The sequence below is a fragment of the Enterococcus sp. DIV0187 genome (assembly GCF_051713785.1).
Taxonomy (GTDB): Bacteria; Bacillota; Bacilli; order Lactobacillales; family Enterococcaceae; genus Enterococcus_A; species Enterococcus_A avium.
On sequence record NZ_JBIOQO010000001.1, the window covers coordinates 1012501 to 1127843 of the forward strand.

Here is a 115343-nt window from a genome sequence, read left to right on the forward strand (position 1 = left end):
TCTCTGCGTCTACCTCTAATCAGCTATGTATTCACTGAAAAGTAACATCCTATAAAAGATGTTGGGTTTCCCCATTCGGAAATCTCCGGATCAAAGCTTACTTACAGCTCCCCGAAGCATATCGGTGTTAGTCCCGTCCTTCATCGGCTCCTAGTGCCAAGGCATCCACCGTGCGCCCTTATTCACTTAACCTTATCTTGACTTTCGTCAAGGGTCTTACTAATTCCCATGAGCGATCATGTTCCTTAGTAATAAATAAGCAATTGAACTTATTAAAAAACTCATTCAACGCGGTGTTCTCGGTTTGTTTAAAATTGTTTCTGTATCCAGTTTTCAATGAACGAATGATGACTAACGTCATCAATGGAGCCTAGCGGGATCGAACCGCTGACCTCCTGCGTGCAAAGCAGGCGCTCTCCCAGCTGAGCTAAGGCCCCGATATTGCTTGTTTAATTGAGAGTAAACCTCTCAAAACTGAACGAATAAAAGCAATCCTGTGTAGTTTCCGTAACGTTCATCTTCGATGAACTATTTCCTTAGAAAGGAGGTGATCCAGCCGCACCTTCCGATACGGCTACCTTGTTACGACTTCACCCCAATCATCTATCCCACCTTAGGCGGCTGGCTCCAAAAGGTTACCTCACCGACTTCGGGTGTTACAAACTCTCGTGGTGTGACGGGCGGTGTGTACAAGGCCCGGGAACGTATTCACCGCGGCGTGCTGATCCGCGATTACTAGCGATTCCGGCTTCATGTAGGCGAGTTGCAGCCTACAATCCGAACTGAGAGAAGCTTTAAGAGATTAGCTTAGCCTCGCGACTTCGCGACTCGTTGTACTTCCCATTGTAGCACGTGTGTAGCCCAGGTCATAAGGGGCATGATGATTTGACGTCATCCCCACCTTCCTCCGGTTTGTCACCGGCAGTCTCGCTAGAGTGCCCAACTAAATGATGGCAACTAACAATAAGGGTTGCGCTCGTTGCGGGACTTAACCCAACATCTCACGACACGAGCTGACGACAACCATGCACCACCTGTCACTTTGCCCCCGAAGGGGAAGCTCTATCTCTAGAGTGGTCAAAGGATGTCAAGACCTGGTAAGGTTCTTCGCGTTGCTTCGAATTAAACCACATGCTCCACCGCTTGTGCGGGCCCCCGTCAATTCCTTTGAGTTTCAACCTTGCGGTCGTACTCCCCAGGCGGAGTGCTTAATGCGTTAGCTGCAGCACTGAAGGGCGGAAACCCTCCAACACTTAGCACTCATCGTTTACGGCGTGGACTACCAGGGTATCTAATCCTGTTTGCTCCCCACGCTTTCGAGCCTCAGCGTCAGTTACAGACCAGAGAGCCGCCTTCGCCACTGGTGTTCCTCCATATATCTACGCATTTCACCGCTACACATGGAATTCCACTCTCCTCTTCTGCACTCAAGTTTCCCAGTTTCCAATGACCCTCCCCGGTTGAGCCGGGGGCTTTCACATCAGACTTAAGAAACCGCCTGCGCTCGCTTTACGCCCAATAAATCCGGACAACGCTTGCCACCTACGTATTACCGCGGCTGCTGGCACGTAGTTAGCCGTGGCTTTCTGGTTAGATACCGTCAAGGGATGAACATTCTACTCTCATCCTTGTTCTTCTCTAACAACAGAGTTTTACGATCCGAAAACCTTCTTCACTCACGCGGCGTTGCTCGGTCAGACTTTCGTCCATTGCCGAAGATTCCCTACTGCTGCCTCCCGTAGGAGTTTGGGCCGTGTCTCAGTCCCAATGTGGCCGATCACCCTCTCAGGTCGGCTATGCATCGTTGCCTTGGTGAGCCGTTACCTCACCAACTAGCTAATGCACCGCGGGTCCATCCATCAGTGACGCAAAAGCGCCTTTCAAACCGAAACCATGCGGTTTCGATTGTTATACGGTATTAGCACCTGTTTCCAAGTGTTATCCCCTTCTGATGGGCAGGTTACCCACGTGTTACTCACCCGTTCGCCACTCCTTTTCTTTCGGTGGAGCAAGCTCCGGTGAAAGAAAAAGCGTTCGACTTGCATGTATTAGGCACGCCGCCAGCGTTCGTCCTGAGCCAGGATCAAACTCTCATAAAAAGTGTTTGAAACAGTCTTGCGACTGTTAAGCTCAATTGTAATAATTGACTTGCTAGCATATTGCTTGCTATGTTGTTTGCTTCTATAATAGAAGCGCCCTACACATTTGGTTTGTTTTATTCGTTCAGTTTTCAAAGGTCTACATTATTCGTCGCTTTGTTTCAGCAACTTTTATATCATATCAGGTTTCCATTCAAAAGTCAACAACTTTTATTTAAAAACTTTTTGATAAAAAAACAAGTTTGCTTCGCGTTTCGTTCAAGCGACTTTATAAAAATACCACAAGATTATTCATCCGTCAACAATTATTTTTAATTTTTTTCAAGATGTTTTGTTCTCGTGGGAACATTTAATAATATAGCAATCTTCAAGCAGTAATGCAACTATTTTTTGTAGTTTTTTTCAATCTTTTTAATTTTTCGAACGTTCATTTAAAACTCTAAAATAACGTTCGATTTTAAAACAAAAATAACGCTATCTTAATCTAAAACTTTTTTGAACTTTCGCATAAAAAAACAGCTAAGTTCTACTCAGCTGTTTTCTCTTCTACCATTGGGATAAAAATTCTAAAGATGGTACCTTTGCCGACAGAGCTTTCGACACTAATACTCCCTTTATAACTTTCTAAAAGTTTGTGAGCGATTGATAGACCCAGTCCATTTCCGCCTTTTGTTCGAGCACGAGCCTTGTCGACGCGATAAAAACGATTAAACACTTTATCAATGTCTTCGTCTGGTATCCCCTCACCAAAGTCCTGAATCGCAATCTCAAACTTATTTAAGGTTGATGAAACTGATATATGCACTTCTTTACGATCAGTTGAATACTTCACAGCGTTATCTAAAACAATGATTAGAATCTGCTCCAAATGATTACGATAAATCTTCAAAATTCTTTCACTATCTAAATCATCATCAAGGGTGAAGGTAAACTCAGGGTAAAGCAGTTTAAAGTTGTTAAATACTTGATTTGTAACTTCTTTGGCTTTAGAAGTCTCATTCCCGTAATACACATCTACTTGTTCGGCCCTAGACAAATCGAGCATTTCTTGTACCAGACTCTTCATCCGAACAAGTTCCTGTAGACTAGCCTGAATCGACTCGTCCAAAATCTCTGGATCGTCTTTCCCCCAACGATTCAACATATTCAGATGTCCCTCAATCACGGCAACTGGTGTCCTTAACTCATGAGAAACATCTTCCACAAATTGCTCCTGCTGCTCAATATACATCCGAATACGATCAATCACATCGTTAAAGATGACGGCTAAATCAGATAGCTCGTCATTTGTAGTAATCTCAGGTACGTGAACTTCTGCCTGTGGGTCTTGTCTGATGATTTCCATCGTATCTCGCAGAATCTTCACAGGTTTCAGGAAGTACGAAGACAATAAGAAACCTAAGAAGCTGCTCAGAAGCAGCGAAACAATTTCTAGTACAATCAATGTCAACAATAACTTACTGCGCATCTCGTAAAAATCGGATAACTCATAAAAGACTTGTGCATACCCGATTTTCTCACGTGTTTTTTTTGAATAGATTGGTTCTACTGATAAGAACCCGTTCTTTTCATCTACAGTCACGATTGTCGGTTCTTTGCGTTTTGTCTGAACTAAGGGTTGATAGTTTTTTTGTGTTTTAAAAATTAGCTTTTTGTCTAAATTATAGATATCTAACGATAATTGACGTTGGCCTAATTCTGAGATAAATTCGTCAATCCGCATCATATTGCCCTCTAAGGTCATGTTTTGATCATACATGGCATTATCCCGTGCACCCGATTCGGTTAGCGTTCGATAGGTATTTACCAACGTTAACTCCTCATCCGCATTCGCTAAACGGGAAGTGACTTCAGAGATTGTGCGTTCAACGTTGTTTCTTTCTTTCGTTACGATCAGATTGACCGAAGACTTATAGGTGATCACAGCGAAGATCGTAAATACTACGAATATAAAGAAAGAACTTGTAAAGGCCCACTTGATGGTGAGTGAGGGCCCTTTCAGTTCTCGTTGTTTCTTGATAAATTTTCTCATGAGCGCATAACGTAACCAGTACCGCGGACAGTTTGAATATAGCTGTCTTCTCCTGGTACATCAATCTTATTACGCAGATAACGAATATACACATCCACCACGTTTGTTTCTACTTCTGTTTCGTAGCCCCAAACCTTATTAAGTAAAACATCACGGGCAAGTACAACGTTGACATTTTCCATAAGCGTCAATAGTAATTCGTATTCACGTTTAGTTAATTCAATGATTTCATTTCCGCGACGCACGACACGGTTTTCTTTTTCGATCGTTAGGTCACGATAAGTAATCGTCGTTTGTTTAGCAACATTCTTATCGCCTTCAATATCGATTCGACGAAGCAAAGCACGTAAACGTGCTAGCAATTCTTCAATCGCAAATGGTTTGACGATATAGTCATCGGCACCATGATCTAAACCCGAAACACGGTCGATCACAGAGTCACGGGCTGTCATCATGATGATTGGTGTATTTTTTACTTGTCGAACACGGCGGCAAACTTCTAAGCCGTTCAATTCAGGCAGCATCAAGTCAAGTAAAATAGCGTCCCAGTCACTTTCCAATGCGGCTTCAAGTCCTGTTCTACCATTATAATGAACTTCTGTATCATAGCCTTCGTGCTTCAATTCTAGTTCGACAAAACGAGCTAGATTTTTCTCATCTTCAATGATCAGAATATTACTCATTTTTTTAGTTCCTTTCCAAGTTGAATTTCATTAAACCTTTATCATTATAGGGCTAAAACTGTCAAAAAGCTATAGTTAGTTCGCGTAAAAGTTATAAATAACTTCTGCTATTCTTCGTGGTACCAGCTATAGTGATAAATCCCTTCTTTATCAAGGCGTTCATAGGTATGTGCGCCAAAATAATCGCGTTGAGCTTGGATCAAGTTCGCCGGTAAACGTTCAGCACGGTAAGAATCATAGTAAGTGATAGCAGATGAGAAGGTTGGTACAGGAACCCCCGCTTGAACAGCAATCGCAACAACTTCGCGAACCGCTTGTTGGTACTTGTCAGTAATTTCCTTGAAGTAATCATCTAACATCAAGTTTGCCAAATCGGCATCCTTCTCATAGGCATCCGTGATCTTTTGTAAGAAGCGTGCACGGATGATACAGCCAGCGCGCCAAATTTTCGCGATGTCGCCAAATGGTAAATCCCAACCAAATTCTTTGGAAGCGGCACGTAACTCAGAGAACCCTTGTGCATAGCTCATGATTTTGCTGAAGTACAATGCTTCACGGATTTTTTCAATCAATTCTTGTTTGTCGCCGTCATATTTATAAGGTGCTGGTCCCGATAAAACTTTGCTGGCAGCCACACGTTCTTCTTTATACGCAGAAATGAAACGTGCGAAGACGGATTCAGTAATTAATGGAAGCGGCACACCTAAGTCCAATGCGCTTTGAGAAGTCCATTTTCCTGTTCCTTTATTACCAGCTGCATCTTTGATTACATCAACGATCGCCTTATCCGTACCTTCGTCATCTTTACGGGTCAAAATGTCCGCAGTGATTTCGATTAAATAGCTGTCTAATTCCCCTTTATTCCATTCTGAGAAAACATCAGCCATTTCTTCTACAGACAAACCAAGTAGGTTTTGCATCAAATCATATGATTCAGCGATTAACTGCATGTCCCCATATTCGATACCGTTGTGTACCATTTTTACGTAGTGACCAGCGCCATTTGCGCCAATATAAGTGACACAGGGTTCGCCGTCTTCTGCTTTTGCAGCGATTTGTTCAAAGATTGGAGCGACTAAGTCATAGGCTTCTTTTTGTCCGCCTGGCATCATTGAAGGGCCTTCTAATGCGCCTTTTTCACCACCAGAAACACCAGTACCAATGAAGTTGATACCTGAGTTCGCTAATTCTTCGTTACGACGAATCGTGTCTTTGAAGAAGGTATTTCCTCCATCGATCAGAATATCGCCTTTATCTAAATGCGGTAATAGTGATTGAATTGTTGCGTCAGTCGCTGGACCTGCTTGAACCATTAGTAAGATACGACGCGGAGTTTCGATTGAAGCAACAAATTCCTCGATTGAAAATGTCGCTTTTAAGTTGCGATCAGGATGTTCTTCTACTACCGCTTCGGTTTTTGATCCAGTACGATTATACAAAGCCACTGAGTACCCGCGACTTTCAATATTCAATGCTAGATTTTTCCCCATTACGGCCATACCTACGACGCCGAATTGTTGTTTTGACATAATTATCCTCCTAGTTCGAATTGATGTGCAGATTTTTCTATAGGAAAAATAAGGTGGCTTCTCACCACATGCAATCTTCTACTGATTATGTATTTACACCAAGTAGAGTTAGCATCCTATAATACTCAATACGATTCTCATTATATCCTAAGAAAGTGAGAATGGAAAATGAATAGTGTTTTTAATCTAAAAAGCCTTGATAAAACCTGCCAATCCTTATAAAAACGATAGATTTTTCGCAAATATGACAAATTGTTATCTCGCCTAATTCCAAGAAAAAAACCTCAAGACTCCATGGTTAGTCTTGAGGTTTTGACTTTCTCTATTAAAAAGTGCTTATGCTTCTTTAGACATAACATCTTTTCCATCATAGTAGCCACAGTTGGCACATACGTGATGGCTCTTCTTCATTTCGCCACAGTTAGGACATTCGTTTAATCCTTTAATGGTCAATTTGTAGTGAGTACGACGTTTGTTCTTTTTAGCTTTTGATGTTTTTCTAGCTGGTACTGCCATTGGGTGTTACACCTCCTTATAAAATGAAGTATCATTTACTGATACATTTTATTCCAATCTTACTTGTCATCTTCTGATTCATTGAATAACTCAGATAATTTCGCAAGACGAGGATCAATTGTTTCAGCCGATTCCTCTTTCTTCTGCAAGTACGCTTCTTCACTGATAACTTCCCAATCATTGCCTTTTGGCATGTCAGAAGATTTCAGCTCTTCTTCAGTAAACACCTGCAGCGGAATCGCTAATAAAATGTTATCTTCGATAGAATCGGTCAAGTCGATCGTATCATTGTCTAGGACAAGGATTTCTTCGTCTCGTTCTTCTTCCATAGAAGACCATTGCTCCCGTGTCATGAATACTTCGTCCACTGACAGATCAAGTGGCAGATCAACTGGTTCCAAGGAGCGGGCTGAAGGAACAGTTACAATAGTTTTCAACCGATAATGTAAAATATATTCATTTTTTCCGACAGATAAGATTCCTTCCACAGTAACCGGAGTCACTGCTAAGACTTCATTATCACGGGCTGTCAATGCGTCATTCACATCGATCGTTTCTGAAAAATTTAGTGCTTCTTCTTTATAGCGGCGCAATTCGCCAATCGACCATTTCATTATTCATCACCTCTAAGCAACAATCGATATTATACAGGTGGAAAAAACCTTTGTCAATGAAATTTTCTTGACACCCCGAAAGGCTGTACGAACTCGGTCAGATTTTGAGCAATAAGACTAAAATCATTCTAAATCGGTTCTCAGATTTCGAATGATTTTCGCTTATTGTTGAAAAATCTAGTTCGGGAAGCCAGACACCCTTAAAAGCTTTGTGAGCTCGTACAGCTTTTGAGCATTAAGACTAAAATTTATAAAAATCATTTCTCAGATTTATATAAATTTTCGCTTAATGTCGAAAAAGCTAGCTCAGAAAGCTGGATATCAAGGAAAGGCTGTACGAACTCGGTCAGCTTTGCCAGTTATTCTTCACACTTTAGCGTGGTTAGAAAAATTCTATCTACTTTACTGAGCTAGATAACATACGTCCATCACAAAAAAATAATCAAGTCTGATCCCCTGTATCTTTCATAGAAAAGGACTGTGGCATGAATGCCGCAGTCCCGATATTTCTTGTTGGAACAACTATCTAGTGTTTAGATCGCTGTTGTTTGTCCACGGTACACGATTCCACGACGAGGATCAACAGTGACTAATTCACCATCAACAACTGTGGAAGTCGCGCTATCTGCACCAACTACTACTGGGATATCTTGAGCGATACCGACAACTGCAGCGTGTGAAGTCAATCCACCATCTTCAACGATCAAAGCAGAAGCTTTTTCAATTGCAGGCATGTAATCTTTGTCAGTTGTTGGAACAACTAAAACCATACCGTCTTTAGCTTTTTTGATTGCTTCTTCAGCGTTTTTAGCAACAACTGCATGAGCAACAACTGTTGATTCACCGATACCTTGAGCTTGTAATAATTTAGAACCGATCATTTGAACTTTCATTACGTTTGTTGTTCCACGTTCACCAACTGGAACACCAGCAGTAATCAAGATCAAGTCGCCTTCTTTAGCAAAACCTAAGTCAACAGCTTTTTGAGCAGCTAAATCGAACATATCGTCTGTTGTTGTTGGTTTTTCAGCAACTGTTGGGTATACGCCCCAGTTAACCATCAAGCTGCGTTTTGTATGTTCGTCAAAAGTTACTGCCAAGATGTCAGCGTCTGGACGGTATTTAGAGATCATACGTGCAGTGTGACCTGATTCAGTCGCAGCAACGATTGTTTTAACACCTAAGTTTTTCGCAGCGCGAGCTACTGAAAGACCGATTGTTTCTGTTACGTTTGATTTGTCGAATTCGTTGATTTGGAATGATCCTAGTTCTGACAATGCAGATTCAGCTTCCATATCGATACGAGCCATTGTGCCAACAGCTTCAACTGGGTATTTACCATTTGCAGATTCACCAGAAAGCATTGTAGCATCAGTTCCGTCAAATACAGCGTTGGCAACGTCAGATGCTTCTGCACGTGTTGGACGTGGGTTTTCTTGCATTGATTCTAACATTTGAGTCGCTGTGATAACTGGTTTACCAGCGTAGTTACATTTTTTGATGATACGTTTTTGAACCATAGGTACTAATTCAGGAGCGATTTCAACACCCATGTCTCCACGAGCGATCATGATACCATCAGAAACTTTGATGATTTCGTCGATGTTATCGATCCCTTCTTGTGATTCAATTTTAGGGAAGATATGCACGTGTGTCATATTTTTTTCTTCAAGGATTTCACGAATATCAAGAACATCTTGTGCTTTACGTACAAAACTTGCAGCGATGAAGTTAATGTCGTTATCTAGACCAAAACGAATATCGTCTGCATCTTTTTCAGTGATACCAGGTAAGTTGATTGAAATACCAGGCGCATTTACACCTTTACGAGAACCTAGCATACCAGCGTTTTTAACTAACATGATCAATTCGCGGTTTGCTTCGTCTTTGTCAATGATTTCCATGTCGATCAAGCCATCATCGAATAAGATGTGTCCGCCGATATGTGCATCGTCGAATAAGCCTGGGTAAGTAACAGCGATTTTTTCTTTCGTCCCTTTATGTTCTGGGTCCATTGAGATACGTGTTTTGTCGCCTACGTTAAATTCAATATAGCCAGCGCGACCGTAGTCTGCATCAGTTGTATCTTGAACAGTTGTACGGATTTCAGCACCTTTTGTATCTAAAAGAATACCAACATCTTTGCCAGTCTTTTTCACTGCTTCACGAACCATGTTCATACGTGTAAGTTGTTCTTCGTGATCTCCGTGTGAGAAGTTGAAACGGAACACGTTAGCACCAGCTTCAATTAATTCTGAGATTGTTTCAACTGAGTTACTTGCTGGTCCTAATGTACTAACGATCTTCGTTTTTTTCATTACGTAATACGCTCCATTCTTGTTTCTTGATTGTTTATAATATATAGCTCTACACTATTATTAACGAGTTTAAAATGAGATTTGATGATTTAATTCGTACAATGACAAATCTGGTTTGTGCTTGTTGTTTTCCAACGTTTCTACAATATCAGAAGCAATCACTTCATTTTCTTCGATACCGATACATAATCCGCCTTTACCTTCTAACAATAAATCAACGGCATATGAACCAAATTTGCTGGCTAATACACGGTCGCGGGCACTTGGTGAGCCACCACGAACCACGTGACCCAAGACACTGACACGTGTATGGAAGTCGCCGTATTCGGCTAATTTTTCAGCAAACTCATTTCCGCCCATGACACCTTCAGCCAAAATGATCAAGCAATGTTTCTTCCCACGGTCACGGCCTGCTTGGATTTTCTTAGCGATACGTTCCATATCAAAGTCATGTTCGGGAATAACGATTTCGTCCGCACCACCGGCAACACCAGACCATAAAGCGATATCGCCTGCGTTACGTCCCATTACTTCAATGACGAAAGTACGTACGTGTGATGTCGCTGTATCGCGAATGCGGTCAACAGATTCCAAGACAGTGTTGATGGCTGTATCAAAACCAACAGTAAAGTCTGTTCCTGGGATATCATTGTCGATTGTTCCAGGGATACCAACGGCAGGGTAACCATGTTTCGTCAAAGCTAGCGCACCATGATAAGAACCGTCACCACCGATGACAACTAAACCTTCAATACCGAATTTTTTCAATTGTTCGATCCCTTTTAATTGCCCTTCTTCAGTAGCAAATTCTGGGTAACGAGCTGAATATAAGAAAGTTCCGCCTCGTTGAATCTTGTCGCCGACGTCAGCAACATCCAAACGACGAATATCACCAGCAACTAGACCAGCAAAACCATAATTGATGCCATAAACTTCCATGCCTTCAAAAATCGCTTTACGAACGACCGCGCGAACGGCAGCGTTCATTCCGGGAGCGTCTCCTCCACTTGTTAAAATTCCAATGCGTTTCATTTTCTCACCTCATAAGTATTCTCAAAAAAACATACATCGTTTAATTCATGGTACATTCTACCAAAAAACATCCCAAAAGTCTTGGGATGTCCACGGGAAAAAGCGGTATTTTGCAAAAAGTTTTTGAAAGTTACAAGAAATCATCTTATTACGACGTTTTGTTCCCCTAATATGTCACGTAAAGCATTTATGAGAGTGTCATTAACCCCCACCCAAAACTTTTTATCCAGCACAATCTTCCGTCGATTTTTTTCATAGAAGATCACAACTGGAACTTTTCCAGGTGACAGTTGAAGTCTTTCGGCAATTCCCTGCTGAATTTCAGGAGAATCCTGTTCTGCCTGCACACGCAAATACAAAGTTTTATCACTGATGTCCTCTTCTGCTACTTGCGCAAGAGTCATTTCTTCCACTAATAATTGGATCGCCTGATCATACTTACTGCGCTCCACTTTACCTTGGACGAGATAGACTTTTTCTAACTCAAGCTCTTTGCGTAAACGTCGATAGGTTTGCGGAAAAACCGTTAAGGAAATTTCGCCGCTTTGATCATTGCCTGTTAAGAAGGCCATCTGTTCACCCTTCTTCGTTCGAATCTCACGAATATCTTTTAAATAGAAGAGAATTTTCCCGTGAATGCCGACAGTTAGTTCAGAAATCGGTTGTAAATCCTTTTGCTTCAGCAGTTTAGGAAAGTTTTCAGTTGGATGACCTGAAACATAAAGACCTAGATACTGTTCTTCATAATTCAAACGCTCTGCCAACGTATAATCCTCAGATGGTCGTTCCTTCAAACTCATCACATCTAGTAAGGAGATGCTGCCGCCGCTATATTGTACATTTTGAATTTTCCCCTCCAATCCATCGGCCAATTCACGACGGTTGGGATGCAACTCATCAAAAGCACCAATGAAAATCAACGGTGCGATATACTCATTTTTCAGCCAACGTGTTTCGATTCGTAATAAGAATTGATCCAAGGACTTGAACGGTCCTTCCTCTTTGCGGGTGGTCAAAATATCACTGACAAAATCACGACGCATACCCTTAATGGCGTCTAATCCAAAACGGATCAGGTCTTTTTCTACCAAAGTAAAACTGTAGCTGCTACGATTAATATCCGGAGCTAATAATTTCACACCTGCTCGATTAGCTTCGGCAATATATTCCCGCAATTTCTTTGGATCATTCCGGACTGATTGCATCAATGCAGTGTAAAATGCTCCGGGATAATGAACCTTCATATAGGCCATTTGATAACCAACAAAGCTGTAAGCTACCGAGTGGGATCGGTTAAACCCATAATTGGCAAAGCGCTCGATGTAGTCATACACCTCTTCGGCACTCTTCTGACTGTGTCCGCGACCGATCGCACCACCAACAAAATGACGCCTTTCTTCATCTAATAAGTCTTTTTTCTTTTTACTGACAGCGCGGCGTAGGATATCGGCTTCGCCTAAGCTAAAGCCAGCCATTTGAGCGGCCACCTGCATAATTTGTTCCTGATAAACAATAAAGCCGTAAGTCGGTGCCAAGATATCCTGCACCGAGACATCAGGAAAAGTCACTTGCTCCTTGCCATTTTTTCGAGCAATAAACTGATCAATAATTTGCATCGGACCTGGGCGATACAAGGCATTCACCGCTACGATATCTTCAAAGGATGTTGGATGCAGATTTCTTAGAACTTTACGAATACCCGCCGATTCAAATTGGAACACACCACTTGTCTCGCCTCGCTGGAACAAGGCAAGCGTTTCTGGATCATCTAAAGGTACATTTTTCAAATCCAGCTCTTCATGATACACGCGGCGAATATTTTGCTGAGCATTATCAATAATGGAAAGATTCCGCAGTCCTAGGAAATCCATCTTCAATAGTCCGATAGCTTCCACATCAGACATCGTAAACTGGGTTAACAAAATATCCTCCGAGCCATTTTGCAGAGGCACGACACTGATTAAGTTCACATCACTGATCACTACTCCGCCAGCATGAGTGGAGACATGCCGTGGCAAGCCCTCTAAAGTCAATGCTGTTTGGAACAGTAATTTACTTCGCTCATCATGAGCGACTAATCGCTTTAGTGGTTCAGATTTGTTATAAGCCTCGCGTAAAGTAATTTTCAACTGATTTGGTATAGCTTTTGACCAGCGATTCGCTTCACTTTGAGATAACCCGAATACTCGACCGACATCCCGCAATACCATTTTTGCTGCCATCGTTCCAAAGGTTGCGATCTGAGAAACATGGAAGTGTCCATATTTTTCGTGAACATAATGAAGAACTTGGTTACGACGATTGTCAGGAATATCCAGATCGATATCGGGCATGCTGTTTCGTTCAGGATTTAAGAAACGCTCAAACAAAAGATTGTATTTGATCGGATCAACATCGGTAATACTTAGCACATAGGCCACTAGCGAGCCTGCCGCTGAGCCACGTCCAGCGCCAGAGACGATCTTGCTGCGATGCACATAATCCATCACATCCCAGACGATCAGGAAGTAATCATCAAAGCCCATGTTATGGATGATCCCTAATTCACGAGTCAGCCGTTGGCGGTATTCCTCTGTCACCTCACCGATTCGTTCAGGTAATTTCTGCCAGCAAAGCTCCTGCAAATAAGCATCCGCTGTCTGCTGATTCGGTACTGGATAATGTGGCAGCAATTTCTGATGCAAAGGCAAGTCAAATTGACAAGCCTCTGCTAAATGCTGTGCATTGGCCAAAGCTTGTTTATCTTCAAAACCAGCGATTAGTTTCCCCATCTCCATCAGATAATTATCGCCTAATTGATTCGTTAATTCCTCCCGAGGAAGCTGAGTACCGTTTTGAATGTGTCCCATAATTTTTATCGCGAAGGCTTGTTCCGTTTCCAAACATGCCACCTCGTGAAGTGCTATTTTCGGCCAGCTTTCTGACAATTCGGAGGTCTTTGTTTTTGATGAAATCCCTAGATAAAATTCCCCGTTAATAAGGTCAGCGATCTGTGAGAAGACTGCTTCACTTGGATCATACAAGTTATCTACTGGTAAAACGCTGATTAGATTTTTCGCATCAATTTTATAATCTGCTAAGCTCAGCGGTTTTTCAGCCATCATCCGTGTGCTGGATAGACGTATTAACTCCTGATATCCAGCAACATTTTTCCCATAGAACACGATTTTTTCAATTGACTCTTCAAATGTGAAATCCAATTCCAAGCCAATGATTCCAGTCATTTGATACTTTTTGCAAGCATTAAAAAACTCGACCGCGCCGTATAAAACATTCTCATCCGTAATCGCAATCGCAGAGTACCCGCGTTTCTTGGCTGCTAAGACATATTCTTCTATCGTTAACGTACTTTTCAATAATGAATAGGAAGTTTTCGTATAAAGTTGTGGTATTTGCATGATTTCCTCCTATTTAACGTAATTATTTTTGTCGATGAATCAACTAATAAGTATAGCACGAAATTTTTGGCGCTAAAACTCAACAAAAATTACCTGTTTTCTATTTAGATTTTCCGCTTATTTTCATAGGCCTTTTCTTTACATTTTCAAAAAAAATGCTAAACTGAACCTAGATATATTTGCGAAAAGAGGTGCTCTTGATGAAATATCTAGTTACATTATTTTGGGCTTTCGCAATTGGACAAGCCGTTTGTTATCTAGGCGGTGCCTTGCAAAGCGCTTCTTATAACTTTGAATTATCTACGATTATTTCTCTAATTGTTGGAGTTATCGCACTTGTTGCGGCGCGTTTTGTTTCACCAAAAAAAGCCAAAGCATAGACAAAACCAGTTACTATATTGTAACTGGTTTTTTGTTTATTTCATAGCTAGAAACGTTGATTTGGCGCACTCTTCATTGTTGACTTTAGACCAAAATCATGTTAATAACAAACTAAGCGTAACTTTTTTGGAGCTGACACATTGGATAAACAGCTTTATATCAAGGATAAACAATGTTTTTGGGTGAAAAAAACTTACCAACTTTTATACAATTTGTCAACCATACCAAAAACAAAAATAACAGACAATCATTAATTAAAATGATTATCTGCTAAAGCTTGAATATCCAAGGTGGAAACTTGGATATAATATTTTAATGTAATTCTTGTGCTGGAATGACCTGCCAATTCTTTAACAGTTGAAACAGGTATTCTTTCATTATTTAAACAACGGCTTATATAAGTACCTCTTAAATTGTGAAAACTTGTTGGTTTAGTAAGCTTTTCTTCCCCAATCAAAACATCTCTAAAAATTTGCCAAATTCTAGAAAATCTCCTTAATCCATAGGATGTTCCATCATTTTTGCAAAATATGAAATCATGTTTTAAATCTTTTCTCCTTATTCCTCTTTTTAAATACTCCTTATTTTGCCAACTTTTATATTCTATCAATAACTCCTTCAGGTTACTATAAAGTGGTAAAATTCGTGGATTATCCTCATCTTCTTTACTCTTAGTATAGGTCTTAACTACGATTCCTTTACTGTAACCTGCCATTTCTGTCATTGTTTGATGAACATATAATAATCCATTCTCCCAATCAATATCTTTCCATTCTATTGCATTAACCTCTCCGCTTCTTAGCCCTGTCATTAACACAAAACGTATAACACATTGATAAATGTAGTCTAGTCTATGCAATTCATCTAATACTATTTTTTCTTCTGCTGTATCAAGAATATTGATTTTTCCACGCTTAGATTTACTGCCATTACTTTTTTTAGATGGAATTTTAAAACTCCTTGCTACATTTTTTTGTTCTTCGCTGATATAACCTAACCTTTTCGCTACATCAAAAACTTTTACAAAAGCATATTTATAAATCTTAATACTTCCTGATGATACTTCATTTTTTAACTCTGCATTCAACATTTCTGCAATATCTGTTTCTGTAATAGCATCTACAGATTTACTAAATATAGAAAGATTTTTCTTGTACAACCTATCAAAAATCAACATGTTCGAATTGTAAGTGATATTCTCCCAATCTTTCTGTAATTCCTGTTGAAAAATTGGTTCTTTTAGTAGAAGAAATAATTTTTCTCTATTCTTACTTCTAGTAGCTTTTCTTTTTTTAGTAATAGTCTTTCTTCGCTCATTCTTATTGAAATCTCTCTCTACTATCTTCAACCATTTTTTATATTGTCTCTTTACTCTTAATGCTCCGCTACTATCATTAAACTTTCCGCTTGTATACTCTACTTTTTGTTCTTCATCATTTAAAAAGTAGTAATTGAACGCATAACAACCTTTGGTTAATTTGACTATTCCTTTACTGACACTACCTTCAATTATCTGCTTCTTTGTTGCTCTTGTTTTCCCTAACTCAAAATTTTCCAATAATTTCTGCTCCTTTCCCTGAAAAATTATTATCAGCATGATACCTTCAATATCTTTTTTTATCAATCATTTCCTTTGAAACTATGTATATTTCATTTTTGTCAACAATTGTTCTTTTATACTTAATATCTCCTTCCTTCTTATATTACTGTTGACAAATAAAAACATTGATATAACAACATCATTCAGTTGTTAAATGCAGTTTATACCATTTCTTTTTTAATGTAAATATCGTTATTTTAACTTATAACAGCCTAATTTTACTTTTAGTAAAAAGGTTGACAAAAAATACAAATATTGGTCAGATTAACAACTGATTAGATTAGTGTTTATTTCTTTTTTTGTTGACAAATAAGGACAAATAGGGATTTTTTCGAGTGTTTGGATGATTTTAAAATAACTAAAAAGAAATTTTTGACAAAAGAAAAAAGCAGGTGTATTGTGCCTGCTTCTTGGGTAAATTATTGGTGGATAGTATTTTCAATAATTATTGAGTATTGGATATATATACTGTCAGAATCTTTTTAAAGCTTTTCTCTTGTTTTTATTGATTTAACAGTGTTGCGAGATATAGCTAATTCTTCTGCTATTTTTAAAATTGCTTGCTTATTATTTAACCTTTTTACTACCTCATTAAAAATTAGAAGGTCTTTTTTGTTCTTAGTATTTGCCCGGTATCGAGGCTTAGAGCCTAAATACTTTCCCTCATTCTTTGCTCTTTTTATACCTTCAGCCTGCCGTCTCAGCATGTCTTTTCTCTCCTGCTCTGCCTTAAATGCTGTCACTACTTCAATAATGTTCCATACCATTTTCAATATCCCATCCGCTGGTACCTCACTAAATCCCAAATTTTCCATAATATCTACTGGGACTATAGTTGCTCCACATGATTTAATCCGTGCTGAAATAATTTCTTGGTCTTTTTGACTTCTAGCAAGCCTATCTAAGCTCACAACATAAATAAAATCATCCTCCCTAACATAACCCAATAGTTCCTTTAATCCATCTCTTCCCTCCATACTTTTTCCTGATACAGCATCGTCCTCAAACCATTTATCAATTTTGTATTTTTCTAATACCTGTTTTTGATTTTGTAAATTTAACTTCTTATCTGATACCCTGACATAGGCTAACCTACTCATTTTCATCCTCTCCTATTTTTTAATTTCTAATTGACCACCCTAATTGAACATTTTCGACTATCTAATAAATCTACTTGCAATAATACATTTTCTATCCCACCTATTGCTCTACTACGTCCCCCTCTGATTGACCATCCAACATCTTGAAAAAGAGTGACAACCGCCACTCTAATCCAATACATGTCACTCCTCCAGATTTCTATTATATGAACTACTTTAAGCTAAGCTCTAGAACGTTCGTTTGCTTCAATTTTTCTAACAGTTTCTCTAAAAATCTTTTTTCATAAAAATTGTATGTATTGAAATCACTGATAGAAAAGCTATACAAGGTGTCAAAACTAAAATTTTCTTTTTTCGAATTGTGGTGCACATCCAAATAAATATCTATTTTTTGTTCCTTTATATGCAACTTCATTGAAAAATCTATTAAGTTTAATTTCCAATCTGCTTTATTTTCTATTCCTGCAAGATACCCTCTTAAAATCCACTCCACTTTCATTCTTGATTTTTCTAGCATCAAATCTATATCTCTTCTGTCATTTTTTACCTTCATTTCCTTCAACTCTGCAAGTATAATATCCATCTTTTCTTCTAATCTCATTTTTTTAATCCTCTCCTCTCAATTCATCTTCTAACAATTCATTTATTACATAACAAATTTCCTCTTCATACCAGTTTAAAAAATCTTCTTTCCCTTGAAAAAACTCTTCTAAACATAACGGAAAATCATATGTATAATTCTTCTCTATTTTCTCTTGTTTTACATAAATATTTAAGTGATGAAAATATTCACCAACATTTTTATTCGAATAACTTAATTTAAATCCTTTTAATTCTGAATTTTTCAAGTGTTCTACAAAATATTCTACTGCTTCGGCAATATCACTGTCCTTTTGATTCAAACTCTCTATAATTTCTTTTACTTCCTCTTTGGTTAATTTATTTTCTATGTATACTATTATCTTCACTCTCCAATTTCTTAAAATTTCTATTTATTGTTCTTATTGAAACACCTAATTCTCTGGCTACTTCTTTTTGTGTTAGTTTTCCCTTTTCCCACAAACCGTATGCTTTCAATAATTGTTGCTTTGTTATCTTTCTTGGTCTACCAATAACTTTTACTGTATGTTCCATCCCCTTGATAATTTCTTGATTTTTAGATACCCTCTTAAATTCCGCCATTACTTGCATACCTACATCAAATTCATCAAATCCAATTTTTTTTAAACTATCTTCATTCATTGCCTCAGCCTCCTAACCTTTTGTCCATAAATTTTTTTATCATTAATTGGACAAAAGGTTCATTTTATCTATGGACAAAAAGTTGCTTCTAAAAATTCAAGTGATGAGATTGCTGATGAAATTTTACAATCTAAGATAAAAATTTTTGCTTTTCATCATCATTTTTCTTTGTATTTCTATCTCCATCCATATGTATTCTTGTCCATATAGAATTGTATCCATAGGACATAAAGTTCTCTCATTTCATCAATCCCACTCACAACTTTTTGTCCTAAATTTTATCCCTCATCCAATAATTTTTTGAAAATTTCTGTTGTAAATTTATTCACTTTCACTTCCATCAATTTTGGTACTAAGTAGTCACTTTTTTCTAAGCTTTCTACCAATTTTTTTATAGTCTTCTTTTCTTTTTCTGTTATCTTCATCATTACTACCTCCTAATTTAATGCATCTTACTTTTATAATAAATTACTTTCAATCTAAAATTTTTTTCAACAATTTTGTCTACCGTATATTTTTTTTGACCCATTACATACTTTTCAAATTCGTTCCTTTTATTAAATCTAAACAGTCAACTATTTCATGCAAAAAAAAATCACTTAATCCGCTGGCTAAAAAGCTGATTAAGTGATTCACATGATGCTTATTAAACTTAATTTATATAAAAGCCTATGATTGCTAGTACTGCAATATGAATTGGATAAAAGAAATAGAAGAAATTTCGCATTCCTTTTCCTTTTTCCCCATTATATAAAATTATTGGAATTGAAGCAAAAATCATCATCCATTGATAATTAGTAGTAAATGCTGCATCTAATCCATTGGCAAACAAACTAATTCCTCCAATAACAATAAGTGAAATAATTTGCCCAACCTTGTGTCCATGAAAAAGATAAAACAGAACTGCTAACACTACAAAGAGGAAACCACCTTCCACTATTGCTAGATTAGGAATAAGCAATACATATAACTTAAAAAATGTTAAATGAGATTGGATATTTCCTGACATTAAAATAATTATTCCGATAGTCGTAAGTATAGGGGTTAAAAAGAATAGCAGTCCTTTACCAATTACCTTAATCTGTTTATTTTTAAATCCTATTTTAAAATACTCACAAGCTTGCATGTATACTGTTCCTAGAAAAAGTGTAGAAAAAATATTATTCACAATAGCTTGATTTTCCGCTGCAAAATATTTATTAAGTATAGTAGTTAATATGCCCATACCCCAAAATCCTATCAGCAATCTCATCATATATTTTTTTCTATTACTTGTATGAACAAATCCTTCTGAACTCTCAAAAAGAAATATTGGTGCTGTAACCCGCCCTATCCAATGAAATCAGGTTGGAGCAACCATAATAAACTCTCCCACATGGTCAAATACCATTGTTATTACTCCAATAATTTTTATTTGAAAACCTGTCAATCCTTTTTTCATAATACGTCTCCATTCAGTTCACATTTTGTCAAAATAATTAATGCTATAAAGCAAAGACTCCATCCCAGTTACATGTTAACTTTATCGTTATACAAAACAATGGTCAATTTTTATGCTTGATTATCCTTTAATCATGTGAAAAATTTATATTTCACAAAAGACAAGTTTACATACTGCCAGTCAGATTTATTTACTATAACTCACATTGTATTATGACATCTTAGATATTGTTTCCATTATTAGCAGCATAAATCATTTCCTAAAACTCATATATTTGAGAAAAGATAACATAACATTCAATCCAAACGAACACAATATTAAAATATACCATACTGAATTTGGATATTTCTCAGTGAATCCCATTCCAATCAAAATGCCTATTATTAATATAAAATGTGCCCACTTATATAATCCACTTTCAAAAAAATTTCAATACAATATCTTCATCTCCAATTTGTGCTGTTTCAATTTATAACACCCTATTCCTTAAAAAGATACTACAAATTGCATAAAAAAATATTCCTTTTCTTTTTAATATTTTAGAAACAACGTGCCGTCATAAAACAGCATCCCCCTTTACAGTAGTAAATGTTCTTGAGCGTTCTTTTCCCAAAATATTTAAGGTTTTTCTCACTACCGGAATTTTCCGACATTTTTCCGGTAAATTACCGGAACTTTATTTTGAAGCCTCAACAAAGCCCTATTTTGATCCAAGCAACTTCTATTTTTAGTAACAAAGAAAAAGCATATTATTTCAATGCTTCTAACTCTGCTATAAATTTATTTGTCTCTTCTTCAGTAAACTTGACTCGCTTGGCTGGTTCTCCCGTTTTCTTTTTATCTTCTATTTCTTTTCTGTCAATTTTGGCAAGTTGTATTTTTAAAATCTCCTCGATATCTTCACTGTAGTCAATTAATGCTGAGTCAAAATCTCTTTGTGATTTTTTTAGAGAATAAAACTTTTTATTTATTGCATTGATTCCTGAGACTTCATAACAACTTTTTCTGAAAAAGTAACCAGGAATGGCGTCAACATCTGTATAAATTTTAATTTTTTTGGTCCATCCTTTTCCTTTTAACCACCAAAACGCGTAATTTATTGCTTCAAACGCTGCTAGTATTTCAGTTGTTTCTTTGTTTCTTAAATATGTAAATTCTCTATTCTTAGATACTGAATAGCCCCTCACTCTGTTATCTTCTACTGCTTTCACTATGTATTGAATCCTATCCTCTGTGTTTAAAACTGCTTTAACGTATACTTTCATTGACTATCCCCTTTTTTTGGCTTTAAATTTTTCCTATTAATCGTGTTCCATATGTATTAATCGTCATTGCAAATAATTTTCTGTAAAACTGAGACTATGTATTTGTTGTAATCTCTTTGACTTGTTGCATTTAGTTCATAATTGTTTTCTTTCATTAATTCTATTACTGATTTTATAATCTTCATATCTTTCTTATTCATGTATTCCTCCTCACTTATTTTTTAGTTGTTTTTGTTACTAAGTTAACTATAACATCTGATTCTTTTTAAATCTTGAAATTATTATCAGCTTTTCAACATTTTTGTACTTCATATTAATTCCGCCTGTTTTATAGCATTTATTGTGCATTTTTAGCTAAATAAAAATTTTCATCTGGATCAATTTTACTTAAATACTCCTCTAAAAATTTATGTACTTATTCTAAAGCATGAAATATTTGAAATGGAATATAGCTTGTTTTTTGTTTTCATAAAAATAGACACTCCTTTTATTGGAGTGTCTACATTATTTAATTAAGCTTGTCTTTTAGATAGTTTTCATAGTATTCGCCAATTTCTTTATTGATTGGATGAGTAATAGAATAATTATTTTGCTCAACTTTATCTAAAATGTTTCCTATAAGCACTTGGTTCTCTTTGGATAGCTCTATTTCATTCAGCTCTGTATCATACTCATTGTACTTGAAATTATGCGCATCAACTTTTGATTTAGCAAAATAAAATAATTCTACAACCAATGTTTCCTCTTTTGCATCATCAAAATCAATGTGGATTCCCATTCCACCAAAGCTTTCATCTATACAAAATAAATCTTTGATAGAAGTTTCTTCATAGCCTTTTATTGATTGCTCAATAAAGTTGAATAATTCAGTATCATTAAATTCATTGATGGTTGAATCAAATGAATCTAAGCTGGTAGAAGAACTATTGTTTCCAACACTTACATAAATTGCCAACTCATTTTCTGTAATGGAAACACTGAAGTTCAAGTCACACTTAGTCAGTAAAACTTTAGAAATGTTCTTATTTGGTAGCTGTTTCTCTAATTCATCAATCTTATCTTTATACAATAAGATTTGTTCACTATCTGGTGCATTTTTATTTTTTGATAAAATTTTTAATACGTCAAATAATCCCATATTCTCCTGCCTTCTTTTATTTATACTGGTTTGTTGGTATTCCATTTGCTGACTTGATAACTGAAATATTCTTACTTACTTCTTTACCATTTTCTGTCCAGATGATTCTATCACTATAAAATCCTACTGTCCCTTTGCCAACAATCTCACTTTCTGAAGTGTATTCTTCTCTAATCCCTCGATTATTGATAATAACAAGCTTTCCTTTTTCTAAAAGTAAGTTTGATTGATTAATTGCAGCTGCAAATTCTTCTACTCTAAATGCCATAATACTCTTCCCTTCTATTGTACTACTTTATCCTTCTATAAATTAGTGTCATACCCTAACAGCAAGACATAATACACATTGTATGTTCCATTTCCATTATCTTCTATAAATGTACCTATTGAACCTTGGTTGTATTTACGTGTACTTCCATCTGTTAGCATAATATTATTGTGTGCAGATGAATTTTTCCAACTTTGAATTGCGTATGTTGCTCCTGTTGATTTAATCCAAGCAATATCTACATCATAAACTTTTGCAATATTTTCTCCTACTATATCCCTACTTACTAACATAGCATTTGGAATACTTGGGTGTGGTCGTTGTACTATATATCCAATTTCTTCTGATAATGTATTCCCATAATTACCATTTTTATCTTCTCCATCAATAGAATCATAGCCTGAAGGGCGGTAATGGTCATATACTTGTGCTATTTCTCTTGCACGAAGATTTGCTCCTGCTTGAAGTGTTGCTTGATTACTTACCTGAGTTTTTCCATAACTTGCTCTATGTTGGTTCCATTGTGTTAGTGCAGATTGGTTTACTTGGTTTTGAAGTGTAGTTAAATCCTCAGTAGGTTTTACCTGCAAATTATTGATAGCTTGATTTAACACTGTTGTGGCTTGGTCTACCTGCGCTTGAGTCACATTAGCATTATTATAAGTGTTCTTTGAATTTGTTAGAACAGTCTGCAAGTTATTCCAACTTGCATCTGTATAATTTCCTTTACTGATTGCAGATGCTTTAGAAATAGCCTGCTGTAATGCTGTTTTGTTAACCTCTGGTGCTGGATTATCTTTCAGATTGGAAATTGCGTTTGTTAAATTAATCAATGCTGTATCAACTTCTTTTTGGGTAGCACTTGCTTTATTTAAAATAGTTTTTGCATTGGTTAAATTCGTTTGGAATGCTGACCAAGAAGCATCTGTTTTATTCCCCTTAATGATTTTATTTGCTTCATCAATTTTTAGCTTCAATGTTTTGATATATACAAGTTTGGATTTTAATGTCTTTAAATTGGCTAATGCAGCATCCACATCTTTTTGAGTCACATCTGCTTTATCGATGTAATAAACCTTGATTGAACTAGTTGATTGGTTAAAATTGACCTGAGAATCTTTAGTATAATCAGTTAAAACAGTATTTTTGACTAAGTCATTGTAATAGGCAATTAAAGCTGTTTTATCAACCTTAACAGCATCTTTTAGATAATTAAAGGTGATAGTTGTATCTCTATTTACTGTTATTGTTTGTGTTTTGCTTCCCTCTACTTTATAACCTGAAAACGTTCTTGCTGTTGCTGTATATTGCTTCCCTTTTTCTACTGTTGCTGTATCAATAGTAGCTGTTAATAACTTTCCGCCTTTTTCCTTATATTGTATAGATACTTTAAATTTTTGTACTGGTACTGCATTCTTCGTATAATTAAAGGTAATTGTTTTGTTTCCATTGACTGTTACAGTTTGTTGGTTATTGCCTTTCAATGTATATCCATTGAAATTTTCTGCTCTTGCTGTAAATGACTTGCCTTTTTCGATATTTGCATTAGAAGTTTTTAGAACTTTACTATCCGAACCAACATGCTTCACTACTACAGTATATTTTTGCACTGCTGGTTTTGGTGTAGATGCAGTTTTACTCACACCATACCAAGCAATTCCTTCATTACGCCAGCCAACTTTTAAAAGATTCTTTTGTTCCGCATAATTGGTGGTATAATTGTGACTGCCTGCTTTAGCATTTGGATTATAAGCTCTATAAAGCGGTATTGCTTTTTTTGTATCTGAATACCACCCAATTCCTTCATATTTCCATCCAACCTTCACCAAATGATTTTTTTCCGCAAGGTTTAAAGTATAATGATGGTCTCCCGCATTTTTATTGTATAAACGATATACTGCTGTACCACTATTTGGTGCAGTCCAGCCAATTCCTTCATAACGCCACCCAACTTTTGTTAGATTGTTTTTTTCTCCACTATTCGCAGTATAAAAATGTTCCCCACTATTTGGATTATACAAACGATGCATATCCGCAGCACTTACTTCTTCTGTAAATGCAAATGTAGTAGCACATAACATTCCTAAACCTAATCCAATTAAAGTATTCTTTTTCAAACTTTTTCCCTCTTTCTTTTGAGTAAAATAAATCAAATAATGCTTGATAAATCAACTGTTATGGTATGCATCAAACGAACGACCCATTTATGTACAAAAAAAGACCCATTATAAAAGAGAAGTTCCTTTTATAACAAGCTTTCACTATGTATATTTTTTTATTTCCTACTATATGCACATCGTTCGTTCTGTGTGCTAACAACAGTTATTTTAATAAATAAATTTTACCACATTTAGTTGCGATTTGAACAATTATCTTCAAAAATCTTATCTTTGTTGCGCTTTTTCACATTTTGTACAGTTCTAATGCTCACATTGCATTGCAAAGCAATTTGCTTTTGGGTCAAATTATCTTGCCTTAATTTCTCAATGATTTTATCTTCGACTTTCTGAGATAAAGGTTTATTACCTAGCCTTTTACCTTTACTCTTGACTATACTTAATCCTTCTTTAGTTCTTTCAGAAATAAAAGAGGCTTCCAGTTCTGCAATTGCAGAAAGAATGGTAAATACTAATTGTCCATAAGCTGTAGCGGTATCAATATTTTCCTTAATAAAAATCACATTGACACCTTTTTCTTTTAGGTCTGACATAATATTGATTAGTTGTTTTGTACTCCTGCCTAAACGGTCAATTTTATAACAAATTAATGTATCTCCTTTTTCCAAAATATCTAATGCCTTTGCTAACTCCTTCCTGTCTTCTTTTCTTCCACTTACTTGCTCGATGAACATAAAATCTACATTATACTTTTCTAAAGCTTCTTTTTGTACCTCTATTCCATTATTTTGAGAACCTTTACTAGTTCTGCAATACCCAACCATTTTTGACATGATTATCTTCACTCTCCTTCAAAATTCTTTACTACTTTTAAAAAGTATCACTCTTGGATTCATTTCAGAATTTTGAAGTTGATAAATAATTCAATAACATAAAAAATAGACCTTTCCTCGTATATTTGAGAAAATGCCTAAGTTCTTCTACCATTTATTTTCAAATTAGCCTTGTAAATCCATAAGATAAAATTTATAGAAAAAACGAAACTTGCAAATCGGATTATAGAACTTTGCTTACTACTGAATATTAAGATTAGAGCTGCTATAAAATTTAATGCTGCCATCAAAAATTCACTTGTTTTAAATAAACTTATCTTCATAAACTTGACCTCGCAATACTTACTTTTCATCTTCAACCCCTTGCACTATAACCATCCTTTATTTCTCAAATCTGGTGTTGTGGTATGGATTAATATTCTTTATGTACATCACTGAAACTGCTTTATGTTAAGGCTGGATACTGGTTCGGATATCCTAAACCTTTCTTCCTCCTGTCTTCCTTTGTTATTGCTTCTCGCTAGCGCTCTGTTTTCTCTTATATGCTTTTTATCTTCACTATTCATTAATCTACTATGCTTGTATATTACCTTCACCTAATATTATATACCTCTTTCCACATACTAGATTTTTGGCTTAGTGTTTTTTTGTTTTTTGGTTTAGAATACGTTTTACTTTAGTCTTAAGTATATTATAGACTAAAATTTGTTTCATTTCTGGAGATTTTTATCAGCTTTTCATTTTAGGTACTGTTATCTTAAATAGCCTAGAATTTTACTAAATGAAACCTCTTTATAAATTCTTAATAATTAGTTTTGTCAACAGCTTGCTCGGCTTTAAATCAACCTTTTATTTCGTGATTTAAAAATTGTTGTTTTAAGAAAAATATTTTTCTGTATAAAGCTGAGGATTTAGCGTTATTTTAAAAACGAATTTGTTATATTAGTTTTAAGGGGAATAAAAAGTTCAAAATAGTATTTTTGGATGAAATATCTTATTGGGATAAAAATTGATTGAATTAGTTATAGGAAGCTCTGAGAGCCGTTTTAAGATGTTTAGAATTAGTTTAGGGTAAATATGAATTTAATTTTGGAAATTGAATGGTGGGCTTCTACGAGCATTTTAGACAATATACTATAACATGATTAAATGGTACAAATACTTAAGCTTCAGCGTTCGTGTAGATTGCAGATAACAAAATGAATAGTTTGGCATTAAGTGCTCGTAGGAAGCTCGCTAGGGTGATTTAAGATTGGTTTGGAATAAATGTGTGTCACTTTCTTAAAACAGCTTAAAACGACTACTATGAGCTTGTAGATAGTACATAAGAAAAAGATAGAGATAGCATAGGAAAATGCTACCTCATTTTGTTAGATTCAATTTTTCACTTTATATACATTAGGCGTCATCATGGTACTTTTACCTATAACTGTCCCATCTTCTGTCTTAAACGTGATGTAGATATGATTACCTTGCGCCAAAAAGGACTCTCGAATATTATCAAAGTATTTGCCTATTTTATCCATAAGCATCTGTTTTTGATTATCATCCAGGTATTTTACATCTTGAATAAAAGTTAGCGTCATAATTTGGTAATCGGAGCCTGTGCTTTCCCATCTTGTCAAAAGCCCTTCACAATCATTGTTCATAGTTTCTGTAAAAGTTTCCTTCATTGCTTGTACATCAATTTCAGCAAATGTTTGTTCTACTGTAGTCGATGTGCTTGTATTGCTTGAAGAAGGAGTAGCTTTCTCTACATTCTCTTTTTCATCTGGAATAAAAAGTCCACCTATAAATAAAATTAGAAATGTTATACCTATTCCCTTCAACAAACAACCCAATTTTCTTTTCATAATAACACTCCAATACTTTAATAAGTATTATTGTATATTAATTAGGAACAAAATGAAACAGTACTCAAACAAGTCTGAAACAGCTTCTATAAAAGTACTATAAAAGAATAAATATAGTATTAACTAACATCACACAACACTACATTAATTTTGATTTAGTTATTTATAAAATATGCTCTTCTGAAAGAACAAATACTTTTATTTCCGCATTTCTCTTTTATTTATCAAATTGAACCAATAGAAATATTTTGTTTAGTTTCTTCACTTTCTTTTAGCATAAGTGGATGCAACTGTCTTAATTCATAAATCAATTCTTGATAATTACATAATAGTTCTTTTTGTTTCTTCGAATAGTTTTCGTTTGATTTAATATCCTCAACTTGCTCTATAAAATTAGATGTTACTTGGTGGAGAAACTCAAAATCGTTGGAATGGGAAATATACAGGACTCTGTTGTCCTTTTTAATTATCTTGATTCCATCAATCTTGTTTTCTTTAATTCGAGTAGTGAGACCCACTACTATTCCCTCTCGCCTTTTTCCATCAATGTATAATTCTTTTTTTAATGCAGGAATACTCTCCAATCTTGTCCAAACCTCTTTATAACTCAGTCCAGCCCTGTTCTTTTCTTCTGCTAACATAATCCTCATTGCTTTTAAGACCTTCTGTGTTGTACTAACCATATTCACCATTCCTCACTGAAAAATTGTTATCAGAAGGATACCTTCAACTTCCATTTTTATCAACCTTTTATTTGCTTCATTTCATTTAAAAAACACTATAGAATTAGGCTTTGTAAAAATTCTGAAAAAAATCTGGAGGAAAAATGGTAGATTTTGAGGTAAGTTTTTTATGTTGGAACAGCGTTATTTATCTTTATTGACGTTACATTTTTTAATTGGACAAGAGAAATTTTAATGGAAATTTATTTGTAAAAATCCTGGAGCTTTTCCTGGAAATTTTGGGTATTTTATAAATTCGAATAAAAAGAAAAAGCCTTGTAAATCAAAGCTAAAATGATATTTTGTTGAATTTAAATAACGTCATTTTATTACTATATTGTAACTGGTTTTTTGTTTTTTTCCTAGTTGGAAACTATTGAGCTGCTTGGAAGCCGTAGAATACAGGGTAATCCTTTAACTATTTAATTTCTTACGTTATATTTTTTATTGGCCTTATGCATCCATAAAATAAAATTTACAAAAAATAGTAAGCTGAAAAACCACGTCCACATGTCACGATTCGCTCGAAATACGAAAAGAAATGTTATTCCTAAATTGAAGCATGCTATCCAGAATTCCGACATTTTAAAAATACTTCTTTTCAACAAGACCACCCTAACTTTACCTTTAGTTTTTTTAAAACTGATGATAACCCTTATAGAATATTCCTCTTTAAACCCGCCACTTTAAATTACCCGATCAAAATGCCTCAACGCGACATATTCTACAGCATATCTAAATAGCACAAAATAGAAACCGCACTCTAAAAATTGTTCTAATGTTATCAAATTGATTTTTTCAGGTGTAAGCATTGCTACGATATAAAAAATTATAAATATTGTTGAGACAGCACCATAATACTTTAAGATAGTCTGATTTGACTTAGCCTTAATTAACTGCCATCTCTCATCATTCTTATATTTTTTTGATTTTAACTTACTGAATCTATCACCTAGGATAATGAACCCTATCATGAACAAAACAAATAGTAACGGTATTATTTTTTTCATTAATTCTATTATCATCAATTCATCCTACTCCTTTCTTAGCCGCATTTATAGCTACTTGGACATCTGAAACAATGCCAAATACTATAAATAGTGAGAAAATACATTTGAGATTTTCCACAAAAATTTCCTATTTACATTCTTTTATCATAGTATTTCAAAGCAAACATCTCAGCTAGTTGTCCAGAAATGATTAACAGGTAGGCGGCATATAAAACTCTTTGTAAAGAAATTTTGATGTTTAAATCTGGTTTGAATTCCAAGACACCCATCGCTATTGCTACTATTACAACCAAATTTTTAAAATAATTATAAGCAACTTTACTTGCATTCCGCTCAATTTCTTTCCAGCGTTCATCATTTCTGTAATGTATCTGCTTTTTCTGTCTGTAATACAAGCTGTATAAAAAAGCGATCAGAAAAAGAATGGTAATGCTTAGAATAATTGTTTGACTCATTTGCAGCTCCCCTCTTCCTTTTTAAAAACCTCATTAATATCTACTTCAAATGCTTGGGCGATATCAAATGCTAATTCCAATGACGGCGTATACTTGTACTTCTCAATCGAAATGACCGCTTGCCTTGAGATCCCAGCCTTTTCTGCTAAATCTGCCTGCGTCCAATCTCGTTCTGCTCTTAAAACCTTGATTCGATTCTTTATCAAAGTATCTACCTCGATTCTTTATGTAACTACCTCGTTACACATATAGTAACGAGGTGGTTACATTTTGTCAATAAGCTAAAACAAAAAATCCTTTTTACTTCTTTTAGATAGTGTATCCAAAAGAAGTAAAAAGGATTCATCTGTAAATAAAACGAATTTTCAGATCTAAGTATCTCTCATACGATCATAAAAACTATTCGTTTTCGCGATTATGTTTTTCTGAAGAATCAAACTGCATTTTCTCGCCGAATTTTTCTAATCGTCGATCTCGAATTTTATCAACAAGCGCTACTATTTCAGTGTCTCCGGAATGATAGGCTCGATGCACCTCGGCAGAAACAGTCAATAGATTCTGTTCATGATCGGTTCCGTTTTGTGAAACGTAAATTAAATGATGGATGGCCATTTCACCGTTACTCACGGGAAGGCGTATGCCATGACGATTGTATCGGGCCAGATCTGCTCCGCTGATTTGACAAAAGAACTGGTCACGGCACGCAATTCGATAAGGCAGACTTGCCATATGGCGTTTCGTGAAAGTGGCTTTTGAATAATTGCGAGAGCAGCTATCCTTGCAAAATGAACGCCGTCCCTTCGGCAAACTTTGACCACACCATTTACAACTTGCAGCACTTTCTCGTAAGTCGCATTGATTGAAGCCCAGAGCCTCGCCGAATTGCCGTTCATACTCGGCTAGGCTCAACCAGCTTCGTTGATAGCTAAAGTCCTTTTGACGTAACTGACTTCCTTTTCCTATATAGAGATGCTTTTCCGGCAAGGCCTGAACAAGTCTAGCCAAAGCTGTTTTTTCCTGATTTGTTGCCTGTTTTCCATTAGAAAGCTTATGCAGCTCTTGACCATCGAAGGCATAAATTTCGCGGCAGCGAAAGCAAATACATAATGCTTCCTGTGAATCATCCTTCAGCAAAATTTCTAGCTTTCGTTGACAAGTTGGACAATTAGCGCCCACCATTTTAACACGTTTGTAAGACATAAAAACTCCCTTTATAATTCGTTTTTTTCGCCGCCTCGCCATCAAAGAAAGCTATCATATTTACCGGCAAACAACGCTTGGCGCTCTAAAAAAACTAAGTTCTTTACAATACTTGAAGAAACCTGCCCCACCCAAACACTCATTAACGGTAAAAGTCGATTGGCTTTTAAATAAATCTTGACTTTCTGCCTAAGCCTAACACCTTTGGCAGTGCTGTGACAAGCTTTTATCCATCTTTAACCAACTAAAAAGACTGTCTCAAACGAACAGCCTTTTATACAAAATAAATTTGATTCCCCTCAGTTTGACTACTTTTTCTACGAATCGAGGCGGCATGGTATTTTTTGATACTGTCTGTATCTTCCAAAATAATTACCTTTTCTTTAATCGGACTCATAGAGCCACTGTTGATTTTATCCACAAGCTCATTATAACTAGTATTTGAAATAGTTACTGAAGGATGAAACTCACTATGCTCCTCTGTTACAATTCGAACAGCTCTGCGGTTAACTTCATCTTCTTTCTTCGTCCAATAATATCCACATAAAATCGAATGAATCTCCTTGACCTCATAGCAGAGCCGATTTTCTTCCTCCAAAAGACGTACCACATTGATATAAACGGCCTTTTCAGCTGTCAAAAAAATAAACTTCGCATCACTAGGACCAAACAGTTCCCATAATCTTGAAGTAGTCGGACTTTTGACAGGCGTTGCTGCCCAGATATTGATGCTCTTTTCATGACCAGCCCAAAAAATCGGATCCTTTTCATCAAATAAACCAGCAATCCTCGCGACAAGCATTTCCATTAGAAACTTATCCTTTTTATACGTTAGCTCTTCGCCTTCAGAGTAATAGCACTGCTTCAGTTCTCGCAAAATAGTTTCTTCATTCGACATGGGTACCCCTCCCTGTTTTTCTAACACCTTCATCCCTCCATACATTTTTCATTAGCTTTGCTTTCTTCAATTAAATGATGTCGCAATCTTACTAGCCATACAGTCCAAAATATATATAATTTTTAACTTAAATAAAGTATAAAAGTAATAGATAGCGTCTTATCAGTAAACAATTCTTCTTAATCAAACAAAATAGTCATTTTTCATTTTTAAGATTTTCTTAGTAATTAATCGCTAGTTCCCTAAGAAAAGCGGGATTATCTAAACTGATAGCCCCGCTCACTATCCTATTCTTTCAACTACCCTAAATCTTTGTCTTGGTCACTAACAGTTTACGGAAATTAAAAAGACTTAAAATAATATTCCCAAAAACACATGCGCTGGTGACTAGGAATACTGCTGGATAGCCCATCGCATGGGCTACAGTCGAGCCTAGCATTGGCCCGATGACCTGACCAAAATTGTTAAACATTTGATTGTAGCTGAAAATACGACTGACTCCTTCTGGTGGGCTGATTTTGCTGATAAGGGTATTGATTGAAGGCATCAACGCGCCGGTTGAAAATCCCAAGAAGAAACGTAAAACACCAAGTTGGAAAGGTGTTTTGACAAAAGCCATTGGAATAAAGCAAAGTAAAGATAAGACTAGACCTGCCAACAAAACTTTGTGATTCCCGATTTTATCTCCGACTTTACCCAACGTTGGTGAAGAAGCAATCGCCGAAACCCCAGCAATTGAAACAATAAACCCACTGATAACTAAAGCGTTGCTGCTGGAGCCGCTCAGATCCCGAATATACAGCGTCAAGATCGGGCTAATGCTAGTGGCTCCGACCTGCAAAATCAGGGAACTGATAAATAGGCCAATCAGAATCGGCATATAATTAATTCGTTTGCGCAATTCCGCCATGCTGATGACATCTTCCTTTTCGATAGGTTGGAAATTTTCTTTCACCATAAAAACCGTCAAGAAGGTACAAATCAGCAAAATAACTCCGGTAATAATGAAGACATTCCGTAATCCGAACCATTGCGCCAACATTCCGCCAATCAAAGGACCAATTAAATTTCCAGCAACTCCGCCTGTCGCAAGTGTTCCCAATGCCCAGCCGCTTCTTTGACGCGGGACCTGAGAAGCGATCATCGCTGTCGCGTTAGGGGCATAACCAGATAAGACACCGGTCATAAAACGCATAATCAGTAACCAATAAACATTCGGCACAAAAGCCAGCGAGCCCATTGTGAGAGTCATTCCAGCTGCCGCACGAATCATCATTAAGCGCCGCCCTTTCCGATCCGCCAGATTTCCCCAAATCGGAGAAACAATTGCCGCCGCAAAGGCTGTTACCGAGATCGCCAATCCAGAAAACAACTCGACTTGACTTTTCGGTGTTCCCAGTTGTTCAATGTAGACTGGTAAAAAGGGCATAACCAAACTGAAACTGGCACCAGTAAAAAAACAACCGATCCATGAAATCAAAAGATTTCGCCGCCAATTGATTGCCATCTTTTTGAATCCCCTTTCTCTACATTTTCTATGCCTATACTATAGCAGAATCACCGGAAAAAGACTTTTTTCTGCCCTCAGGGACTTTGATAATTTTCTAATATTTTCTGATTATTTAAGCGCTACGGTTGCGTTTTCTAATGGATGTGCTAGACTAAAGCAAAATCGGAATGCTGCTTTTTTCTTGCTTAAGCAAGATTGCCAGATGGGTATTATGTACTGAGAATTCGCTCTGCCTTTCTCAGAAAAATAAATAATAAATACAAAGTAGGAGTTTTTTTATGAAAAAATTGATAGCGATTGATTTAGATGGTACAACCCTAAATCAAGATTCTATAATTACTGATAAGACAGCAAAAACTCTGCGCCGAGCGATTGAAGATGGTCACTCAGTTGTGATCGCTACCGGACGTCCTTATCGCATGAGTAAAAACTTTTATCAGCAATTACAATTAACTACGCCGATGATTAATTTTAACGGCGCCCTTGTTCATCTTCCTGGGAAGAAATGGGCAGATGAACAGGAAACTTCTGTTAATCGGAAGATTGTTTTCGATGTAATGTCGGAAAAGAAAAACTTGAAGCTAGATTTCATCGCCGCTGAAAACCGCGAGACCTTCTTTATCGATGATTTAAATTTCTTCGATCAGCATTTCTTCGCCAGTGATTTTGCAACAAATGATAATTTGTTAACGATTAATACTTTACGAACAAACCCAACGTCTGTTCTATTACGCAGCCAACCTGAAAATGTCGGCAGTGTTTCCGAGGAATTAAAACAGCAATTTGGACATGAAGTTGAAGTCAATACTTGGGGCGGTCCAAATCCGATGTTGGAAGTCGTAGCTAAAGGGATTCAAAAAGCTCATGGACTTAAACGGGTGATTAATAGTCTTAACGTGCAGCAAGAAGATATCTTAGCATTTGGCGATGAACACAACGATGTGGACATGTTAAAATTTGCCGGCTGGGGTGTTTCCATGGTAAACGGGACAGATCAATTAAAATCTGTCGCGGATGATATCACGGAAAAGCCAAATAGTGAAGACGGTATGGCCGATTACTTAACAAAATATCTAGACCTATAAAAAAGCATTTTCGTGAAATCGGGCATGAATATACCCGCTGTAAAGCGATTCATTCATGTGAAAATTTTATACTTTCTTTATAAAAATTGAGGGGAAAATCAGATGATTTTCCGCCTCAATTTTTTTGTATGGTTTGAAAACATAAAAAAGAAATTGACCTTTAATAAGCCAATTTCATTTCAGACTGAATTTCTATTTATTTTACCACGGTATATTCATCAATTGTTTTGCCATCCTTGTCCTTGAAGACGAGCCAGCCATTCGTTCCGGCATAATAAAGAAAGATACCGACTTCATTCACACTCTTAAAGATTATATCCTCTGTTGTTGTATAGTTAGAGATTTTATCGACATAATCCGCTCTCAATTTTTCAGTTAAGCGTGCACTAAATCCCACCGAACCATCTTTGTTCAAAGGCATTTCCTGTGTTAATTTCGCACCAGCCAACAGCCGCATTTCATTGCGCTTTTGCCAAATAACTTCCCCTTTTGCATTATTATAATCAATATAAAATGGAATTTCGCTGACTTGCTTATTCCAGCGATGCTGAGCCTTTGCTGGTTTAGCCTTGACTTTTTTATTCTCAAAGCCAAAGGTAGTTAATAGCTCGAAAAGTCGTTCCTGATGTCTTGCTACAATAGGATAGCGGTTCACGGCAATTTTTTGCTCCTCAAATAGCCCCGTCGTTTTCAGCGCGTTTTTTTGCCAAACCTCCAGCATTTGTTGAGCTAATTCACGGCCTTCAATATCCCACGGAACACTGATCGTTACCAGACTGTCCGCTTCCTTCAGGATTTTTTTGTCAATCGTCTGACCATAATCCACCGACTGCGCTTCACGGCCTTTGAAATACAGTACAAGCTGATCCTTAGTCAAGGCAGGCACCTTTTTCAAGTTGCGATAAATCATCATCGTACCCTCTTCATCAAACTGGATGCTGGTTGTATCATGATCAATCTCCACTATTAATTTCATCATGGGATTTCCCTCAAATCTTTTTTCTTTAGCATAGTAAAAAAGTTTGATCGAGTCGAGTGATAGGCCTCAGCGAGTCAAAGAAAATCCCTGTCTAAATTTTGATAAAAATGGTACAGAACATTTTACTCAATGATCCACCTCATACCAACGTTGGTTTTTTTGATGAGCTGGACACAATGATTACTCTCGTTTACGAATTCGCTCGAGTAACCGCTTTCGTTTTTTCTTAGGTTTTGCAGGTGGAGATTTCTTGTTCACCGCAGCGACGATCGCTTCCTGTGGTGCCTCTTCCGTGCGTTTTCCGGTGACAATCAACTTCGCTGGGACGGATTGATCGTCTGCCTCGATAGTCAATGGTTCGATTCCCGCGGGAAAACACGCATTGATCAGCATGAATGCTTGACTCTCATTCAAATCCCACGAATGGTAGCCGCTTGGCAGCTCAATTGTTTGGACGAAGCGATTCGGCTGCGGCCATTCTTCTGTAATGATTAAATCCTCCGGAATCCGAATCGTTTCCGGAATTTCTCGATTATTATCAGGTGTCTTCGCCTGTTTTATTGGTTCTTCCATTGTTTGGACAGCTGCTGTTTGATCCGTTTGAGACTGAGGCTGTGCTGATTTTTTGGCAGCTTTTCCATCATTAAAAATGGTTCTTTCTGTTTTTTTGATGATTTTGGCATGGCGGACTTCTTGAAATAATTCAACGCCATTTTTTTCAAATAGTTTTAGTTTTGTCAATTTTGTTAGTGAAGCTTTGATCTCTTCTGCTGATTTGGATAAATCAATATCCTTTATGCGCAGTCGATGGGATTTGCCATCGCTTTTGCCGAATTCTGCTGCTAATGTATAGGTTGTTTGCATGTTTTTAGTCCTTTCTAGTTTCTTTCATCTCGCTATTTTCTCCATTTTCTCCGCAAGTTCTCGTCATGAGCCGACCAATCCTGCCAAAGGTTCTTTAATAAATTGTGTAAATAAGGTCTTCAGCTTTTCCACAACATAGGTCTTTGCTGGAAACAATTTGATTTCTAATAAGCGCCATTCCTTCTTCTCGAAGTATTCTGTAAAAAACAGATAGTAGCGGCGCAGTGAACGATTCGAACGCGTCCGCATAAAAATGTGACGCACAAGATCGGCTAGTACAAAAGCGAAATCCGCCTTTATTAATTCTTCTCGTACTTGAAGCGCTATCAAACATTCGAGCGCGCCATCGCCATCATTTGTGTCACGATAATACTGACTAATACGTTTTTCTAAATTCTTACGTGTTAAAGTGAATAGCTGAGACTCATTTAAGCCATAATTTTTCATTGATTTATCTCCTTTTTCAAAATGATACTTGTAACTCCTTTTTTAACCCACTGGTGACACCCACTCACCAACCAGAAACATTACTTGTCCACCCTTGAGGAAACCATAAGCCTTTTTCTGAGTTACTTCAACATCAATTTTTTTATATTTTTTAAAAAATAATTAGGGTTTAAGTGAAAAAACTGAATTTTCCGTCATAAATTACAATTATTTCAGCATTCCAAAAAACCTCTTGACCATTTTTAGTAGACGTAAATAACGAAAAAAATATATTTTCTTGATTAGAGGAAAGTATAAATCCCTCACATGAAGGAATAATAGGTATCTTCATGACCGACTGCACGAATGAACTTTTCTACACAAGCTATGCATTGAGTTACTGCTAAACACCGTTAAGCAGAACTAGCATGTCGACAATAAGCAAAAATACTTCAAGATTTTAAAAGCTGTTCTTAATAAAAGTCCCAAAACAAAGAGCTGATCCAAAAATCTCTTAGACTTTTGGATCAGCATTTTCTATTTACTCAATAATCTTTTTTACTTTAAAGGGTTCGGTCCGTTCTGAAGGTTCTTCTTGATCCGCTAAATCAAACAAGATCAGCGCTTCCTTTCCCTCACCTTCCACAATCACTAATTTGCCTAATGGGTCACGGTTATCCTTGACGATCTGAGCTTCTTTCATCAATTCTTTTGGGTCACGTTTTGAAGCGATCGCGTTGCCCAAATTAAAGAATACAGTCTCTTCCATCTTTATTCACCTCTAGTCGTAGCTTTTATAATGTTAAGCGATCAATTCTCTTCACTTTTAAAAAATAAAATTTGCTTATCCTTAGTATAACAGAACCAGCAGTGAACATTGAATAATTGAAAACTTTAGTCCTCTTACATCGATTTCTTAAGGTAAAAAAACATGACACTTAATATCTGTGTTTTAAGCTGAATAATTCTTTTAAAAGATCCTGCTTCATTCTTAATAAATAGAAAATCTACCTGACTTTTCTCGATCTATTGTTGCTATTGCTTAGTCTATTAAGTGATAATCTCTTGTCTGTCTCGTCGAAAAATATTTTTTTCGTTTCAAAATTTTAAAATTATTGATAACAATTCTTCATTTAATTTATGGTATCGTTTTCTTAGTCATCGAATGATGTAAAGGAGGATATTGGCCGTGGCAGTAAGAATTACTGAAGAATATTTGATTAAAAAGCTGACCAAATTTGTCGAACAGCATCACCGAACACCAACCGTTAAGGAATTTGGCTATCAAACCCCGATAAGAACAATGTTTAAAAATTATACAACTTTCCTAGAAAGTCAGGGACTCGGCAAAAAACAAGTAATCGAGTATTATACGAAAATCGAAATAGCAGAAAAGCTCCATACTTTTGTGAGATCGCATCAGCGGGCTCCCAAAGCAAGTGAGTTCGGCTATCGCTATGCCATTAAAAATTATTTTGATTCCTATTTTGATTTTATTAAAGCCCATGGATATGAGTCGTTGTATGACAAATCCCTAGAACTGAAACCCCGAGCTAAACCAAAAAGTAAGCCAAAAAAATCGAGGAAAACAAAACCTAGACAGCCTATGACAATAGAAATGGTGATCAACGAATTGCATTTATTTGCAAAGGAGCATGGGCGAACACCGATATCAACAGAATTGGGGCATATGCATATTATCAACAAATACTTTGGAACCTATAATAACTTTCTTCGCAGCCAAGGCTACCCGCTGAATACTCCTGGCAAAAACAAGCCGCTCACAAAAGATGGATTGATAAAAAAGCTGAATGACTTTATTTCAATAAATGATCGTGTCCCAACACGCAAGGAATTCGGTCAAATCAATCAAATTAAAAAAATCTATGGCTCATTTGACGCCTTTATTAGAGCGAACGGGTATGAACCACTTCCTTCTCGCAGAGCTAAAAAAAGTTAGTATGACCAAGTTTTTCTTGGTATTTACCTAACAACTGTTACTTTAAAAAGGAAAAGTAGCGAAAGCAAGCAAAATTGACTTTTTATCAAATGCGAAAACTCATTTTGGATAGTTTAAGCCCCATTTAAGCTTTATTCCTTATAGTCTACTCAACCCTAATAAACTTTTCATTTTGCTAGCTGCTTTAGTTACCGAAGCAGCTAGCCTCTTTTTGTTTTAACAGCAAAAAAGAGTTGCTCAGCCTAAGCTAAACAACTCCATACCAGTAAGATAAAAGGAAGGTACGGGACTTGAACCCGTGCACCACATTACTGCGGCTCGCCGGATTTCGAGTCCGGTGCATTACCACTCTGCCAACCTTCCGCAACATTTATCTTACCTTTTTTTGCTTAAATGTCAAGATATTATAAACTATCCAATACTGAAGTATCTTCATCTTCCAAGATGTTATTAAGGGTACGATTAATCAAATGAACGATCTCATCTTGTGTCGGTGAGATAATACCCGATGACATCAATGTCGCGATACCTGTAACGCAAATCCAAATTCCTACATGTAACGCGTTGATACGTTTTTCAGATAATTGGCTGTACTTCGGATGCTCTAAAATTAATTGGTGGAAGTAATTATAAGAGAAGTCGTGCATTTTCTTTCCGCCACCATACTCTTGTACATATAACGCATTGTATAGATTACTTTGTTCTTTTGCAAAATAAACATAGCTCAATCCTAGGTCAATGATCGTATCACCTGTGCGAACTTCTGGGAAAATATCGTAATATAGGTGATTGCAAATTTCATCTAACAAAGTGTTCTTAAGATCACTCATGTTTTTAAATTCTAAATAGATTGGTTGCGTACTGATTCCCATCTTCTTGGCAATGTTTCGTGCGGTAAATCCAGAAAAACCTTCATTTTCGACAACTTCATAGGCAGCCTTTAGAATCTGGTCCTTGGTGTAAACTTTTCTTCTCATTGTAATTCCTCCCAGAATGTTATTATTTTTCCCGTCATTTTATTTTAATCAAAAACTGATTAGTTTTGCAACCCCTATGTAGGATGTTATCTAAATTTACAGAAACTTTTTTCTAAAATGTGGTGAACTTATGCGGATTTTTTCTTACAAAGGCAGTGTAAACGTTTCATTATTTATGCAATATTTAACTTATTTCATTAAAAAACAAAAGTGTCGTTATACATTAGAATACATTTTTGTTTCTTTAAAGTAAAAATCGTAGCTCAAAAAAAAAGTTTGCTGTTACTTTATTATACTTTCTCTAAGGTTTTCTGACAATCCTTATTCTTTTTCTTGTCTAATTTATTCTTATTCTCTACTATAGTATAGAATAGTAAAGGTGGTTAGCTTGATGGAACAGCAAAATTATGCGCAACTTGTTTTAAATACCTGCTTAAAGGCCGGGAAAATTATGATGGAATCTGGGTCAGAGGTCTATCGGGTGGAAGATACAATGAAACGAATCGCCCTGAACGCGGGGCTTGATGACATACAAACCTATGTAACAGCAACAGGGCTGATCGTTGGCTTCCCATCAGAACAGAATAGCCAGGTGATTCAAATCACACCTCAGTCGATCAATTTGGAAAAAGTGACCGCAGTTAATCAAGGCTCCCGCCAATTCGCTGATGGCGAGCTTTCTCTACCAGAATTTTATCATTATCTAGAAGAAGTCGATCAGGACACACCCGACTTTCCTTATATTTGGAAAATTATTTCGGCTGGTATCGTCAGCAGTACCTTGATGATCATCTTAAATGGTACCTGGTTTGATTTTATTCCGACTTTCATTATCGGAATGATTGGTTTTGGTGTTCACACGTTTTTTGGGAATAAATTGCAGATGAAATTTCTGAATGATTTTGCGGCGGCGCTAATCATTGGCTGTTTGGCTTTATTGACAGTCTCAACCTCGTTTGCTCGTGACGTAAATAGTTTAATTATCGGCTCCATTATGCCTCTTGTTCCAGGTTTAGCTATCACGAATGCTTTTCGTGACATTATGGCGGGCCACTTAATCAGTGGTGTCGCTCGTGGAACAGAAGCTTTATTTATCGCTGGTGCGATCGGCGGCGGGATTATTGTCGCATTTAACTTCTTTTAACGAATAAATTTAGTTGGAGGTCACTCATGAATTTTATTGTCAATTTTCTATTTAGTATGTTTAGCACAATCGCCTTTAGCGTCATAACCAATATTCCTCGGCGAGCTTTTTTAGCGTGCGGTGTCACGGGAGCTGCGGGCTGGATGACTTTTTGGATCTTACAAACGTATTTTCATCAAAATATCGGCATCTCCAATTTTTTAGGTGCCTTAATGATCGGTTTGATTAGCATTCTCTTCTCTAAGATCATGCATATGCCTGTGATTGTATTCAACGTCCCCAGCTTGGTTCCATTAGTTCCTGGAGGCCCAGCTTACATGGCTGTCCGCCATATGATGAATCAGGAATTTACCGAATCAATGGAAAAAGTGGTTACTGTACTCGTCACAGCTGGCGCTATTGCGATCGGCTTTATGTTTACGAATGTAATCGAACGAGCCCTAAAAAGGACCCATTCTAATTTACGAATGAGATAAACATGTATAAAACAGAAATTTCTTTTTCTGTTTTATTTGTTTAACCGCTAATGTTGTAAGCGCAACCAATAAATATCTAAAAATATTTTAAGTTTCGCACGAAATTTACAAATTACTACCTCAGACCTATGTATTTTGTGAATTTATCCTTTATACTTCATTTTAGAAAGACAAAGGAGTTGAGTCAGATGAGTGTTGTTCAATCTAGGAAGCTATTAAATATTATTTCGTTGATGGGAATTGCCGTAACCATTAGTTTATCAATCTACTTCTATCGCTTAGGAGTATTTGACGATATGAATTCATTGCAGCAGCTCGTTGGACAATCCCCGATCGCTGGCCCGCTCATTTTTGTTTTGATTCAAATTATTCAAGTAGTCATCCCGATCATCCCAGGTGGAATCAGCCTTGCAGCAGGAGTGTTGATTTTTGGACCGTATTGGGGATTCGTTTATAATTATGTCGGTATCGTAATTGGCTCATTGATTCTTTTCCTAATGGGACGTCAGTATGGCAAGCCATTTATTATGCATCTCGTCAGTGATAAGGTTTATCAGAAATACAACCATTGGCTTGATGATCCGCGTTTTGATAAATTGTTCACCTTAGCGATTCTCTTCCCTGTCGCACCAGATGATGCCTTATGTTTAATGGCCAGTCTAACCAATATGTCCTTCAAGAAATACAGCGCGATTATCTTTTTAGCTAAACCGGCTTCAATCTTCTTATACAGCTTGGCCTTATTACAAGGTGGCGCCTTATTAGAAAAATTACTCCTCCACTAATTCGCGTTAGTGGTTTTTTTTTGCAGACTTGTAGGTATCCTTTGTGTAATGCTCTTCAGACACTTAAATACACATTTAATTGACAAAAAGCCAGCTGCGAGTTACGTTTTTCGCAGCTTATTTGTCATTCGATATAAGACATTTACAAAATGATCTGTATTAGAGACGAAGCTTCCTTATTTTCGAATGAAGGACCATTCCATTTTCGCGAATTTCATGAAATAATCAAACTTTGAATCGCAGACTTGTGATACCCTAAATAAAAAGCACGATTTATTTTAGATAAATCATTCACTGTTAGAATTGTAGGAGGAATAATGAATTACTTTCGACAACAAATAACGCATTTTTTTAATACGTTTTCCATATATAACTTTATCATGCTTGTCTTTGGTCTTCCTTTTTTATCAGAGGGACTCTTTTTGTTTTTTCGACAAAGCTTTCTAAATAATCTGTATCATCCTTTGTATTTGTTACTATTTGCGGCTCTGATCTTTCTATACGGAAACTTTTTCAGCCAGGTACAGTCAAATGAAAAAGGGTTTCAGAACTTTTCTTTAAAGGCAGCATTTGTTAGCTTTGCATACTGGCTACTTTTATCTCCAATTTTTTTCTTTCGCTTTTACCAACTATTGTTAGCTTGGCAGCCGCTTCCAGCTAGAATGCTTTCTTTTATTTTTCTTTATCGTTGGAAAATACTGCCGGTAATTATTTTCCTGTACTTGATTGTTCTTTATTTTTTATATCGGATGATCTTAGTGCCAAAATATCTAAAGCAAGGAAAAAGTATAAAGGAAAGTCGGAAGCTTAGCTGGCAAAAAACGGAAAATAAATTGGGAAAACAGCTGCTGCTCTTCTTCCTAATTCCATTCGCCTTTTTAACTGTCAGTCTTTTGATGAAAATCGGCGTTATTTGGCTCTCGCAATTTTTGATCAGACAAACTAGCGCAATGATCTTTTTGGTCATCTATCGTGTATTACAAAACGTATGGTGGGGCCTTTTCTTCCTCTACTTGACTGCATCGGATAAAAAGCCGGTCATTGATGACTCTACAACAAAGGGAACAATCGTCTGGCTGGGCTTGACAATTCTTGTTTGTCTTGGCTTATACTCGCTGCATTATGCTCATGCCTTTCAAATAGAAGATGCAAATGAACCCTTCACAATCTCACATCGAGGGGTTACTAACCGCAATGGTGTCCAAAATTCAATCGCAGCTCTGAAAAGAACCAGCCTAAGAGATCGACCAGATTATATAGAGATGGACGTTCAAGAAACTGCAGATCACCAATTAGTCGTGATGCACGATGAAAATTTGAAGGATTTGGCTGATAAAAATTTACGCATTGATGAAACAAGTTGGGATGAATTAAAAAAAGTCACACTGGAGGATAACGGCTACACTAGTAAAATCCCATTATTTGCGGATTATCTCGCAGAAGCAAACCGTTTGAACCAAAAATTACTGATTGAACTTAAGGTCACTAACAAGACTAAAAGTACAATCGTTCAACAATTATTACCTTTAAAAGAGCAGCTAGCCAATCATCAACTACAAAGTATGGACCTAGACAGCGCCAATAAAATGAAACAACTTTTTCCAACAATGAAGGTTGGTTATATCTTGCCTTTAGATCTGATCGGGGCTCCAAAAACCTCACTGGATTTCATGAATATCGAAGCACGAACTGCCAACAATGATTTGATTCAAGTTTTGCAAAAACGCAATCAAGCTGTTTATGTTTGGCCGGTCAATTCAAATCAGCAAATGGCCGTCTATCGTTGTCAGAACGTGACAGGTATCTTGACAGATGATCTAAGTGTCTTTTCGGTTGACTCAAACCGTATCAGTATAAAGACAGCAAGTATTCTACAATTTGACTAAAATAAAAATCGTAAACAGTCCTCTATTGAAGGTTGTTTACGATTTTTATTATCGCTCTAATAGACGTTCGTAGGTGAAGCCAGTCATGGAAAATCTGAGTAGCAGCAGGGCGATCAACAGTAAAATAAGACCAATTGAAATCACTACCCATCCGCCAAAAACGAGAATACCAGTAAATTGGCCAATAAGAAGCAAAGCTATCGGCATGATCAAAAAGGCCGCTTTCTGTTGTGATTCTTCGATTGTCGTAGATTTTGCTGAACCTTTGACAATCAAGACAATCGAGATAATGGTGATTGCCGGTACAATGAGAAGCATCACCCACAGCCAATTAATACTTAAAGGAAGCATCCTCCCTGTAATAAAATACAGCTCTGCCTCGATCACGATAACAGTTAAAATAAACGAAACATAGGTCACAAAGACTGCTACAAAAAACGAGGCATAGACTTTCGCCTGAAAAATTTCACGAATCGATAAGGGAGAATAAAGCAATGTCTCCAGCGTTCGTTTCTCCTTCTCGCCTACAAAAGAACTTGCCGCCATGACACTCGCTGTCATAATCGGGATGATTAAAAAGAAAATCGGAATGACATTATTGATCATTAAAGACAACAAGTCGCGAATCAACTGTTCTTGATCCAGTTTTTGAAAATCTGGTAAAATACGAGCCATTTCAGTAAATGAAGAAGAATCCGTTGGACTTAGTAAAACCGTTAGCAGCATAATCGTTGGAAAGACTACTGAAAAGATCAACGGAAGAATTGTCAGCACAGAAAAGTAGCGTTTATTTTCAGTAATTCCTCTTACATCCTTGACCATAATCGCTTTTTGCCGATTATTAAACATGCGTCTCTCCCCCTTCCAATAAAGCAAAATAGATTTCCTCTAACGAAAAATCCTTTGGCGTTACTTGCGCGATATTGCCGCCCTGTTTGACAATTTCTCTCACCAGTTGAGGGATCTCCGCCTTTTCCTGGATCACTAATTCATAAATGTTATCTTTGATCCGTTCACTTTTGAGCGAAGGCGGCATGAAGTCTGTCTCGATCGTTACTTTATAGCTGTTGAAGGTACGCTTTCGTAATTCTGGTAGACTGCCTAATGCTAGAAGCTGGCCTTTGTCCATCAGACCATATTCATGACAAATTTCTTGGGCGTATCTTAATTGATGTGTACAAAGGAAAATCGTCGTCCCCTCTTCTCTTGAAAGCTCTAGCAGCAATTCATTAACCTTCTTTGTACTTTCAGGATCAAGTCCGCTGGTGGGCTCATCCAAAAAAAGCACACTTGGGCGATGAATCAAGGTACGTGCTAAGGAGAGTCTTTGACGCATCCCGGTAGAGTAGCTCTTTAATGTTACTTGAGCCGCATCTGAAAGCTCTAGCTTTTCTAGCAATTGTATTCCTCTTGCTTGACTCTCCGATTTTGTCAGACCGAAAAGCTGCCCAAAGAAAATCAGATTATCAATACCAGTCAAATGATCATACATGCCTGCATGTTCCGTTAAGATGCCTGTGAATTGATGAAGTTTTTCCGCTTCGTTAACTGGATTAAGCCCTAAAACGCGAATCTCTCCACCAGTCGGATCTAAGATGCCATTTAATAATTTAACTGTCGTTGTCTTTCCAGCACCATTCGGGCCTAAGAATCCAAAAATCGTCCCTTGAGGAACCGCTAGACTAATGTTGTCTAAGGCCTTCTTCCCATCTGAATAGACTTTTTCTAATTGTTTAATTTCGATTGCCTGCATTTGTGATCCCTCCCGCTATATCTTTTCTTCAACTTCTATTGTATTTCTTCTAACTTAAAGGTTCAATGGACTGTTTGTTAACTTTAAATCGGTAAAATCAACTAATACGATACCTAACATTTTAAACGTGAAATTTTAAACAATGCTTATGTCTCACCGACAGTTTGATAGAGCTCCTCGATTATTCTTAATAGCTAAAAGTAGCAAGGAGTAACTCATCCACCCGTGAAAACGGGTGGCTTTTTAACACCTCTAGAAGAGGTCACTGCTCGCGTACTCCATAAATGGAGCTTTTTAAAAGACCGCCAACCGCTCATCGCTCGCTACTTTATTTCTTTTTCTTCATTTTAAATGGATCGACGTATTCTCTTTTACTTATGCTATCTCGATTTCGATCCTCTGCTTCTTGTTCTCTTTTATATTTTGCAATTGTTTTCTGATTTAACCCTACTGTACTTACATAATAGCCTTTCGACCAAAAACTCTTATTCCCATATTTATACACTAAGTTTCCATGCTGCTCATGGATAAGCGTGGCGCTTCTTCCTTTTAAGAATCCCATGAAACTTGAAATGCTTATTTTCGGTGGCACTCTAACTAACATATGAATATGATCTGGCATGGCATGTGCTTCTATGATTTCTACCGACTGTGTGATAAACTTTTGTCGTCATTTGATGACATAGAAAAACTCCTTTCGATAGTATGAGCGGTTGGTAGCCACTTATTAGTATATCGAAAGGAGTTTTTATCGCTAAAGCTATCTCGTCCACGCGTAGAAACGCGCGGTTTTCTTGTTTCACTCGCTAACGCGAGCGAAACTGACTAAAGTCATTAACAAAAAAGATTCGAACCTCTTTTTTGAAGGGTCCGAATCTAATTCCTGTCAAAATAAACATTTCACATGCATAACTATAAAGTTACGCAGTACACTCAACTTCGATACATGCGTGTACATCTTCGTATTTTACTAATAAACGATTCTGCAATTCGATAACTGTCGCGCGATCAGAAGGTGCGCAACGTACAACATTGATCAACACTGTATTATTGTAAAGTTGCTCGACAACACCAACAACTTCATTTTTGATTCCAATTGCTTTACACTCGTAAGCAAGTCCAATTTCAATAGTTTCTGTAATTTCCATAATAAATCCCCCTTTAATACTACGTTTTTATAATAACATAATTATTGAAAATTGAAAACGTTTTTTATAAGTTTTTTTGCTTTTATATCAAGGGTAATTCAACAATTTTTAGAAAATTCGTAAAACATCAACATAAACAACCTTGGTTATTTTTAATCTCCTATTCATTTTTTATTTATCTTTAATTGTTTAAAACCGGTTTCTTTATTCTTTCATTATGCTTTTTATCATTAATTTTGATTAGCTATGTATTACTTTTATTCAACCGGAAAAAAAGAGCCCTCGTCAAACGAGCGCTCTTTTCTTGATTTTATAAACGATTATTCAATTCTTTTGCTAAATCTTCAAATCCTGGTTTTCCAAGTAGGGCAAACATATTTTTCTTATAAGCTTCCACACCTGGTTGATTAAATGGGTTAACCCCTAATAAATAGCCAGAGATACCAACAGCGATTTCGAAGAAGTACATAGCGTAACCTAAAGTATAAGCATCCATTGTTGGGATGTTTAATACAAAGTTAGGAACACCGCCGTCTGTGTGGGCTAATAATGTGCCTTGATAAGCTTTAGAGTTAACAAAGTCAACATCTTTACCTTCTAAGTAGCCTAAGCCATCTAAATCAGATTCTTGTGAAGGAATCGCCACAGATTTACGAGGTTTTTCCACTTTCACGATCGTTTCGAAGATGTTACGACGACCTTCTTGGATGTATTGTCCAAATGAATGCAAGTCAGTTGAGAAGTTCGCACTTGATGGGTAAATACCTTTCAAGTCTTTTCCTTCTGATTCGCCGTATAGTTGTTTCCACCATTCGTTGAAATATTGCATACCTGGTTCATAGTTGACCAAGATTTCAGTCACTTTGCCTTTACGGTATAAAATATTACGAAGAGCGGCATATTGATATGCTTCATTTTCGTCTAGGTTTTCGCTTGAATAAGCTTCGCGAGCATCTGCTGCACCTTGCATCAATGCATCAATATCTGCTCCGCTGGCTGCGATTGGTAGTAGACCAACTGCTGTAAGCACTGAGAAACGTCCACCAACATCATCAGGAATAACAAAAGTTTCCCAACCAGCTGCATCAGCTTCTACTTTTACTGCTCCGCGAGCTTTATCAGTTGTAGCATAGATACGTTTGTTCGCTTCTTCTTCACCATATTTTTTGATCAATAATTCTTTGAAGACACGGAATGCGATTGCTGGCTCTGTTGTTGTTCCTGATTTAGAAATTACGTTAACAGAAAAATCACGATCACCGATCACTTCGATCAAGTCAGCGATGTACGTTGAGCTGATTGAATTTCCCGCAAAAAATACTTGCGGCGCTTTACGATCTTCCTTATCCAATACATTGAAAAAGCTTTGGTGCAAGAATTCAATTGCTGCACGTGCTCCAAGGTATGAACCGCCGATTCCGATAACTACTAATACATCAGAATCAGATTTGATTTTTTCAGCTGCTTTTTTGATGCGCGCAAATTCATCTTTGTCATAGTTTACTGGAAGATCTATCCAGCCTAGGAAGTCATTTCCTGCGCCAGTACCTTCGCGTAATTCTTTGTGAGCTAGAGCTACTTCAGATTTGATGTACTCCATTTCATGTTCGCTCACGAATGGTGCTACTTTCGAATAATCGAAATGAATGTGTGCCATTGTTTTTCCTCCTTGAAAATCACTTCATAACAATCTATACTTTACGTTTCTTTTACCGATTTTTCAAGCGTAAACCATTAAAATTTAAACAGTTCCTTGTGCCATCATCGCAGCAGCAACTTTCTCAAACCCAGCAATGTTCGCACCTGCCGCGAAATTATCTTTATCCGCATACTTCGCAGCCGTATCACGACAAGTTTCATAGATATTTTTCATGATGTCATCGAGTTTGCTATCGACTTCCTCTTTGGTCCAAGCCAAACGTTGAGAGTTTTGACTCATTTCTAATGCAGATACAGCTACACCGCCAGCATTTGCTGCTTTTCCTGATCCATAAAGTACGCCATTTTCATGATACAGTTTAACCGCGCCATTTGTGCTCGGCATATTTGCACCTTCTGCTACCACTTTTACTCCGTTTTTAACTAAGAGCTCCGCTTTTTTATCGTCAATCTCATTTTGTGTTGCACAAGGCAAAGCAATGTCTGCTTCTGTCTCAAGCTCCCAAACAGAACCTTCGAAATACTCAGCGGTTGAAGATTCTTTGGCATATTCTGTTAAGCGGGCGCGACGAACCTCTTTAATTTCCTTCAATAGTGCAACATCAATTCCGTTTTTATCATAAATATAGCCATTTGAATCCGAACAAGTAAGTGCTGTTGCCCCTAATTCTTGCGCCTTTTCAATCGCATAGATAGCCACATTTCCGCTACCTGAGACAATCACTTTTTTTCCATCGAAGGAATCCTTGCGATCTTCTAATAAATGTTTCACGAAGTAAACTGCACCATAGCCAGTCGCTTCCGTTCGACCAAGACTACCGTTAAAGCCTAAAGGTTTACCCGTCAGTACACCCATATCATATTCACGCAGACGTTTATATTGTCCGAATAGGTATCCGATCTCGCGACCGCCGACACCGATATCGCCTGCTGGCACGTCTAAGTTTGGACCAATATGTTTTGATAATTCTGTCATGAAGCTTTGGCAATAACGCATTACTTCAGAATCAGATTTTCCCTTCGGATCAAAATCTGATCCACCTTTGCCGCCGCCAATTGGAAGACCGGTCAAGCTATTTTTAAAGATTTGCTCGAATCCTAAAAACTTCAAGATACTTAAGTTCACACTTGGATGGAAACGCAGACCACCTTTATATGGGCCAATCGCCGAGTTGAACTGAACACGGTAACCGCGATTCACTTGCCAATTGCCCTTATCATCTTGCCAAGGCACTCGGAATTGAACCATTCGCTCTGGTTCAATGATCATGCCTAAAATGTTTTTTTCAACATACTCTGGATGCTCTTCTAGAAAAGGAATCACAGTAGGTAAAAATTCTTCCACCGCTTGTAAAAATTCTTCTTGATTCGGATCTTTTGCCTCTAAGTTCTTTTGAATCTGTTCAACATATTCTCTTACTTCCATCAAATTCCTCCTCACATTTAATACTCATAGTTTACATCATTTTCTAATGGAAGTGAAAAAAAATTCATGATACGCGGCAAATTGACTGAAAATTGTTCGTATTTAAAGTATGATTATACAAACAAAAACAACAAATCAATTAAAGATAGGAATTAATTAAAATGAGTGAAAAATTTGATGTAATCGTAATTGGTGGCGGTCCCGCTGGGATGATGGCAGCAATTACAGCTGCGATGAATGGCGCTAAAGCCGCCCTATTTGAGAAAAATAAACGACTTGGCAAGAAATTGCTTATGACTGGCGGCGGTCGCTGCAACGTGACGAATAATCGTCCAGTAGAGGATTTGATCACTCATATTCCCGGAAACGGCCGCTTTTTATATAGTACATTTTCGCAATTTGATAATCAGGACGTCATGACCTTCTTTAACGAACGCGGAGTTGCGTTAAAAGAAGAGGATCACGGAAGAATTTTTCCAGTCTCAGATAAATCGGCTACGATCGTCAATACTTTAAAGGAGGAGCTAGAAAATTTAAACGTTGAGCTGCATTTTAAAGAATCGGTTGAAAAAATTATTACTAACGGCTCAACCATTCAAGGCGTGCGCACCTCGGAGGGGGATTATTCTGCAAAAAGTATCATCGTTACGACTGGCGGAATCACCTATCCCTCCACTGGATCGCAGGGCGATGGCTACCGTTTTGCCAAAAGTGTTGGTCATCATGTGACACCCCTCTATCCAACAGAATCACCGATTTTTTTAACTGATGATTTTGTTTCAGCTAAAACATTGCAGGGCTTGTCTCTGCAGGACGTAAAATTATCTGTTGTTGACGAGAAAAGTAAATCAATTGCGAGCCATGAGATGGACTTGCTCTTTACCCATTTTGGGATTTCAGGACCTGCCGCATTGCGTTGCTCAAGCTTTGTTAATCAATTATTGCGAACCCAAGAAACAGTGACTTTGACACTCGATTGTTTTCCTGGAAAATCAACCAATGAACTACTTGAAGAAATCAGCGAGCGTTCGGCAGCTTCCACCAAACAATTGAAAAACGCCTTAGCCGGTTTCTTACCTGAGCGTCTGTTGCTCTTTCTTTTAGAAAAAATCGGTATTAGCGAATTGTCTTACAACCAAACATCAAAAGAACAATTGAACCGCTTTGTTTCCTATTGTAAAGACTGGTCAATGACTGCAAACAAAACATTTGGTTTAGAAAAATCCTTCGTCACTGGTGGTGGCGTTGAGCTTAAGGAAATCAACCCCAAGGAATTAGCCAGCAAAAAAATTCCCGGCTTGTATTTTGCCGGGGAGGTTCTAGATGTAAATGGCTATACAGGTGGTTACAATATCACCACCGCTTTTTGTACAGGGTATGTTGCCGGAACACATGCCGCCTATAACGCCTTTGCTTAATGCGTCAGCTCCGCAAATTGTCCTCGCGTCAGTTCTAAGATGGCCGCGGGGGCAATTTCCATTTGCAGACCTCTTCTACCAGCCGAAATTGCGATTTGTTCAAAATTTTCAGCCGAAGCATCGACGAAGGTTGGAAAAAGCTTCTTCATTCCTATTGGCGAACAGCCGCCGCGTATGTAGCCTGTCGTAGCCTCTAAATCTCGCAAATGCAGCATTTCAACTTTTTTGTTGCCGCTGACCTTCGCTATCTTCTTCAGATCCAATTCATGATCACTGGGAATCACTGCTACGACTGGACCCGTTTTGTTTCCAACTGCGACGAGGGTTTTAAAAATTCTCGCAGGTTCAATTTCAACCTGTTCAGAAACGTGGCTCGCGCCTAAATCGTCCTCGCTCCAAGCATATTCATGCTCTTTATAAGCGATCTTCTTTTGTTCGACTAAACGAATCGCATTGGTCTTTTGAATTTTCTTCTTAGCCAAGTCAATCCCCTCACTTAATTTATTTTCTAAAGTCTAGCAAAAAAGCGAATAGGAAACAAATCAGTCGTTTGTTTAAAAGAACGAGCAGCTACTGGTAAGACAAAGATTCTTCCATTTTCGTGAAAAGCTAGATTAAAAAAATCCAAGCTTGAATAACGAGTTTGGATTTTTTCTGTTTACAGTTTGAGGGCATTCGAAAAATCCAAAAGCCTTCTTATCTCAATTCATTAACTATCAAAGCTAATTTCTCTGCTTCAATTTGAGCATCCTCATTAGACTGCCCTTCTAAACAACCATAGGTCATGCAGGAGCCATCCAATGAACCGCTGATTTGTGAAAATTTTCCGAGTCTGCCTAGAGAAACGGACACGACTGGAAGGGTAACAAAAGTCTGAGCCTTCATTACAATGCCCATTTGGCGCAAGACATCAGCCTCGTTCTGTGGTTCAAGGACGATTTTCGCGATATCTGCTCCCCAATGCTCCATTAAATTTAAGCGAAACAGAATCACTGCATCCTCTGGCGTTTCCTTAAAGTTGTAATAACTCAAAATTACCCGCACATCTAGGGCCTGCATCCATTTGATAAACGTGGTCGATAATTGATCGATGATAGAAACCTCCACATCAGCCAGATCAATCGCACGTGAAGAAACAGCAAATTCGTTAATATGACGGTATTGGTTTAGAGATATATCAAGCAGTCCACCAGCTTCTGTCGTCCGTAAATTAAAAATCAATGGAATATTCCTGATCTCATCCCTTAATGCTAGCAAAGTCGAATTCAACTTATCATCATCTAAGACATCTTCATAATAATCCGCTCGCCATTCGATCACTTCGGCAACCTTCTTGGCTTCATTTGCTTGCTCAATGATCTCCTCGAAAGTTTTTCCAACAATCGGCACGCAGATTTTAGGTTTTCCCGCATCAAATCGTACCTCTCTTACTTGAATATCCATCATATGCATCCCATCCCATTTTCTTCTATTTTTTTATCCTATAAAACAATACTTTCAAATAATTGCTTTCTTCAAAATTACTGGCTGGAAAATCCGCGGGCAATCGATAGCTTTCAGTCAATTGATACGTTACGTTTTTATTTTGAAAGGCTGTCTCGATCGCTTGCTTGAATTTTTTGATTGAAAGATTCGCTGCATTAGTTGACGCAATGATCATTCCATCGTTAGTAAGTATTTCCACACTGTCTTCGATCAAACGTCCATAATCTTTTGCCACAGAAAATGTTTTTTTCTTATTACGGGCAAAACTAGGTGGATCCAAGACAATCAAATTATAACTTAAACCCTTCCTTAATGCATAGCGAAAATAGTCAAATGTATCCATAACAATTATTTTTTGTTTTTCTAAAGGCAAATCGTTCACTTCGAATTGTTCTTGTGTTTTAGGCAGGCTTCGCTGTGCCAGATCAACACTTGTCGTTTCTAACGCTCCGCCATATGCAGCTGCCACAGAAAAGGCTCCTGTATAACTGAACATATTCAAAACTTTTTTTCCTGCAGCCAAGCCTTCTGTCAAGCGTCCTCTGACTTCCTTTTGATCTAAAAAGATCCCCGTCATATAGCCTTCATCTAAGTACACGGCATAAGAAACACCATTCTCTAGTACTATTAAAGGCTCCTGTGGTTTTTCTCCTGCTAACCAGCGACTTTCCTTCCCTTCGCTCTTAAAACGAATTTTCTCAACGATTCCCTTAGCACTTGGAAAAACTGCCAGCAAACTATCTACAATCAGCTTTTGAAAATGGTAAATTGTTTCGTTGTACCAAGATATCACTAAATAGTCCGCGTAGTAATCAATAGTCACGCCTCCGATCCCATCGCCCTCACCGTTAAACAAACGAAAAGTGTTCGTCCCCTGATCAGCAAAGAATGCCTGGCGTTGATTAATTGCCTGCTGGAATTTTTCCATTAGAAAAGCTTTGTTGATTGGGCGTTGTGTTTGATCTAACACCCAACCAAAGCCTTTGTTTTGTTTCCCTAAATAACCAGTTGCAATATATTTATGTTTATTATCGACAAACTTTACCCATTCTAGAGGAATTTTTTTTATATCTTGCTTCAGGTCGTCTTGCTGAATTAATGGGTTTCCCTGACGAATACGTTTAATACCGTAATTATTTAATTCTATTTCCACTCTCATCCCCGCTTTCTTCTATAGTATAGCAAAAAAAAAGCGTATATTTCGCTTATAAAGTTTTCTTTAAGCCTGATTGCTCAAAATTTAATAAGAATTGACTGACTTGATGGAACCGAGTAAACTAAGTAACAAGTGAACATTCGCATTTTTTCTGCGACAGAAAGGAAGTTACTATTGAAAAAACTAAAAGCTCCTACTTTTTTGAATAAACGTCTCGGCTTTTATGCGTTACTGACATTCTTATTATGGGCGAAAAGTGTTTTTGCATACTTATTTGAATTTAATTTAGGGATCGAGAGTCTGACACAATACTTCATCCTATTTATCAATCCAATCGCATCGACGATGTTCTTACTGTCGATTGCTTTATATGTGCGACGGTCCAAAGCCTCTTATGCCACGATGATGGTTATCTACGCACTGGCGAGTTTCCTGCTTTTTGCCAATGTCGTTTATTATCGTGAATTTACCGACTTTATTACCGTAAACACTTTCCTAGGTGCTGGTAAAGTTGCCAGTGGTTTGGGTGAAAGTGCAGTCCGACTATTCCGCCCTTACGACGTACTATACTTGATTGATATTGTGATTTTACCAATTCTTTTATGGCGGAAAGGCATTAAAAGAGAAGAACGACCTGTACGTGCTCGGATGGCTATCGCTATGACTGCTCTTTCGATCATGATTTTCTCAGGAAATCTTTTCCTAGCTGAAGCGGATCGTCCTGAACTATTGACCCGTACCTTTTCTCGCGACTATTTGATCAAATATCTGGGAGTAAATGCCTTTACCGTATACGATGGTATCCAAACCTATAAGACCAACCAAGTTCGCGCCGAGGCTAGTCCCAATGATTTAAAAGAAGTCGAATCTTATGTAAAAGATCACTATGCAGCTCCAAATAGCGACTATTACGGTATCGCTAAGGGACGCAACGTTATTACGATCCATTTGGAAAGTCTTCAGCAATTCGTGATTGACTACAAGCTAAAGGATGAAAATGGTCAAGAGCATGAAGTAACACCGTTCTTGAACAGTATTTTCCATAGTAACAGCACCTTCTCATTTGATAATTTCTTCCACCAAGTAAAAGCTGGAAAAACCTCAGATGCAGAAACATTGATGGAAAATTCTTTATTTGGTTTGAACCAAGGGTCCTTATTCTCGCAATTAGGCGGAAAGAACACTTTCCAAGCAGCTCCAAACATTTTGAAACAAACTGAAGGCTACACAAGTGCTGCCTTCCACGGAAACTCTGGAAGTTTCTGGAACCGTTCTGAAACTTATAAAAATCTTGGCTATGATTATTTCTTCGACTCTTCGTATTACGATGTAAACGATGAAAACTCATTCCAATATGGCTTACACGATAAACCTTTCTTCCAGCAATCTGTGAAGTATTTGGAACGTCTGCAGCAGCCATTCTATACGAAGTTTATCGCCGTTTCGAACCACTATCCTTACAGTGAATTCAAAAATGACGAAGCTGGTTTCCCAATGGCTAACACCAATGATGAAACCATCAACGGCTACTTTGCGACAGCCAATTATTTAGACAAAGCAGTTGAAGAATTTTTCAATTATCTGAAAGCTTCTGGCTTGTATGATAATTCGATCATCGTTATGTACGGTGACCATTATGGTATTTCAAATTCAAGAAACTCTGACTTGGCACCACTGCTTGGCAAGTCAAAAGAAACTTGGTCAAACTTTGATAATGCACAAATGCAGCGTGTTCCTTATATGGTCCATGTTCCTGGTCAAGATAAAGGCGGAATTAACCACACATATGGCGGTGAGGTTGATGCTTTACCTACTTTGTTACATCTTTTAGGAGTGGATACGAGCAAGTATATTCAATTAGGTCAAGATCTGCTATCAAATGATCATGATCAAATCGTCGCTTTCCGTGATGGCGATTATGTGACACCAGAGTATACCTACTACAGTGGAAGCTTATACAGCAATAAAGATGGTATGGCAATCACTGAACCAGACGAAGCCTTGCAAAAACAATCTGAAGCATGGAAAGAAGCTGTTTCTACTCAGTTGAGCACCTCAGATAACATCAACAACGGCGATCTGCTTCGCTTCTACTCAGCCAGCGGGTTGAAGCCGATTGACGCTTCACAATTTGATTATAAAGACGGTCTTAAAAAGATGGAAAAAACCGAGAATAAACTAGGAGATAAATCAACCAGTCTGTTCGATCAAAAAGGAAAAAAATCCACCCAAGAACTTTACAAGACTGAAACGTATAAGCAATATCAAGAACAAAATCAACAATAATCTCCAACAAAGACCTTTCACAAAAACTGTGAAAGGTCTTTGTTTGTTTGCACTTATTTCTTCCGATAGAATTCATATTTCTTTCAAATTAGGATTTTATACTTATTAGTAAGAGGTGGGAATCTATGGAACTTTTTTCAACGACGCTTTCAACTATCAAAAGACATCGAATTCAATTTTCAATATCTTGGGTGATCTATTTGGTCGCTCTCTTTATCCTAACCAGTTTAGGGATGTTGAGACTCGTTTTGAATCAGTTAGATTCTTCCCATCAAATCCAATTATTTACCAGAAAAGAAATTGAGCAGTTGCAACACTATTTTTCTTTCCGACTGCTTGTCAGCGCGATTACCCTATTTGCCATATTACTAGTATTTTTTGCTATTAGGATACATCGTCAAAAAAAGTCGACAGCTTCAATCAAACAGCTGATCTATTCAACTGGACTAGAATTTATTATCGGTTTGCTGATCGCAGCTACTTGTTTAATTGTATTTTTTACCATTTTCGAACCTGTTTACGAATCCATTTTGCAGGCTATTTATCATCAAGGTTTGAATCAAATAAAGGAGTTGCCAAATTTTGTCTTGAGTAATGGTACAAGTGGAATTGCCTACTCTATTCGTTCTTCCTTATCATTTGAGCTATCCTCAACGACTTTGCTAGATCTATTTTTCTGCGCCCTTGCCAAAGCTGTTTTCTCCCTTTTCTTATATTTATGTGTACTAATCATCTCCTTCCGTTTGATTAGTACCACCACAAGGAAGAAGAATGTTCGCTAAACACGAACATTCTTCTTTTTATTTGTTCTCTTAACGAACTTATTGTTGAAAGTCGATTGTTTCTTCATTATACTTTAAAAGTATTCGGTTTTTACCGATATAATGAACTTATTCTTAAGGAGCGTTTAATTATAATGGAGAAATTCTTTAAATTAAAAGAACAAGGTACCAACATTTCTACTGAAGTGATGGCAGGGATCACAACATTCTTCGCCATGAGTTATATTTTATTCGTAAATCCAAGTATTTTATCAGCTTCTGGAATGCCCTTTCAGGCAGTGTTCCTAGCTACGATCATCGCCTCTGTGATCGGAACTTTAGTAATGGGATTATTCGCTAACGTCCCTTACGCGCAAGCACCTGGTATGGGATTGAATGCGTTTTTCACTTATACAGTCGTTTTCGGACTAGGCTATTCTTGGCAACAAGCCTTAGCAATGGTATTCATTTGCGGGATCATTAACATTTTAATTACTGTAACCAAAATTCGTAAATTAATTATTCACGCAATCCCCGAAAGCATGCAGCACGCGATCGGTGGCGGGATCGGAATCTTCGTTGCTTATGTCGGAATCAAAAATGCTGGACTCCTTTCGTTTAGTGCAGACTCATCTGCGATTACCAGCAGTGTCGTTGAAGGCGGCAAAGCGACTAACGTTACAATCAATAGCGGAATTGTTCCTGCTTTAGCAAACTTCAATAATGCGCCGATTTTATTAGCAGTTTTTGGTTTAGTTATTACAACCATCCTAGTTGTTAGAAATGTTCGCGGAGCAATCCTAATCGGAATCGTTGTTACAACATTATTAGGAATCCCTATGGGTGTTGTTCAATTAGGAGCAATTGATTGGCATGCTAATTCATTGAGCAGTTCGATCCAAGAATTAGGCACGACTTTTGGAGCAGCTTTTGGTTCAGCCGGTATGGGTTCGCTTTTCTCTGACTCTTCTAAATTACCGCAAGTTTTAATGACGATTTTAGCTTTTAGTTTATCTGATACTTTCGATACGATCGGAACCTTTATTGGTACAGGACGTCGTACTGGTATTTTCTCAAAAGAAGATGAAAACGCACTTGATAATGATTCAAAAGGCTTTAAAACAAAAATGGATAAGGCGTTATTCGCAGATGCAATCGCGACTTCAATCGGTGCGATCTTCGGTACATCAAACACAACGACATATGTTGAATCCGCAGCGGGTATCGGTGCTGGCGGACGAACAGGTCTAACTTCTGTTGTCGTGGCTATTCTATTTGCACTAAGCAGCTTGTTCTCTCCATTAATTGCTATCGTCCCAGCTCAAGCAACAGCACCTGCATTGATTTTAGTTGGTGTCATGATGTTAGCCTCATTCGCAGACATCAATTGGCTAGATTTAGAAGAAGCCGTTCCGGCCTTCTTTGCTAGTGTCTTTATGGGACTTTGCTATAGCATCTCTTACGGAATTGCTGCTGGTTTCATTTTCTACACGATCTCGAAAGTAATCAAAGGTAAAACCAATGAAGTCTCTCCGATTCTTTGGGTCGTAGATCTTTTATTCATTTTGAATTTTATTATTTTAGCCATTCTTTAAAAGCAAATAAAGAAGCGTAAAACCGATTTGGTTTTACGCTTCTTTTTGTTCTTCAGTGGCTTCTACTGCTTCTGGTTTATCTGGAAAAACGACTGTAAATGTAGTTCCCTTGTCTAGTTCACTGGAAACCTCAATCGTTCCGTTGTGCAAACGAACCAGCTCCTGTACGATCGATAACCCTAGACCAGATTCACCATATTTTGTATTTTTACGCGATGGATCAGCCTTATAGTAGCGATCCCAGATATTTTTCACCTGATCCTCAGACATTCCGATGCCAGTATCGGAAATCTTAATCTCCGTTGCTTTCTCCAATTTTGTGATAGCAACAGCGATCGTTCCATCCTTAGTAAACTGGATCGCATTTTGGATTAAATTCACCATTACTTGAACAAAACGATCGTAATCAGCATAGACCATGATCGGTTCCTCTGTTTGGAGAATTAATTGATCCCCTGAAGCTTCCGCTTTCGCTGATAATTGAGTCAATAATGTTGCTACTGCCTCCGTTGCGTTAAACTCCTGCAACAAGATACTAATTTGATTGGTTCGAATCTTTTCGTAATCCAAATTTTCATTAACTAAACGAATCAAACGAGAGGTCTCATTTTGCATTAGCTTGATGGCCTTCTCTCTTTGATTTTCAGGGATTGCGTTGTATTGCATCCCTTCTAATAAACCGTTGATTGTTGTTAACGGTGTCCGCATCTCATGTGAAGCATCCGCCATGAACTGCTTTCGCCGTTCTTCTTGCCGTTCGATTTCATCCTGCGATTCCTTTAAGGAAACTGTCATCCGATTAAAATCATCCGCCAAATCATCAAATTCGTCGCGATTACGATTCGGCACCACTACATCAAAGTTTCCCGCCGCAACCTCTTTCGTTGCTGAACGCATTCGATTGATACGCTTCACCTGCTGTGTCGCAAAGAAATAGCTGACAATAATCGCAATAATAGAAGCGATGATAAAGGCTTTGAATAAATCGGCTACAATGGAATTAACACTTGTCTCAACGTTCATCGCTGGTTGGCTGACCAGTAAGACGCCAAAAAATACACCCTCAGTAAAAAAAGGAACCATTGCATAAGAAGTCGTTTGACTTTGCCCCATCACATTTTTAGAGCTTGTTTCCTTTTGCTGCTGTCCGGCCTTCAGCGCCTTCCACTGCTCGTCGCTGACTAAGTGCGGATTCACTTTTCCTGATTTATCAGGGTATTGAACCTCTCGATCCTTATCAATAAAAACAAAAGATACGTCTTGCTGATTCAAACTCGATTCAGTCACACCAATGGCAAATTGAAAAATCTCATTACTTGACATGCCTTCAAAACGAATGTCTCGACTTAAGGACAAATTATTTTTTTCCATTGATTGAGCATAACCCAATAACTCTTTATAGTTGTTATCTTCCAATGTTTTACGGGTGAATTGTGTAAAGGATATCCCTAAAGTTAGTAGAATCAACAGAATCAAGCCGCCAAAAGCCAGTAATTGTTGATACAGGTATTTCATCGACCAACCTCAGTGTCATCAAATTTGTAGCCAACGCCCCAAACGGTTTGAATAACCTGTGCACCGACCTTTTCAATTTTTTGACGTAATTTTTTAATATGGGCATCAACAGTTCGTTCATCTCCGAAATATTGATAGTCCCATACTAATTCTAATAACTGTTCACGAGTAAATACTTGGCGCGGCTTTTTCGCCATTGTATATAATAGATCGAACTCTTTGGGTGTCAATCCATCAATTGGCTTTCCATCTAGATAAGCCTCACGAGTTTTCAAATTCATTTTAAAATGCTCCGTTTGAATATCAAAACTATCATTCGTTACAGCGGCTTCTCTTTGTGGTTCAGAAGTCAGTTCACTGCGGCGATGCAGCGCCTTAATTCGGGCAATCAAGGTTAATGGTGAAAAAGGTTTCGTCACATAATCATCCGCACCCATTTCTAACCCAATTACTTGGTCGCTTTCAGAATCTCTAGCTGTCAGCATAATAATCGGAACTGTTTTAGAGATTTTTCGGATTTCGCGCCCAACTTCCATTCCGTCCATGCTAGGCAAATTAAGATCAAGTGTAATCATGTCCCACTTCTCGGGTTCCGCCTTAAAGGCGTCCAAACCTTCTTTTCCATCGTATTTAAATTCGGCTTCCCAGCCCTCATTCAAGAAAAACATTTGCATCATTTCCGAAACGGATTCATTGTCTTCAATCATTAAAATATTCATACTTTAACCCCCTGGTATCATCTGATTCTCATTCTAAGTATACTCTATTTCATTTTTTTCAACCATTACCTTACCCGTATCTTCACTAACTATTTGTTTTTTCTTCAATTTTTTGAATTCTAGCGCAACAAATTCTTCATTTCTCACTTACTTCTTTGCTTTTTTTATAACGAGATGTTATACTTTTTCTTGCAACAAAAATATTCATTAGGGGGACGTTACGGATTCGACAGGCATAGTTTGAGCTTGAATTGCGCTTCGTAGGTTACGTCTACGTAAAAACGTTACAGTTAAATATAACTGCTAAAAACAACAATAACTCTTACGCTTTAGCTGCCTAAAAACAGTTAGCGTAGATCCTCTCGGTATCGCCCATGTACTCGAGTAAGGGTCCTATTCTAAGTGGGATACGTTACAACTTTCCGTCTGCAAGTTGTAAAAGAGCCTATCAGACTAGCAATGTCCGCGGCCTGTCATGCGGCAGAGGACAAAGCGAAGCTTAAATAGTATGACTATGAGCGTAGATTTTTAAGTGTCGATATGTTTGGACGCGGGTTCGACTCCCGCCGTCTCCATACTATTATCTTCATAGAAAAGCCAAAGTGCTGATTTAACAGCACTTTGGCTTTTTTCTATAGATAAAAATGCAAAACTTTTTGTACTCCGATTAAGAAACAGTAGTTTTATGAATGCAGACAGTAGAGTTAAATTCTGAAAAAAGCACTTTATATTTAAATTCAAATGCATTTTACACCCTTTTCTCAAATAAATCCGAACATTAGACGTGTTTTTTAAAATAAAATCCGAAAAATCATCGACACTAAAAATATCCAATGTTATCATTTTTTAAAACACTGGATATTTCAGAGAAGGCGGGAAAAAATGAAAGAATTGTACGATGGGAAAACAAAAACAGTATTACTAGATGAGGAAAACAAGGAAGTCTATTTACTATTTAAAGATAGCGCAACTGGTGAAGATGGCGTCTTTGACCCAGGCTCAAACACTGTTGGCGGAAGTGTTGAAGGAAAGGGGAAAATTGGCTTAATTATTTCCAAATATTTTTTTGAATTGATGGAAAAAAATGGGATTCCTACCCATTATCTTGACGCAGACATCGACAAAGGAATAATGAAGGTTCGGCAGTTAACCGTTCCTAATTTAGAATTTGTACTACGCTATTTCACTGCTGGCAGTATGTGTCGTCGTTTTACCCTGCCAGAAGGATTACCCTTCGATCCACCCTATTTAGAAGTTACCTTAAAAGATGACGAACAAGGCGATCCGCTAATTACAGATCGCTTATGTCAAATGAAGGGTATTTTGAGACCCAATCAGTACGATGAAGGGCTGGATATCTTAACTAGAGTCGGTTCTGTTCTTAAAGAGGCATTGGCGGAAATGAACTTGACTTTGATTGATTTCAAAATTGAAATTGGTTACGACGAAGAAGGAAAAATGTACGTCGTCGATGAGATCACTCCCGATATCTGGCGTGTGAAGGATGAAGCAGGCACTATTCCCAACCAAATTGATTGTGCCCAATTAATCTTAGACAAAATTCAATAATAAAAAAGGTGAGACTCGGTTATGAGTACCTCACCTTTTTAACTAAATGTTCAAATCGATAAATTATAGATTTCAAAGACCGTGAACCTGTATATGTTTAATATATAGATTGTCTTGAAATTAAGTGTAAAAGTAGAATATATTAATACAATTAGACACTCGTTTTATATTGCAAATAGAAATTATTACATACCAAGGAGGTAAATTATATGACACCAAAAGAAATACTTTGCCAATGGGTCGATGCATTTAATAATGCAGATGTAGAAATCATTTCAGAATTATATGATGATAATGCAATAAACCATCAGGTTGCCAATGAGCCAGTTATTGGGAAAGAAGCTATAAAGAAAATGTTTGAACAAGATTTTTCTAACGCAAAAATGGTTTGTATCGTTGAAAACATTTTCGAAGATGGCCAATGGGCAATTTTAGAATGGCGTGACCCACTAGGCTTGAGAGGTTGCGGTTTTTTTCAAATAGTAAATAATAAAATTTTATTTCAAAGAGGTTACTGGGATAAGCTATCTTTCTTAAAACAGCACAACTTGCCTATTGAATAAAATGAATATATACCTTATATAAAATAGTTTGCAAATTTCCTAAAAAGTACGATTAAGGGAAGTATAATAACTTCCCTTAAAAATTTGTTATAATACCAACACTGTATTAAAATATGACCTTCAATAAAATGCCCTTTCAAGATGAAAATTGCTTCTTTCCTAATTTAACCTCTTTTTTCACCGCTCTTCTTCATTTAGAGCAAGCTGCTCTAAGGCTTCTTGCTCCTGATCAACAAAAACACATTTCAAGCTATTAGGATAGACGTAAACAATCAAACGCTCTTTACACACATCGGTAGCAGTAGCAGGGTAAACTTGGCCAGTAGTGTATTTATCACGAAAAAGGTCTTTTAAAGCAACTTCTAGTCCTGTATTGATAAATGGATTCAACATTTAGCACGCTTCCTTTCTGCCTCCAGATTCTCTTACTTATATTATACGCGCTCAATCGCAAGATAGTTCCCATAATTAAAAAAAGTTCAGTTTTTAAACTAAATGGATATGATTTCTCCAAAAAGGTACTGCCATCAGCCTGATTGACAAATTGATAAGACGACCATTTCTTTTATCATTATTCCTCCCTCGTCACTTCCCTCGGAACAATTTGCTCCATAAGAATATCGGTAAAAGTCAATATATCACTGATGATGTCTGCGTGTTCTTCGGATAATCCAGCTTTATAGACTTTCTCTTGGAACAATTGATGCAATTCTGACTATTTTACTCCCATTTTTCAACTTTTCCTTCTTCGCTTTATTGATTTCGAGCAAACTTTTACATCTATAAGAGAAAGCGTTTCGCGAAAAAAACACCTCGTTTAAAATGCACAATATCTAAAAAGAATTTGTCTGTTAGATGCATCATTAAATGGAGTTCCTACCTCTTATCTATAAGATAAAAAAACAATTTTCAATTAGGAAAAAAAAGCTCTCATTTGTTTAAAGCATTTTCCCATTACATAAAATAAGAAAAAACAATTTTTGAGCAGATAAATATGGTAGGACATCCAACTATGGTACTGTTAAACAAATCAGAAGGGAGGGTTTTACAGATGAAATATCTAGATATTATCGCGCTTATTTTGTTGATCGTTGGTGGAATCAACTGGTTATTAGTAGGTCTTTTTGAATATGATTTAGTTGCAGCGATATCTGGTGGAAGCACAGCGATTCTCGCAAAAATCATCTATATCATTGTTGGACTATGCGCTCTTTACTGTTTGAAATTTATACCTGGAATTGCGAATCGTGCTGAATAAAATCAGTAAATTATGATCTGATAAGATCGTACAATTTATAATATAAAAAAACAGAGCTTTCTGCGTTTGTGCAGAAAGTTCTGTTTTTTTAGCGAAATGGATTATAAAAGCGGTCGCCATTGACAACTAATAAGACGATTCCAACCGAACACAAAATGACAACTAATAGTAACGCTAAATAATCATTACGTTTTAGCGGCTTAGCCAACAGCCACGTTCGCCCCTTTTTCTTCCCAAATCGACGCAGCTCCATAGCGGATGAAATGGTTTCGATTCGTTCTAAACTTGAAAAAATTAATGGAATCGCGATCGTTAAATTTCCCCGTACCCGCTTCATTAGTGAAGCCTTTTTAGAAAGCTCGTTTCCTCGGGCCTGCTGCGCTTTAGAAATCGTTCGAAAATCTTCTTGGATATCTGGAATGTAACGCAATGCTAGAGAAAAGGCATAAGCGATCTTATAAGACCCGCCAACCCGATGAATACTTGAGGCAAGCTCGCTAGGATTCGTAGTCAGAATGAAGATTAAACCTGGCGGAATGGTCACAAAATACTTGATCAATAAGTTAAATTCATAAAAAAGCTGCTCTTGCGTCACGGTGTAGCGTCCAATCCCTTCAAAAATGACATGGCGCGTGCCATAAATCGTTACTCCATATTCTGGTGCAAATAAATAAACCGTCAACAGATTTAGAAGTGAGAAAAAGGCGATAAATTTCACCACAAACGAAATTTCGCGGTAACTAATTCGCGCTGTGCGAAATAAAATTATTGAAAAAATCGCCAGCCCTAATAGAAAACGTGTATCATAAGAAATCATCCCAACCACAGAGATCAGCAAAAAGCATAAAAGTTTAGTGAAACCGCTGAGTTGATGGATCACAGTTTTCTTCGGCAAATAACCAATTAAATTACTTCCCTCCATAGGCTCCTCCCTTGTCGTACCGGATAAAGGCTGATACAAAACCAGTCGCATCTGTTAAATCATTATTTTTTGCTAAATGATAGAGACTTGTTTGACGCAAGCTCGCTGAATTGACAAGCTCTGCTGAAGATAACACTTTGGCGGGTGTTTCATCAGCGATGATTTCTCCCTCTTTTAAGACCAATGTTCGTTGCGTATGTTCAAGCATTAAATGCATGTCGTGGGTAATCATTAAAATCGTAATTCCCCGCTGATTCAATTTGCGCAAGAAGTTCATCATCTCATTATAATGATAATAATCTTGACCCGCAGTTGGCTCGTCTAAAATTAACAGCTCCGGCTCCAACACTAAAATGGCAGCAATCGCTACACGACGCTTTTGTCCATGACTCAACGCAGAAATCGGCCAATTACGAAACTCATAAAGACCACAAACCTTTAGCGTATCGAATACTCGCTCTTTGATCTTGTCCGCTTCAATTCCGCGATTTTCTAATCCTAAGGCAACTTCTTCAAAGATCATATTCTTCGACAGCATTTGATTACTATTTTGCAGCACGTAACCAATTTTGTCCGCACGTTCTTTGATGCTTTCATAGGCAATTGATTGATTTTTCCATAATAACTCCCCTGTTTGCGATGGGTAGAAACCAGTAATCAGGTTGGATAAAGTTGATTTGCCAGCACCGTTATGTCCGACTAAACTGACCATTTCACCTTGATAAAGCGTCAAATCAATCTCCTTAATCACTAGCTCTTTGCCAAAACCAAAGGAAATTTTCTTCAATGCTAATAATGGAACCTCTTTTATTGGGATAGGTTTAAATTCACCTTGCGACTTTGCCAAAGCAGCAGAAATTTCTGGTGAAACCAATTGATCGACTTGCGTTAGATCAGAAAAACCATTCAAAGAAATCCCTGCACGCTTCAACGCAGTGATATAAAGCGGCTCACGAATCCCGTAACTGGTTAATAAATCACTTTTAAGTAATTCAGTCGGTGTCATATCCGCAACAATTTCCCCTTCGTTCATCAAAACAACACGATCGATGGGTGCCGCTAAAACCTCTTCCAAACGGTGCTCAATAATGATCGTTGTAAATTTTTGCGATTGATATAACTGATCAATCATTTGGATTGCTTCATAGCCGGTCTGAGGATCAAGATTGGCTAGCGGCTCATCAAATAGTAGGATCGGTGTTTCATCGATGAGCACCCCCGCCATTGTCACCCGCTGCTTTTGACCACCAGAAAGATCCTGCGGCCGTTTTTCTAACTGCGTTAATAAATTAGTTTTTTCCGCCCAATGATTGACTGCTTCTCGCATTTCTGCTTGTTGAATCATTTCATTTTCCAGAGAAAAGGCGATATCTTCTGCAACGGTCAAGCCGACAAACTGACTATCTGTATCTTGCAATACCGTACCGACATCAAGAGAAAGATCATAAATTGATGATTCGCTAAAAGTCTTCCCATTGATCATCAAACTGCCGGTAAAAGTGCCCTTTTCATTTTGCGGAATGATCCCATTCAAGCATTTTCCCAAAGTCGATTTTCCTGAGCCGCTGGGCCCCATGATCAAAATTTTTTCTCCCTGATTGATCGTCAAATTGATCTTTTTCAATGTCGGTTCAGCTTGGCTGTCATATTGAAATGTAAAATCACGAAACTCGATCATTTTATATCCTCACGTTCTAAGCTTCTTTGTTCAAACTGCCCTTTTTCGTCTTCGTTTGTGCGTACGCTTTTAATAAAATAAAGCCAATAATTCCTGTTACGATTGAATTCGTGATTCCGGCAACGACACCTTGAGTAAAGACTTTACTTGGTGCTTCCGCGTAGATCAAGATATCCCCAATCGGTGCGATAACCACCCAAGTGACTAAATTAGCAATCGTTTCACCAACTAAAAAGGTTCCGATTTCTTTCTTGCCGAAAATGCCTTGTTCAATTGGAATTCGCTTTGCTAACAAACCGAAAAATACACCTAAAATTCCTGAAGCAACGATCCAAGACCACCATGCTCCATACGTTGTTAAATCACCTAATGCATGACCGATAAACCCTGCCAATCCAGCAACAATTGGCCCATAAACGACACCTAATAATGCTAAGAAAGGATATGCCGTTGCAATATCCGTATTAGGAATGCCTGTAGGAATCGTCACGAATCGTTTTAAAATGAAGAAAACCGCCGCACCGATCCCAATTGCTACAATGTGTTTTACCGTAAATCTCTTATTCATACTTTATACCCCTTTTTTATTTGATAAATGCTTAATACCCTAAATTTTTAGTCAATTCAATCGTCCAATCGTTGCCAGTACCAATTTTATAAACTGCGGAGAATGAATCCAAATTAATCCCTAATCCAACATTTAATAATGAATTAATATAAAGAACTGCTTCATTCGGTGCCACTTGAGCGAAGGAACGCCCGAAAACAACTTCATCTTGATAACGGACCACACCTTGATAGTATATTTTTACTAGCAGGCTTTGTCCATATTCAACTTGCCAGTTTTTGAAATAATCCACAGGAATGTTCGTCCACAACGAGCCAAATCGAATATCGGTGATATCAATCGTTCCCGTAATTTTATCTTGTGTTTGTTCTGGAGCGATCAAGGGGAACGTCACTAATTCGCTGCTTGGAATAATCGTTCCTAATTCAGCAAAACCTACTTTACCGCTAGCTAATCGGGCACCGTTATAGACATAGACATCTCGACCATGGAATGTGTGACTTTCAGATGAGCCGGGCAGACGTTGACTCTCCTCATCAATTTGTCGAACTTCCTTAATTCCGACATATTGAGCTAAATACGTCAATGTTCCGTTATCTGGCGTAATTACATATTGCCCATCCTTCAACTCTGCGACGACACTGCGACGGGTTGAGCCAACGCCGGGGTCAACCACAGATACAAAAACAGTTCCTGCTGGCCAATAAGTGACCGCCTGTAATAAACGATAGCTTGCATCATGAATGTTATAAGGTTCAATCTCATGTGTTAAATTATTGATGTTTAGAGTCGGTTCAACTTGATAAGCTACTCCATACATCGCGTTGACTGCGCCATCCTGCAAACCAAAATCCGTTTGAACTACTAAAAATCCTGCCATTATTCTTCCACCTTCCAATTTTACACTTATTGTTGAAGTTATCAGTGATTCAATTTCCTACCAAGATCGTCATCCCAGTTAAGGAAGAAACACAAAAAAGCCCTCAGCAAATATAATTGCTAAGGGCATAGACTATGCGTTACCACCTTTAATCGTAAAATCCTCACAGATTCCACCTCGATCAGTACCCAAAATTTTTCTTGGAGACTGTGCCTGGTTAACGGGGGCATCCGTATTTCCTTAAATTTTCGGGAAATCCGCTCAAAAGCCATTTTCAAGTAATTGCTCTGCATCCCCTCTCACCAAACAGGAACTCTCTTTAACAAAGATGATTACTTTACTTTCTTTATCAACGCGTTTCATCAATTGCTAATAAAATATCAGAGATATTTCAGCTTGTCAATGGAGAAAAAATATCTGCAAAGTGATTCTTGCACGATCTATCTCAAAAAACGATGAAAAAAATGTTAAGCAATTAGTTTTCTCGCCACACCTCAATATATTGTTTAGCGGTTTGAGAAACTAATTCGTAATTATCATCATTGACACCCTTAAATAGATTGCCGCCAACACCAACAACAATTGCTCCCGCTTGCTTCCAGGCTGCTATATTTTCTAAATTCACTCCGCCAGTCGGCATAATGTTCACATGTGGAAGTGGGGCCTTTGCTGCTTTAATCATTTGGGGAGTAAAATTATTCGCAGGAAAAAGTTTTACGATATCTGCGCCGCTTTTCATTGCCTGCTGCATCTCAGTAATTGTCATACAACCTGGTATATAAGGAACTTGATAAAAATTACACATTTCTGCCGTAGCCTGATCAAAACAAGGGCTAACAACAAAATCTGCACCTGCTAGAATCGCTAAACGAGCAGTAACGGCATCCAAAACTGTTCCTGCACCAATCGTTACGCTGGAATCATTTTGATATTCTTCTTTCAATTGAGCAATTACTTGATCTGCTTGCGGTACAGAAAAAGTAACTTCAATCCCCTTAATCCCGCCTTTTATGACGGCGCGTGCTGCCTCAATGGCACGTTTTTGAGAATCTTCCCTGACAACTGCCACTACACCAGCATGTTCAATTCGTGTTAATCGTTCCATTTTTTTCATCTTGCTCACCTACTCTACATTGACATGCTCATGAAGAGCATCTTCATTGGAAGTTTGATCACGCTGAGCAAGCTTCAAGGTTAAGGCATCCAAGGTGATGTGCACTGTCTGGTCAAATAAACTTGATAATAACTGAACAGATTTTACTCCAGCACCAGTCTTTGTGGCGCCAGGCACTACAATAACTTTGTCAGCAAGCTTGGCTAATGGAGACTCTTTGGCACTCGTTAACACAACAATATCAAGTCCTAATTTTTTCGCTGTTTCGGTATCTGAAACAATTCCTTCAGTGGTACCTGATCCGGAAATAGCTACCCAAGTATCTCCTTTTTGAATCGAAGGAGTGATCGTTTCTCCCATTACATAATCAGTGTAGCCGATATGCATCAAACGCATTGCAAAGCCCTTCGCTTGAAATCCACTGCGACCCGCTCCAATTACAAAGATTCGCTTATTTTTTTGAAACAGTGGCAAGGCTTGTTCCAGTTCCGTTTCATCAACTAACTCCATTACTTGATTAATTTCTTGCATGATTGTTTCGATTGTTTTCATTTGTGAACAGCTCCCATGAATTCATTTACTGCTTTCAGCGGATTTTCCGCTTTAGTGATTTTTGACCCGACAATGACAACTTCAATTAATCCTTGATCTGCTAACAACTCCGCCTGTGTCAAATCGATTCCGCCTGCGATCGCCAAGCGTTTGATTTCGGGGAATTTTTGGTGAAAGCTTTCGACACTTGCAGTCGCATCAAACGAATCTTTCCGATCAACTGAGTGATGCAAGGCATAGATAGCATTAGGAAATATCTGGATTTTTTCAATTTTTTCATCCGTTACTTCAAGTAAATCGATCATCATTGTTTTATTCTGTTTTTCGGCGACTTCATAACATACGCTTAAAGTATCTATTGAGGCTGCGCCCATCACAGTTACAATGTCTCCACCGTGACGAAAAGCTTGATTAAATTCATACGCACCTTCATCGATGGTCTTACTGTCTACAAGTAAATCGGTCTTGGTCAAAACTGCTCTCAATTTCTCGATAGCTAGATTGCCATAATCCTTAACTAAGGAGGTTCCCATTTCTAAAATGTCTGTTTTACCATCTAGTTGTTCGGCTAACGCAACCGCCTCTTCTAATGGTATGCGATCAATTGCTGCTTGTAATCTCATGCTTCCACTTCCTGTTGTTGTAAAAATTCTTTTAATTCCTGTGGAGTTGGATATCCATCGTTATCTCCAGGGGATTGAACGGCCATCGCTCCAATGGCATTAGCACGAATAACCGCTTGTTTTAAAGATTTCCCTTCGATCAAGCCAGTGATCAACCCAACTGCAAAGCCATCGCCAGCACCGACGGTATCTACAACTTCCGCTACTTTAAACCCTGGTACAGTAAAAGTTGTACCATCCTTTTGTTTCACATAAGCTCCTTCAGTTCCTAGCTTGACGATCACTGTTTTCGTTGCTTCTCCATTGTTCAAATAGAAGTCCGCAATTGCTTCCGGATCACGACTGCCCATCAAAATTTCACCTTCATTGATTCCTGGAAGGACAATTTCAGCATGTGATGCTAAATCATTGATCGTTTCCACCATCTCTTCCTGACTCGCCCAAAGCTGCGGACGAAGATTAGGATCAAAGGTTGTACGGATATTGTTCTTTTCTAATAAATGAATCAAATAGCGGAAGGCTTCTTGGGCCTCAGCTGAAATAGCTGGAAAAATTCCGGATAAGTGGGCCATTTTCACCTCTGAAAAGTCAATTTTATCTAGTATTGCTTGATCAAAATGGGCGGCAGCCGAACCCTTGCGGAAGTAAAAAATACTTGGGTCTCCTTGACTAACGCGATCCTTTAATTGAAAAGCTGTCCAAAAGTCAGCCGTTTCAGAAATATAATCTGTCCCAATTTTATTTTCATGCAGGCGATCAATAATAAACTCGCCAAAGGGATCTTTTCCGACTTGTGTAATGTATTCACTGCTATGACCTAAACGAGAAACGCCGACAGCGACATTAACCTCCGCTCCTGCTAAAAATTTTTGAAAATGACAAGCATCCTTTAAGGATTTGTCGACTTCCTCAGATCCGAACAATGCAATTGGCTCACCAATAGTTAAAAACTCACTCATGTTAATTACTCCTTTTTTAGTTATTTTTTAACAGCTTACTATTAAAACTAATTTGCAACTAAAATTCATTGATTTCCTTTAAAGTAAGATATAGGCAACAATCAAATTCAAAACAGTTGCTGCCCACGCCCATGGCAGTCCTGTCATTAAGAACGTTTTAGTATCCAAACCGGCATATTGTACAGACCATAAATTCCATGATTGAGTAATACAAGCTGAGACACCCATCATAGACGGTACGACTAACAGACCGTACAAGAAATATTGGTCAAACATTCCCGTTCCAACTAAAATTGCTGCAGTTGCAGCACCAGCACCATAGAGCATTAGTGGGCCACGGAAATAAGAAAGCGGCGCGATAATAGCTACGATAATAATTAAGACAAGCTTGCTGCTTGGTATGACTTCTTGAAAGACACTCGTAAAACCTGACATTGCATGCACTGCTGCCGATTGAAACATAGTTAAGACAAACAACATAATCAATAAACCAGCAATATCGCTAATCGCATGTTTAGCCGTCTCATTCATCATCGTCACAAATTTGCTGTAGCGTTTCATATTGCCTGTTGCAGCAAAAGCAATGATGGTCGAAAGTAAAAGGGCTGGTACAGCATCCCATTTAGCAAAAATACTTAAGGCTACAGGCATAACTGGTAATACATACGTCCAAATCGGAACTTCCATTACCTCTTCTTTCAAATCACTTTCGACAATTTCAGGTTTGCCGTTTCGAATTTTCTTCGCGTTAAACAAAATGAACAGTATCAGAATCGCCATTTGCACGCCCATTGCCACAAAGCCGAAGCGTTGGTAATGAGGGCCCCATGCTACTTTCGGAAAGAACACTTGAAATTGTACAAACAGCACATTATTGACATACATCGCGGCACCAATAGCAATCGTAAAAACGGAAACAGCAATATTTTTTGGTACCCCAATCGAAAACATAATTGGAAACAGAATGACACCAACCGCAATAGCCGATCCAACTCCATAAGAGCTTGTAAAGATTAAAGCGATTACAAGAGCGATCAAAACAGTGGCTAAGACAGGACTTTTCTTTCCGACTTTTTCAGTGCGACGACTAATACTTCCTGCGATTCCAGTATCAACTAACACTCGTCCAAACCAGGAACCAAAGATAATATACGCAGCCGTTTTCCCATAATTTAAAACAGGCTCGGTAAAGATTTCTTTTACAGCTGTGTTAAACGGCACCATTCCGATGATCGTCCATAAGATTGCCATTACGAAGAACCCAACAGTCAAGTTGCCGCCCTTCATCGCATAGAGTACAAAAATAATGAAAGTTACGGCTAATAATATTCCTGTTATCGCGCTACCCATGTTCCTTCACCTCCTAATATTTGTTTAGCTCACTTAAGATGCGCTGGTATTTTGAAATTGGTTTTGCATGATCTTCAACAAAGAAATCATTTTCCAAATGATTGAATTTTTGGATCAAATAATAACCAGTCAGATAAGCAGCTAAAGCTTCTTTTGCCGCTGCCTCCATATCTTCCTTATCTATTTCAGGTCGATGAATCGTTTCCATAAAATGATAAGCAAATGTTTCTGGATCGATTTTTGTTTGTTGTTCAGTCATTAGAATTCACTCTCCAATAATTCTTTGGCTTCTAAAATTTCGTCATTTGCGGTTGTAGGATACTCGATTGCAACCGATACATCCTGAGGTAGTATTTGTAAAACTTTACGCCAATCAATATCACCATGATCAAGTCCTATTGCTTGTGGCTGTCCCTTTTCAACTTCTACATCCTTTACATGAATATAGCGAACATAGTCTTTTAATAATTCTGCAGCTTTTATTTCATCCTCACCAACAAACCGCCAGTTACCAAGGTCATAAACGTAACCAATTGATAAATCAGTTTTTTTAATAGCATTCATAAAAGTATTGATAGCACTAATCGTTCCCGAAGTTTGAGTTTGATCATTTTCAATTGAGATAGCAACTCCAGAATCAACAAGCGCTTTCAATTCATTTTCATGAAGTTCTCCATTAAAATCGCCAATATTCCATTTGATGTGCTGGACACCCATTTGCTTAGCTTCAATCAAGTATTGTTGTAACTTAGGATTGATTTTCCCATTCACATAGACCTCATCAGGAACACTGTAAAATAACTTCAAATCCAATCGTTCTGCCTCTGATTGGATAACAGGAATCTCTTTTTTAATATCTTTAAAGTACTCTCTCCGAATCTCAACTTGGGTAAAACCTAAATCAGATATTTCCTGTAATAAATCGCTTTGTAAAGCACCATTAGCTACTCTATCTGCATAAACTAAAAAATTAAGTACAAGCTTATTATCTCTCATAAAATCGCGTCCTTTCAATTAGTTAACCGGTTTCTATATTTGTATAGTAAACCGGTTTCCAAAAAATGTCAACGATTTCAAAATTAAAAAACATCTGCCTTACAGCAAAATAAATAAGCCTTGTTTGGAAACCGGTTACCAAACAAGGCTTATCTGTTAAAATTTATTTTATAAAATAACTTCGATTACACTGATTTTCGCCAACGAACAGTGGAAGGTACGATTATTTCTTGAACCTCTTCTGATTTCGTCGTCATTTTTTGCAATAATTGCTCGGCTACAACTTCACCAATCTTTTTTGAAGGCTGTTCCACACTGGTGATTCCAGGACCGACAAGTTCTGTTAAATTCCAATCATCGAATCCAGTCACGCCTACTTTTTCTGGAATGGCGATTTCTTGGTGAATCAACCACGTCAAGACATCCATCAGCATTCGACCGTTGGAAGCAAACAGCAAAGTCTGTAAATCCTCTTCAAGAATAGTTGATAACCTATCACTGATTTGCTCTTCCTGACTAATTTCGATCAGCTGGCATTGCTTTCCTGCTTCCTTTACCACTTGATCGACTGTTTCGTAGCGTAATTGTCGAGTGCTGACGTCTTTAATCGGTTCACTGATGACAACTACCTGTTCATAGCCCTTTGCCAACGCTTTTTCCAATACCTCTCTTGTCGCAGCACGATTATTGGTCAACACAGAGGTCCATTGCACTGGATCCGTTTGCCTATCCACCAATAGCAGTGGAATGTTACGCTCTGAAATAAATGTATAATTTGCCGATTGTCTTGAAGAAGGCTGTAAAATAATTCCTTCAACACTTTGATCTAACAACTTTTCCAATAGTTCTTTTTCCTGAGTGATTGAGTTTGCCGCATCCATGATAATCATTTGATACCCGCTTTTTTCTAAAACCTCTCCAATTCCCTTCAAAAGTAATGAAGAAAACATATTAGAAATATCCGCTACTACGACTCCAATCAAATAGCTATGTTTTGATTTCAACGCTTGGGCCTGTTTGCTGGGCCGATAGTTTAAGCGTTCAATCACTTCTGCGATTCTTTCTTTTGTCTCCTTCGACATATTACCGTAATTTTTATTTAAAAAGCGCGAGATCGTTGTTTTCGAAACGCCCGCTTCTTCTGCAACTTCTTTAATTGTAATCTTCTTCATCTTGTCTTCTCCAACTATCTTTTTTATCATTGTAGCGAATTTCCAAGCGATTGGAAAGACAACAACTTAGCTTCTCTCCTAAAGCGAATCCGGCAGTTCATTTCCGTACATTCTCAATGCATCTGTGCTTTTATCCAAAATAAGCATAGTTTCTCTATTTGGTCTTGTAAAGATCACATTGTAATCTTGCTCACCTAGATTGGTATTGGGTTCGAAGGCTAATTGTTCTCTATCCAAAAAAAATTGAGCATTGATTCCCGGCTTATTTCCCCGCGCATCAATCCTGATCCACTTTTCCAATATCTCGAGATAAACAGCATTTAACGCATGAATACAATAGCGCTTTTCTTCATCATCAAAGAGCCGCAACTTTTGATAGCAATAACCTGTAGGAATACCAACGCTTCGCAATAATCCCGTTAGCAGATTTGCCTTGGCATAACAAATTCCGTGTCCACTCCTCAGTACCTCGACAGAAGTTTTGGTTACCTCATCTGCTTGGATATCCCAAGAGTGATCGATCTGATCTCTGACATATAGAAAGGCTCTTTGAATGATTTCTATTTCATTTTTAGTATTGTTAAAGAGCTTCTGACTTAATCTTTTCAGTAAAGGGTGAGACAAACATATCTCTGGTAAATCCTGTAGGTAATCTTCACGCTTATTTGATTCTACTCTCATGTAAGTCCTCCTCAAAGTTATAGGTTTCATCAATCAATAAATAATTACAGGCGTATTTTTCGCACATCATTAGATTTTCACTGTTGGTTTTAATCAAATCTTCCATCGTAAAATCCGAATCATCCAGCCTTTTTTCAATGGTATTTGCATACTTTTTAATATCAGAAAAGTGAGTCTCAATATAGTTTTTCGTCATAATCAAACAGTAATAACTAATCTGATCCAAATATTCTTCAGAAAAAGACTGTTTCCAATTAAAGGGAACATATATCCCTTCAATGATTAAATTTTGTTCATTTTCAATCGCTGTTTTAATGATCTCTTTTAAAATGTTCCATAGATAGAGTGTAAGTTCTTCATCATCCGCTGGCGTTAACTCTGTTTCGCCACTTCGGATCAAGCCCATCTTCAGATGATCAATTGACAAATAAGGATAATGATATGTCTCCAATAATCTTTGTGCTAAAACTGTCTTACCCGTATGAGTCGCTCCCGTGATGATTACAATCATTTTCCACATTCCTTTCATTAAATCATTGCTGATTAAAAATTTGAGCTGATGTTTCTTTAACTTTCTTTTATACTAATTGTAAAAGAAAATATTTAAAGTTTTAGTTTCGATTTTTTACAGAGTAATTACTAGCTCTGAAATACATTACGAGGAGTGTTCGCATGAAAAATTATCGAGTAGCTTTTTTTGATATTGATGGTACCCTGGCCGATAACAACTTACCTCATGGTTTGTCCTTTGAAAAACGAATTCCCGATTCTGCAAAGCTGGCTTTACACAAACTAAAAGAACGCCAGATCGAACCCGTGATTGCTTCCGGTCGGCATTATGGTACTTTAGCTGATATGGCTCATAATTTAGGCGTGGACAGCATTATTTCATCCAATGGAAATTGTGTACATTATCAAGGAACAATGATTCATCAAAATGTAATCCCTCAACCGCTATTAGCAGAGCTCTTAGATCATTTAGAAAAGCTGAATATAGAATGTTTAATCGAAACTCCTCATGAATTGTATTGCTTCGAGACAAATCAATATATAGGAGACCCTTCCTCTAAAAAGATCTTGCTGAAAAAAACAGATCCGCTCCCGAAAAATGTCATCCAATTGATCGTTCCTTGGAGTGAAAAAACAGAGTTCAAATTAGGGATAGATTCCCCGCTTATCGTAGAAAAGGTCGCTCCAGTTGCGGCTAATATCCATTTAAAAACTGGGACAAAGGCAGAAGGAATTCATAAAATCTGTGACTCAATGAAGATCACGGCCAAACAAGCACTAGCCTTCGGTGATGAAGAAAATGATTTTACCATGTTTGATGCTGTAGGGTTTCCCGTTGCCATGGGAAATGCTGCACCAGCCCTAAAAGAAAAAGCCGCTTATGTGACAACTGCTGTAAATGACGATGGTATTTGGAAAGCTTGTGTTGACTTAGGATTGATTACAGAATAGAAAACATCCGCCAGAAGAAGATTCTGACGGATGTTTTTAGCGCTCAGTAATATTTTGATATTCACGGTCTTCGGAAACTTCCATATAAGCAGGCCGAATGATTTTTTGAACATTAATCAGCTCTTCGATACGGTGTGCTGACCAACCAACGATTCGCGCGATCGCAAACATCGGTGTATACAATTCTTGGGGTAAATCCAACATGTGATAAACAAAACCACTAAAGAAATCAATATTGGCACTGACTCCCTTGTAAACTTTACGTCTTTCAGAAATGATTTCAGGGGCTAAACGCTCCACTTTACGATATAAGTTAAATTCAGCAGAGGCCTCAGATCCCTTTTCTGCCGCTAATTTTTCCACATATCGTTTAAAAATTTCAGCTCGCGGATCAGACTCAGCATAAATCGCATGACCCATACCGTAGATTAGTCCTTGTTTATCAAAGGCTTCCTTATTTAAAATCTTTTCTAAATAATCTCGAATTTCGTTCTCATCTTCACAATCATTTACGTTCTCTTTTAAGTCCTCCATCATTTGGGTCACCTTAATGTTGGCCCCACCATGCTTAGGTCCCTTTAATGAGCCTAAGGCCGCTGCGATTGTTGAATAAGTATCTGTGCCGCTAGAAGTAACGACTCGAGTTGTGAAAGTCGAGTTGTTCCCTCCGCCGTGTTCCATATGTAACACCAACGCCATATCTAATGTTTGGGCTTCTTGGCTGGTATATTTTTTATCTGGACGCAGCATTGTCAAAATAGCCTCTGCAGTACTCAAGTTTTCATCCGGACGATGGATATACATGCTATCGCCCTTACTGTAGTGATTGTAAGCATGGTAAGAATAGACAGCAATCATTGGAAACGTTGCGATCAACGATAAACTTTGATCTAAAACATTCTCAATACTGATATCATCCGTTTTATCGTCATAACATCCCAATGTTAGGACACTCCGAGAAATCATATTCATAATATTATGTGACGGCGCCTTCATAATAACATCACGTACAAAGTTGGTGGGAAGTGTTCGTCTTTTGCCGATTAAAGCTTTGAATTCAGCTAGTTCAACTTCGGTTGGTAAAGTACCAAATAATAACAGATAACTCACTTCTTCAAAACCCAGACGCTCTTCTGAAACAAAGCCATTAACCAATTCATTAATATCAATTCCGCGATAACGCAATTCACCATATTTGGAAATAACCTTATCACCGGACATGATTTGCGGATGAATCGTGGAAATATTGGTCAAACCAGCCAAAACTCCCTTGCCATCTAGATCGCGTAATCCTCTTTTTACATTATGTTTCTTATATAAAGAAGCATCTAAATAGTCCTCTTTTCGGCATACCTCGGCCATTTGGTTCAAATCTAACATCATTATGTCCTCCTAACCTTATTTAATTTAACAATCGGGTTAAGAAACATTATAACACCATTGGCGTAAAATGAAATAGTTTTAATAATTTCATTTACTTTCTTTTTCTTTATTCGTATAATAAACCCAACTGATTTTAAACGATAACGTACTTAGGAGGGATTTTGTATTGAGTTGGAAAAAAGAGCTTTTCATCAAAAACGAACATTATACATACTTTGATCTTTCAGCTATTGTCAATACGTATCAAAAAAATATCGCTGATTATCCATTCAGTATTCGAGTACTTTTAGAAAGCTTAGCACGACATCAGGAGCTCGCTGATTTAGAGAGTTTGATCGCCTTTGACGCGAAAAAACCATCAGGAGTGGTACCTTTTCGACCATCAAGAGTCGTTCTACAAGACTTTACAGGTGTCCCCGCAGTGGTTGATCTCGCTGCGATGCGTGATGCTGTCGTAAAGCTTGGCGGTGATCCAAAGCTCATTAACCCTGAAATTCCGGTAACTTTAGTTGTAGATCATTCTGTTCAGGTCGATTGTGCCGGCACCTCAGAAAGCTTGGCTTACAACACGGAGAAAGAATTTGAACGAAATCACGAACGTTATCAATTTCTAAAATGGGCGCAGCAAGCGTTTGACAACTTCGAAGTTGTTCCTCCAGAAACAGGAATCATTCATCAAGTTAATTTAGAATATTTATCTGATGTCATTTTGAAGAATGATGAAAACCTGCTGTTTCCTGACTCATTAGAAGGGACAGATTCTCATACAACGATGATCAACGGTCTAGGCGTACTTGGTTGGGGTGTCGGTGGTATCGAAGCTGAAGCTGCAATCTTAGGAGAAGCCTCCTATTTCCCAACGCCTGAAGTAATCGGGGTAGAGCTGACTGGAACATTGAATCCAGGAGCAACAGCAACAGATTTAGCTCTTTACCTAACTGAACTTTTGCGTAATGAAAAAGTTGTTGGTAAATTTGTTGAGTATTTCGGAACTGGTTACAAAACTTTAAGTCTTTCTGACCGTGCAACAATTGCTAATATGGCGCCTGAATACGGTGCAACCTGCGGCTTCTGCCCAATCGACGAAGAAACACTGAACTATCTACGTTTAACTGGTCGTTCAGAAGAACAGATCGCGTTAGTTGAAGCCTACGCGAAACAAAATAAACTCTTTTACGATGGATCTGAAACACCTATCTATACACGTGTGATTCAATTAGATCTATCAATTGTTCAATCTTCTGTTGCAGGTCCAAAACGACCACAGGATCGGATTCAATTAGCAGAAGTGGCAGAAAATTTCCAAACTTCTTTAACTAATCCAAGTGGGCCTAAAGGATTTGGTTTGGATTCTGATGAAATAGATCGCAGAGTAACTATCCAAGGAACAAACAATACAATTGAAACTGGTGATTTAACCTTGGCTGCAATCACTAGTTGTACCAACACGAGCAATCCTTCTGTCATGGTAGCTGCTGGCTTACTGGCTAAAAAGGCTGTATCCCTTGGTTTGAAGGTTCCAGAAACAATTAAAACTTCGTTAGCGCCTGGCTCAAAAATTGTGACCCAATATTTAGAAAAAGGCAACTTGTTAGAGCCGTTAGCTGAATTAGGATTTGATATCGTTGGTTATGGATGTACGACTTGTATCGGCAATTCTGGTCCTTTAGCAGAGGAGATTGAAACGACCTTAAAAGATAGTGAACTGGTAGTTTCAGCAGTTCTATCAGGGAACAGAAATTTTGAAGGTCGTATTCATCCATTAATTAAGGCAAATTACTTAGCCTCTCCTCCTTTAGTGATCGCCTACGCTCTAGCCGGTACGATTAAAAAGGATTTAACAAAAGAAGCATTGGCTACAGTCGCTGGTAAAGACATTTATTTAAAAGATTTATGGCCTACACAAGAAGAAGTGAATGACTATATCAATGATTTCTTAAATCCAGATGATTTCCGTAAGGCGTACAAGAACGTCTATCAATCCAATGAACGCTGGAATCAGATCGAAACCTCAGAGGGTGATTGTTACGAGTGGGACGATGCATCAACATACATTGCCAATCCACCGTTCTTCACAAATCTTGGACAAGAAGCAGACGAGACAAATCCATTAAACAATTTACGTGTCTTAGCCAAATTTGGTGACTCTGTAACAACTGACCATATTTCTCCAGCCGGAAATATCGGCCTTCAATCTCCTGCTGGTAAATACTTGAAAGATCGCGGTTTATCGTATAAAGATTTCAATTCCTTTGGTTCTAGACGAGGCAACCACGAAGTAATGATGCGGGGAACTTTTGGAAATATTCGAATTCAAAACCAATTAACTCCGGAAACAACTGGTGGGTACACAAAACTGGCGACAACTGGTGAAGAGCTATCCATTTACGATGCAGCAATGCAATACCAAAAAGAACAGATTGGTACATTGATTCTTACAGGAAAAGACTACGGGATGGGTTCTTCTCGAGACTGGGCAGCTAAAGGAACGAATCTTTTAGGTGTCAAAGCAGTTTTAGCAGAAAGCTACGAACGAATCCATCGCAGTAACCTAGTGATGATGGGCGTGATTCCGTTTGAATACCTTCCTGGAGAAACCGCTGAATCACTTGGTTTGACTGGCTTGGAAAGCTACAGCTTCGAATTTCCAACGGAACCGGCAATCAATCAAATCATTGATGTGACTGCCAGTGGTGAAAAGGATATCCACTTCCAGGCAAAATTGCGCTTTGATTCCGAAGCTGATATTGCTTATTGGAAGAATCAGGGAATTTTACCGCTAGTGATAAACAAAAAAATGCAAAAGGAGCAGGCATAATGACGAACACTTTGACTCCAATTATTCCATATATCGAGGGCGATGGTATCGGACCAGAAATTTGGCAGGCGACAAAAAAGGTTGTTGATGCGGCCGTTTCTTCTGCTTACTCAAATGATCGAAAAATTGAATGGCTTGAGATTCTTGCGGGTGAAAAAGCGTTTAACCAAACAGGTACCTGGCTTCCCGATGAAACATTAGAGGCAATCAAACAACATAAAATTGCTATTAAAGGACCGTTGACAACACCAATCGGGGAAGGGTTCCGTTCTCTAAATGTAACCTTGCGTCAAGAATTAGATCTATACGCCTGTGTAAGACCTGTCCGCTATTTTAGTGGGGTTCCTTCACCTTTAAAGGAACCTGAAAAAACGGATATGACGATCTTTCGAGAAAATACGGAGGACGTTTATGCTGGAATTGAGTTTGCTAATAATTCTGCCGAGGTCAAACAGCTTTTAGACTTTTTAGCAGAACAATTAGCCGTTACTAAAGTCCGTTTTCCAGATACCAGTTCGTTAGGGATTAAACCTATCTCTCAAGAAGGCAGTGAGCGTTTAATTGCGGCTGCTCTAGATTACGCCATCCAGCAAGGAAAAAAACGAGTCACCCTTGTTCATAAGGGAAATATTATGAAATTTACTGAAGGCGGCTTTAAAAATTGGGGTTATGATTTAATTGAAAAGAACTATCCTCAGGCTTTTACGATGAATCAGTACAAAGAAATCACTGCTGAATCCGGTACTGAAAAAGCGAATGAAGCATTAGAAAAAGCGAAAAATGCAGGGAAAATTATTGTGGATGACGTAATTGCTGATAACTTCCTGCAACAAATTCTGCTTTATCCAGAAAAATACCAAGTAGTCGCAACAACTAACTTGAATGGTGATTATATTTCTGATGCTTTAGCTGCACAAGTTGGCGGGATCGGCATTTCTCCAGGCGCAAATATCAATTACAAAACAGGACATGCGATTTTTGAGGCTACCCATGGAACCGCACCTGATATTGCTGGTAAAGGCTGGGCTAATCCTTGTTCATTACTACTCTCCGCATCAATGATGTTGGATCATCTTGGCTGGTTTGAGGCCAGCGAAAAAATTATGGCTGCCATTGAAAAAGCGTTGCAGAACAATCAGATGACACACGATTTTGCACAGATGATTGATATCGAAGAGTTATCTACTTCAGAGTTTGCTGAGTATCTAATCAAAACAATTGAAAAAACTAATTAACTGGTAAATCCCATGGAAGAGCTTTCCATGGGATTTTAAGTGCGTATTCAGATCATTAAGTTCTTAATTAATAAGCAAAAACTATTTTTTTGAAAAAAACTAAAAAATATGGCTATGTTATTCAAAAACTGTAAATCTAATTTACCTAAAAATTGACAAAAAAATCACTCTGAGAAATACTCGGAGTGATTTTTTAAACAGGATGGTCCATTAACTAAAGAAACATTCTTTGGAAACAATTCCTGCTACTTCACTGTATTTAATTAATACTTGCCCATTTACTTGGTCAATCTTATCTGCATCCAATCCGTAAAAACGTTCAACGTTCACAATGCATCCATTATTTTCTTTACGAATTACTTCTCCGATGATCGGCCGAGCAAAATCAGTTTTACGGCATTCATAGCTTTCTCCAACAATAATCGCTTCTTTATTCATTCAACCACCTCATTAATGTTTTATACTACACTTATATAGTAGCATTAAGCGAAATAAAATACCACATTAAGGGTGTTATTTATCAAATAACCATCTTTTTAGATAAAAATTAAAATTTTAGTTTAAATTTTCCAGTAATAATGAGACGTATTGTTCCAAGTAAAACTGATCAATTTGATCGTACATTGCAATCTCGGAACTATCTAAATCCAATACGCCTATCAATTGTTCCCCCTTCTTCATTGGAACAACAATTTCTGATCGTGCGGCTGAATCACAAGCAATATAATTTTTGTGCTCCAGTACATTTTCGACAATTAATGTTTGGTTTTTCTCAGCCGCTTCCCCACATACCCCTTTCCCCATTGCGATATGAACACACGAAACATTTCCTTGAAATGGGCCCAAGATTAATTCATCGTTTTTAAAAAGGTAATACCCTGCAAAAACTGTTTCTTGTAATGTCTGATTTAATAAGGCAGATGAATTAGCCAAATTAGCTATCAAATCCGTTTCACCTTCTAATAATGCTTTTTGTTGCATCAACATTAATTTATAAGCCTCTTCTTTTGCTTCTTGATTTTTCCAACCCATGCGGATTCCTCCCAATTTAAATACGTAATAAGTGTATCAATTTCTCCAGATTGAGTATATAGAGTATTAATAACTTTCGGTTTATTCTACCGTAACTCTTTGAAATTCTCCATTGATTAAAATATAAGTGATCACAAACAAAAATAGTATTCAAATCATTAAAAGAGCGGCTTGTCAAGCGTTTTCACGATTAATTCCTAGTTGAAATATTTCATTATCGTTACAATCTATACGGTTACATAAAAATTCAAATACTTTAAACTTTTTCTTCATAGTTTCTTATATAATTGAACCCGAAAGCTGAAAAAAGTGAGGGAATCCATTGATTAAGTTGAAAAAATATACGGCACTAACTTTATGTGCCTTAGCACTAACCACTACCCCATTAAGCGCATTAGCAGATGAGTACGATCAAAAAATTGCTGATCAAGATAAAAAAATCTCTGATTTACAACAAACTGAGCAATCTGCTGAGGATCAAAAAGCAGCATTAGAGCAGCAAGTTGCTGCCGTGGAACAAGAAGTGAATGCTGTTTTAAAAGAAAAGACAAATGAGGAAAAGAAATTAAGCGATTTAACAGCAAAGATTGCTACCCTTCAAGAAAAAATTCAAAAACGGGAAGAACAAATCAGAAATCAAGCTCGCGATGTTCAAACGAAACAGGATTCTGGTTCAATCGTTGATGCAGTGATCAATTCTAAATCACTTGGTGAAGCGGTTAAAAAGACAATGGCTGTCTCTACTATCTTAACAGCAAGCAAAAACATTATGGAACAACAAACCAAAGATAAAGCTGAGCTTGAAAAGCTTGAAAAAGAAGCCGAACAACGTCTTCAAGTGATCAGCAAGAAAACAACGGAACTAAAAGCCAAACAAGAGCAATTAGTTCAAACGAAATTGGATCAGCAAGTGAAAATCAATGAAATCCAAGCAAGTATCGCGACTGAAAAAGATCAAAAAGATAAATTTGAAAAACAAAAAGAAGATGCCGAAAAGAAACGTCAAGCGGCTTTGAAAGCTTTAGAGGAACAACGCAAAAAAGAAGAAGAAGCTCGTGAAAAAGCACAAGCTGAAGCAGAAAAGCAAGCGAAGAAAGCGGCAGAAGAAGCTCAAAAAGCAGCAGAAGAAGCGGAGAAACAGGCTGCTGAGGCTGAAACAGCCAAGCAAAAACAAGAAGCGGAAATTGCTCAGTTAGAAGCTCAAAAACAAGAACAAGAAGCGAAACAGCAACAGGAACAGGCTCAAACAGTTACCGATGCAGGTGCTAGTCAGGTGACAACCAATCCGACGACCTCAACATCGAATACCTCTAAGCCTGCGGCTACTAGCAGTGGTTGGGCCTCTCCATTATCAATTGGGTTAGTCGTTACAAGTCCATTTGGTCCACGCCAAGATCCAACAGGCGCATCTGGTACACAACACGACGGCATTGATTTTGCTGGTTCTGCCGGCACTCCAATCATGGCTTCTAAAGGTGGAACAGTCGTTGAAGCTGGTTTCCATTGGTCAGCTGGGAATCATGTAGTGATTCAGCATCCAGATGGCTACTACTCTTACTACATGCACATGGTTTCTGCACCAAGTGTTGGTGTTGGTTCATCAGTCAGTGCTGGTCAAGTATTAGGCGGTATGGGAACAACGGGTAATTCAACAGGCGTTCATTTACACTTTGGGGTTTCAACAGCGTTATGGTCAGGCTTTGTAAACCCTGCCTCACTATTAGGAATTTAATAAACGATTCAAAAAATGCAGAACAACAATCAGAATATCTCTGATCATTGTTCTGCATTTTTTATTTTATGGAAAAAGGTGATGAATATGACGATTGATGAGATTCTGATTTATTTAAAAGAAGCGGCATCAGAGAAATTTAGGAAGAATATCATCAAACTCGGAATTCCGGCTGAACAAACACTTGGGGTTTCAACTGCTGAATTACGAAAGTTCGCTCGAAAAATTCCAAAAGAAAAAGATTTCTTAATGCAGCTATGGCAAACCAATTACCATGAATGTAGAATACTTACCGTGTTAGCACTAAAGCCTAAAGACTGTAATGATCAAGACATCAACTATTTAATGGATAGCATCATTTCTTGGGATCTCTGTGATTTGTTCTGTAAAAATATTCTGATTAAACAAAAAGACTTCGATCGTTTCATTCAAAGTTGGATAAATTCTGACAAATTGTATTTCAAACGAGCGGCTTTTACATTGATTGCAAGCACCTCAACACATGCCTCCCTTACAATCGCTGAAATAAAAAACTATTTAGAGTTGATTGAGAGCTATTCAGATGATGAACGCTTATTAGTGAAAAAGGCCGTCTCTTGGGCTTTGAGAGAACTTGGCAAAACCAATTTAGAAGCCAAAGAGTTAGCGATTAATACTGCCGCGGTAATGCAAAAGCAACCTTCTAAGTCAAAACAATGGATTGCTAAGGATGCTTTAAAGGAATTGACCGTTTTAGTTCAAGCCCCTGGTCGCTCTCGCCTGATCTCAGCAAAATCGAAAATGGGAAAGAATGCGTAAAAAAGACAGAAGCAAAATGATATGCTCTCCCTAAACAAGGGTAGCATATCATTTTTTTGCTTCTGACTTTTTACTATTCTGCTTCTTCAATATCTTTTGAGATTTCGTCCAATTTGATCTCATTTGAGAGATAATCTGCATTCTCGGTTGGAAAATGTTGTCGGAATTCGGCTAATTCCATAAGATCGACCGTTCCATCTGACAACTTAAAGTCCAATACGTGACCGCCAAATTTCCGATCATCGCTAATGAAATGTAAATGGAATCCAGCAGCAGCGGCACCGTGAAATAATCTTGGTGTAAAGAAACCGACAATCGTTCCAGAAATATTATCGGCCTCAAATTCTGGTTGATTGCGCGCAATTTCAACGAAACGCGGATATGGTTTTTCTTGTTTTGGCGCGACCCGCACATGCATATGTTTAAACTTGCCATTTATTTTGACAGCCGCAAATAAATTGTGGCTGATTTTTTCTAAAATGTCCTCTTTTACAACATCATCAGAAACGTTCATTAAAGTAAATCGTTCATCTGATTCAAAATTAGTGACTGCTGCATAAGGTGTTAACTCATCACCAACTAATTGATTGATTTTTCCTGTTTCATCAGCGTGGTAAATGACACCATCTAGGAAAATGACTTCACCGTTGGAGCCTTCTAATGTTCCCAAACCAAAATCACCGTAATTTGATAAAGTACCGATTTTTTCGGTTCCATCCATTAAATCTTGCATCAAACCACCCAGTGTTCCATGCTGATAGATATAGCTTTTTGTTTTCACTGTCATGAGTAATCCCCTTCTTTTGTTTTATTTCACAGATATTCACTAAGAAGGTCTAATAGAATTGATCAGGTAAAATTGTTTTACCTAATTCCTTATTATCTGAATAATCAATCGGAATATCGATGATTACCGGCCCTTCTGTGGCTAGCCCCTCTTGAATGGCTGTTTCTAATTCTGCTTTTGATGTCGCACGTAATCCTTTTGCCCCAAAAGCCTCCGCATACTTCACAAAATCTACAGGCCCAAAATGTACACCTGAAGAACGATCGTATTTCATTTCTTCCTGAAATTCCACCATGTTGTAGCTGCCATCATTCCAAATTAAGTGGATAATTTTTTGCTTCAAGCGAACAGCTGTTTCTAATTCTTGCGCTGAGAATAAGAAGCCGCCATCTCCAGAAACTGAGAATATTTGAGTATTGGGACGAACCAACGCAGAGGAAATTGCCCATGGCAAAGCTACCCCTAATGTTTGCATCCCGTTACTGAATAGCAGATGACGTGGTTCATAGCTACGAAAATGACGAGCCATCCAAATATAGTGACTACCGACATCCACGGTTACAGTCATTTCATCTGTTACATTTTGTTGCAGTGTATCAATGACTTCTAAGGGATGTACGCGCCCTTCTGCCGTTTCACTTTTATGTCTGCCGTTTGTTAGTTTATCTTGCAATGTCGATAAATAATGATCAGCATCCGTTGATAATTGGTAACTATCAATCGAATCACTCAATTTTTCAATCGTTTTGGCGATGCTGCCAATTAACTCAGCTTCTGGCTGCATGTATTGATCGATTTCCATAGGGACTTCATCAATTACTACAATACGTGCATCTTTCTCTGCATTCCAGTTTCTTGCTTCATACTCGATTGGATCATAGCCAATCGCTAGGACTAAATCACTACGCTTCAGCAACATATCACCTGGTTGATTGCGAAATAGTCCAACGCGGCCAAAGAAATGATTCTCTAACTCTCGTGAAATAATTCCCGCCCCTTGAAAGGTTTCAACGACTGGTAAACCAGTTTTTTCAACCAACTTCCGAATCGCAGCTGTTTCTTTTTTTCCGGATGCTCGCATACCGACTAATAATGTTGGTAATTTTGCATCACGAATTCGTTTAGTTAAGTCCGCAATATCTTCCTCTGAGGCCGCACCTAAAATCGGAGCAGATAGTGGCTTGATCGCTTCTCCTTGCACTTCCCCATCCGTTACATCTTGAGGAATAGAGAGAAAACTAGCGCCCTTTTTAGCTGTTTTTGCAATTCGAAACGCATTCGCGATATTTTCTGATAAGGTTTCTGGATCTTGAATCTCAGAACTATATTTTGTGATAGGTGCAAACAGTGCTGCATTATCCATACTTTGATGAGTCAACTTTGAAAGGTCAGAACGTTTTACCTGTCCGGCTAAAGCTAAAACTGGATCTCCTTCAGCTGTTGCGGTAACTAAACCTGTTGCTAAATTACTTGCTCCAGGGCCGCTGGTGGCGATCACAACCCCCGGTTCTCCAGTCAAACGACCAATTGCTTGAGCCATAAACGCTGCGTTTTGTTCATGACGAGCTAAAATTAGTTGTGGTCCGTGATCCTCTAATGTATCAAAGACGCCATCAATCTTGGCACCAGGAATCCCAAAAATAAATGGAACATTATGATTTTCTAAACTACTTACAATGATTTCTGAACCCTTCTTACTCACTGTATTACATCTCCTTAAAATCTGTATCAATTACATTTGATAATATAGCACCATTTCATTTATTTATCAACAATGAAACATCAACAGAAATTGTTTTATCAGAAAATCACTGAAATTTTCATTATTCTTGATTTTTTTGCTTAAAAACGAAAAATGAACGATCATGCTCATTCAAAAAGACAAGCATGATCGTTCGATTGTTAAAGTGAAAATATTTTTTAAAAAAGCTTCTACCCTATTCAGGAAAATTGAATTCTGCTCCCCAATCAAAATTTCCCGAGCGTTCAAAGGATTGCGGCCAATGTGCGCACCACTCAGGTCCTTGAAAGGTTTCTAATACGTCAGAACTTGCTGTATAAGGCTTGATATCTAAAATTGGACTGTTATCCTCTGCATCCAGATATTCAAGATACACTTTGTTACCTTGGATACTGGAAATTTTTGCCGCCGACAGCGCGATTGGATTTGGTCTAACCGGACCTCTTGTAGCAAAAGTTCCTAGTTCTTCTGGTCCGTTTGTATAGGGCTTGCTGACCGTTGTTCCTCTAAGTTCAGGTATATCCAAATGATGAAACCAATACAAAACATATAGATGACTAAAATCATCCAAACCAATTAATCCGTCTTGATACTCCGGCAATAACTCTAAATGAACACCAGCATCCGTTTGTTTCACTTTGCCGATTTCTTTAATTTCCATGGTGATTCCCCCAATTATTTTTTGAGTCGCGACCTCTAATTAGAAGATAAATCCTCACGTTGCGTGAGAGTCAAGGAAATTAATGGAATTTGTAGTTCTGTCAAATACTCTTCTGGATTTTCTGTGTGTTCTGGACCCACATGACAAATTTGTCGCGTGGCTTTTACCATGCTGAATTCAGGATGTTCCTCTAGCCACTTAGCAAATGCTTGATAAGCTTCTGGAAGTTGATGATAGTTTCCTTCGACATACATGATTGCCGCATGCTCCAATGCAGGAAGCTCTCGTACCTCCAACGGTTCCACTGCTTGAACATCTGAAATAATCGCTACCTCAACATCCACGCCTTCCTCCAGGTATTCCTTATCATGAAAAATTGTTAAATTCTCATCAGGGCTAGTCGGAAAAGCAATTCCTTGTTTTTTTAACAGAGACATAAACTCTTTCCAAAGTAATCCTTCATGATAAAAGCTCTTAATTCTCTTTCTAAAACTGACGACAGAAATAGCGGGAATTTTCTTGATCGATACTTGGTATTTCCCTTTATGCTGCATCCGTTGAATCATTTGATGGATTTGCTGCTGACGAAATTGATCACGTTGGATTTCTTTTTCAATTTCACGATCTTTTTTTAATAAAGCTGCGGTAAAAATCTTCGGATCTTGTTGAATCAAGCTTTTGATTTCTTTCAAAGAAAACTTTAGCTCCCTCAGTAACACAATCTGGGCTAAAACTTCTAATTGTTTTACTGAGTAATAACGATAACCTGATTCTTCATCAACTACTTGCGGATGAAGCAAATCGATCTCATCATAATGACGCAAGGTTCGAATCGACACCTGACCAAGCTGGGAAAACTCACCAATTTTCAGCAATAAAAACACCTCCATTGCTCATTATACCGATACTTAAGATTGTTATCAGCAAAAATTTATGGGATAATAGATACGAACTCTTGTTCTTCTTTTGTTCTTGTAAATTCAGGAAAAAATGCTCAGGCAAAAGCAAATTAGAATGGATGGTGTACAATGCATTATAAAGAATATAAAACGATTTTATCAGCAAAAAACGGCTTGAATCTCTTTCGCGGCTGTACACATGGCTGTATTTATTGCGATAGCCGCAGTGACTGCTACCAAATCAATCATCTCTTCGAGGACATTGAAGTAAAAGCGAATGCATTAGAGATTTTCGAACAGGAGCTGCAAAGACGACGAAAACCCTGTATGATTGGCACCGGAGCAATGACCGATCCTTACATTCAATTAGAGCCTCGATTAAAAATGACACGTGGCGCTTTGGAATTGATCGACAAGTATGAATTTGGTGTAGCAATCCAAACGAAATCTGCACGAATTTTACGGGATCTCGAATTATTAACATCAATTAATCAAAAAACCAAAGCCGTTGTTGAAATGACTCTGACAACTTATGATGAAGAGATATGCAAAATCTTAGAACCTTATGTTTCTACTACTAAAGAGCGATATGAAACTTTGCTGAGGTTTAAAGAGGTCGGCGTACCAACTGTTGTTTGGCTCTCCCCTATTTTGCCTTTTATTAATGACAGCGAAGAAAATATTCGCGGTATTTTAGATTATTGTGTTCAAGCTGGAGTCAAGGGGATTCTTTGTTTTGGTTTTGGGGTAACCATGCGTTCAGGAAATCGTGAATATTTCTACGATCAACTTGATAAGCACTTTCCAGGAATGAAGAAAAAGTATCAATTTGCTTTTGGTGATAATTACGTATGTAACAGTCCTAATAATGATCGGTTAATGAGCATTTTCATTGAAACCTGTCAAAAACACAATATCCTTTGGCGAACAGAGGAAGTTTTCGGATATTTACATGAATTTGAAGATAAACGTGAACAGCTTTCACTATTTTAGAAAAATGAGCTAAAACGCTTGCTATGAAACTCGTTTCATAAATTATACTTCCTTTGTAAAGAAAATAAGGAGGAATTTTTATGAATACGTATGTGAAGGTCCAACAAGCTGAAACACAAGAACATTTTATCGTTTCCCTGCATTTTTCCGAAGACCAATTGAGACTTGTACGAAATCGTGGTTTCAAACGTCCAATCATTGAGAATCTTCAAAAAAGTAAAATCAAACATTTACTTATCAACGAAATGTTAGGTTGTCCAATCGTTAGTTTCTTTTATCAGGATCGTCGCTATACATTCTATCAATTCGGTCCTGCTGTCATCGAATATTTAAAGGAAAATTTAGCTGCTTAAACTAAAGAGGTGTTTCTATGGCAAATATCCGCGATATCGCAAAAATTACTGGCTATTCTGTCTCCACGATTTCTCGTGTCATCAACAATCATCCTTACGTTGACGATAAAAAACGAGAAAAAGTACTGGAGGTAATGGCGGAGCTGAATTACGTGCCAAATCGTTCCGCTCAAAATCTGAGCTTTGGTAAAACCAAAAATATTGGTGTGATCCTACCTTTTGTGAACCATGAATATTACGATCAGATGCTCAGCGGTATCATGCAAGCGGCTTTTGACCATGGTTATCAAATCAGTTTGCTGCCAACCAACTACGATCAAGGATTAGAGAAACGTTATTTAGCGGAATTTGCGAAACGAGCCTTTGATGGATTAATTGTCACAACTAAGGCGAACTCAATTAAAGAGTTTTTTGACTATTTTAAATACGGACCTATTATTTTTTGCGAAGAAATTCCGAATGCTGATGCCAGCTGTGTTTACATCAATCTGAAGCAATCCACCAAAGAAGCTTTTTCTTATATGAAGGAAAAAGGTATCAAACGTCCTGGAATGACTTTGGGAAGAAGCAAAAATATTAGTCACAACTCAGAGTTTTCTATTCGCAGCGCAAAAGAAATCTATTCGGATTTTGATGAAGCAAATATTTTTTGGGATTGCATCGTTTCAGAAGACGGCATTCAAGCTGCTGATTTTTTTAAAGCTCGAAAAGTTGATGGTATTCTCACATTTGGTGATGAAATTGCCGCAACCATTTTACAGCAGTATAAAACAGATCGGCCTTTCATTATTGGACGAGAAAATCTGCTGATTAGTGAAGTAATGGGCTTTTCTACTCTTGATCATCATTTGGCGGAATGCGGTAAGAAGGCCTTCGAAGCGTTTTATCATAACAAGCACGAAAAGCTCTGTATCTCTCACGATTTTATTAAACGTTAAACCGACTGAGGAAATAGTTCAGTCGGTTTTTTCTTTTCACAAAACGAATGGAAAGGAAGCTTTACATAAAAACGAAAAGGGTTTATACTTATAGTATGGAAAGGAAGCTTTCCCTAAATGAGGTGAAGAAATGAAGAACCGCTTAGAAGAAATGCGCAAAGAACGCGGAATCAAGCAAGAGGAACTCGCTATTTCACTGGAAGTTTCTAGACAAACAATCGGATCATTGGAAAATGGCAGGTACAATCCCTCGATCCTTTTAGCATTTAAGATTGCTCGCTATTTTAATGTCAGTATAGAAGATATTTTCATATATGAGGAGGAGGAAAAATGAAAAAGTCAATGCTTTATACCGGATTTGTTTACTTCTTTGTCGGTATTATGAGCTTGGTTATTGCCTTAACGACCGCATATCCACTCGAGCCTTTACTGTGGGGAATCACAGGAGCCGGAATCGCGCCTGGTGTTCTTTTGATCGCAAAATACTTTTACTGGACGAACCCCGCACGCAGAGCTGACTATGAAGCACGGTTAAAAAACGAAGCGATTCAATTAAATGACGAGCGAAAAATTATGCTTCGAGATAAAAGTGGTCGACTTGCCTATATTGCTATGATGCTTTTACAGTTGGTATTAACCTTCGTTTTTTCCATTTTGAGCATCCTTGAGTATTTTTATCCTTTCTCTAAATATGCCTGTATCGGCTTGAGCATTCTCTTGATTATTCAATATGTCTTTGGGATTGTTGCTTATCGACGTTTGAGTAAATCTTTATAAAAATAACCAGCTGAAAAAACCCTTCAGCTGGTTGTTTCCTTATAGACTGATTATCTTATCGCTAACCTCTTTGACGAAATACGCATCATGCTCGATCAGAATCATTGTTGGTTTAACTCGTTGTAATAGCTCCAAAATTTGCTTTTGATTGAAAACATCGAGATAGTTCAACGGTTCATCCCAAATATATAAATGTGCCGATTGCGACAAAGATTTTGCCAGTTCCACCTTCTTCCGCTGCCCCATGCTCATGTTTTGAATACAATTAGCAAAAACGTGCCGTTCCATCCCTAGTTTCCTCAGGTTGTTTAAGAACTGTGAATAATTCAACCCCTCTTTTTCTGCAAAATCCTCCAGCGTTCCTTGATTGCTTTCGTAATTCTGTCGAACGCGACTGATTTTCAATCCATTTGCTCGATGAATCGTTCCTTTAATCTCTCCACTAAATTCTCCTAACAACGCGTCGATCAATGATGTCTTTCCACTGCCGTTTTTTCCCGTAATAGCTAAACATTCGTTAAGTAATAACTCAAAACTCTTTCCATTGAATAAGCTTTTTCCAGAATAACTTAACGATAGCTCCTCTACATGCAAAATTCGTCGATGATAATTTGGTTCATAGGACATTTTTAATGCATCCACCGTTTCGATATTTTTTAACAGCTTTTCCTTTTCAGTAATCTGTCCCTCTACCCGTTGAACGATTGCTTTTGAGCGTTTCATCATTCGGGCAGCATCCGCTCCAATTGCTCCGGGACTGACGCGACGATATTCGGTATCGATAAAGCCCTTTGGTTTATTGGTTTTATCTTTCTCCCTAGAAAAGGACCATTCTGCCTTTTCCTTCGCTGTTTTTTGCAATCTGATGATTTCCTTCTTCAATTTACTATTTTGCGCCTGTTCATAGGCATCACGTTGAGCCTTTTGCTCTTCATAGGTTGTAAAGTTTCCTTGATAAAGAATTAATTGACTCTTCTCAATCGCTAGAATATGGTCCACGGTTTGATTTAAAAAGGTTCGATCATGGCTGACCAAAATATACCCTTGCTTTTTCTTTTGAAGGTAAGCTGCAACTTGTTGACGGCCCTTCATATCCAAATGATTCGTTGGTTCATCGATTAATGGGAAGGAATAATCATCTAGAAATAACAGTGCCAAAAGAACTTTGGTCTGCTCCCCTCCTGACAATGTTGAGTACGGTCGCCAAAGCACATTTAAGTCGCATTGTAGCAACGTGAGTTCCCGCTCAATTTTCCAAATCTCCAACTCTTCATTTTCTGATAGTGCATAATAAGTTAATTGATTGGGATCGTTTATTTTTTTAGGAAAATAATTCATTTCCAGCTGATGAGTAATCTGCCCTTGATAGGGAATTTTTCCTCTTAACAAATTTAGCAATGTGGTTTTCCCTCGCCCATTCCGACCAACAAGACCCAATTTCCAATCAGCTGAAATAGTTAATTTTGCATCGTCGAACAGTAATGTTCCTAATTGATCATATCCAAATGTTAAACGTTCGATTTTTATGTTTGTCATTATAAACACCTCGCAATGACTTCAATTGAAGCCAAAAAAGACCCAGTTATTTCCGAAAAACTGGGTCGACGAGCTATTTTTAGACATTCGGGCCTTCAAAAAATAAGCCCTTTATCACAAAAAGGAATCTCGCTGATTATCCACCAATTTTTCGAAAATCTGCACACTGCTCCCTTAGTCTCCAGAGGTACAGTCTTAATGCAGCTTCTCTACTCCACTGATGAATCAATCATGCGTGATCCCTCACTTTCCTTTTTGTAATTTTACAATAGCATGAAAACGTTCTATCGTCAAAATTTCTTAAGATTTTCTAGTGAAATATTACTAAAGGAGCATGTCTAATTTAACTTGCTTTTTGATTACCTATTGAACACCAAATGAAAACCTCTCCTCCATAGAAGCTAAGGATAGGTCAAACAAGTTTTTATTCATTTGTTTCGTGGAAATATTTTTCCTGAACCATTTGCATGATTTCGGCTTCAGTCAGCTTCTTCGTTTCATTAGCAAAATCATAATATTCTGGCTTTTGATCGTAATACACTTCTGTCGTTAAAGCAGCATCTGGCAAATCATCGAACAAATCAATGGGAACACTATATGCATCCGTTGGTAGCAAATGGTAAAAAAGATTTGAGCCGCAGTTTGAACAAAATCCTCTTTCAGCCCACTCTGACGATTTATATCTGCTGATCAACTCTTCAGAATGAATGCGAATATCCTTTGCCGTTCCTGCTTCAACCGTCAAAAGTGGACCTGATCCCCATTTTCGGCACATTGAGCAGTGACAAGCACCTACTTCTGAATGTACATCTGTTACTTCAATCGATACTTTCCCACATAAACAAGTTGCTGTTTTCATTCTCTTTCCTCCTTTTTCTTCCATTGTAATAAAAATGTTATTTGCAAACTTGATCTCATTTGTCATTTTTTTGTTGAAGTTTGCGAATTTTCTTTTGACCAAGTAATAAGCTGATTAATAATATTAGGAATTTGTATTCCTTCATTTTCTAGTTTTCTCAACTCGTACAGCCATCGATCTCCGACTGACAATAACTCGTTTTGTTCAGGCTGGTGCAAAGAAGTCACTACATTTTTTCCTTCTTTATGATCGAAACTACTCATACTTCGATGAATGGCTGAGATACTATAGCCTGCTTGACGCAGCATGTAGATAACATGAAATCTAACTAGCATTTTTTCCGAATAGTAAGTAGTCTTCGTTGATTCGCAATGATTTGCATGCACAAGTTCGTTTCTTTCCCAATTCCTCACCGCTTCAACAGTCACCCCAAAAATTTCAGCGACTTCTTTTCTGTTATATCTTTTCTCTTCTGTGTTGTCATCTTGCGAGTTTGATGTACTGCTCCAATCCAATAGTATTTTACCTGCCTGCTCAGCAAGCTGGATTTCGTTTCTGATAGCGGCAATATAGTCTTCATAACGTCTTTGACTCATTTGCCAGTCTTGTTTAGCGATCGCATGCAATAGAGCATCACCTGTTTTTCTAATAGCTCTTTTTGTAAATGGATAGCCAAAGATTTTACGGCATATTTGCAGCTGCAGCACGTGAAGCTCAGTAAATTCTCGATAACCATTTTTACTTCGCTGGGCTTTGCTGATATACGACAATTTTTCATATAAACGGATGGTATTAGGATGAACAGCAAACATTCTTGCTAAATCGATTACTCTATAAATGTTCCCTTTAGTCATTTTACCCCTCCCGTTAGTCGTTTATCTTTGCATAGTAATGGTCTTTTTTAAATAGCTTATCCCCATTATAACCAAAACAGCTCCTGTAATGAGTAATATCTGTTGAACACGCACAATATCTGCCAAAGGGCCAAAGAAAAGAATAGCGATCGGCATTGCACTGGCTGTAATTACTTGAACTATTGAGAAAACCCTGCCCAAAAGCTTTGGATTTGCGGTTTGTTGAATTCTAACAGTTTGCAAGGTCACGATAATTGGTAGCAGAATTCCTGTGAGTCCTACTAAAATTTGATACAGCCAAAAGTTGGAGACTGCACCTTCTAAAATCAACAATAGACCAAAGGTTATCAGCAGGTAGGAAATTACTCTTGCTTTTTGTTTGACATCTCCAAAAAACGAGAGAGATAGACCGCCAATGATTGAACCAAGTCCCCAAATGATTTGGTTGAAACTTAAACGCCAAAGCTCATTTCCAAAACTGCGTTCAATTAGCAATGGAGCTAGCGTAGCAGCAGGTGTAAACAGCACAAATGAAAGTGCATAAGCCAACATGATTTGTCTCAATTGACGATGATGAAAGGTATAAGTTAGTCCCTTCTTTAAATCTGTTAAAATATCTGATCGCTGATCTTTAGAGATCTTTTTCTCTATTTTTAATCGAAACATAATCAGAACAGCTGCTGCAGCCGATAAAATATCAGTAATAAATGTCCAAACAAGACCAAACTGATTTAACACTAGTCCGCCTAGTGCAGGAGCCAACAACATCATCGCGGAACCTAACGCTTGATTAATCCCTTGTACTCGGGCTAATTGATTCTCAGGTACTAATTCAGGAAAAAATGAGGTCACCGCAGGAGTCTGAACACCAGCGCCAATCGAGCGCAGCATCGAAACAATTAAAATCAAATAAAGGTTTTTAAACGCTGAAATAAAAGCAACGACTAAAATCAATGTTGCTATAGCAATGAATGTGTCAGAAAGCATGATCAGCACCTTCTTGTTATATCGATCTGCTAAAACACCGCCCCATAAAGAAATCAAAGCCTGAGGCATCATCGAGCACACGGTAATCATTGTCAGCCATCCCCCCGATGAAGTCTCTAAAGTTATATACCAAATGATGGCGTAACTAACTAGCTGCGAGCCAAAGAGAGAAATATTTTGACTCGCTAAAAATAAGCCGATTCCTTTATTCATAAATATTTTCACTAAGCCACCTCCAATACTTTGATAAAAGATTAGCATGCCAATACGAGGTGGTGTATGACTGTAAGCTTTGTTTTTTGCTTATTGATACAGAGTTTTAAAATGACTAACAACTGCAAAAAACAAGGATATCTTATACATATCCTTGCTCACGTATCTATTTACTTTTTGATTGGCAACCAGATTTCTAAACAAGCTTGACCCTCTAAAGACACATAGGTCTCTAATTCCGGTCCATCGCATTTTTGATAGTGTGTTTGCGGCAACCATGTATTGAAGATTTGCTGCTGTAACTGATAATAAGCATTTGAGACATTTTCTGTCTTGTGATAATCATAGGGATCACTTACAAAAACAGCATACGTCTGATCAGGAATTTCCAACGTTACATATTCAGTTGAAATATCCTGATTTAAAACAAAGCCGGTAAAATAATTTAAGTATCCCGACTTTGCTGGGGTGGGATTAGCAATGGCAAAATAAGGTTCTCGCTTTAACCCCAAAAAATTCTTACGGATCGCATCACTTTCAGCAAACGTTCGTAATGCTTGATCTCTGAAAAACTGTTCCCACTGCTTTCCAGTATTTTTGAACAGCTCATCTTCTAAAAGAAGCTCCTTCATTTTCCCAACCACCGTAAAACTCGACAAATGCTCAATATGATAATTTAGTGTTTTACCACCGTTAACCTGGATATCCAAACGAATCGGCGGAAAGAAATTAATCGCTGCATGAATCGATTTTGTCTGGCTTGGTGTGAGACCATGAAATTTAGAAAAGGCACGATTAAAAGCAGAACGATTGGCATAACCGCATAAGTCAGACACTTCATCAATTGGAATTTCCTGACGTAATAAATCCACAGCTTCAGAAAGACGACGATTACGCAAATAAGTTGAAAAAGAAAAACCCGTTAAATAAGTAAAAAAGCGATGGAAAGTATATTCTGATAGTAATGCTTTTTTCGCTAAGTCCTTAAGGATGATATCTTCAAATAAATGATTTTCAATATACGCTAAAGTAGCCGAAAAACGTTCAAGGTCTTTTGACATGAAACTCCTCCTGTAATTCTCTTTAATCAGAATAGCATATCAAGGAAAAGTTACGAACCTCTACTTGTTTATTTCACCTATTTTTTTCGTACAGGCACCCAGATTTCAACCTCATCGCCTTGACCGTAAACTTCCAAATCCGGTCCAGCAGAAACCATCTCACCTGTTGCATAGCCTGTATTTAACAATTCATAGTCATTTGTCTGTGCTGCCCATTGGGTTACAATCGCAAACTGTGTCTTTCCAGAAGTTTTTCTGGTACATGGAAAAACGGCCCAACTATTTGCCGGTACTTCTACTTCTGTTAATTCTTCAGGTATCTCACTGGTGGTTGCGACTGCAATATAATAGTCGAATTTTTTAGCATCCGTAGTATCCACGTTATAAAAACTTGCACCAATCAAACCATAGGGTTCATGGTTGATCAACGGCAACAGTAGCTCATGCTTTCCAGAAGACATAACTTCATTCCAAAGAGCTGGACAATCCTTCATACCCTGCTGTTTTTCATTGGTGGAGGCTTTTTTAAATCCTGCTAACTTAAAATTGTCTAATTCTACGATTCGATAATCCATAACTAATCCCTCTCTTTCTTTTCACCACTATAGCAAACCCTTCTTGATTTCCTTTTATCCTTTTTGAAGCAAAAAAAGAGAAAGACATACTCGCTATTTATCACAATAATCAACTATTTGAAGAAATTTTAAAATAACACTTGATTATGATTTTTAATGATATTACTCTAAAGATAGAAGGCGCCTTCGGAAATGGAGGAAAACAATGAACGAAGAAAAATTCAAGACAATTCAACAAAAGATCGAAAAGGATTATGAAAATATCACAGGGATCATTGTGCAAAAAAATAACCAACTACTGTATGAACACTATTTTAATGACTGTGATGCTTCAAGCAAGATCCATGTCTATTCCATCTCCAAAAGTATTCTTTCCCTATTATTGGGAATCGCTCAAGGACAAGGTTCTATCAGTGAAATGGATCGCCCAATTTTAGACTACTTTCCAGAGTTTCAACCGAAGGATTCAACCGTCAGGGAGATTACGTTGGAGAACTTACTGACGATGACGACACCTTATAAATACAAGAATGGACCACTAGCTTATATCAGGTATTTTACCAGTAAAGATTGGACTAAATTTACTTTAAAGCAGCTCGGCGGAAAACAACCGATTGGGCAATTCAACTATACTCCTTTGATTGGTCCTGATCTATTATCAGCGATTCTAGCCCGTTCAACAAAACAGAGTGTCTTAGAATTTGCACGTAAAGAACTATTCAAACCGCTAGGAATCAATGTTGAAAAAGCAATTTGCTTAAAAAGTGCGAAAGAGCAAACCAAATTCAATCAATCCACTACCGAAAATGGCTGGGTAGAAGATACAACCGGTCTGAATTCTGGCGGATAGGGTCTAACGCTTTCGACTCGTGACATGAGTAAAATTGGTCAACTGATCTTAAATCAAGGAAGCTGGGAAAATCAACAGCTGATTCCAAAAGACTGGTTGGAAAAGATGCAGCAAAAGCACAGTCACTGGGAACAAGAACAGCTAGATTACGGATATCTTTGGTGGATCATTGATCCTGCTAAGCCCATCATTGCAGCTATGGGGGATGGTGGTAATGTCATCTATATTGACCATGAGCAGCAACTGGTTATTGCGATCACCGCTCTTTTCAAAGAGAATGTCTATGACCGCATTGCGTTTATTCAGCAGGATATTTTACCTTTGGTATAAAATAGGAAAGGCTTCACGAACTCGCTCAGCTTTTGCTTATTGCCGATATGCTAGTTCTGCTTAATGGAGTTTAGCAGTAACTGTATGCGTAGCTTGCGTAGAAAAGCTAGTTTGTGAAGCCGGACATGGATATTCCCGTTTTAAAGCAATTAATTCATGTGAAAATTTTACACTTTCTATACATGTCAAAAAAATCAAGCAGCGCTAAACTGCTTGATTTTTTATTTGCTCATAGCTAAAAGCTTTTTGACAGTATTGGCGTTTCGGATGGTCACATGATGATTAACAGCCGTGCTGGCAATCTTTGACCAGCGAGCTTTATTAAAGGTCTTGCGCGGTGCTGACCAAAAAATCACTTCACCATAATGAGCGATTTTTTCGTATTCGGGTTTTATTTCCCCGACTATTTCTAAGACCTCCGTTATCGTCATCGGAGGAATCATAAAAATGGCATAATGGACCGTTTCTTCTGCTTGGTCCCACCATTCAGGTGCATGTGTTAAGGTTTCAGCCAACTCATCAACTGCAACAATAGCCACCGAAATGTTTAAATCAAAGTGCTCTAGTATCAATGCTTCGCAAATGTCGATTAATCTTTTTTTCTCTTGAATATCACTAGAAAAAAGGACATTGCCGCTATTGATATACGTCATAACCTCAGTGAAGCCTTTTTGTTCAAAAGCGGCTCGTAATTGCGGCATCGCGATTTTGTTCCTGCCACTCACATTGATTCCCCGTAACAAAGCAATATATTTTACCAATTCATACCCTCACTGACTCGCTAATAGTTTTTTAAGAACATTTTTGTTCAGCATGTGTACTGTCAAAAACTTTCCTTGATAATAGACCGTCCAATTGTTAAAAATACCAGGAAGCTTTTTAGCCTTTTCTACGCTGTCCACTGGGATCAGGGTCAAAGGCAGATTTTCCTCTTCACAATAGGCCTCGACTTCCTTTAAACCATGGGGAATAAAGGGACATTGGCGTCCATAATAAATCGTCAACTCTTGATTATCAATCATTTGCTTTCTTGCGGTATCAGAAAAAGCCGGCGCAGTTCCATCAAAGGTTAACGCCAATAATTGATAACCACCTTCGATTTCATCAACAGCCTTGAAGCCATTTTTTTCCATAAACTTCTTATCCGATAAAAATGGCGACTTCTTTTTAGAACTGATAACACAAATGCCAGATTTATTTTGACGTCTCGCATCCTCGATACAATAGTTCAATAAATTTTTCCCATGACCTTGTCCCTTGTAGCTGCCAGAAACCCATAGACAATAAATATACAAATAATTCTCGCCGATTACCGGCACCCATGCTGTTTCTAGCGGCGCATATTCGATAAAAACTTTTCCATTCGCATCCAGCTTGCGGAAGACATGCCCCTCGGACAAACGTTCACCAATCCAAGCTCGTTTAGTGTCTACACCTTCTTGATGCTTCTTACCGGAAATCGCACAGCACAAATGTTCATTTGCCAGATTTTCCGTTGTAACATTCACGTACTCACCCATCAAACCCCTCCCTTAGCTTATTCACTTAAGTATAGCATTAAGTAACATTTGAACACTTATAATATTTTTTAAATCCGTTCTCAGAAAAAGCACACTTCAATATTAGATAATAAAAGGTCTATAAAACCATTGCATATTTAAGACTGTTTTCCTTCGTAAATCCGACACTTTCATAGAGCTTATGTGCAGGATAAGCGGTATCTAAACAGGTTAATGAAATTGAACGATAACCTTCTTTTCTGGCATTTTCAATAATATGTGATAAAAGGTATTTCGCAATCTGCTTTTCGCGATAATCCATTCTTACAGCGACGTTAAATAGCATCAGACAGGGTTGGAAATCAAAGGTGAATAAATCAAGCGCATATTGAGTAGCACTGCCAATAATTGTAGTCCCTTCTTTGACAACAAAAATTTTGTAAGCTTGATTTTCATTATACTTCTGATATTTTTCTAAATCATTGCTTGTACCAAAACACTCATCAATCAGCTCTTTGTATGACTTCAAATCTGTTGGCTTTAAGATTTCAATTTCCATAAACCTTTCCTTTCTCAATAGGCAATAAATCCTTCCAACTGATTAACTAATTTAAATACAGGTATTTAGCAGAAGCATAAAATGCCTACGCTGTTTCTTTAAATAGTAATCACAAATTTTTTTGTATAGACTTCATCATCTAAAAGCTCGATAGTAAAGCCATGTTTATTAATAATTGTTTTAACAATCGCTAAACCTAAGCCGCTGCCCTGAAAGTTCCGCTCAGTTTCATCCTCACTCACGAATGGTTGAAAAAGCTGATCTCGATCCTTTTGCGGAATACGTGTCCCATTATCCGCAAAAATGATCTCCGTTTTGTTTTCCTTGTTAATTAATGATATAGACAACTTGGTATGGGGCGGATTGTGCTTACAGGCGTTGATCAGAAGATTATTAAAAACGCGTCGAAACTCCGTTTGATCGATCTCTCGAATAATCGGTTCATCGGGAAGATTTAAGTCAAGTTCGATTCCCTGAGTCTCAATCAAATCATAATTATCCGCTACCGCTTCCTTCAATAGATAATTTACCGCGCATTCTTGCTTGTTCAAAGTAAATTCTGCTGAATGCAGTTTTGTGTATTGAAACATTAGATCCAATAATTCATTTGCGCTCACTGACTTTCTATAGATAATCCCCGAAACTTCCTTAATTTCCTCTGGCTCCACCACTTCTTCAGTCAACGCCTTGGAAAAACCTGTGATACTGGTCAAGGGTGTTTTTAAATCATGAGCGATATTCGCAAACAGGGTACTCTGTTCTTTGGCCAGTTTCTGGCTTTCTTTGCCAATTTTTTTGTTTAAGCTGCGATAAAATAAAAAAGAAAATCCGATCACAGCAAAAATTTGAAAAAGACCGCTGACAAGCTGTACAGAAATCTGATAACGATTTCCTAGAAACAGCTCTTCCAGTTGATTGAAAAATTCCTCAATCAGTCCGCCAGTAATCGAGAGCCCTAGGAAATACAAAACGAACGAGCGCATAATCGCATTTCTAAGCTGTTTCATGCTGAACCTCCAAACGATACCCTAATCCTCGAATCGTTTTAATTCGATCCGCGCCGATTTTTTCTCGCAGTTTACTCATCATCACTCGAACATTATTATCGCCTGCCAGCGGATCTTGCCAACCATGTTCGTAAATCTGTTCCTTGGTAAATACACGGCCGGGTTGCTCCATTAACAGCTTCAACACTCGGAATTCAACAGCAGTCAGCTCGATTACCCTTCCTGCTACATTGGCGATACAAGCCTGCGTGTCTAATTCAAGTGAGCCGACACTCAAAAGTGTTTTCTCAGCTTCACTGGAAACACCCAAGGAATGATATCTTCTCAACAACGCTTTGACTCGTGCAATTGCTTCATTAGGATCAAAGGGCTTCGTTAAATAATCATCCGCGCCAAGCTCCAACCCAAAGATTCGATCTGACGCTGCTACTCGGGCAGAAATAACTAAGATTGGAAGATTACTGGTTTTTCTGACAGTGCGAATCAGTTCAAAACCATCAATCTCCGGCATCATGATATCAACGATTAACAGATCAATCTTTTGAACAGTTAAAATCGCCAACGCCTCACGTCCATTGGCAGCTTCAAAATGGTTAATCTCTTCACTTTTCAAATACATTTTAAGTAGTTTGATGATTTCCTTTTCATCATCTACATGCAGGATATTATAAGACATCGGCTGTCTCCGCCCTTCGAAAATTATACGTTATCAATAATTTTACCATAGTTGACGATTGGATAAACGCTTAGCTATATGCTTTCGACCGCTAAAACTTTCTCGTTGATTTTTTCAATTCGTGTTTCAAGAGCCTCTCCTCTATAGCTGCCTAAGGATAGCTCATCGGTAATTTGTCCATCCTCCATGAAGTAGACCTGTTCACTCTGCGCTGCTACTTTTGCGTCATGGGTGACAATCACGATCGTTGTTCCTTCTTGATTAATTTTTAAAAAGATATCCATGATTTCCTGAGCGGCCTTCGAATTTAAAGCACCTGTAGGCTCGTCTCCGAAAATAATGCTTGGCTGGCTCATTAATGCGCGGCAAATCCCGGCTCTTTGAAGCTGACCACCAGATACTTGTGTAATTTTACGGTCTTCTAAATTCTGGATACCAACCTTTTTCATCAGTCCTTTTGCTTGCTTTGTCAGCTTATCCATCTGCTTTTTATCTCCAAGACTTGGTAGAATAATATTATCGATCAACGAGAGATTTTTAAGCAATGTAGGTTGTTGAAAAACAAAGCCCATCTGCTCACGTCGAATATCAGCTAGTTGCTTTTCTGACAGATGATTCAATTGCTGATGATTAAAGCTGACTGTACCAGAATCAATGACATCCATCCCACTGATGGCGTAAAGCAATGTGGACTTCCCTGAACCTGAGGGTCCCATGATCGAAACGAATTGTCCCTCATTGATGTGAATATTCACTTGATTTAAAACAGTGATCTGCTCTGTCCCTACTCCGAAGCTTTTGATGATATCGGTTCCTTCAATTAATGTATTCATTCTATTTACCGTCCTTTTCTAATCCTTTAGATTTTCTGCAATTTCGATCTTGCCGGCTTGGTCCGTGACTGCTTTGGTGGCAAAAACCGTGACCAGCAGCATTAAGAGCGGACAGCCCAAGTAAATCAGGAGGCTGCCTTTTAACTGAACATTAACCCCACCTAATGCTAGGGCGAGTATCCCAGACATGCCTTTGCCAACCGTCATCGCTAACAATGTGCCCGAAAATAAGCCGATAATCAAGACCGTTAAGCTGCGAGATAGATATTGTCGATTGATATCTTTATTTGTAAACCCTAATGCTTTCAGCGTGGCTATCTCTTTTTTATCCTTCACCAGTAATAATTTCATAAATAAGGCTGTGATCAGCCCTGTTATCAACAACGCCACCAGCAATGAGCCTAGAGAAATCAGCATAATCGAATGAATCGTTGAACCGAATGTCTGATCACGGTATTCTCGTGCGTTGTTCATCTTGGCAAAGGGCATATCTTGCTTATATTGATGCATTTTTTGCTCCAATTTATCTGGATTTTTCAATTTAATATAGATATCCGTCCAAATACTCGTTGCCTTGTCATCTTTAAAGGTTGCTTTAGCGGTTTTTCCACCATTAAAAACATTGGCATAAATGCCACAAACCACGAAACGTTCTTCTTTTCCATCACGAATGAGAACTAACGAATCCCCAATTTTCTTATCGTGTTCTTCTGCATTGATTGTTGATAAGGCTAGCTCGTTAGTTTTATTCGGTGCCCTGCCCTGCAAATAGTCCACCGGAAACTTTTGATGATTACCTAATTCAACTGATAAGACATTTTCCGTCGTTCCGGCATCCTTCACATCAAAATTCTTGGTTACAATCTTACTAAACGAGGCAACATCAGAATCTTCCTTCAAGTAATCCTCAATTTTTTGTTCATGCTTGGTGTTATTTGTTGATTGATACAAGCTGGCACCAATATCTACTTGATGGCTAAACCCAATATTCTCTATAAAGTCATCAGACACAGTAGTGTGGTACACCAGCGCGGGAACAATCATAATAAAGGTCGATAAGATAAAGACCATTAGCATCGTTAGGTAAATCTTTTTACGATTCATAATATCGATAATCCCCAGTCGTGTATCCACAGAAAAGAGCTTGAATTTACGAAGGTTAAAGTGTGTCTTCGTATTGATTTTCTCATTCGATGTACTGAAGCGAATCGCCTCCACCGCAGAAATCTTTTTGAAACGACTGAGTAAGCTGTAAACATAACCAATAATTAATAGCATTACGACTACGATTCCCACTAAGGCTAATAACCAGCTCAATCCTTCATTCGTACTTTCTCCCATAAAAAGCTTGATGTTTTTCAATAATAAGTAGCTCAAAGGTAGTGAGACTAGATAGCCGAACAAGCTGCCTGCGACCGATAATGCTGCGTATTTAGCCAGATAAATCTTTTTGATGTCCTTAATCTGCAACCCGATTGCTTTCATCACTCCGATTTCGCGAAAGTCTTCTTCAATTTTTGTCAATAGGGTAAATCGAATACACATAAACGTCATCAACACCACCAGCACACTAATTAATAATAAAATCCCAATCAAAACACCATCTGACAGGGCATTTCCTAGCTTAAAGAGCCGATGCGTACCACTTGGTCCATTGGCCTCTAATCCGGCCTTTTTATAAGCTGCTTCAAATTGATTAAGCTTGCTGGGGTCCTTTAAGCGAAACTCAATAATATATTCCAATCGTCCTTTTGAAAAAAGAGCATCGTAATCCTTTTGGTGCAGCAGCAAACGTTTTGACCCAGCCATTTGCGAATTCATCGTACCATCTCTCAAAAATCCCGTGACAGTAAATTTTTTCCCTGCAATCTCCGCTTTGTCTCCAATTTCAGCAAAGCCTTGCTTTTTGAAGGCGACAGGTACATAAAGTTCGCTAGGCTTTGGCTGAATCGGTCGGTTTTCCATATCCACAAAGAAATCTAGATTTTTATTTTGCACTGCAAGTCCGTTATCCTCCACACTATCTGTGAAGCTGTGCCCGCCAATCTCAATGTCCGAACCACTGAGATTTAAAAATTCCGAAGCCTCATAAGCAGACACATTTCCATTATCCTTTACAAATTTTGCTAAACGCGCCTTGTCCAGACTACCAGTATGCATTTGCATATAATGTGGCGACTGTGTCTTTTCCATCAACGTATCAATCGAACCCGACAGATTCACACTTAAAATCATCGCCAATGCCACCAATACTGCTGCTACCGTGATAAACATCGTTGTTGTCGCTGTAATTAACTTACTTTCTCGTATATCATTTTTGACTATTTTCCAATACATAATACTCGCTCCCAACCCTTATGTTCTGAAATAACTATAACAAGGCAAGCTTTCTCGAATGTACACGTAGTATTAACCTAGAATTAAAATTCCAAAATCATTCGCTTTTCACCAGCTTAGTCGCTGACACAGAGTCTGTCGCATTTCAACCAACTTGAAAACACTCATGAGCAAGTTAGTAAAAACAGTCGCGAAGCAAATTTTTTATATTGTCTTGAGATCGCATTTTGGATTTTGCATAGGCTTTTCAAAAAAGTGACTTATTTATCTCTTTTTCTATTGACTTCAAATCTTAATGTGATATATTTATCTCACAAAGAGACAAATTCATCACATTGGAGGAGTATAAAATGAAAAAAGAAAAAGTTAGAAAGTTAGTTTTCGCTGGTATTTTTTGTGCGTTGGTATTAGGAGCAGCATCTATTCATTCTGTCCTGTACAATGACAGCCGTTTAATTAAACCAACAGTCATTTCAGAGTATGTCTTTCAAATAAAGGACGTCCCTATGTGGATTGCACTGATTCTTACAATCGCCTATGTACTTTATTTGGTAGGCACGATCTTCAGTGTAATCTGGCAGAATAAAGCATTGGAAAAGAAATGGACGCGAAAGATTCATCCAATGTTAGGTTTACTTGGCTTTGCTGGTTTTTTTGGCTTTTTTGGTTTTTGGACTTATAGTGAATGGGGAATCATTTATCCATTTTTCGCTTTTATTTTCTTCGGATTTTTTGGTTTCTTTTTTGAGGGCAAGTTGTCTGATACCTTAAAGGATGAACTCTATGAGGAAAATGAGAAAAAGGCTGAATTAAAAGCCTATAAAATTGGTTTTCTTCTACTATTTTTAGCAATTTGGGCAATTGCTAGAGGAATGCTTTCGTGGAATCTTGAATGGTGTGCGATCTTTATGTTAAGCTCAATGTCACTGATCTATGGAATTGTATTGTTTCTCAGCAAATATTTCTTATATCGATTTGAAACCGAGGCTTAAAAAATGAATGTAAAGTTTGAATGTCACTTAAAAAAGTATCGAACCTTGAAGGGCTTAACTCAGGAACAGCTGGCCGAACTAGTTGGCGTACGACGTGAAACCATTATGCGGTTAGAAAAAGCGCAATACAACCCTTCACTAAAACTTGCTTTAGACATTGCGAAGGTTGTTGATACCCCAGTCACAGAATTATTTATTTTCGAGTAAAAAAGTACAGTCCACAGATGTTTAATCTTGGACTGTACTTTTATTTGTTACTCTAAAGATACAAGACAAAATTCATTAATTCTCTTAAGTATCCTTTAGATGATTCTTTTGAATTTTTTTACCGTCATAATCATCGAATACTCATACTTAAGTAGGACGACAATGAAATCGTTTTTAGTTAAACTAAAGAAAACTTCTGGGAGGAAATTATGCTGAAAAATGATCACGAAGAAAGTAAATCTAGTCAATGGGATACAGCTGCAGCTTCTTCTACTAAGGAATTTCCCACTATGAGAGTGAAAAGAGGAAAAACATTCTTCTTCGTTTCCTCCATCTTTTCAACAGCGTTTATCCTGATGCTGCTTTTCATTAATACTATTTTGAATTTGAATCTTGATCTCACTGGATTTCTAAATATTGCTTGGCTGGCAGCAACTTGTATTATCGGCTTCATTCCATGGCTGTTCTTTTATCTTATTGACAAATATCGAATGATTACAGCCTAAAAAAACCTTCACTCAGTAAAGTTTTACGAGTGAAGGTTTTTATTCAATTGACAAACCATAATATACTCTTCCTCATTTTCATCAACAATCTCAAAACCAATCTGTAGATACATGTTCAACGCATAATTTTCTTTTTGAACAGCCAATGAGATTTTTGCATAGCCTTCTCTGTTCATTTTTCCAATCATTGCTTTCATCAAGGCAGTACCAAGCCCCCGCCCACGATATTCTGGTAAAAGTGAAATAGCCAACTCAGGCGTCTGATCATCTATGGCAGCAAATCCCGCAATGTTTCTAACCCAAACAGCACCAACAACTTTATCATCAAGCTGAGCACATAAACAAATATCTGTCTGATACTTGCCAAAATCTTGAATATAAACAGCAATATTCGGATCATCAATGATCGTTCTAGGGATAGACTTCTCTTGATCACGCTGATAAATTGCCTGATACAAAAACTCTCTTAGTAATGGGTATTCAGATACATGCATTTCTCGAATGAGATACTCCATTAAAGCCTCCCCTTAACTTACTGAATCAACATACGAATAACGGCCAAGACAACTAAATGTATCGGATAGAAGCCGTAAAATCCCCACTTGACCCACTTAGGCGAATAACCTCTTTCACCACTATAGGCCTTCAATAACGGAATCACCATCAGCATACCAAACCCAGAGAAAACCTGATAAAGCGGAACCGATTGTCCATCAGTAATGTGCATTAAAGCGTAAAGAAGTATTAAAAAGGCGGTTGTATAAAGTATTGGCAGCCAGATTCCGATTTTTTTATTCTTCCATTTGTAGAATCCGTAGATCAATAATACACCAATTAAAGACCAGTCAGATACAACCGTTATCATTGAAAAGAAAAAGACGAGTAGAAATTTTAAAAATGATGATTTTGTCTTCTCACAAGCCATCATTAATAATAAGCCCATGAGTAAGGTGAAAAAGATATTATTGACCAATTCGATTGCACGAAAAGGATGATTTCCACCAAACAGCAGATGAAAAGGATAAATTGATAACAACCAGAAAACAGTCATTCTTCCAGCGTATTTTTTTCGATCATGAGTATAATAAAAGCCTTCAACTAACAGATAGGCCATAATTGGAAAAGTTAATTTCCCAATAAACTCAGTGAAGAAAAAGAGCACACTCGACTGTTCATAAAGACTAAAGCCGCTGCCAATATGATTCAGTAGCATTGCGATAATTGCGATTACTTTTAACTTGAAGCCATCAATGGAGAGATTCATTTGCCACTTCCTTTTTCAAATAATAACTATAGTATGCCACAATAAATTCGTGAAGTCTTCCTCCTTTAGTAGGATATTTCACAAGCTGTTGAAAATATTTCTTCTTTTTCAATCGACGAATCATTTTCAGTGACTCTTTTTTCCTTTATACTAAGAGTATCAATCGATTGAAAGAAGGTTTAACATGAGACATGCCTTATCTTCTACTAATAATCGTCAAATCGAAATAATTGAACTTCTAAGATCTGCTAATAATTATGTATCCGTGAAAAATTTAGCAGAAAAAGTAAAAGCGGTTCCAAAAACTATTGTGAATGATTGTCAAGAAATTGAAGATCAGTGGGGAGACATTGTCCAAATAGAGAAAAATAGCACCGGGGAATTACATTTAACTGAAAAGGATAACCATACAGTTCATGAGATTTTTTCAGATATTCTGAAGGAGTCTCCCACCTTTCAACTACTTGAGATACTTTTCTACCATCCCGGAGTATTACGGTCGGATTTAGAAAAAGAACTATTTTTAAGTTCCTCAAGTCTATATCGACGAATCGTTAAGTTAAACGATGGCTTGGAAAAACGCGGACTGAAAATTGATCGTAACGATCTAACCCTTGTCGGTGAAGATGAACGGCATGTTCGAATGTTCATGGCTGAATATTTTTTAGAAGTGTATGATGTCTATGAATGGCCCTTCGAATTAGACCAGAAAATGATTTTCACAACCGTTGCTCGTTTAAATGAAAATTTTGATTTAAAGCTCAACTTTCTTCAAAAAACGGAGTTTGCTTTCTTAATAGCAGTCAGCTTGATCCGCCAAAACCAAGGCTTTCTCAGCAAGCCGAAGCGAAATTTAGTATCTGCACAAAATTTAGAGAATTACACTGCTTTAATCAATGATTTAATGTTGCAATGCTCTGTGCCCATTACTCAAGAGCGACAAACTGATTTGATCCAAACTATTTTTTGGTATGATTTTGCTTGGGATAATCTTGAAGAAGATGCGCGCATCGATCGTCTTTGTCACTCGATGCTTTCCTTAATGGTCAATGCACTGGGAATCACACTTTCCGATCTGAGCCGCAGAAATTGTGCTTTCCTTTTGAAATCCGTCTACACTTCCTACAAGACCTACCCTTATGAAAAATATATCGCCTATAATCGCGAACTGTACAATAGTTTGGCGATTCAAAGAGACTTTGCTGTTTTTACGAAGGTTCTAGAAAAAACCTTAAAGGATCAAGAAGCAAAGAGCCGTTTTCCTTGGTACTCGCTGTACTTCCATTTGATTCTATTCAGACTATTCATCTACTGGGATGACCTGCCGAAACAATTAGATGAACTGCGTCAACCAGTTTCTACTGAAGTTTGCAGCGACTTAGGAGCCAAACACGCTCAGCTTTTGGCCTATTATTTGGAGAAAAATTATCACGAGAAAATTATATTAGATGTTCAACCGGATAAAGTGTACGCTGAGGTAGCAGCCAGCTCACTCACATCTGATCTGTATGTTACTAATTTTTCTACTCCGATCATTCCAAAGGAAAAATTATTCGTACTAGAAGATATTCCCTCTGCCAAGAAATTAGCCAGTTTAGGCAGGAAAATCGAAGAATATCGAATGAATACACTGATCCAACAACTAGCTTACTTAAATTAAGATGGAAGAGACTAAATCAAAACGAAATTTTCGTTTTAGCTAGTCTCTTCATTTACGCATTAATCACTATCTGCAGTCTTTCCAGTGCAATTCTTTCAAGATCACCTAGCCTCGCAATTTCTACACTCATCGAGCGAAGCAACTCTTGGTTTCCTGTACTTCCCAGCTGCCAAAAGAGTTCAGCTAACTGATCCCAAGCTTCAGCGATGTTAATAAATTGCCGTCCGATCTCCCCAAGCTCTTCCTTAGACAAAATCGGTTCGGCCTCTAGTAAAAATTCCCCATACATTTTCCGAAAGATGCCTCCTCCGGTTCCACCATCTTTACTAATCTGAAAATAGTTTGTGATCCCTGCTGTCTTTAACTTCCTTTGTTCAAAGGTTCGCCATTTGATGATTTCCCGTGAAAACTTAGTTATCCCATCTATGCCTAATAATTTGGCAGGAGGCCTCAACATCGTTTCACAAGTTTCGTTGATTGCAGCAGTAATCGTCTCAGCAGTCGGTGCTTTATAGGATGAAAAATCAAAAGTCAAGTATTTATTGTTTGCTGGAAAAGGTCTAAAGTTGCTGCTTCGCGCGTTTTCCATTTCCTGATAACTGACTAGATGATAATCATTGGCAATCGTGCCTTTTGGTGTACGTATCGGAAAATTCGAATGATCACGGTCACTTACGTAAAATATCTGTCGTTCATCATCATAACCAAATAGCACCACCGCATGGCCGCCAAAGTGACTCGCCGAATTCATTCCTAAATACTTCATATAAGGCATATCCACATAGACCATGACTGGTTGGTTTTGTTGAAGCAGCTTCTTCGCTTTTGCAAAGCCTGTAGCCGCATTTTTTGGCTGTCGGCAGTTGATTTCGATTTGCAAACGTTCCGCTAGTTTCTGCTCAAACTCGATTGGCTTTGATCGACCAGAGATCATTGGAGAATGCGCCAAATTAATGTAAGCAAACCCCAAGGCTGTCCCCATTCCAAAAAGCATTGCCTCTGTCATTGGTATCTGATAATACTCGAACACCTGCTTCAAAGCATTTGTGATACAGTGCTTGCCGCCCATAGGTTTAAACTCGCTTATCACATACTCCATCTTTTTGCTCCCTTCATAAAAGCAGCCATTTACCTTCTTACGAATAAATGACTGCTCGCCAACTTAATTTGTTCTTTTTGCTACAACAAACCCAGATTCGGTGACCCAATTCTCTGGGTTTGGATCTTCTCCTGGTGAAACATGACCGATGTTAATCATTGGTCCGACGATCTGGTACTCGTTGGCTTCTAACCATTCAGCGATTGTTTGGGTTACCTTTGGCATTTGATCAAAGCTGCCGCTAAAAGTCACTGACGCCATGATAAAAGCAGGTGCTGTTTTAAATTCGGCAATTTTTGCCTCTGGGTATTCACCAATGACAGTTGTTTGTACCTCTACATCTGCATCCTTTTCAACATACTCTACATCATGGAAAAGCGTTATATTCACTGGTGGTTGAGCCATTTTTGCCTGGACCTCTGTGACACCTTGCTGCAATTTTTGCCATAGCTCTCCTTCAAGTGTATAGTCTGCTAGGACTCCACGAACACTGAGGACGTTTCGTTCAGGGATTTCTTTTACTACTACATTATATTGTGCCATGTTTTTTCCTTCTTTCACATTTTGTTTGAGGAGTGAAATCATCCGTTGCTTCTTCAACAGCTCATCTAGATCCTCCTCCAATTTCTTTTCTTGAAGATTGTAATGCTGTTCTAAAAAATCCAAATCGTCTGTAGTGATGATTTCTTTAATCGTTTTTAATGGCAAGCCTGTTTGCTGCAACAGTTTGATTTGATTCAGCCTAGATAATTGACTGGCTGAGTAATAACGATAGTTTGTTTTACTATCGATTGTTTCAGGCTCTAATAAGCCTAAAGCGGCATAATGATCCAACGTGCGGACAGTGGTATTTGATAGTTTTGAGAATTCTCCAATTTTAAACATCGATGTATGCTCCTTTTATTTTGCTAGCTTACTTATAGTATAGAGTCACACGTAACGTGGGAGTCAATAAAAAATACAAAAGATGTTAATATAAACTTGTACATTACTTTTAGTAATGTTACTATTAGCAATACAAATATGGCTAGGAGGAACGAAAATGGAAATTTTTTCGATTGTTGGTGCGATGATTTTTGGACTGATTGCACTCTTAACATTATCAGTGACATTAGGGCTGCCTTTAGGGGAATTTACAATGGGCGGCAAACATAAAGTTCTTCCTATTGAGATGCGTTTTGCTAGTGGAAGTGCATTTATTTTTCAATTAATCGCTATCGTTAGTATCTTATATGTGGGTGAAATTATTTCGTTAGCTGTTCCCTTTTCAATTGCTCGGGGTATTTGTATTTTCTTTGGATTTTATTTATTGTTAAATACAGGGATGAATCTGATGTCCTTTAGTAAAAAGGAAAAATACGTTATGACACCATTAGCCCTGATTGGGTCTATCTGTTTTTTTGTTACAGCATTTTTATAGTAGAAGCTTTTTTAGGAGTGAGAAATTGGATATCATCATTTTAGGTTTTCTAATGATTCAAGGATCAACAATTTACGAGCTGCGTCAATCAATTAAGAATTCTCTTTCAACGGTCAGCAGTGATAGTACCGGCAGCATTCAAGCTGCTTTAAAGAAGCTGCTGAATAAACAGATGATCACCTTTAAGGAACAGGTTGAAGGCGGCTTAAATAAAAAGGTGTATTTTATTACAGATTTGGGTAAGGAACATTTTCAACAATCAATCACTCAGCCGATGCTTTACAAAGAAAAAAATATGGAATTAAGCAAATTTTTCTTTATGGGTTTTACTGACAAAGATAAAAGATCTGAAATGCTAGCAGATTATATTCAAGTATTAGAAGATGAATTAGCATCGCTAGAACAAATCAATGCAGCAAGCAGTCCTCGCTATTCTTTTGACGAACCCTTTCTACAAAGCTTAAAAGAGCGTGGCGGTGCCGTTGAATACATGGATTTAGAAAACGTGAAAGACATTGCTCAGTTCCAATATGCGACGTTGGATCTTGGAATTGAGAAGGCAAAATTTGAGATCGAATGGTTTAAGAAGTTTAGAGAACGACTATCTTCTGAAGAATGTGAAGGTTAACCAAAAAAAAGACAGCAAGCTGCTGCCTCTGAAATGTTACGAATAGAAAGTACTCAGTGAGGTCTCTTTCTATTTGTTTTTTTTTGTTAGCGCCATTCGAAAAAGACTTCATACATTCCCTTTATGTCTTTTTCGATCAAT

At 37.8% G+C, this 115343-nt stretch carries 114 protein-coding genes, 2 tRNA genes, 2 rRNA genes, 1 other RNA gene, 2 pseudogenes and 1 other annotated feature (2 of these 122 only partly in view); of the genes and pseudogenes, 33 read left to right on the forward strand and 88 right to left on the reverse strand.

Annotation, left to right across the window (positions count from 1 at the left end; genetic code table 11):
* From IGI52_RS04950 to IGI52_RS05000, 11 genes are all read right to left on the reverse strand, one after another.
* Positions 1 to 192 (reverse strand): 23S ribosomal RNA (locus tag IGI52_RS04950); it reaches 2720 nt to the left of the window's first position.
* 172 nt (positions 193 to 364) lie between these two features.
* A tRNA-Ala gene (locus IGI52_RS04955) sits at positions 365 to 437 on the reverse strand.
* Positions 438 to 540: 103 nt separating this feature from the next.
* A 16S ribosomal RNA gene (locus IGI52_RS04960) occupies positions 541 to 2099 on the reverse strand.
* The 16S and 23S rRNA genes sit together here with 1 tRNA gene alongside, the layout of an rRNA operon.
* 526 nt (positions 2100 to 2625) lie before the next feature.
* Complete coding sequence (locus IGI52_RS04965) at positions 2626 to 4131, reverse strand: HAMP domain-containing sensor histidine kinase (RefSeq protein ID WP_016182176.1); 1506 nt, start codon at positions 4129 to 4131, stop codon at positions 2626 to 2628.
* Positions 4128 to 4814, reverse strand: a complete 687-nt coding sequence (locus IGI52_RS04970) for a response regulator transcription factor (RefSeq protein ID WP_010740068.1) — start codon at positions 4812 to 4814, stop codon at positions 4128 to 4130. Before IGI52_RS04970 ends, IGI52_RS04965 begins: the two co-directional genes overlap by 4 nt.
* A 107-nt stretch (positions 4815 to 4921) precedes the next feature.
* Positions 4922 to 6343, reverse strand: coding sequence for an NADP-dependent phosphogluconate dehydrogenase (gene gndA, locus IGI52_RS04975; protein ID WP_016182175.1), 1422 nt, complete (start codon positions 6341 to 6343; stop codon positions 4922 to 4924).
* 336 nt (positions 6344 to 6679) lie between these two features.
* Complete coding sequence (rpmF, locus tag IGI52_RS04980) at positions 6680 to 6859, reverse strand: 50S ribosomal protein L32 (RefSeq protein WP_010740070.1); 180 nt, start codon at positions 6857 to 6859, stop codon at positions 6680 to 6682.
* Positions 6860 to 6918: 59 nt separating this feature from the next.
* Positions 6919 to 7473, reverse strand: a complete 555-nt coding sequence (locus tag IGI52_RS04985; RefSeq protein WP_438780623.1) for a YceD family protein — start codon at positions 7471 to 7473, stop codon at positions 6919 to 6921.
* Between the two features lie 533 nt (positions 7474 to 8006).
* The gene (pyk, locus tag IGI52_RS04990) at positions 8007 to 9791 is read right to left on the reverse strand and encodes a pyruvate kinase (protein ID WP_016182173.1); all 1785 of its coding nucleotides are present in this window, start codon (positions 9789 to 9791) and stop codon (positions 8007 to 8009) included.
* A 69-nt stretch (positions 9792 to 9860) separates the two neighbouring features.
* Positions 9861 to 10823, reverse strand: a complete 963-nt coding sequence (gene pfkA, locus IGI52_RS04995; protein ID WP_016182172.1) for a 6-phosphofructokinase — start codon at positions 10821 to 10823, stop codon at positions 9861 to 9863.
* 140 nt (positions 10824 to 10963) lie between these two features.
* Complete coding sequence (locus IGI52_RS05000; protein WP_438780624.1) at positions 10964 to 14221, reverse strand: DNA polymerase III subunit alpha; 3258 nt, start codon at positions 14219 to 14221, stop codon at positions 10964 to 10966.
* 200 nt (positions 14222 to 14421) lie between these two features.
* Between IGI52_RS05000 and IGI52_RS05005 the strand changes: the two genes are divergently transcribed.
* Positions 14422 to 14601: a YjzD family protein gene (locus IGI52_RS05005; protein WP_016182170.1), complete on the forward strand. Its 180-nt coding sequence runs from the start codon at positions 14422 to 14424 to the stop codon at positions 14599 to 14601.
* A gap of 251 nt (positions 14602 to 14852) precedes the next feature.
* Here IGI52_RS05005 and IGI52_RS05010 read toward each other — a convergent pair whose 3' ends face one another.
* The 20 genes and pseudogenes from IGI52_RS05010 to IGI52_RS05105 all read right to left on the reverse strand — a co-directional run bounded on the left by IGI52_RS05010 (position 14853) and on the right by IGI52_RS05105 (position 33251).
* Positions 14853 to 16160, reverse strand: a complete 1308-nt coding sequence (locus IGI52_RS05010; RefSeq protein ID WP_438780625.1) for a tyrosine-type recombinase/integrase — start codon at positions 16158 to 16160, stop codon at positions 14853 to 14855.
* Between the two features lie 524 nt (positions 16161 to 16684).
* Positions 16685 to 17302: a recombinase family protein gene (locus tag IGI52_RS05015; RefSeq protein ID WP_438780626.1), complete on the reverse strand. Its 618-nt coding sequence runs from the start codon at positions 17300 to 17302 to the stop codon at positions 16685 to 16687.
* A gap of 211 nt (positions 17303 to 17513) precedes the next feature.
* Positions 17514 to 17903: a hypothetical protein gene (locus IGI52_RS05020; RefSeq protein ID WP_438780627.1), complete on the reverse strand. Its 390-nt coding sequence runs from the start codon at positions 17901 to 17903 to the stop codon at positions 17514 to 17516.
* A gap of 4 nt (positions 17904 to 17907) precedes the next feature.
* Positions 17908 to 18270 carry a hypothetical protein gene (locus IGI52_RS05025; RefSeq protein ID WP_438780148.1) on the reverse strand — a complete coding sequence of 121 codons (363 nt, stop codon included), beginning with the start codon at positions 18268 to 18270 and terminating at the stop codon, positions 17908 to 17910.
* Positions 18242 to 18544 (reverse strand): winged helix-turn-helix transcriptional regulator, encoded by a 303-nt coding sequence (locus IGI52_RS05030; protein ID WP_438780147.1) that lies wholly within the window; start codon positions 18542 to 18544, stop codon positions 18242 to 18244. Before IGI52_RS05030 ends, IGI52_RS05025 begins: the two co-directional genes overlap by 29 nt.
* A gap of 278 nt (positions 18545 to 18822) precedes the next feature.
* Complete coding sequence (locus IGI52_RS05035; protein WP_438780628.1) at positions 18823 to 18969, reverse strand: hypothetical protein; 147 nt, start codon at positions 18967 to 18969, stop codon at positions 18823 to 18825.
* Positions 18970 to 19196: 227 nt separating this feature from the next.
* Positions 19197 to 19985: pseudogene (locus IGI52_RS05040) on the reverse strand (TraX family protein).
* Positions 19986 to 20734: 749 nt separating this feature from the next.
* On the reverse strand, positions 20735 to 21250 hold the full coding sequence (locus IGI52_RS05045) for a hypothetical protein (protein ID WP_438780629.1): 516 nt from the start codon (positions 21248 to 21250) through the stop codon (positions 20735 to 20737).
* Between the two features lie 56 nt (positions 21251 to 21306).
* Complete coding sequence (locus IGI52_RS05050) at positions 21307 to 21450, reverse strand: hypothetical protein (protein WP_438780630.1); 144 nt, start codon at positions 21448 to 21450, stop codon at positions 21307 to 21309.
* Positions 21451 to 21758: 308 nt separating this feature from the next.
* A complete protein-coding gene (locus IGI52_RS05055; RefSeq protein WP_438780631.1) occupies positions 21759 to 22388 on the reverse strand; it encodes a hypothetical protein in 630 nt (209 codons plus the stop codon).
* A 16-nt stretch (positions 22389 to 22404) separates the two neighbouring features.
* Positions 22405 to 22656, reverse strand: coding sequence for a hypothetical protein (locus IGI52_RS05060; RefSeq protein WP_438780141.1), 252 nt, complete (start codon positions 22654 to 22656; stop codon positions 22405 to 22407).
* A gap of 35 nt (positions 22657 to 22691) precedes the next feature.
* Entirely contained in the window at positions 22692 to 24773 is a 2082-nt protein-coding gene (locus IGI52_RS05065; RefSeq protein ID WP_438780632.1) for a MucBP domain-containing protein, read from the reverse strand.
* A 233-nt stretch (positions 24774 to 25006) separates the two neighbouring features.
* Complete coding sequence (locus IGI52_RS05070) at positions 25007 to 25606, reverse strand: recombinase family protein (protein WP_438780633.1); 600 nt, start codon at positions 25604 to 25606, stop codon at positions 25007 to 25009.
* A 1376-nt stretch (positions 25607 to 26982) separates the two neighbouring features.
* Complete coding sequence (locus IGI52_RS05075) at positions 26983 to 27459, reverse strand: hypothetical protein (RefSeq protein WP_438780634.1); 477 nt, start codon at positions 27457 to 27459, stop codon at positions 26983 to 26985.
* A 224-nt stretch (positions 27460 to 27683) separates the two neighbouring features.
* Complete coding sequence (locus tag IGI52_RS05080; protein WP_438780635.1) at positions 27684 to 28142, reverse strand: hypothetical protein; 459 nt, start codon at positions 28140 to 28142, stop codon at positions 27684 to 27686.
* Between the two features lie 1180 nt (positions 28143 to 29322).
* A complete protein-coding gene (locus IGI52_RS05085; RefSeq protein ID WP_438780636.1) occupies positions 29323 to 29646 on the reverse strand; it encodes a hypothetical protein in 324 nt (107 codons plus the stop codon).
* Entirely contained in the window at positions 29643 to 29852 is a 210-nt protein-coding gene (locus tag IGI52_RS05090; protein WP_438780637.1) for a helix-turn-helix transcriptional regulator, read from the reverse strand. The genes IGI52_RS05085 and IGI52_RS05090 overlap by 4 nt, the downstream gene beginning before the upstream one ends.
* Positions 29853 to 30045: 193 nt before the next feature.
* Entirely contained in the window at positions 30046 to 30846 is an 801-nt protein-coding gene (locus IGI52_RS05095) for a hypothetical protein (protein ID WP_438780638.1), read from the reverse strand.
* Between the two features lie 274 nt (positions 30847 to 31120).
* Complete coding sequence (locus IGI52_RS05100; RefSeq protein WP_438780639.1) at positions 31121 to 31771, reverse strand: hypothetical protein; 651 nt, start codon at positions 31769 to 31771, stop codon at positions 31121 to 31123.
* Positions 31772 to 32048: 277 nt separating this feature from the next.
* Positions 32049 to 33251: a multidrug efflux MFS transporter gene (locus IGI52_RS05105; protein ID WP_438780640.1), complete on the reverse strand. Its 1203-nt coding sequence runs from the start codon at positions 33249 to 33251 to the stop codon at positions 32049 to 32051.
* Positions 33252 to 33532: 281 nt separating this feature from the next.
* Here IGI52_RS05105 and IGI52_RS05110 point away from each other — a divergent pair, with 281 nt between their 5' ends.
* The gene (locus tag IGI52_RS05110; RefSeq protein ID WP_016182166.1) at positions 33533 to 34339 is read left to right on the forward strand and encodes a Cof-type HAD-IIB family hydrolase; all 807 of its coding nucleotides are present in this window, start codon (positions 33533 to 33535) and stop codon (positions 34337 to 34339) included.
* A 196-nt stretch (positions 34340 to 34535) separates the two neighbouring features.
* On the opposite strand, the gene IGI52_RS05115 is transcribed toward IGI52_RS05110, so the two are convergent.
* The 4 genes from IGI52_RS05115 to IGI52_RS05130 form a co-directional block, all read right to left on the reverse strand.
* Positions 34536 to 35318, reverse strand: coding sequence for a DUF4357 domain-containing protein (locus IGI52_RS05115; RefSeq protein ID WP_102871126.1), 783 nt, complete (start codon positions 35316 to 35318; stop codon positions 34536 to 34538).
* 180 nt (positions 35319 to 35498) lie between these two features.
* Positions 35499 to 36182 (reverse strand): DUF2922 family protein, encoded by a 684-nt coding sequence (locus IGI52_RS05120; protein ID WP_127979735.1) that lies wholly within the window; start codon positions 36180 to 36182, stop codon positions 35499 to 35501.
* Between the two features lie 63 nt (positions 36183 to 36245).
* The gene (locus IGI52_RS05125) at positions 36246 to 36629 is read right to left on the reverse strand and encodes a hypothetical protein (RefSeq protein WP_438780641.1); all 384 of its coding nucleotides are present in this window, start codon (positions 36627 to 36629) and stop codon (positions 36246 to 36248) included.
* Positions 36630 to 37149: 520 nt separating this feature from the next.
* The gene (locus tag IGI52_RS05130; protein ID WP_016182162.1) at positions 37150 to 37377 is read right to left on the reverse strand and encodes a hypothetical protein; all 228 of its coding nucleotides are present in this window, start codon (positions 37375 to 37377) and stop codon (positions 37150 to 37152) included.
* Between the two features lie 420 nt (positions 37378 to 37797).
* Here IGI52_RS05130 and IGI52_RS05135 point away from each other — a divergent pair, with 420 nt between their 5' ends.
* Positions 37798 to 38568 (forward strand): homing endonuclease associated repeat-containing protein, encoded by a 771-nt coding sequence (locus IGI52_RS05135; RefSeq protein WP_311856308.1) that lies wholly within the window; start codon positions 37798 to 37800, stop codon positions 38566 to 38568.
* A gap of 275 nt (positions 38569 to 38843) precedes the next feature.
* Here the strand turns inward: IGI52_RS05135 and IGI52_RS05140 are convergent.
* Both IGI52_RS05140 and IGI52_RS05145 read right to left on the reverse strand, forming a co-directional pair.
* Positions 38844 to 38931: transfer RNA gene (locus tag IGI52_RS05140), tRNA-Ser, on the reverse strand.
* 41 nt (positions 38932 to 38972) lie between these two features.
* Complete coding sequence (locus IGI52_RS05145) at positions 38973 to 39545, reverse strand: TetR/AcrR family transcriptional regulator (protein ID WP_016182160.1); 573 nt, start codon at positions 39543 to 39545, stop codon at positions 38973 to 38975.
* 391 nt (positions 39546 to 39936) lie between these two features.
* Here IGI52_RS05145 and IGI52_RS05150 point away from each other — a divergent pair, with 391 nt between their 5' ends.
* The 4 genes from IGI52_RS05150 to IGI52_RS05165 all read left to right on the forward strand — a co-directional run bounded on the left by IGI52_RS05150 (position 39937) and on the right by IGI52_RS05165 (position 43836).
* Positions 39937 to 40689, forward strand: a complete 753-nt coding sequence (locus IGI52_RS05150) for a threonine/serine exporter family protein (RefSeq protein ID WP_016182159.1) — start codon at positions 39937 to 39939, stop codon at positions 40687 to 40689.
* Between the two features lie 26 nt (positions 40690 to 40715).
* Positions 40716 to 41165, forward strand: a complete 450-nt coding sequence (locus IGI52_RS05155; RefSeq protein WP_438780642.1) for a threonine/serine exporter family protein — start codon at positions 40716 to 40718, stop codon at positions 41163 to 41165.
* A gap of 188 nt (positions 41166 to 41353) precedes the next feature.
* Positions 41354 to 41950, forward strand: coding sequence for a TVP38/TMEM64 family protein (locus tag IGI52_RS05160; RefSeq protein ID WP_016182157.1), 597 nt, complete (start codon positions 41354 to 41356; stop codon positions 41948 to 41950).
* A gap of 422 nt (positions 41951 to 42372) precedes the next feature.
* Positions 42373 to 43836: a glycerophosphodiester phosphodiesterase family protein gene (locus IGI52_RS05165; RefSeq protein WP_438780643.1), complete on the forward strand. Its 1464-nt coding sequence runs from the start codon at positions 42373 to 42375 to the stop codon at positions 43834 to 43836.
* A gap of 48 nt (positions 43837 to 43884) precedes the next feature.
* Here the strand turns inward: IGI52_RS05165 and IGI52_RS05170 are convergent, their stop codons facing one another.
* The 6 genes and pseudogenes from IGI52_RS05170 to gdhA all read right to left on the reverse strand — a co-directional run bounded on the left by IGI52_RS05170 (position 43885) and on the right by gdhA (position 49822).
* On the reverse strand, positions 43885 to 44685 hold the full coding sequence (locus IGI52_RS05170; RefSeq protein WP_270786331.1) for an ABC transporter permease subunit: 801 nt from the start codon (positions 44683 to 44685) through the stop codon (positions 43885 to 43887).
* Positions 44678 to 45589 carry an ABC transporter ATP-binding protein gene (locus tag IGI52_RS05175; protein WP_438780644.1) on the reverse strand — a complete coding sequence of 304 codons (912 nt, stop codon included), beginning with the start codon at positions 45587 to 45589 and terminating at the stop codon, positions 44678 to 44680. Before IGI52_RS05175 ends, IGI52_RS05170 begins: the two co-directional genes overlap by 8 nt.
* Positions 45590 to 45917: 328 nt before the next feature.
* Positions 45918 to 46241, reverse strand: a pseudogene (gene tnpA, locus IGI52_RS05180) (IS200/IS605 family transposase); the annotation flags it as partial.
* Positions 46242 to 46509: 268 nt separating this feature from the next.
* The gene (locus tag IGI52_RS05185) at positions 46510 to 46737 is read right to left on the reverse strand and encodes a hypothetical protein (RefSeq protein ID WP_016182153.1); all 228 of its coding nucleotides are present in this window, start codon (positions 46735 to 46737) and stop codon (positions 46510 to 46512) included.
* A 310-nt stretch (positions 46738 to 47047) separates the two neighbouring features.
* A complete protein-coding gene (locus IGI52_RS05190) occupies positions 47048 to 48394 on the reverse strand; it encodes a glucose-6-phosphate isomerase (RefSeq protein WP_016182152.1) in 1347 nt (448 codons plus the stop codon).
* Positions 48395 to 48478: 84 nt separating this feature from the next.
* Positions 48479 to 49822, reverse strand: coding sequence for an NADP-specific glutamate dehydrogenase (gene gdhA / locus IGI52_RS05195; protein WP_438780645.1), 1344 nt, complete (start codon positions 49820 to 49822; stop codon positions 48479 to 48481).
* A 161-nt stretch (positions 49823 to 49983) separates the two neighbouring features.
* Here gdhA and IGI52_RS05200 point away from each other — a divergent pair, with 161 nt between their 5' ends.
* Positions 49984 to 51240, forward strand: coding sequence for an NAD(P)/FAD-dependent oxidoreductase (locus tag IGI52_RS05200; protein WP_438780646.1), 1257 nt, complete (start codon positions 49984 to 49986; stop codon positions 51238 to 51240).
* Here IGI52_RS05200 and ybaK read toward each other — a convergent pair.
* From ybaK to IGI52_RS05215, 3 genes are all read right to left on the reverse strand, one after another.
* A complete protein-coding gene (ybaK, locus tag IGI52_RS05205; RefSeq protein ID WP_438780647.1) occupies positions 51237 to 51722 on the reverse strand; it encodes a Cys-tRNA(Pro) deacylase in 486 nt (161 codons plus the stop codon). The genes IGI52_RS05200 and ybaK overlap by 4 nt on opposite strands.
* 214 nt (positions 51723 to 51936) lie before the next feature.
* Positions 51937 to 52686, reverse strand: a complete 750-nt coding sequence (gene aroD, locus IGI52_RS05210; protein WP_311863562.1) for a type I 3-dehydroquinate dehydratase — start codon at positions 52684 to 52686, stop codon at positions 51937 to 51939.
* Between the two features lie 22 nt (positions 52687 to 52708).
* Positions 52709 to 53878, reverse strand: coding sequence for a class I SAM-dependent rRNA methyltransferase (locus IGI52_RS05215; protein ID WP_438780648.1), 1170 nt, complete (start codon positions 53876 to 53878; stop codon positions 52709 to 52711).
* A 177-nt stretch (positions 53879 to 54055) separates the two neighbouring features.
* Here IGI52_RS05215 and IGI52_RS05220 point away from each other — a divergent pair, with 177 nt between their 5' ends.
* From IGI52_RS05220 to IGI52_RS05230, 3 genes are all read left to right on the forward strand, one after another.
* Positions 54056 to 56167, forward strand: coding sequence for an LTA synthase family protein (locus tag IGI52_RS05220; RefSeq protein ID WP_438780649.1), 2112 nt, complete (start codon positions 54056 to 54058; stop codon positions 56165 to 56167).
* Between the two features lie 125 nt (positions 56168 to 56292).
* Positions 56293 to 56949 (forward strand): hypothetical protein, encoded by a 657-nt coding sequence (locus IGI52_RS05225; protein ID WP_102871113.1) that lies wholly within the window; start codon positions 56293 to 56295, stop codon positions 56947 to 56949.
* A 134-nt stretch (positions 56950 to 57083) separates the two neighbouring features.
* The gene (locus IGI52_RS05230) at positions 57084 to 58523 is read left to right on the forward strand and encodes an NCS2 family permease (protein WP_438780650.1); all 1440 of its coding nucleotides are present in this window, start codon (positions 57084 to 57086) and stop codon (positions 58521 to 58523) included.
* A 33-nt stretch (positions 58524 to 58556) separates the two neighbouring features.
* Here IGI52_RS05230 and IGI52_RS05235 read toward each other — a convergent pair whose 3' ends face one another.
* Together IGI52_RS05235 and IGI52_RS05240 are read right to left on the reverse strand one after the other, a co-directional pair.
* Positions 58557 to 60038: a sensor histidine kinase gene (locus IGI52_RS05235; protein ID WP_271819265.1), complete on the reverse strand. Its 1482-nt coding sequence runs from the start codon at positions 60036 to 60038 to the stop codon at positions 58557 to 58559.
* On the reverse strand, positions 60035 to 60757 hold the full coding sequence (locus IGI52_RS05240; RefSeq protein WP_016182141.1) for a response regulator transcription factor: 723 nt from the start codon (positions 60755 to 60757) through the stop codon (positions 60035 to 60037). Before IGI52_RS05240 ends, IGI52_RS05235 begins: the two co-directional genes overlap by 4 nt.
* Positions 60758 to 60968: 211 nt before the next feature.
* On the opposite strand from IGI52_RS05240, the gene ssrA reads away from it, so the two are divergent.
* From ssrA to IGI52_RS05255, 3 genes are all read left to right on the forward strand, one after another.
* Positions 60969 to 61335, forward strand: a transfer-messenger RNA (tmRNA) gene (gene ssrA / locus IGI52_RS05245).
* A 304-nt stretch (positions 61336 to 61639) separates the two neighbouring features.
* On the forward strand, positions 61640 to 62326 hold the full coding sequence (locus IGI52_RS05250) for a phosphoribosylaminoimidazolesuccinocarboxamide synthase (protein WP_102871110.1): 687 nt from the start codon (positions 61640 to 61642) through the stop codon (positions 62324 to 62326).
* A gap of 209 nt (positions 62327 to 62535) precedes the next feature.
* Positions 62536 to 62889 (forward strand): nuclear transport factor 2 family protein, encoded by a 354-nt coding sequence (locus IGI52_RS05255; RefSeq protein ID WP_102871109.1) that lies wholly within the window; start codon positions 62536 to 62538, stop codon positions 62887 to 62889.
* Positions 62890 to 63066: 177 nt separating this feature from the next.
* Here the strand turns inward: IGI52_RS05255 and IGI52_RS05260 are convergent, their stop codons facing one another.
* Complete coding sequence (locus IGI52_RS05260) at positions 63067 to 63282, reverse strand: hypothetical protein (protein WP_438780651.1); 216 nt, start codon at positions 63280 to 63282, stop codon at positions 63067 to 63069.
* A gap of 658 nt (positions 63283 to 63940) precedes the next feature.
* Between IGI52_RS05260 and IGI52_RS05265 the strand changes: the two genes are divergently transcribed.
* Positions 63941 to 64147 carry a DUF378 domain-containing protein gene (locus tag IGI52_RS05265; RefSeq protein WP_016182137.1) on the forward strand — a complete coding sequence of 69 codons (207 nt, stop codon included), beginning with the start codon at positions 63941 to 63943 and terminating at the stop codon, positions 64145 to 64147.
* Positions 64148 to 64235: 88 nt separating this feature from the next.
* Here IGI52_RS05265 and IGI52_RS05270 read toward each other — a convergent pair whose 3' ends face one another.
* The 14 genes from IGI52_RS05270 to IGI52_RS05335 all read right to left on the reverse strand — a co-directional run bounded on the left by IGI52_RS05270 (position 64236) and on the right by IGI52_RS05335 (position 76153).
* Entirely contained in the window at positions 64236 to 65069 is an 834-nt protein-coding gene (locus IGI52_RS05270; protein WP_438780652.1) for an energy-coupling factor transporter transmembrane component T family protein, read from the reverse strand.
* On the reverse strand, positions 65056 to 66747 hold the full coding sequence (locus IGI52_RS05275) for an ABC transporter ATP-binding protein (protein ID WP_438780653.1): 1692 nt from the start codon (positions 66745 to 66747) through the stop codon (positions 65056 to 65058). Before IGI52_RS05275 ends, IGI52_RS05270 begins: the two co-directional genes overlap by 14 nt.
* A gap of 16 nt (positions 66748 to 66763) precedes the next feature.
* The gene (locus IGI52_RS05280) at positions 66764 to 67315 is read right to left on the reverse strand and encodes an ECF-type riboflavin transporter substrate-binding protein (protein WP_016182134.1); all 552 of its coding nucleotides are present in this window, start codon (positions 67313 to 67315) and stop codon (positions 66764 to 66766) included.
* Between the two features lie 31 nt (positions 67316 to 67346).
* Complete coding sequence (locus IGI52_RS05285; protein WP_016182133.1) at positions 67347 to 68195, reverse strand: SAM hydrolase/SAM-dependent halogenase family protein; 849 nt, start codon at positions 68193 to 68195, stop codon at positions 67347 to 67349.
* Between the two features lie 118 nt (positions 68196 to 68313).
* Positions 68314 to 68557, reverse strand: a binding site (T-box leader).
* A gap of 113 nt (positions 68558 to 68670) precedes the next feature.
* Entirely contained in the window at positions 68671 to 69309 is a 639-nt protein-coding gene (locus IGI52_RS05290) for a bifunctional 2-keto-4-hydroxyglutarate aldolase/2-keto-3-deoxy-6-phosphogluconate aldolase (RefSeq protein WP_438780654.1), read from the reverse strand.
* A 9-nt stretch (positions 69310 to 69318) separates the two neighbouring features.
* Complete coding sequence (hxlB, locus tag IGI52_RS05295; protein ID WP_438780655.1) at positions 69319 to 69861, reverse strand: 6-phospho-3-hexuloisomerase; 543 nt, start codon at positions 69859 to 69861, stop codon at positions 69319 to 69321.
* On the reverse strand, positions 69858 to 70484 hold the full coding sequence (locus IGI52_RS05300; RefSeq protein ID WP_438780656.1) for an orotidine 5'-phosphate decarboxylase / HUMPS family protein: 627 nt from the start codon (positions 70482 to 70484) through the stop codon (positions 69858 to 69860). Before IGI52_RS05300 ends, hxlB begins: the two co-directional genes overlap by 4 nt.
* A complete protein-coding gene (locus IGI52_RS05305) occupies positions 70481 to 71443 on the reverse strand; it encodes a sugar kinase (RefSeq protein WP_438780657.1) in 963 nt (320 codons plus the stop codon). The genes IGI52_RS05300 and IGI52_RS05305 overlap by 4 nt, the downstream gene beginning before the upstream one ends.
* Before the next feature lie 78 nt (positions 71444 to 71521).
* Positions 71522 to 72793 (reverse strand): gluconate:proton symporter, encoded by a 1272-nt coding sequence (locus IGI52_RS05310; RefSeq protein WP_311861218.1) that lies wholly within the window; start codon positions 72791 to 72793, stop codon positions 71522 to 71524.
* A 13-nt stretch (positions 72794 to 72806) separates the two neighbouring features.
* Positions 72807 to 73052: a hypothetical protein gene (locus IGI52_RS05315; protein ID WP_127978860.1), complete on the reverse strand. Its 246-nt coding sequence runs from the start codon at positions 73050 to 73052 to the stop codon at positions 72807 to 72809.
* Positions 73052 to 73789 carry a sugar phosphate isomerase/epimerase family protein gene (locus IGI52_RS05320; protein WP_438780658.1) on the reverse strand — a complete coding sequence of 246 codons (738 nt, stop codon included), beginning with the start codon at positions 73787 to 73789 and terminating at the stop codon, positions 73052 to 73054. The genes IGI52_RS05315 and IGI52_RS05320 overlap by 1 nt, the downstream gene beginning before the upstream one ends.
* 185 nt (positions 73790 to 73974) lie before the next feature.
* The gene (locus tag IGI52_RS05325; RefSeq protein ID WP_438780659.1) at positions 73975 to 74961 is read right to left on the reverse strand and encodes a LacI family DNA-binding transcriptional regulator; all 987 of its coding nucleotides are present in this window, start codon (positions 74959 to 74961) and stop codon (positions 73975 to 73977) included.
* Positions 74962 to 75039: 78 nt separating this feature from the next.
* Positions 75040 to 75642 (reverse strand): transglutaminase-like domain-containing protein, encoded by a 603-nt coding sequence (locus tag IGI52_RS05330; protein WP_438780660.1) that lies wholly within the window; start codon positions 75640 to 75642, stop codon positions 75040 to 75042.
* On the reverse strand, positions 75623 to 76153 hold the full coding sequence (locus IGI52_RS05335; protein WP_438780661.1) for an adenylate kinase: 531 nt from the start codon (positions 76151 to 76153) through the stop codon (positions 75623 to 75625). The genes IGI52_RS05330 and IGI52_RS05335 overlap by 20 nt, the downstream gene beginning before the upstream one ends.
* A 161-nt stretch (positions 76154 to 76314) precedes the next feature.
* Here IGI52_RS05335 and IGI52_RS05340 point away from each other — a divergent pair, with 161 nt between their 5' ends.
* Complete coding sequence (locus tag IGI52_RS05340) at positions 76315 to 77103, forward strand: Cof-type HAD-IIB family hydrolase (RefSeq protein WP_438780662.1); 789 nt, start codon at positions 76315 to 76317, stop codon at positions 77101 to 77103.
* Between the two features lie 36 nt (positions 77104 to 77139).
* Here the strand turns inward: IGI52_RS05340 and IGI52_RS05345 are convergent, their stop codons facing one another.
* The gene (locus IGI52_RS05345; protein ID WP_369905946.1) at positions 77140 to 78465 is read right to left on the reverse strand and encodes a citrate/2-methylcitrate synthase; all 1326 of its coding nucleotides are present in this window, start codon (positions 78463 to 78465) and stop codon (positions 77140 to 77142) included.
* 187 nt (positions 78466 to 78652) lie between these two features.
* Here IGI52_RS05345 and acnA point away from each other — a divergent pair, with 187 nt between their 5' ends.
* Positions 78653 to 81304 (forward strand): aconitate hydratase AcnA, encoded by a 2652-nt coding sequence (acnA, locus tag IGI52_RS05350; protein WP_438780663.1) that lies wholly within the window; start codon positions 78653 to 78655, stop codon positions 81302 to 81304.
* The gene (gene icd / locus IGI52_RS05355) at positions 81304 to 82539 is read left to right on the forward strand and encodes an NADP-dependent isocitrate dehydrogenase (RefSeq protein ID WP_016182119.1); all 1236 of its coding nucleotides are present in this window, start codon (positions 81304 to 81306) and stop codon (positions 82537 to 82539) included. Before acnA ends, icd begins: the two co-directional genes overlap by 1 nt.
* A gap of 210 nt (positions 82540 to 82749) precedes the next feature.
* On the opposite strand, the gene IGI52_RS05360 is transcribed toward icd, so the two are convergent.
* Together IGI52_RS05360 and IGI52_RS05365 are read right to left on the reverse strand one after the other, a co-directional pair.
* Positions 82750 to 82977 carry a hypothetical protein gene (locus tag IGI52_RS05360; protein ID WP_016182118.1) on the reverse strand — a complete coding sequence of 76 codons (228 nt, stop codon included), beginning with the start codon at positions 82975 to 82977 and terminating at the stop codon, positions 82750 to 82752.
* A 117-nt stretch (positions 82978 to 83094) separates the two neighbouring features.
* Positions 83095 to 83571: a GAF domain-containing protein gene (locus IGI52_RS05365; protein WP_137440011.1), complete on the reverse strand. Its 477-nt coding sequence runs from the start codon at positions 83569 to 83571 to the stop codon at positions 83095 to 83097.
* Positions 83572 to 83893: 322 nt separating this feature from the next.
* Between IGI52_RS05365 and IGI52_RS05370 the strand changes: the two genes are divergently transcribed.
* Positions 83894 to 85303 carry a peptidoglycan DD-metalloendopeptidase family protein gene (locus IGI52_RS05370; RefSeq protein WP_438780664.1) on the forward strand — a complete coding sequence of 470 codons (1410 nt, stop codon included), beginning with the start codon at positions 83894 to 83896 and terminating at the stop codon, positions 85301 to 85303.
* Positions 85304 to 85384: 81 nt separating this feature from the next.
* Positions 85385 to 86101 (forward strand): DNA alkylation repair protein, encoded by a 717-nt coding sequence (locus IGI52_RS05375; protein ID WP_438780665.1) that lies wholly within the window; start codon positions 85385 to 85387, stop codon positions 86099 to 86101.
* Between the two features lie 73 nt (positions 86102 to 86174).
* Here IGI52_RS05375 and budA read toward each other — a convergent pair whose 3' ends face one another.
* The 4 genes from budA to IGI52_RS05395 form a co-directional block, all read right to left on the reverse strand.
* The gene (gene budA / locus IGI52_RS05380; protein WP_016182114.1) at positions 86175 to 86888 is read right to left on the reverse strand and encodes an acetolactate decarboxylase; all 714 of its coding nucleotides are present in this window, start codon (positions 86886 to 86888) and stop codon (positions 86175 to 86177) included.
* Between the two features lie 49 nt (positions 86889 to 86937).
* A complete protein-coding gene (alsS, locus tag IGI52_RS05385; RefSeq protein ID WP_016182113.1) occupies positions 86938 to 88590 on the reverse strand; it encodes an acetolactate synthase AlsS in 1653 nt (550 codons plus the stop codon).
* A gap of 235 nt (positions 88591 to 88825) precedes the next feature.
* Positions 88826 to 89290 carry a tRNA (N6-threonylcarbamoyladenosine(37)-N6)-methyltransferase TrmO gene (gene tsaA / locus IGI52_RS05390; RefSeq protein WP_438780666.1) on the reverse strand — a complete coding sequence of 155 codons (465 nt, stop codon included), beginning with the start codon at positions 89288 to 89290 and terminating at the stop codon, positions 88826 to 88828.
* A 35-nt stretch (positions 89291 to 89325) separates the two neighbouring features.
* Positions 89326 to 90165, reverse strand: a complete 840-nt coding sequence (locus IGI52_RS05395; protein ID WP_438780667.1) for a MerR family transcriptional regulator — start codon at positions 90163 to 90165, stop codon at positions 89326 to 89328.
* 153 nt (positions 90166 to 90318) lie between these two features.
* Between IGI52_RS05395 and IGI52_RS05400 the strand changes: the two genes are divergently transcribed.
* The 5 genes from IGI52_RS05400 (at position 90319) to IGI52_RS05420 (ending at position 93250) form a co-directional block, all read left to right on the forward strand.
* Positions 90319 to 91182 carry an SPL family radical SAM protein gene (locus tag IGI52_RS05400; RefSeq protein WP_102871089.1) on the forward strand — a complete coding sequence of 288 codons (864 nt, stop codon included), beginning with the start codon at positions 90319 to 90321 and terminating at the stop codon, positions 91180 to 91182.
* An 80-nt stretch (positions 91183 to 91262) separates the two neighbouring features.
* Positions 91263 to 91535, forward strand: coding sequence for a hypothetical protein (locus tag IGI52_RS05405; RefSeq protein ID WP_016182109.1), 273 nt, complete (start codon positions 91263 to 91265; stop codon positions 91533 to 91535).
* 17 nt (positions 91536 to 91552) lie between these two features.
* Positions 91553 to 92473: a LacI family DNA-binding transcriptional regulator gene (locus tag IGI52_RS05410; RefSeq protein WP_438780668.1), complete on the forward strand. Its 921-nt coding sequence runs from the start codon at positions 91553 to 91555 to the stop codon at positions 92471 to 92473.
* A 130-nt stretch (positions 92474 to 92603) separates the two neighbouring features.
* On the forward strand, positions 92604 to 92807 hold the full coding sequence (locus IGI52_RS05415) for a helix-turn-helix transcriptional regulator (protein ID WP_016182107.1): 204 nt from the start codon (positions 92604 to 92606) through the stop codon (positions 92805 to 92807).
* Entirely contained in the window at positions 92804 to 93250 is a 447-nt protein-coding gene (locus IGI52_RS05420; protein ID WP_016182106.1) for a hypothetical protein, read from the forward strand. The genes IGI52_RS05415 and IGI52_RS05420 overlap by 4 nt, the downstream gene beginning before the upstream one ends.
* A 39-nt stretch (positions 93251 to 93289) precedes the next feature.
* On the opposite strand, the gene abc-f is transcribed toward IGI52_RS05420, so the two are convergent.
* The 6 genes from abc-f to IGI52_RS05450 form a co-directional block, all read right to left on the reverse strand.
* Positions 93290 to 94786, reverse strand: a complete 1497-nt coding sequence (gene abc-f / locus IGI52_RS05425) for a ribosomal protection-like ABC-F family protein (RefSeq protein WP_438780669.1) — start codon at positions 94784 to 94786, stop codon at positions 93290 to 93292.
* Between the two features lie 424 nt (positions 94787 to 95210).
* Positions 95211 to 95645: a GFA family protein gene (locus IGI52_RS05430; protein ID WP_438780670.1), complete on the reverse strand. Its 435-nt coding sequence runs from the start codon at positions 95643 to 95645 to the stop codon at positions 95211 to 95213.
* Positions 95646 to 95707: 62 nt separating this feature from the next.
* Positions 95708 to 96499 (reverse strand): MerR family transcriptional regulator, encoded by a 792-nt coding sequence (locus IGI52_RS05435; protein ID WP_438780671.1) that lies wholly within the window; start codon positions 96497 to 96499, stop codon positions 95708 to 95710.
* 21 nt (positions 96500 to 96520) lie between these two features.
* Positions 96521 to 97711: an MFS transporter gene (locus IGI52_RS05440; protein ID WP_438780672.1), complete on the reverse strand. Its 1191-nt coding sequence runs from the start codon at positions 97709 to 97711 to the stop codon at positions 96521 to 96523.
* 158 nt (positions 97712 to 97869) lie between these two features.
* Positions 97870 to 98760 carry an AraC family transcriptional regulator gene (locus tag IGI52_RS05445; RefSeq protein WP_438780673.1) on the reverse strand — a complete coding sequence of 297 codons (891 nt, stop codon included), beginning with the start codon at positions 98758 to 98760 and terminating at the stop codon, positions 97870 to 97872.
* Positions 98761 to 98837: 77 nt separating this feature from the next.
* The gene (locus tag IGI52_RS05450) at positions 98838 to 99335 is read right to left on the reverse strand and encodes a GyrI-like domain-containing protein (RefSeq protein WP_016182100.1); all 498 of its coding nucleotides are present in this window, start codon (positions 99333 to 99335) and stop codon (positions 98838 to 98840) included.
* Between the two features lie 205 nt (positions 99336 to 99540).
* On the opposite strand from IGI52_RS05450, the gene IGI52_RS05455 reads away from it, so the two are divergent.
* Entirely contained in the window at positions 99541 to 100185 is a 645-nt protein-coding gene (locus IGI52_RS05455; RefSeq protein WP_438780674.1) for a serine hydrolase domain-containing protein, read from the forward strand.
* A 24-nt stretch (positions 100186 to 100209) separates the two neighbouring features.
* Positions 100210 to 100515, forward strand: coding sequence for a hypothetical protein (locus IGI52_RS05460; protein ID WP_438780675.1), 306 nt, complete (start codon positions 100210 to 100212; stop codon positions 100513 to 100515).
* A gap of 221 nt (positions 100516 to 100736) precedes the next feature.
* Here the strand turns inward: IGI52_RS05460 and IGI52_RS05465 are convergent, their stop codons facing one another.
* The 7 genes from IGI52_RS05465 to IGI52_RS05495 all read right to left on the reverse strand — a co-directional run bounded on the left by IGI52_RS05465 (position 100737) and on the right by IGI52_RS05495 (position 107426).
* Positions 100737 to 101276 carry a DUF1697 domain-containing protein gene (locus IGI52_RS05465; RefSeq protein ID WP_326931970.1) on the reverse strand — a complete coding sequence of 180 codons (540 nt, stop codon included), beginning with the start codon at positions 101274 to 101276 and terminating at the stop codon, positions 100737 to 100739.
* A gap of 9 nt (positions 101277 to 101285) precedes the next feature.
* Positions 101286 to 102035 carry a GNAT family N-acetyltransferase gene (locus IGI52_RS05470; RefSeq protein WP_311856363.1) on the reverse strand — a complete coding sequence of 250 codons (750 nt, stop codon included), beginning with the start codon at positions 102033 to 102035 and terminating at the stop codon, positions 101286 to 101288.
* Between the two features lie 118 nt (positions 102036 to 102153).
* Positions 102154 to 102573, reverse strand: coding sequence for a GNAT family N-acetyltransferase (locus IGI52_RS05475; protein ID WP_271817759.1), 420 nt, complete (start codon positions 102571 to 102573; stop codon positions 102154 to 102156).
* A gap of 98 nt (positions 102574 to 102671) precedes the next feature.
* Entirely contained in the window at positions 102672 to 103580 is a 909-nt protein-coding gene (locus tag IGI52_RS05480) for a sensor histidine kinase (RefSeq protein WP_144324938.1), read from the reverse strand.
* Positions 103567 to 104256 (reverse strand): response regulator transcription factor, encoded by a 690-nt coding sequence (locus IGI52_RS05485; RefSeq protein ID WP_438780676.1) that lies wholly within the window; start codon positions 104254 to 104256, stop codon positions 103567 to 103569. Before IGI52_RS05485 ends, IGI52_RS05480 begins: the two co-directional genes overlap by 14 nt.
* A gap of 74 nt (positions 104257 to 104330) precedes the next feature.
* On the reverse strand, positions 104331 to 105089 hold the full coding sequence (locus IGI52_RS05490; RefSeq protein WP_438780677.1) for an ABC transporter ATP-binding protein: 759 nt from the start codon (positions 105087 to 105089) through the stop codon (positions 104331 to 104333).
* A gap of 18 nt (positions 105090 to 105107) precedes the next feature.
* Complete coding sequence (locus tag IGI52_RS05495; protein ID WP_438780678.1) at positions 105108 to 107426, reverse strand: ABC transporter permease; 2319 nt, start codon at positions 107424 to 107426, stop codon at positions 105108 to 105110.
* Positions 107427 to 107776: 350 nt separating this feature from the next.
* Between IGI52_RS05495 and IGI52_RS05500 the strand changes: the two genes are divergently transcribed.
* The 3 genes from IGI52_RS05500 (at position 107777) to IGI52_RS05510 (ending at position 109131) form a co-directional block, all read left to right on the forward strand.
* On the forward strand, positions 107777 to 108418 hold the full coding sequence (locus IGI52_RS05500; protein ID WP_438780679.1) for a DUF3796 domain-containing protein: 642 nt from the start codon (positions 107777 to 107779) through the stop codon (positions 108416 to 108418).
* A gap of 3 nt (positions 108419 to 108421) precedes the next feature.
* Complete coding sequence (locus tag IGI52_RS05505) at positions 108422 to 108625, forward strand: helix-turn-helix transcriptional regulator (protein ID WP_216409447.1); 204 nt, start codon at positions 108422 to 108424, stop codon at positions 108623 to 108625.
* A gap of 209 nt (positions 108626 to 108834) precedes the next feature.
* Complete coding sequence (locus IGI52_RS05510; RefSeq protein ID WP_438780680.1) at positions 108835 to 109131, forward strand: hypothetical protein; 297 nt, start codon at positions 108835 to 108837, stop codon at positions 109129 to 109131.
* Positions 109132 to 109154: 23 nt separating this feature from the next.
* Here the strand turns inward: IGI52_RS05510 and IGI52_RS05515 are convergent, their stop codons facing one another.
* Together IGI52_RS05515 and IGI52_RS05520 are read right to left on the reverse strand one after the other, a co-directional pair.
* Positions 109155 to 109646, reverse strand: a complete 492-nt coding sequence (locus tag IGI52_RS05515) for a GNAT family N-acetyltransferase (protein WP_438780681.1) — start codon at positions 109644 to 109646, stop codon at positions 109155 to 109157.
* 17 nt (positions 109647 to 109663) lie between these two features.
* Complete coding sequence (locus IGI52_RS05520; protein ID WP_438780682.1) at positions 109664 to 110395, reverse strand: TraX family protein; 732 nt, start codon at positions 110393 to 110395, stop codon at positions 109664 to 109666.
* A 184-nt stretch (positions 110396 to 110579) separates the two neighbouring features.
* Between IGI52_RS05520 and IGI52_RS05525 the strand changes: the two genes are divergently transcribed.
* Positions 110580 to 112055, forward strand: a complete 1476-nt coding sequence (locus IGI52_RS05525) for a helix-turn-helix domain-containing protein (protein WP_438780683.1) — start codon at positions 110580 to 110582, stop codon at positions 112053 to 112055.
* A gap of 52 nt (positions 112056 to 112107) precedes the next feature.
* Here IGI52_RS05525 and IGI52_RS05530 read toward each other — a convergent pair whose 3' ends face one another.
* Both IGI52_RS05530 and IGI52_RS05535 read right to left on the reverse strand, forming a co-directional pair.
* Entirely contained in the window at positions 112108 to 113154 is a 1047-nt protein-coding gene (locus IGI52_RS05530; RefSeq protein ID WP_438780684.1) for a BtrH N-terminal domain-containing protein, read from the reverse strand.
* 63 nt (positions 113155 to 113217) lie between these two features.
* Positions 113218 to 114039: a MerR family transcriptional regulator gene (locus IGI52_RS05535; RefSeq protein WP_438780685.1), complete on the reverse strand. Its 822-nt coding sequence runs from the start codon at positions 114037 to 114039 to the stop codon at positions 113218 to 113220.
* 163 nt (positions 114040 to 114202) lie between these two features.
* Between IGI52_RS05535 and IGI52_RS05540 the strand changes: the two genes are divergently transcribed.
* Both IGI52_RS05540 and IGI52_RS05545 read left to right on the forward strand, forming a co-directional pair.
* Entirely contained in the window at positions 114203 to 114574 is a 372-nt protein-coding gene (locus tag IGI52_RS05540) for a hypothetical protein (RefSeq protein WP_438782227.1), read from the forward strand.
* 25 nt (positions 114575 to 114599) lie between these two features.
* Positions 114600 to 115202 carry a PadR family transcriptional regulator gene (locus tag IGI52_RS05545; protein WP_102871068.1) on the forward strand — a complete coding sequence of 201 codons (603 nt, stop codon included), beginning with the start codon at positions 114600 to 114602 and terminating at the stop codon, positions 115200 to 115202.
* Positions 115203 to 115288: 86 nt separating this feature from the next.
* Here the strand turns inward: IGI52_RS05545 and IGI52_RS05550 are convergent, their stop codons facing one another.
* A protein-coding gene (locus IGI52_RS05550) for a GntR family transcriptional regulator (RefSeq protein WP_102871067.1) crosses the window boundary here: on the reverse strand, positions 115289 to 115343 show its end. Its footprint extends 635 nt past the window's final position; the window shows 55 of its 690 coding nt (coding positions 636-690); the start codon falls outside the window, past its right edge — the gene reads right to left on this strand; its stop codon occupies positions 115289 to 115291.

What these genes read in the sequence shown, in the direction of transcription:
- IGI52_RS05460 (WP_438780675.1), top strand. Translation starts at nt 100,210, where the DNA reads ATGAGTAAAATTGGTCAACTGATCTTAAATCAAGGAAGCTGGGAAAAT.
- IGI52_RS05435 (WP_438780671.1), bottom strand. Translation starts at nt 96,499, where the DNA reads ATGACTAAAGGGAACATTTATAGAGTAATCGATTTAGCAAGAATGTTT.
- aroD (WP_311863562.1), bottom strand. Translation starts at nt 52,686, where the DNA reads ATGATGGATATTCAAGTAAGAGAGGTACGATTTGATGCGGGAAAACCT.
- IGI52_RS05250 (WP_102871110.1), top strand. Translation starts at nt 61,640, where the DNA reads ATGAAAGAATTGTACGATGGGAAAACAAAAACAGTATTACTAGATGAG.
- hxlB (WP_438780655.1), bottom strand. Translation starts at nt 69,861, where the DNA reads ATGAAAACAATCGAAACAATCATGCAAGAAATTAATCAAGTAATGGAG.
- IGI52_RS05490 (WP_438780677.1), bottom strand. Translation starts at nt 105,089, where the DNA reads ATGAATACATTAATTGAAGGAACCGATATCATCAAAAGCTTCGGAGTA.
- IGI52_RS05475 (WP_271817759.1), bottom strand. Translation starts at nt 102,573, where the DNA reads ATGGAAATTGAAATCTTAAAGCCAACAGATTTGAAGTCATACAAAGAG.
- IGI52_RS05145 (WP_016182160.1), bottom strand. Translation starts at nt 39,545, where the DNA reads ATGAGAAGAAAAGTTTACACCAAGGACCAGATTCTAAAGGCTGCCTAT.
- IGI52_RS05325 (WP_438780659.1), bottom strand. Translation starts at nt 74,961, where the DNA reads ATGAAGAAGATTACAATTAAAGAAGTTGCAGAAGAAGCGGGCGTTTCG.
- gndA (WP_016182175.1), bottom strand. Translation starts at nt 6,343, where the DNA reads ATGTCAAAACAACAATTCGGCGTCGTAGGTATGGCCGTAATGGGGAAA.
- IGI52_RS05030 (WP_438780147.1), bottom strand. Translation starts at nt 18,544, where the DNA reads ATGAATGAAGATAGTTTAAAAAAAATTGGATTTGATGAATTTGATGTA.
- IGI52_RS05345 (WP_369905946.1), bottom strand. Translation starts at nt 78,465, where the DNA reads ATGGCCGAGGTATGCCGAAAAGAGGACTATTTAGATGCTTCTTTATAT.
- pyk (WP_016182173.1), bottom strand. Translation starts at nt 9,791, where the DNA reads ATGAAAAAAACGAAGATCGTTAGTACATTAGGACCAGCAAGTAACTCA.
- IGI52_RS05005 (WP_016182170.1), top strand. Translation starts at nt 14,422, where the DNA reads ATGAAATATCTAGTTACATTATTTTGGGCTTTCGCAATTGGACAAGCC.
- gdhA (WP_438780645.1), bottom strand. Translation starts at nt 49,822, where the DNA reads ATGGAAGTAAGAGAATATGTTGAACAGATTCAAAAGAACTTAGAGGCA.
- IGI52_RS05480 (WP_144324938.1), bottom strand. Translation starts at nt 103,580, where the DNA reads ATGAAACAGCTTAGAAATGCGATTATGCGCTCGTTCGTTTTGTATTTC.
- IGI52_RS05280 (WP_016182134.1), bottom strand. Translation starts at nt 67,315, where the DNA reads ATGAATAAGAGATTTACGGTAAAACACATTGTAGCAATTGGGATCGGT.
- IGI52_RS05470 (WP_311856363.1), bottom strand. Translation starts at nt 102,035, where the DNA reads ATGGGTGAGTACGTGAATGTTACAACGGAAAATCTGGCAAATGAACAT.
- IGI52_RS05450 (WP_016182100.1), bottom strand. Translation starts at nt 99,335, where the DNA reads ATGGATTATCGAATCGTAGAATTAGACAATTTTAAGTTAGCAGGATTT.
- IGI52_RS05495 (WP_438780678.1), bottom strand. Translation starts at nt 107,426, where the DNA reads ATGTATTGGAAAATAGTCAAAAATGATATACGAGAAAGTAAGTTAATT.
- IGI52_RS05000 (WP_438780624.1), bottom strand. Translation starts at nt 14,221, where the DNA reads ATGCAAATACCACAACTTTATACGAAAACTTCCTATTCATTATTGAAA.
- IGI52_RS05530 (WP_438780684.1), bottom strand. Translation starts at nt 113,154, where the DNA reads ATGGAGTATGTGATAAGCGAGTTTAAACCTATGGGCGGCAAGCACTGT.
- IGI52_RS04985 (WP_438780623.1), bottom strand. Translation starts at nt 7,473, where the DNA reads ATGAAATGGTCGATTGGCGAATTGCGCCGCTATAAAGAAGAAGCACTA.
- IGI52_RS05110 (WP_016182166.1), top strand. Translation starts at nt 33,533, where the DNA reads ATGAAAAAATTGATAGCGATTGATTTAGATGGTACAACCCTAAATCAA.
- IGI52_RS05415 (WP_016182107.1), top strand. Translation starts at nt 92,604, where the DNA reads ATGAAGAACCGCTTAGAAGAAATGCGCAAAGAACGCGGAATCAAGCAA.
- IGI52_RS05160 (WP_016182157.1), top strand. Translation starts at nt 41,354, where the DNA reads ATGAGTGTTGTTCAATCTAGGAAGCTATTAAATATTATTTCGTTGATG.
- IGI52_RS05080 (WP_438780635.1), bottom strand. Translation starts at nt 28,142, where the DNA reads ATGGTTAGTACAACACAGAAGGTCTTAAAAGCAATGAGGATTATGTTA.
- IGI52_RS05125 (WP_438780641.1), bottom strand. Translation starts at nt 36,629, where the DNA reads ATGAAAAATTATGGCTTAAATGAGTCTCAGCTATTCACTTTAACACGT.
- IGI52_RS05275 (WP_438780653.1), bottom strand. Translation starts at nt 66,747, where the DNA reads ATGATCGAGTTTCGTGATTTTACATTTCAATATGACAGCCAAGCTGAA.
- IGI52_RS05230 (WP_438780650.1), top strand. Translation starts at nt 57,084, where the DNA reads ATGGAGAAATTCTTTAAATTAAAAGAACAAGGTACCAACATTTCTACT.
- IGI52_RS05485 (WP_438780676.1), bottom strand. Translation starts at nt 104,256, where the DNA reads ATGTCTTATAATATCCTGCATGTAGATGATGAAAAGGAAATCATCAAA.
- IGI52_RS05365 (WP_137440011.1), bottom strand. Translation starts at nt 83,571, where the DNA reads ATGGGTTGGAAAAATCAAGAAGCAAAAGAAGAGGCTTATAAATTAATG.
- IGI52_RS05075 (WP_438780634.1), bottom strand. Translation starts at nt 27,459, where the DNA reads ATGAAAAGAAAATTGGGTTGTTTGTTGAAGGGAATAGGTATAACATTT.
- rpmF (WP_010740070.1), bottom strand. Translation starts at nt 6,859, where the DNA reads ATGGCAGTACCAGCTAGAAAAACATCAAAAGCTAAAAAGAACAAACGT.
- IGI52_RS05015 (WP_438780626.1), bottom strand. Translation starts at nt 17,302, where the DNA reads ATGAGTAGGTTAGCCTATGTCAGGGTATCAGATAAGAAGTTAAATTTA.
- IGI52_RS05175 (WP_438780644.1), bottom strand. Translation starts at nt 45,589, where the DNA reads ATGCAGGCAATCGAAATTAAACAATTAGAAAAAGTCTATTCAGATGGG.
- IGI52_RS05285 (WP_016182133.1), bottom strand. Translation starts at nt 68,195, where the DNA reads ATGGCAGGATTTTTAGTAGTTCAAACGGATTTTGGTTTGCAGGATGGC.
- IGI52_RS05335 (WP_438780661.1), bottom strand. Translation starts at nt 76,153, where the DNA reads ATGATTGTAATCATCACGGGAGCGACTCATACGGGTAAGACAGTTTTA.
- IGI52_RS05105 (WP_438780640.1), bottom strand. Translation starts at nt 33,251, where the DNA reads ATGGCAATCAATTGGCGGCGAAATCTTTTGATTTCATGGATCGGTTGT.
- IGI52_RS05255 (WP_102871109.1), top strand. Translation starts at nt 62,536, where the DNA reads ATGACACCAAAAGAAATACTTTGCCAATGGGTCGATGCATTTAATAAT.
- IGI52_RS05085 (WP_438780636.1), bottom strand. Translation starts at nt 29,646, where the DNA reads ATGAGTCAAACAATTATTCTAAGCATTACCATTCTTTTTCTGATCGCT.
- IGI52_RS04970 (WP_010740068.1), bottom strand. Translation starts at nt 4,814, where the DNA reads ATGAGTAATATTCTGATCATTGAAGATGAGAAAAATCTAGCTCGTTTT.
- IGI52_RS05515 (WP_438780681.1), bottom strand. Translation starts at nt 109,646, where the DNA reads ATGGAGTATCTCATTCGAGAAATGCATGTATCTGAATACCCATTACTA.
- IGI52_RS05035 (WP_438780628.1), bottom strand. Translation starts at nt 18,969, where the DNA reads ATGAAGATAACAGAAAAAGAAAAGAAGACTATAAAAAAATTGGTAGAA.
- IGI52_RS05095 (WP_438780638.1), bottom strand. Translation starts at nt 30,846, where the DNA reads ATGTCTTACAAACGTGTTAAAATGGTGGGCGCTAATTGTCCAACTTGT.
- IGI52_RS05150 (WP_016182159.1), top strand. Translation starts at nt 39,937, where the DNA reads ATGGAACAGCAAAATTATGCGCAACTTGTTTTAAATACCTGCTTAAAG.
- IGI52_RS05050 (WP_438780630.1), bottom strand. Translation starts at nt 21,450, where the DNA reads ATGAATAAGAAAGATATGAAGATTATAAAATCAGTAATAGAATTAATG.
- IGI52_RS05300 (WP_438780656.1), bottom strand. Translation starts at nt 70,484, where the DNA reads ATGAGATTACAAGCAGCAATTGATCGCATACCATTAGAAGAGGCGGTT.
- IGI52_RS05185 (WP_016182153.1), bottom strand. Translation starts at nt 46,737, where the DNA reads ATGGAAATTACAGAAACTATTGAAATTGGACTTGCTTACGAGTGTAAA.
- IGI52_RS05430 (WP_438780670.1), bottom strand. Translation starts at nt 95,645, where the DNA reads ATGAAAACAGCAACTTGTTTATGTGGGAAAGTATCGATTGAAGTAACA.
- IGI52_RS05310 (WP_311861218.1), bottom strand. Translation starts at nt 72,793, where the DNA reads ATGGGTAGCGCGATAACAGGAATATTATTAGCCGTAACTTTCATTATT.
- IGI52_RS05235 (WP_271819265.1), bottom strand. Translation starts at nt 60,038, where the DNA reads ATGAAATACCTGTATCAACAATTACTGGCTTTTGGCGGCTTGATTCTG.
- IGI52_RS05155 (WP_438780642.1), top strand. Translation starts at nt 40,716, where the DNA reads ATGAATTTTATTGTCAATTTTCTATTTAGTATGTTTAGCACAATCGCC.
- IGI52_RS05190 (WP_016182152.1), bottom strand. Translation starts at nt 48,394, where the DNA reads ATGGCACACATTCATTTCGATTATTCGAAAGTAGCACCATTCGTGAGC.
- IGI52_RS05420 (WP_016182106.1), top strand. Translation starts at nt 92,804, where the DNA reads ATGAAAAAGTCAATGCTTTATACCGGATTTGTTTACTTCTTTGTCGGT.
- IGI52_RS05115 (WP_102871126.1), bottom strand. Translation starts at nt 35,318, where the DNA reads ATGATGAAATTAATAGTGGAGATTGATCATGATACAACCAGCATCCAG.
- IGI52_RS05260 (WP_438780651.1), bottom strand. Translation starts at nt 63,282, where the DNA reads ATGTTGAATCCATTTATCAATACAGGACTAGAAGTTGCTTTAAAAGAC.
- IGI52_RS05340 (WP_438780662.1), top strand. Translation starts at nt 76,315, where the DNA reads ATGAAAAATTATCGAGTAGCTTTTTTTGATATTGATGGTACCCTGGCC.
- IGI52_RS04965 (WP_016182176.1), bottom strand. Translation starts at nt 4,131, where the DNA reads ATGAGAAAATTTATCAAGAAACAACGAGAACTGAAAGGGCCCTCACTC.
- IGI52_RS05120 (WP_127979735.1), bottom strand. Translation starts at nt 36,182, where the DNA reads ATGCAAACAACCTATACATTAGCAGCAGAATTCGGCAAAAGCGATGGC.
- IGI52_RS05045 (WP_438780629.1), bottom strand. Translation starts at nt 21,250, where the DNA reads ATGAAAGTATACGTTAAAGCAGTTTTAAACACAGAGGATAGGATTCAA.
- IGI52_RS05400 (WP_102871089.1), top strand. Translation starts at nt 90,319, where the DNA reads ATGCATTATAAAGAATATAAAACGATTTTATCAGCAAAAAACGGCTTG.
- IGI52_RS05265 (WP_016182137.1), top strand. Translation starts at nt 63,941, where the DNA reads ATGAAATATCTAGATATTATCGCGCTTATTTTGTTGATCGTTGGTGGA.
- pfkA (WP_016182172.1), bottom strand. Translation starts at nt 10,823, where the DNA reads ATGAAACGCATTGGAATTTTAACAAGTGGAGGAGACGCTCCCGGAATG.
- IGI52_RS05410 (WP_438780668.1), top strand. Translation starts at nt 91,553, where the DNA reads ATGGCAAATATCCGCGATATCGCAAAAATTACTGGCTATTCTGTCTCC.
- IGI52_RS05200 (WP_438780646.1), top strand. Translation starts at nt 49,984, where the DNA reads ATGAGTGAAAAATTTGATGTAATCGTAATTGGTGGCGGTCCCGCTGGG.
- budA (WP_016182114.1), bottom strand. Translation starts at nt 86,888, where the DNA reads ATGACAGTGAAAACAAAAAGCTATATCTATCAGCATGGAACACTGGGT.
- IGI52_RS05500 (WP_438780679.1), top strand. Translation starts at nt 107,777, where the DNA reads ATGAAAAAAGAAAAAGTTAGAAAGTTAGTTTTCGCTGGTATTTTTTGT.
- IGI52_RS05055 (WP_438780631.1), bottom strand. Translation starts at nt 22,388, where the DNA reads ATGGGATTATTTGACGTATTAAAAATTTTATCAAAAAATAAAAATGCA.
- IGI52_RS05070 (WP_438780633.1), bottom strand. Translation starts at nt 25,606, where the DNA reads ATGTCAAAAATGGTTGGGTATTGCAGAACTAGTAAAGGTTCTCAAAAT.
- IGI52_RS05305 (WP_438780657.1), bottom strand. Translation starts at nt 71,443, where the DNA reads ATGAGTGAGTTTTTAACTATTGGTGAGCCAATTGCATTGTTCGGATCT.
- IGI52_RS05510 (WP_438780680.1), top strand. Translation starts at nt 108,835, where the DNA reads ATGCTGAAAAATGATCACGAAGAAAGTAAATCTAGTCAATGGGATACA.
- IGI52_RS05320 (WP_438780658.1), bottom strand. Translation starts at nt 73,789, where the DNA reads ATGAGAGATAATAAGCTTGTACTTAATTTTTTAGTTTATGCAGATAGA.
- IGI52_RS05225 (WP_102871113.1), top strand. Translation starts at nt 56,293, where the DNA reads ATGGAACTTTTTTCAACGACGCTTTCAACTATCAAAAGACATCGAATT.
- IGI52_RS05130 (WP_016182162.1), bottom strand. Translation starts at nt 37,377, where the DNA reads ATGGAAGAGACTGTATTCTTTAATTTGGGCAACGCGATCGCTTCAAAA.
- icd (WP_016182119.1), top strand. Translation starts at nt 81,304, where the DNA reads ATGACGAACACTTTGACTCCAATTATTCCATATATCGAGGGCGATGGT.
- IGI52_RS05240 (WP_016182141.1), bottom strand. Translation starts at nt 60,757, where the DNA reads ATGAATATTTTAATGATTGAAGACAATGAATCCGTTTCGGAAATGATG.
- IGI52_RS05060 (WP_438780141.1), bottom strand. Translation starts at nt 22,656, where the DNA reads ATGGCATTTAGAGTAGAAGAATTTGCAGCTGCAATTAATCAATCAAAC.
- tsaA (WP_438780666.1), bottom strand. Translation starts at nt 89,290, where the DNA reads ATGGAAATTAAAGAAATCGGCAAAGTGAAACAAACGGATGCTGGTGTT.
- IGI52_RS05020 (WP_438780627.1), bottom strand. Translation starts at nt 17,903, where the DNA reads ATGAGATTAGAAGAAAAGATGGATATTATACTTGCAGAGTTGAAGGAA.
- IGI52_RS05405 (WP_016182109.1), top strand. Translation starts at nt 91,263, where the DNA reads ATGAATACGTATGTGAAGGTCCAACAAGCTGAAACACAAGAACATTTT.
- IGI52_RS05270 (WP_438780652.1), bottom strand. Translation starts at nt 65,069, where the DNA reads ATGGAGGGAAGTAATTTAATTGGTTATTTGCCGAAGAAAACTGTGATC.
- IGI52_RS05375 (WP_438780665.1), top strand. Translation starts at nt 85,385, where the DNA reads ATGAATATGACGATTGATGAGATTCTGATTTATTTAAAAGAAGCGGCA.
- IGI52_RS05520 (WP_438780682.1), bottom strand. Translation starts at nt 110,395, where the DNA reads ATGAATCTCTCCATTGATGGCTTCAAGTTAAAAGTAATCGCAATTATC.
- abc-f (WP_438780669.1), bottom strand. Translation starts at nt 94,786, where the DNA reads ATGACAAACATAAAAATCGAACGTTTAACATTTGGATATGATCAATTA.
- IGI52_RS05170 (WP_270786331.1), bottom strand. Translation starts at nt 44,685, where the DNA reads ATGTTTAATAATCGGCAAAAAGCGATTATGGTCAAGGATGTAAGAGGA.
- IGI52_RS05525 (WP_438780683.1), top strand. Translation starts at nt 110,580, where the DNA reads ATGAGACATGCCTTATCTTCTACTAATAATCGTCAAATCGAAATAATT.
- IGI52_RS05330 (WP_438780660.1), bottom strand. Translation starts at nt 75,642, where the DNA reads ATGAGAGTAGAATCAAATAAGCGTGAAGATTACCTACAGGATTTACCA.
- IGI52_RS05445 (WP_438780673.1), bottom strand. Translation starts at nt 98,760, where the DNA reads ATGTCAAAAGACCTTGAACGTTTTTCGGCTACTTTAGCGTATATTGAA.
- IGI52_RS05535 (WP_438780685.1), bottom strand. Translation starts at nt 114,039, where the DNA reads ATGTTTAAAATTGGAGAATTCTCAAAACTATCAAATACCACTGTCCGC.
- IGI52_RS05505 (WP_216409447.1), top strand. Translation starts at nt 108,422, where the DNA reads ATGAATGTAAAGTTTGAATGTCACTTAAAAAAGTATCGAACCTTGAAG.
- IGI52_RS05360 (WP_016182118.1), bottom strand. Translation starts at nt 82,977, where the DNA reads ATGAATAAAGAAGCGATTATTGTTGGAGAAAGCTATGAATGCCGTAAA.
- IGI52_RS05315 (WP_127978860.1), bottom strand. Translation starts at nt 73,052, where the DNA reads ATGACTGAACAACAAACAAAAATCGATCCAGAAACATTTGCTTATCAT.
- IGI52_RS05290 (WP_438780654.1), bottom strand. Translation starts at nt 69,309, where the DNA reads ATGAAAAAAATGGAACGATTAACACGAATTGAACATGCTGGTGTAGTG.
- IGI52_RS05455 (WP_438780674.1), top strand. Translation starts at nt 99,541, where the DNA reads ATGAACGAAGAAAAATTCAAGACAATTCAACAAAAGATCGAAAAGGAT.